At 40.7% G+C, this 115,343-nt stretch carries 103 protein-coding genes, 1 pseudogene and 1 riboswitch; of the genes and pseudogenes, 75 read left to right on the top strand and 29 right to left on the bottom strand.

Features of this window, described 5'->3' with window-relative positions:
- Window positions 1-69 precede the first annotated feature (69 nt).
- Complete coding sequence (locus IGI42_RS06845) at window positions 70-813, top strand: AAA family ATPase (protein WP_438715082.1); 744 nt, start codon at window positions 70-72, stop codon at window positions 811-813.
- 98 nt (window positions 814-911) lie between these two features.
- On the opposite strand, the gene IGI42_RS06840 is transcribed toward IGI42_RS06845, so the two are convergent.
- Entirely contained in the window at window positions 912-1,859 is a 948-nt protein-coding gene (locus tag IGI42_RS06840; RefSeq protein WP_438715081.1) for a DUF975 family protein, read from the bottom strand.
- A 172-nt stretch (window positions 1,860-2,031) separates the two neighbouring features.
- On the opposite strand from IGI42_RS06840, the gene IGI42_RS06835 reads away from it, so the two are divergent.
- The 16 genes from IGI42_RS06835 (at window position 2,032) to IGI42_RS06760 (ending at window position 21,158) form a co-directional block, all read left to right on the top strand.
- Entirely contained in the window at window positions 2,032-3,006 is a 975-nt protein-coding gene (locus IGI42_RS06835) for a serine hydrolase (RefSeq protein WP_438715080.1), read from the top strand.
- A gap of 48 nt (window positions 3,007-3,054) precedes the next feature.
- Window positions 3,055-4,035 (top strand): zinc-ribbon domain-containing protein, encoded by a 981-nt coding sequence (locus IGI42_RS06830; RefSeq protein ID WP_438715079.1) that lies wholly within the window; start codon window positions 3,055-3,057, stop codon window positions 4,033-4,035.
- Window positions 4,036-4,257: 222 nt separating this feature from the next.
- Window positions 4,258-4,662, top strand: coding sequence for a hypothetical protein (locus IGI42_RS06825; protein WP_438715078.1), 405 nt, complete (start codon window positions 4,258-4,260; stop codon window positions 4,660-4,662).
- A 138-nt stretch (window positions 4,663-4,800) separates the two neighbouring features.
- Complete coding sequence (locus IGI42_RS06820; RefSeq protein WP_438717021.1) at window positions 4,801-5,184, top strand: cupin domain-containing protein; 384 nt, start codon at window positions 4,801-4,803, stop codon at window positions 5,182-5,184.
- 279 nt (window positions 5,185-5,463) lie between these two features.
- Window positions 5,464-5,754: a helix-turn-helix domain-containing protein gene (locus IGI42_RS06815; protein WP_438715077.1), complete on the top strand. Its 291-nt coding sequence runs from the start codon at window positions 5,464-5,466 to the stop codon at window positions 5,752-5,754.
- Entirely contained in the window at window positions 5,747-5,953 is a 207-nt protein-coding gene (locus IGI42_RS06810) for a hypothetical protein (protein WP_438715076.1), read from the top strand. The genes IGI42_RS06815 and IGI42_RS06810 overlap by 8 nt, the downstream gene beginning before the upstream one ends.
- A gap of 330 nt (window positions 5,954-6,283) precedes the next feature.
- A complete protein-coding gene (locus IGI42_RS06805; RefSeq protein WP_438715075.1) occupies window positions 6,284-6,787 on the top strand; it encodes a hypothetical protein in 504 nt (167 codons plus the stop codon).
- Window positions 6,788-6,796: 9 nt separating this feature from the next.
- Entirely contained in the window at window positions 6,797-7,690 is an 894-nt protein-coding gene (locus IGI42_RS06800; RefSeq protein WP_438715074.1) for a hypothetical protein, read from the top strand.
- 1 nt (window position 7,691) lies between these two features.
- Complete coding sequence (locus tag IGI42_RS06795) at window positions 7,692-13,118, top strand: hypothetical protein (RefSeq protein ID WP_438715073.1); 5,427 nt, start codon at window positions 7,692-7,694, stop codon at window positions 13,116-13,118.
- A gap of 130 nt (window positions 13,119-13,248) precedes the next feature.
- Entirely contained in the window at window positions 13,249-13,701 is a 453-nt protein-coding gene (locus IGI42_RS06790) for a MarR family winged helix-turn-helix transcriptional regulator (protein WP_438715072.1), read from the top strand.
- An 18-nt stretch (window positions 13,702-13,719) separates the two neighbouring features.
- A complete protein-coding gene (locus IGI42_RS06785; RefSeq protein WP_438715071.1) occupies window positions 13,720-14,430 on the top strand; it encodes a B3/B4 domain-containing protein in 711 nt (236 codons plus the stop codon).
- Window positions 14,431-14,697: 267 nt separating this feature from the next.
- Window positions 14,698-15,345, top strand: coding sequence for a response regulator transcription factor (locus IGI42_RS06780; RefSeq protein ID WP_438715070.1), 648 nt, complete (start codon window positions 14,698-14,700; stop codon window positions 15,343-15,345).
- Window positions 15,326-16,699 carry a sensor histidine kinase gene (locus IGI42_RS06775; protein WP_438715068.1) on the top strand — a complete coding sequence of 458 codons (1,374 nt, stop codon included), beginning with the start codon at window positions 15,326-15,328 and terminating at the stop codon, window positions 16,697-16,699. The genes IGI42_RS06780 and IGI42_RS06775 overlap by 20 nt, the downstream gene beginning before the upstream one ends.
- Before the next feature lie 457 nt (window positions 16,700-17,156).
- Window positions 17,157-19,532, top strand: coding sequence for a glycoside hydrolase (locus tag IGI42_RS06770; RefSeq protein WP_438715067.1), 2,376 nt, complete (start codon window positions 17,157-17,159; stop codon window positions 19,530-19,532).
- Between the two features lie 21 nt (window positions 19,533-19,553).
- A complete protein-coding gene (locus tag IGI42_RS06765) occupies window positions 19,554-20,363 on the top strand; it encodes a metallophosphoesterase (RefSeq protein ID WP_438715066.1) in 810 nt (269 codons plus the stop codon).
- Between the two features lie 231 nt (window positions 20,364-20,594).
- The gene (locus IGI42_RS06760) at window positions 20,595-21,158 is read left to right on the top strand and encodes a sugar O-acetyltransferase (protein ID WP_438717020.1); all 564 of its coding nucleotides are present in this window, start codon (window positions 20,595-20,597) and stop codon (window positions 21,156-21,158) included.
- Window positions 21,159-21,341: 183 nt separating this feature from the next.
- Here IGI42_RS06760 and IGI42_RS06755 read toward each other — a convergent pair whose 3' ends face one another.
- Window positions 21,342-22,526 carry an IS110 family transposase gene (locus IGI42_RS06755; RefSeq protein WP_438714819.1) on the bottom strand — a complete coding sequence of 395 codons (1,185 nt, stop codon included), beginning with the start codon at window positions 22,524-22,526 and terminating at the stop codon, window positions 21,342-21,344.
- A gap of 372 nt (window positions 22,527-22,898) precedes the next feature.
- The gene (locus IGI42_RS06750; protein ID WP_438715065.1) at window positions 22,899-24,419 is read right to left on the bottom strand and encodes a helix-turn-helix domain-containing protein; all 1,521 of its coding nucleotides are present in this window, start codon (window positions 24,417-24,419) and stop codon (window positions 22,899-22,901) included.
- A gap of 147 nt (window positions 24,420-24,566) precedes the next feature.
- Between IGI42_RS06750 and IGI42_RS06745 the strand changes: the two genes are divergently transcribed.
- Window positions 24,567-24,926, top strand: coding sequence for an ArsC/Spx/MgsR family protein (locus IGI42_RS06745; protein WP_438715064.1), 360 nt, complete (start codon window positions 24,567-24,569; stop codon window positions 24,924-24,926).
- A gap of 51 nt (window positions 24,927-24,977) precedes the next feature.
- On the opposite strand, the gene IGI42_RS06740 is transcribed toward IGI42_RS06745, so the two are convergent.
- On the bottom strand, window positions 24,978-25,547 hold the full coding sequence (locus IGI42_RS06740; RefSeq protein ID WP_438715063.1) for a histidine phosphatase family protein: 570 nt from the start codon (window positions 25,545-25,547) through the stop codon (window positions 24,978-24,980).
- 154 nt (window positions 25,548-25,701) lie between these two features.
- On the opposite strand from IGI42_RS06740, the gene IGI42_RS06735 reads away from it, so the two are divergent.
- Window positions 25,702-26,823 (top strand): aminotransferase, encoded by a 1,122-nt coding sequence (locus IGI42_RS06735; RefSeq protein WP_438715062.1) that lies wholly within the window; start codon window positions 25,702-25,704, stop codon window positions 26,821-26,823.
- 38 nt (window positions 26,824-26,861) lie between these two features.
- Here IGI42_RS06735 and IGI42_RS06730 read toward each other — a convergent pair whose 3' ends face one another.
- The 3 genes from IGI42_RS06730 to IGI42_RS06720 all read right to left on the bottom strand — a co-directional run bounded on the left by IGI42_RS06730 (window position 26,862) and on the right by IGI42_RS06720 (window position 29,307).
- On the bottom strand, window positions 26,862-27,884 hold the full coding sequence (locus tag IGI42_RS06730) for a YdcF family protein (protein ID WP_438715061.1): 1,023 nt from the start codon (window positions 27,882-27,884) through the stop codon (window positions 26,862-26,864).
- A 68-nt stretch (window positions 27,885-27,952) separates the two neighbouring features.
- Window positions 27,953-28,696: a TraX family protein gene (locus IGI42_RS06725; protein WP_438715060.1), complete on the bottom strand. Its 744-nt coding sequence runs from the start codon at window positions 28,694-28,696 to the stop codon at window positions 27,953-27,955.
- Between the two features lie 17 nt (window positions 28,697-28,713).
- Entirely contained in the window at window positions 28,714-29,307 is a 594-nt protein-coding gene (locus IGI42_RS06720; RefSeq protein WP_438715059.1) for a lipoprotein BA_5634 family protein, read from the bottom strand.
- Window positions 29,308-29,808: 501 nt separating this feature from the next.
- Here IGI42_RS06720 and IGI42_RS06715 point away from each other — a divergent pair.
- Window positions 29,809-31,008: an MFS transporter gene (locus IGI42_RS06715; protein WP_438715058.1), complete on the top strand. Its 1,200-nt coding sequence runs from the start codon at window positions 29,809-29,811 to the stop codon at window positions 31,006-31,008.
- 36 nt (window positions 31,009-31,044) lie between these two features.
- On the opposite strand, the gene IGI42_RS06710 is transcribed toward IGI42_RS06715, so the two are convergent.
- Entirely contained in the window at window positions 31,045-32,043 is a 999-nt protein-coding gene (locus tag IGI42_RS06710) for a TIGR00341 family protein (RefSeq protein ID WP_438715057.1), read from the bottom strand.
- A 143-nt stretch (window positions 32,044-32,186) separates the two neighbouring features.
- Between IGI42_RS06710 and IGI42_RS06705 the strand changes: the two genes are divergently transcribed.
- The 3 genes from IGI42_RS06705 (at window position 32,187) to IGI42_RS06695 (ending at window position 36,030) form a co-directional block, all read left to right on the top strand.
- On the top strand, window positions 32,187-32,804 hold the full coding sequence (locus IGI42_RS06705; protein WP_438715056.1) for an isochorismatase family protein: 618 nt from the start codon (window positions 32,187-32,189) through the stop codon (window positions 32,802-32,804).
- A 301-nt stretch (window positions 32,805-33,105) separates the two neighbouring features.
- On the top strand, window positions 33,106-34,617 hold the full coding sequence (gadC, locus tag IGI42_RS06700; protein ID WP_438715055.1) for a glutamate:gamma-aminobutyrate antiporter: 1,512 nt from the start codon (window positions 33,106-33,108) through the stop codon (window positions 34,615-34,617).
- Between the two features lie 12 nt (window positions 34,618-34,629).
- Window positions 34,630-36,030, top strand: coding sequence for a glutamate decarboxylase (locus IGI42_RS06695; protein WP_438715054.1), 1,401 nt, complete (start codon window positions 34,630-34,632; stop codon window positions 36,028-36,030).
- A gap of 78 nt (window positions 36,031-36,108) precedes the next feature.
- On the opposite strand, the gene IGI42_RS06690 is transcribed toward IGI42_RS06695, so the two are convergent.
- From IGI42_RS06690 to IGI42_RS06675, 4 genes are all read right to left on the bottom strand, one after another.
- Window positions 36,109-37,026, bottom strand: coding sequence for a hypothetical protein (locus IGI42_RS06690; RefSeq protein WP_438715053.1), 918 nt, complete (start codon window positions 37,024-37,026; stop codon window positions 36,109-36,111).
- A gap of 367 nt (window positions 37,027-37,393) precedes the next feature.
- Complete coding sequence (locus IGI42_RS06685) at window positions 37,394-38,872, bottom strand: helix-turn-helix domain-containing protein (protein WP_438715052.1); 1,479 nt, start codon at window positions 38,870-38,872, stop codon at window positions 37,394-37,396.
- A 487-nt stretch (window positions 38,873-39,359) separates the two neighbouring features.
- The gene (locus IGI42_RS06680; RefSeq protein ID WP_438714819.1) at window positions 39,360-40,544 is read right to left on the bottom strand and encodes an IS110 family transposase; all 1,185 of its coding nucleotides are present in this window, start codon (window positions 40,542-40,544) and stop codon (window positions 39,360-39,362) included.
- A gap of 277 nt (window positions 40,545-40,821) precedes the next feature.
- Window positions 40,822-41,256, bottom strand: a complete 435-nt coding sequence (locus IGI42_RS06675) for a GNAT family N-acetyltransferase (protein ID WP_438715051.1) — start codon at window positions 41,254-41,256, stop codon at window positions 40,822-40,824.
- A 575-nt stretch (window positions 41,257-41,831) separates the two neighbouring features.
- Between IGI42_RS06675 and aroE the strand changes: the two genes are divergently transcribed.
- The 5 genes and pseudogenes from aroE (at window position 41,832) to IGI42_RS06650 (ending at window position 46,234) form a co-directional block, all read left to right on the top strand.
- Window positions 41,832-42,710 carry a shikimate dehydrogenase gene (gene aroE / locus IGI42_RS06670; RefSeq protein WP_438715050.1) on the top strand — a complete coding sequence of 293 codons (879 nt, stop codon included), beginning with the start codon at window positions 41,832-41,834 and terminating at the stop codon, window positions 42,708-42,710.
- A 13-nt stretch (window positions 42,711-42,723) separates the two neighbouring features.
- Window positions 42,724-43,764 carry a 3-deoxy-7-phosphoheptulonate synthase gene (gene aroF, locus IGI42_RS06665; RefSeq protein WP_438715049.1) on the top strand — a complete coding sequence of 347 codons (1,041 nt, stop codon included), beginning with the start codon at window positions 42,724-42,726 and terminating at the stop codon, window positions 43,762-43,764.
- Window positions 43,758-44,818: pseudogene (aroB, locus tag IGI42_RS06660) on the top strand (3-dehydroquinate synthase). Before aroF ends, aroB begins: the two are co-directional and overlap by 7 nt.
- Window positions 44,819-44,849: 31 nt before the next feature.
- Complete coding sequence (locus tag IGI42_RS06655; RefSeq protein ID WP_438715048.1) at window positions 44,850-45,347, top strand: shikimate kinase; 498 nt, start codon at window positions 44,850-44,852, stop codon at window positions 45,345-45,347.
- A 152-nt stretch (window positions 45,348-45,499) separates the two neighbouring features.
- Window positions 45,500-46,234 carry a class I SAM-dependent methyltransferase gene (locus tag IGI42_RS06650; RefSeq protein ID WP_438715047.1) on the top strand — a complete coding sequence of 245 codons (735 nt, stop codon included), beginning with the start codon at window positions 45,500-45,502 and terminating at the stop codon, window positions 46,232-46,234.
- A 104-nt stretch (window positions 46,235-46,338) separates the two neighbouring features.
- On the opposite strand, the gene IGI42_RS06645 is transcribed toward IGI42_RS06650, so the two are convergent.
- Both IGI42_RS06645 and IGI42_RS06640 read right to left on the bottom strand, forming a co-directional pair.
- Window positions 46,339-46,782, bottom strand: a complete 444-nt coding sequence (locus tag IGI42_RS06645) for a GNAT family N-acetyltransferase (RefSeq protein WP_438717019.1) — start codon at window positions 46,780-46,782, stop codon at window positions 46,339-46,341.
- On the bottom strand, window positions 46,779-46,901 hold the full coding sequence (locus tag IGI42_RS06640; protein ID WP_438715046.1) for a hypothetical protein: 123 nt from the start codon (window positions 46,899-46,901) through the stop codon (window positions 46,779-46,781). Before IGI42_RS06640 ends, IGI42_RS06645 begins: the two co-directional genes overlap by 4 nt.
- Before the next feature lie 445 nt (window positions 46,902-47,346).
- Window positions 47,347-47,514: riboswitch (M-box (ykoK) riboswitch) on the top strand.
- Between the two features lie 108 nt (window positions 47,515-47,622).
- Between IGI42_RS06640 and IGI42_RS06635 the strand changes: the two genes are divergently transcribed.
- From IGI42_RS06635 to IGI42_RS06625, 3 genes are all read left to right on the top strand, one after another.
- Complete coding sequence (locus IGI42_RS06635) at window positions 47,623-48,777, top strand: FtsW/RodA/SpoVE family cell cycle protein (protein WP_438715045.1); 1,155 nt, start codon at window positions 47,623-47,625, stop codon at window positions 48,775-48,777.
- A complete protein-coding gene (locus IGI42_RS06630) occupies window positions 48,752-49,933 on the top strand; it encodes an FtsW/RodA/SpoVE family cell cycle protein (RefSeq protein ID WP_438715044.1) in 1,182 nt (393 codons plus the stop codon). Before IGI42_RS06635 ends, IGI42_RS06630 begins: the two co-directional genes overlap by 26 nt.
- A gap of 82 nt (window positions 49,934-50,015) precedes the next feature.
- Complete coding sequence (locus tag IGI42_RS06625; RefSeq protein WP_438715043.1) at window positions 50,016-50,909, top strand: LCP family protein; 894 nt, start codon at window positions 50,016-50,018, stop codon at window positions 50,907-50,909.
- Between the two features lie 69 nt (window positions 50,910-50,978).
- Here the strand turns inward: IGI42_RS06625 and dat are convergent, their stop codons facing one another.
- The 3 genes from dat to IGI42_RS06610 all read right to left on the bottom strand — a co-directional run bounded on the left by dat (window position 50,979) and on the right by IGI42_RS06610 (window position 54,043).
- Window positions 50,979-51,836: a D-amino-acid transaminase gene (gene dat, locus IGI42_RS06620; RefSeq protein ID WP_438715042.1), complete on the bottom strand. Its 858-nt coding sequence runs from the start codon at window positions 51,834-51,836 to the stop codon at window positions 50,979-50,981.
- An 8-nt stretch (window positions 51,837-51,844) separates the two neighbouring features.
- Window positions 51,845-52,951, bottom strand: a complete 1,107-nt coding sequence (locus tag IGI42_RS06615) for a YkvI family membrane protein (RefSeq protein WP_438715041.1) — start codon at window positions 52,949-52,951, stop codon at window positions 51,845-51,847.
- A gap of 207 nt (window positions 52,952-53,158) precedes the next feature.
- Window positions 53,159-54,043: a MurR/RpiR family transcriptional regulator gene (locus IGI42_RS06610; protein ID WP_438715040.1), complete on the bottom strand. Its 885-nt coding sequence runs from the start codon at window positions 54,041-54,043 to the stop codon at window positions 53,159-53,161.
- Window positions 54,044-54,238: 195 nt separating this feature from the next.
- On the opposite strand from IGI42_RS06610, the gene IGI42_RS06605 reads away from it, so the two are divergent.
- From IGI42_RS06605 to IGI42_RS06570, 8 genes are all read left to right on the top strand, one after another.
- Window positions 54,239-56,095, top strand: coding sequence for a beta-glucoside-specific PTS transporter subunit IIABC (locus tag IGI42_RS06605; RefSeq protein WP_438715038.1), 1,857 nt, complete (start codon window positions 54,239-54,241; stop codon window positions 56,093-56,095).
- A gap of 15 nt (window positions 56,096-56,110) precedes the next feature.
- A complete protein-coding gene (locus IGI42_RS06600; protein WP_438715037.1) occupies window positions 56,111-57,577 on the top strand; it encodes a 6-phospho-beta-glucosidase in 1,467 nt (488 codons plus the stop codon).
- 114 nt (window positions 57,578-57,691) lie between these two features.
- On the top strand, window positions 57,692-58,672 hold the full coding sequence (locus IGI42_RS06595; protein ID WP_438715036.1) for an aldo/keto reductase: 981 nt from the start codon (window positions 57,692-57,694) through the stop codon (window positions 58,670-58,672).
- A gap of 78 nt (window positions 58,673-58,750) precedes the next feature.
- Window positions 58,751-59,632: a LysR family transcriptional regulator gene (locus IGI42_RS06590; RefSeq protein WP_438715035.1), complete on the top strand. Its 882-nt coding sequence runs from the start codon at window positions 58,751-58,753 to the stop codon at window positions 59,630-59,632.
- A gap of 99 nt (window positions 59,633-59,731) precedes the next feature.
- A complete protein-coding gene (locus IGI42_RS06585; protein ID WP_438715033.1) occupies window positions 59,732-60,241 on the top strand; it encodes a flavodoxin in 510 nt (169 codons plus the stop codon).
- A gap of 13 nt (window positions 60,242-60,254) precedes the next feature.
- Window positions 60,255-60,674, top strand: a complete 420-nt coding sequence (locus tag IGI42_RS06580) for a cupin domain-containing protein (protein WP_438715032.1) — start codon at window positions 60,255-60,257, stop codon at window positions 60,672-60,674.
- Window positions 60,675-60,676: 2 nt separating this feature from the next.
- Window positions 60,677-60,991 carry a carboxymuconolactone decarboxylase family protein gene (locus tag IGI42_RS06575; RefSeq protein ID WP_438715031.1) on the top strand — a complete coding sequence of 105 codons (315 nt, stop codon included), beginning with the start codon at window positions 60,677-60,679 and terminating at the stop codon, window positions 60,989-60,991.
- Window positions 60,992-61,084: 93 nt separating this feature from the next.
- On the top strand, window positions 61,085-62,242 hold the full coding sequence (locus IGI42_RS06570) for an MFS transporter (protein WP_438715030.1): 1,158 nt from the start codon (window positions 61,085-61,087) through the stop codon (window positions 62,240-62,242).
- Between the two features lie 231 nt (window positions 62,243-62,473).
- Here the strand turns inward: IGI42_RS06570 and IGI42_RS06565 are convergent, their stop codons facing one another.
- Window positions 62,474-63,235, bottom strand: coding sequence for a DeoR/GlpR family DNA-binding transcription regulator (locus IGI42_RS06565; RefSeq protein WP_438715029.1), 762 nt, complete (start codon window positions 63,233-63,235; stop codon window positions 62,474-62,476).
- A 210-nt stretch (window positions 63,236-63,445) separates the two neighbouring features.
- Here IGI42_RS06565 and lacF point away from each other — a divergent pair, with 210 nt between their 5' ends.
- The 8 genes from lacF (at window position 63,446) to glf (ending at window position 72,076) form a co-directional block, all read left to right on the top strand.
- A complete protein-coding gene (gene lacF / locus IGI42_RS06560) occupies window positions 63,446-63,757 on the top strand; it encodes a lactose-specific PTS transporter subunit IIA (RefSeq protein ID WP_438715028.1) in 312 nt (103 codons plus the stop codon).
- 20 nt (window positions 63,758-63,777) lie between these two features.
- Window positions 63,778-65,439 (top strand): lactose-specific PTS transporter subunit EIIC, encoded by a 1,662-nt coding sequence (locus IGI42_RS06555; protein WP_438715027.1) that lies wholly within the window; start codon window positions 63,778-63,780, stop codon window positions 65,437-65,439.
- Window positions 65,440-65,450: 11 nt separating this feature from the next.
- Window positions 65,451-66,854 (top strand): 6-phospho-beta-galactosidase, encoded by a 1,404-nt coding sequence (gene lacG, locus IGI42_RS06550; protein WP_438715026.1) that lies wholly within the window; start codon window positions 65,451-65,453, stop codon window positions 66,852-66,854.
- Between the two features lie 237 nt (window positions 66,855-67,091).
- Complete coding sequence (locus IGI42_RS06545; RefSeq protein ID WP_438715025.1) at window positions 67,092-67,838, top strand: LytR/AlgR family response regulator transcription factor; 747 nt, start codon at window positions 67,092-67,094, stop codon at window positions 67,836-67,838.
- Complete coding sequence (locus IGI42_RS06540) at window positions 67,835-69,163, top strand: sensor histidine kinase (protein ID WP_438715024.1); 1,329 nt, start codon at window positions 67,835-67,837, stop codon at window positions 69,161-69,163. The genes IGI42_RS06545 and IGI42_RS06540 overlap by 4 nt, the downstream gene beginning before the upstream one ends.
- 112 nt (window positions 69,164-69,275) lie before the next feature.
- Window positions 69,276-70,127, top strand: a complete 852-nt coding sequence (locus IGI42_RS06535; protein ID WP_438715023.1) for an ABC transporter ATP-binding protein — start codon at window positions 69,276-69,278, stop codon at window positions 70,125-70,127.
- On the top strand, window positions 70,127-70,873 hold the full coding sequence (locus tag IGI42_RS06530; protein ID WP_438715022.1) for an ABC transporter permease: 747 nt from the start codon (window positions 70,127-70,129) through the stop codon (window positions 70,871-70,873). Before IGI42_RS06535 ends, IGI42_RS06530 begins: the two co-directional genes overlap by 1 nt.
- 102 nt (window positions 70,874-70,975) lie before the next feature.
- Window positions 70,976-72,076: a UDP-galactopyranose mutase gene (gene glf / locus IGI42_RS06525; protein ID WP_438715021.1), complete on the top strand. Its 1,101-nt coding sequence runs from the start codon at window positions 70,976-70,978 to the stop codon at window positions 72,074-72,076.
- Between the two features lie 32 nt (window positions 72,077-72,108).
- Here glf and IGI42_RS06520 read toward each other — a convergent pair whose 3' ends face one another.
- Both IGI42_RS06520 and IGI42_RS06515 read right to left on the bottom strand, forming a co-directional pair.
- On the bottom strand, window positions 72,109-73,413 hold the full coding sequence (locus IGI42_RS06520; protein WP_438715020.1) for a GHKL domain-containing protein: 1,305 nt from the start codon (window positions 73,411-73,413) through the stop codon (window positions 72,109-72,111).
- On the bottom strand, window positions 73,414-74,121 hold the full coding sequence (locus IGI42_RS06515; RefSeq protein WP_438715019.1) for a LytR/AlgR family response regulator transcription factor: 708 nt from the start codon (window positions 74,119-74,121) through the stop codon (window positions 73,414-73,416).
- 203 nt (window positions 74,122-74,324) lie between these two features.
- On the opposite strand from IGI42_RS06515, the gene IGI42_RS06510 reads away from it, so the two are divergent.
- The 6 genes from IGI42_RS06510 (at window position 74,325) to ahpF (ending at window position 83,785) form a co-directional block, all read left to right on the top strand.
- A complete protein-coding gene (locus IGI42_RS06510) occupies window positions 74,325-76,718 on the top strand; it encodes a glycoside hydrolase family 3 C-terminal domain-containing protein (protein ID WP_438715018.1) in 2,394 nt (797 codons plus the stop codon).
- A gap of 15 nt (window positions 76,719-76,733) precedes the next feature.
- Window positions 76,734-77,255 (top strand): hypothetical protein, encoded by a 522-nt coding sequence (locus IGI42_RS06505; protein WP_438715017.1) that lies wholly within the window; start codon window positions 76,734-76,736, stop codon window positions 77,253-77,255.
- Between the two features lie 2 nt (window positions 77,256-77,257).
- A complete protein-coding gene (locus IGI42_RS06500; RefSeq protein ID WP_438715016.1) occupies window positions 77,258-78,271 on the top strand; it encodes a glycosyltransferase family 2 protein in 1,014 nt (337 codons plus the stop codon).
- Window positions 78,272-78,498: 227 nt separating this feature from the next.
- Window positions 78,499-81,408, top strand: coding sequence for a glycoside hydrolase family 3 protein (locus tag IGI42_RS06495; RefSeq protein ID WP_438715015.1), 2,910 nt, complete (start codon window positions 78,499-78,501; stop codon window positions 81,406-81,408).
- A 257-nt stretch (window positions 81,409-81,665) separates the two neighbouring features.
- Window positions 81,666-82,229: an alkyl hydroperoxide reductase subunit C gene (ahpC, locus tag IGI42_RS06490; RefSeq protein WP_438715014.1), complete on the top strand. Its 564-nt coding sequence runs from the start codon at window positions 81,666-81,668 to the stop codon at window positions 82,227-82,229.
- A gap of 11 nt (window positions 82,230-82,240) precedes the next feature.
- Window positions 82,241-83,785: an alkyl hydroperoxide reductase subunit F gene (gene ahpF, locus IGI42_RS06485; protein ID WP_438715013.1), complete on the top strand. Its 1,545-nt coding sequence runs from the start codon at window positions 82,241-82,243 to the stop codon at window positions 83,783-83,785.
- A gap of 61 nt (window positions 83,786-83,846) precedes the next feature.
- Here ahpF and spx read toward each other — a convergent pair whose 3' ends face one another.
- On the bottom strand, window positions 83,847-84,272 hold the full coding sequence (gene spx / locus IGI42_RS06480; RefSeq protein WP_438715012.1) for a transcriptional regulator Spx: 426 nt from the start codon (window positions 84,270-84,272) through the stop codon (window positions 83,847-83,849).
- 565 nt (window positions 84,273-84,837) lie between these two features.
- A complete protein-coding gene (locus IGI42_RS06475; protein ID WP_438715011.1) occupies window positions 84,838-85,746 on the bottom strand; it encodes a magnesium transporter CorA family protein in 909 nt (302 codons plus the stop codon).
- Window positions 85,747-85,917: 171 nt separating this feature from the next.
- Between IGI42_RS06475 and IGI42_RS06470 the strand changes: the two genes are divergently transcribed.
- The 13 genes from IGI42_RS06470 (at window position 85,918) to IGI42_RS06410 (ending at window position 97,462) form a co-directional block, all read left to right on the top strand.
- Window positions 85,918-86,673 carry a DeoR/GlpR family DNA-binding transcription regulator gene (locus IGI42_RS06470; RefSeq protein ID WP_438717018.1) on the top strand — a complete coding sequence of 252 codons (756 nt, stop codon included), beginning with the start codon at window positions 85,918-85,920 and terminating at the stop codon, window positions 86,671-86,673.
- 430 nt (window positions 86,674-87,103) lie between these two features.
- Window positions 87,104-87,532: a galactose-6-phosphate isomerase subunit LacA gene (gene lacA, locus IGI42_RS06465; protein ID WP_438715010.1), complete on the top strand. Its 429-nt coding sequence runs from the start codon at window positions 87,104-87,106 to the stop codon at window positions 87,530-87,532.
- 17 nt (window positions 87,533-87,549) lie between these two features.
- Window positions 87,550-88,065, top strand: a complete 516-nt coding sequence (lacB, locus tag IGI42_RS06460; RefSeq protein WP_438715009.1) for a galactose-6-phosphate isomerase subunit LacB — start codon at window positions 87,550-87,552, stop codon at window positions 88,063-88,065.
- A gap of 12 nt (window positions 88,066-88,077) precedes the next feature.
- Complete coding sequence (gene lacC, locus IGI42_RS06455) at window positions 88,078-89,007, top strand: tagatose-6-phosphate kinase (protein ID WP_438715008.1); 930 nt, start codon at window positions 88,078-88,080, stop codon at window positions 89,005-89,007.
- 14 nt (window positions 89,008-89,021) lie between these two features.
- On the top strand, window positions 89,022-89,993 hold the full coding sequence (gene lacD / locus IGI42_RS06450; protein WP_438715007.1) for a tagatose-bisphosphate aldolase: 972 nt from the start codon (window positions 89,022-89,024) through the stop codon (window positions 89,991-89,993).
- 342 nt (window positions 89,994-90,335) lie between these two features.
- Window positions 90,336-91,328 carry an ABC transporter ATP-binding protein gene (locus tag IGI42_RS06445; RefSeq protein ID WP_438715006.1) on the top strand — a complete coding sequence of 331 codons (993 nt, stop codon included), beginning with the start codon at window positions 90,336-90,338 and terminating at the stop codon, window positions 91,326-91,328.
- Window position 91,329: 1 nt separating this feature from the next.
- The gene (locus IGI42_RS06440; RefSeq protein ID WP_438715005.1) at window positions 91,330-92,334 is read left to right on the top strand and encodes an ABC transporter ATP-binding protein; all 1,005 of its coding nucleotides are present in this window, start codon (window positions 91,330-91,332) and stop codon (window positions 92,332-92,334) included.
- Window positions 92,331-93,941, top strand: a complete 1,611-nt coding sequence (locus tag IGI42_RS06435) for an ABC transporter substrate-binding protein (protein WP_438715004.1) — start codon at window positions 92,331-92,333, stop codon at window positions 93,939-93,941. Before IGI42_RS06440 ends, IGI42_RS06435 begins: the two co-directional genes overlap by 4 nt.
- A gap of 24 nt (window positions 93,942-93,965) precedes the next feature.
- Window positions 93,966-94,988 carry an ABC transporter permease gene (locus IGI42_RS06430; protein ID WP_438715003.1) on the top strand — a complete coding sequence of 341 codons (1,023 nt, stop codon included), beginning with the start codon at window positions 93,966-93,968 and terminating at the stop codon, window positions 94,986-94,988.
- Window positions 94,988-95,812 carry an ABC transporter permease gene (locus IGI42_RS06425; RefSeq protein ID WP_438715002.1) on the top strand — a complete coding sequence of 275 codons (825 nt, stop codon included), beginning with the start codon at window positions 94,988-94,990 and terminating at the stop codon, window positions 95,810-95,812. The genes IGI42_RS06430 and IGI42_RS06425 overlap by 1 nt, the downstream gene beginning before the upstream one ends.
- 108 nt (window positions 95,813-95,920) lie before the next feature.
- The gene (locus IGI42_RS06420; RefSeq protein ID WP_438715001.1) at window positions 95,921-96,823 is read left to right on the top strand and encodes a helix-turn-helix transcriptional regulator; all 903 of its coding nucleotides are present in this window, start codon (window positions 95,921-95,923) and stop codon (window positions 96,821-96,823) included.
- 16 nt (window positions 96,824-96,839) lie between these two features.
- On the top strand, window positions 96,840-97,145 hold the full coding sequence (locus IGI42_RS06415; RefSeq protein ID WP_438715000.1) for a YciI family protein: 306 nt from the start codon (window positions 96,840-96,842) through the stop codon (window positions 97,143-97,145).
- 11 nt (window positions 97,146-97,156) lie between these two features.
- A complete protein-coding gene (locus IGI42_RS06410; RefSeq protein WP_438714999.1) occupies window positions 97,157-97,462 on the top strand; it encodes a YciI family protein in 306 nt (101 codons plus the stop codon).
- Window positions 97,463-97,522: 60 nt separating this feature from the next.
- On the opposite strand, the gene IGI42_RS06405 is transcribed toward IGI42_RS06410, so the two are convergent.
- The 6 genes from IGI42_RS06405 to IGI42_RS06380 all read right to left on the bottom strand — a co-directional run bounded on the left by IGI42_RS06405 (window position 97,523) and on the right by IGI42_RS06380 (window position 103,678).
- Window positions 97,523-97,924 carry an amino acid decarboxylase gene (locus IGI42_RS06405; protein ID WP_438714998.1) on the bottom strand — a complete coding sequence of 134 codons (402 nt, stop codon included), beginning with the start codon at window positions 97,922-97,924 and terminating at the stop codon, window positions 97,523-97,525.
- A 1-nt stretch (window position 97,925) separates the two neighbouring features.
- Entirely contained in the window at window positions 97,926-98,495 is a 570-nt protein-coding gene (locus tag IGI42_RS06400; RefSeq protein ID WP_438714997.1) for a UbiX family flavin prenyltransferase, read from the bottom strand.
- Between the two features lie 16 nt (window positions 98,496-98,511).
- Window positions 98,512-99,990, bottom strand: coding sequence for a UbiD family decarboxylase (locus IGI42_RS06395; protein ID WP_438714996.1), 1,479 nt, complete (start codon window positions 99,988-99,990; stop codon window positions 98,512-98,514).
- Between the two features lie 112 nt (window positions 99,991-100,102).
- Window positions 100,103-100,972, bottom strand: coding sequence for a LysR family transcriptional regulator (locus IGI42_RS06390; protein WP_438714995.1), 870 nt, complete (start codon window positions 100,970-100,972; stop codon window positions 100,103-100,105).
- A 122-nt stretch (window positions 100,973-101,094) separates the two neighbouring features.
- Window positions 101,095-102,426, bottom strand: a complete 1,332-nt coding sequence (locus IGI42_RS06385; RefSeq protein ID WP_438714994.1) for an LPXTG cell wall anchor domain-containing protein — start codon at window positions 102,424-102,426, stop codon at window positions 101,095-101,097.
- Window positions 102,427-102,721: 295 nt separating this feature from the next.
- Window positions 102,722-103,678, bottom strand: a complete 957-nt coding sequence (locus IGI42_RS06380) for a response regulator transcription factor (protein ID WP_438714993.1) — start codon at window positions 103,676-103,678, stop codon at window positions 102,722-102,724.
- A 284-nt stretch (window positions 103,679-103,962) separates the two neighbouring features.
- Between IGI42_RS06380 and ptcA the strand changes: the two genes are divergently transcribed.
- From ptcA to IGI42_RS06335, 9 genes are all read left to right on the top strand, one after another.
- Window positions 103,963-104,982, top strand: coding sequence for a putrescine carbamoyltransferase (gene ptcA / locus IGI42_RS06375; protein ID WP_438714992.1), 1,020 nt, complete (start codon window positions 103,963-103,965; stop codon window positions 104,980-104,982).
- Window positions 104,983-105,097: 115 nt separating this feature from the next.
- Entirely contained in the window at window positions 105,098-106,477 is a 1,380-nt protein-coding gene (locus IGI42_RS06370; protein ID WP_438714991.1) for an APC family permease, read from the top strand.
- Entirely contained in the window at window positions 106,470-107,567 is a 1,098-nt protein-coding gene (gene aguA / locus IGI42_RS06365) for an agmatine deiminase (protein WP_438714990.1), read from the top strand. The genes IGI42_RS06370 and aguA overlap by 8 nt, the downstream gene beginning before the upstream one ends.
- Before the next feature lie 258 nt (window positions 107,568-107,825).
- Window positions 107,826-108,758: a carbamate kinase gene (gene arcC, locus IGI42_RS06360; protein ID WP_438714989.1), complete on the top strand. Its 933-nt coding sequence runs from the start codon at window positions 107,826-107,828 to the stop codon at window positions 108,756-108,758.
- A gap of 663 nt (window positions 108,759-109,421) precedes the next feature.
- The gene (locus tag IGI42_RS06355) at window positions 109,422-110,567 is read left to right on the top strand and encodes an efflux RND transporter periplasmic adaptor subunit (RefSeq protein ID WP_438714988.1); all 1,146 of its coding nucleotides are present in this window, start codon (window positions 109,422-109,424) and stop codon (window positions 110,565-110,567) included.
- Window positions 110,560-111,237, top strand: coding sequence for an ABC transporter ATP-binding protein (locus IGI42_RS06350; protein ID WP_438714987.1), 678 nt, complete (start codon window positions 110,560-110,562; stop codon window positions 111,235-111,237). The genes IGI42_RS06355 and IGI42_RS06350 overlap by 8 nt, the downstream gene beginning before the upstream one ends.
- Window positions 111,234-112,439, top strand: a complete 1,206-nt coding sequence (locus IGI42_RS06345) for an ABC transporter permease (RefSeq protein WP_438714986.1) — start codon at window positions 111,234-111,236, stop codon at window positions 112,437-112,439. Before IGI42_RS06350 ends, IGI42_RS06345 begins: the two co-directional genes overlap by 4 nt.
- Window positions 112,440-112,590: 151 nt before the next feature.
- Window positions 112,591-113,166: a TMEM175 family protein gene (locus IGI42_RS06340; RefSeq protein WP_438714985.1), complete on the top strand. Its 576-nt coding sequence runs from the start codon at window positions 112,591-112,593 to the stop codon at window positions 113,164-113,166.
- Window positions 113,167-113,280: 114 nt separating this feature from the next.
- Window positions 113,281-114,156 carry an Asp23/Gls24 family envelope stress response protein gene (locus IGI42_RS06335; RefSeq protein ID WP_438714984.1) on the top strand — a complete coding sequence of 292 codons (876 nt, stop codon included), beginning with the start codon at window positions 113,281-113,283 and terminating at the stop codon, window positions 114,154-114,156.
- Between the two features lie 90 nt (window positions 114,157-114,246).
- On the opposite strand, the gene IGI42_RS06330 is transcribed toward IGI42_RS06335, so the two are convergent.
- Window positions 114,247-115,137: a MurR/RpiR family transcriptional regulator gene (locus IGI42_RS06330; RefSeq protein WP_438714983.1), complete on the bottom strand. Its 891-nt coding sequence runs from the start codon at window positions 115,135-115,137 to the stop codon at window positions 114,247-114,249.
- Window positions 115,138-115,343 lie beyond the last annotated feature (206 nt).

The following is a 115,343-nucleotide window of genomic DNA, read 5'->3' as shown; positions in this document are numbered from 1 at the left end:
TTGAGATGTTCTTGTCTTAATAGCGGTCAGCTTGTATGATTGAAGCAAACGATTAACAAAGGAGAAGCGATGTTTGTTTTCGAGATGCAATTAGCCAAGACGATGCCTAAAATCGGTTACCCTTATGAAGTGTTGGCGATTCAAGCGATTCTTAAACAAGACGGCCGATTGCCATTCACGGCACCGGTCACTTTTTTGTCCGGCGACAACGGCACTGGTAAGTCGACTATTCTAGAAGCGATTGCGGTAGCTTATGGGATTAACCCAGAAGGCGGTAGTCAGAATTTCAATTTTTCTACCGTGGAGAGTCATTCTGAATTGCACGAGCATGTCCGCTTAATTCGTAAAGGTGATATTCCGCAGACAAAGTTCTTTTTGCGTTCGGAAACCTATTATAATGTGGCTTCTGAATTAGAGGAGTTGGGGCGTGATTTGATTCAGGGATCGCTAGCCCATGCTTCTTATGGACATCAGCCGCTACATACCCGCTCCCACGGAGAAGGTTTATTGGCAATTATTGAAAATCGCTTTGGAGATCAAGGTTTTTATCTATTGGATGAGCCGGAAGCGGGATTGGCTACTAGTCGGCAATTCGCCCTGTTGCAGGAGATGCACCGCTTGGTCAAGGGCGGTGCGCAAATTATTATTGCCACCCATTCACCGATTATTATGTCCTATCCTAATTCGGTGATCTATCAATTTTCTAAAGAGGGAATTGAAGAGCTTCCGCTGGAGGAAACGATGGCTTACAAAGAGACGAAGCTGTTTTATGATGATTATCAGCGGATGTTGCATTATCTGTTGGAGGAGTAACATAAGCAAGATTGTGTAAACGCACTCCGTGTTGTGAAAACTGATACTTTATACAAATGAAAAGAGGCTATGACGGTTTATGTCACAGCCTCTTTCGTCTATTCTGCGATCATATTTGTTTCTACATAATGATCGTAAAGCATTTCCAAGAATTGAATCTCTGTAACATTTTGATAAGGAAGGACATAGAAATTAGTCACTTGGAAGATGCTTATTAAGTTCCAGAAAAAGAAGGAACAGCGTAGAATCAGAAATTCAACTTTGTAGCCGTACATGATTTCACGACTCAAAGTAATGGCTTCTGATGCAGTTAAGTCGGGATTTTTTTCTAATAAAAAGTTCGTCATCGCATAAGCGGCGCTCTTAATAATACCAGGAATAACAAAAAGCAATGACCATAAAAAAGTATAAATAGCAATTAATACATTGGCTTTTAAAATTCTGTTTTTTTGTGCTCTTACAAAGTAAGAAAAAATCTTCACACCATCCGCTCGTTGCCCTCTCAAGGTATGAATCGCACACCACTGTAAAACAGCACTGAATAAAGCGGAAATTAAGAAGATAACAACAATCGCTAAAATCATCAAAAGGAACCATAAAAAGCGTGAAAATCCTGCATAGGGATTCATGTATCCATAGTTTGAATACCCATAGCCATAGTCATACCCATACCCGTAAAGCAAATTAGTCAGCAAGCTATAGAAACCGCCTGCCATGAACCGCAAGGAAGCAAGTCGTAATAGAAAATTGGCTATGAATTGTGCTACAAGGAATAAGATAATTGTTTTACACCATTCACCGTATCTGCCAGATAATTTTTCTTGCGCCCGTAACTTTATTTCAGCGCGCGTGATGTTCATTCCTTCGGCTTTTTCAAGCTGCAATTCAAATTCATCATCGGTTTTCATTTGGTTGATGCGATTGGCTAACCGCACATCCAATGGCTCATCACTCGCTGGTGTTCCGTTTGTTAAGTTAAATCCACATTTAGGACAAAACTTTGCATCTGTGTTTAACTCCGTGCCGCAATTTGGACAATATTTCATTTTCTCCACCCTAACTAGTTTATTTACTCCTGTTTACTCACCTAAGCTCCGTTTCCCTTCCGTTTCTAACAATAACAAAAAAGGTTGGAAAAATAAATAGGTGTTAATTTGTATAAGCTAAGTATTATTGATATAATCACATTAGTCAATAAATTTTAAAAGGAAAAACAAATTGAGAAAATCTAATCGAAAAAAACAGCAGAAAATCAGACAGCGATGGGCACTAATATTTGGTATCTTATTTTTGGTGACTTGCTTTATCACTTTTTCTACCATGAAGCTGATGAAGGGGAGACAGGTACAAAGAGCTGTCACGGCTCAATCAGTCAAAAAAGAAGTAGTTGATGAAACTAGCCAAACGAGTCAAGAGACGAGTGAAACGTCTTCCGTTCAAAGTGAATCAGTCGAGAGTACAGTCGAGAGTACAGTAAGTACGGAATCTTCTAGTGCAACACCAGAACCAAAAGCCGAAATTTTAGATGATTCAGGGTTGCTTGCTAATGCAGCTCAGGTCAGTTATGGGGTTTATTATTTTAGTGATGATGCCTATATTTCTAACCAAAATTCGATTTCGACGCCATCTGCTAGTGTCATAAAGGTTTTCATTATGTCTTATATACTTGAAAACAATCTGGATATGCAAACAATGGTTAATGGTGAGCCGCTAGGTGAATTGACCAGACGGATGATCCAAAATAGTGATAACAGTGCAACCAATGCCATTATCGATCAAGTTGGAATGGACCAGTTGAACAGTTATTTCCAAAGTTCTGGGTATATGGACACGCAACTCCAACGAAAAATGCTGGATGAGCAAGCCATAAGTATGGGAAAAGAAAACTACACATCCTTAAATGATACCATGGCGTTTTTAAAGAAGGTCTATCAGAACAAGGAAACGTATCCGTATGCATCAATGCTTGAATTGATGCAAGGGCAACAAATTAGAACGAAGATTCCAAGTAAATTACCAGCAGATATATCAGTAGCGAATAAAACAGGGGAACTTTCAGGGGTAGAAAATGACATCGGGCTAGTTTTAGCCGGAGATGAACCATTTGCTATTGTCGTTCTTTCCAATGGTGTAATCAGCAGTGAGGGTATGCGTAATGCGATTGGAGATTTTACATTAATTGCTTTGAGATAATCTGATCTGGGTATAAGGATGAACTAGTGAGAAAAGGGAGTGGTATAAATGAAATATTGTCCAAACTGTGGAGCAGAGAATCAAAAAAATGCAGGATTTTGCGAGCAATGTGGATACAAATTTACTTCACTTACAGAAGAAAGCACTGCAACAAATCATAGTCAAACAGATATACCAGAGGTGGCAACACCTGTTAGGCAAGCAACTCGAGCGAAGCAAACCAGCAAAGTTCCTTGGATCATTGGAATCGTGGTGCTCTTGGGAGTCTTAGTTGGCGGCGGAATCTTTTTTGCTTCTTACGGGAATAATAACAGCACGGCGCCTGCATCCTCGCGGTCAACAACGCTATCATCGCGGGACTCTTCTACTGAGGAAACAACAGAGACGTCTGAGGTAGATGAAGAAGAGCTTTCTCAATACGATCAAGTAATAAAAGAGGCCAAAGAACTGACTATTAATGGTGACTACCGTGGTTCTTCATTAAAGCTGGCTTCAATCCCAGTTAGTGATCTTTCTAAAGACGAATTTAGCGTGATTCGAGAAGCCGTACAAGATTTAACTCAAGAAAATAATGTCGGCATCCAAGATGAGAAGAAAAAAGAAATGAATAGTCAAGGGAATGGAAATGTAGCTACGCCAAGTGTTTCAAATGGTGGTTTTGCTGGTGATCTTGCTAAGTGGGCGAACACTTATACCTTCTATTATTCTCAAGGCGGCCAAAAACAAAGCTCATTAACTATTGCTGCCAATGGTGGAGTGACTCAGAATAATTACGATGGCACGCAGTATTTCGGGAAAGCAACGATTGCTGGCGCAAGTGGCAGCATCTTAAGTTATGAAACCAATGCGTTGTATCCAAATACAATGCCTAATACAAAATCTATTCGCCCAGACGTACAAATCAATGTTCAGTGGGATGTTGGCGGAACACAGACGTTCTATGGATACCTTTCCTATTCTTCTCGCTTAGCGTTGACAGATGGAATTGCTAAAGGTTCCGGTGTAAATGAGGTTTGGATTTCTTATTAAGCATAATAGAAATAAGACAAGTCTTTCCAAAAAGATTTGTCTTATTTTTTTGCCATAAACTGCAATAAATGGCTCAGGGAGCTACTATAAGTTGACAGCTAATTAAAATGCACGTATAATTCAATTAATATTTTAATTGTGAATATTTTCACTAATGATTTGTTTGTGCTGAATAAGTGGTTTTTCACTTTTAAAAATAGGGCAAAATTAGGAGTGGTAGTAATGGAGAAACTAGTACTTGCAACAGAAGAAATTTTTTTAGTCCCTACTGATGCGAAACAATGTATGGATACGCAATGCCTAAAGCTGGTGGAATATTTGAGGCGAAGGAATTTTGAAACAGGGTTGGTTTTGTTAAGTGAGGAAACAGTACCTGACGAAACGGTTCAAGAAACCTTGAATTTCTACATACCAGCCCAAGAAGTTTTTCGAAACCGTTCATTTAACCAAAGCACCAAATATTTTATCGATAATTCAGCAGAACGACTAGAAAAAGCAGCAGACCAAGGCTTTATACCGGTTTTAATTACTGAAAGACAAGCAACACCGAGTTTTACCTGCCAGGCTTTTCCTTCGATCTCAGACTTTCATCTGTCATTAATTCGAGCAAATTTTGAAACTGAGTAAACGATCGGCCAAAAAAGTTAGATGAAGCAGAATATCTGCTAAATCTAACTTTTTTTGTTTGACTTAACGTTCAGGTTAACTGCTATAGTGAAAGAACTGAAGCGAAAAAATAGAAAAGAGGAATGCTAAATGAAGGAAATGATGAATAAATCACCTGAACTGTTTATCTCACTGGCTGAAGTGAGTGAGCTGGCTGCTCAGTTTTTCGATGGCAAAAGTTATTTGCATGAGCTAGTGAATGATCCAAGGATTGATATAGGGATCGCAAATGTTGTCCATGATGCCGGGAGTCGAACCCATTGGCATGTACATAAACAGGGGTACCAGGTCTTGTTAGTCAAAAAAGGCAGCGGATTGTATCAAGAAGAAGGCAAAGCCATTCAGACACTCAAAACAGGGGATACCGTCGTGACTCATCAAGGTATTAAACACTGGCATGGAGCTCAAAGAAATAGCTGGTGTGAGTATGTAGCGATCACTAAGGGGACTGTCGAATGGTTAGAATCATCAGCTGAAGCATAAACGGGGTCTTTTTTAGTTTTGGAAAAACGGTTGCTAGATTTGCTAGGTAGAATATTCTAATTTTGGCAAGGATACGCAATTGTCATTGGGTAGTGGAAGGATCATGGAAGATCGGCGGGCTCATGTCTATGCAGATAGATAATAAAGGGAAAAGCCCAGCATATCAAGGTTGCAACGGAGCGTTGAGTAGAAAAAAGTAACTTCAACAGATTTGTGAGCGGGGAAAGCTTTCTTTGTTTTTCTAAGATCGGTTATAATTAAAGCGAAGGAGGGATAGCGATGTTGAGAATTGGTTCACAGCTAAAGTATTTTCGAGAAAAGAATAAATTGACCCAAAAGCAAGTGGCAAACATTCTGCATGTCACGCCTCAAACCATTTCAAAATGGGAATTGGATAAAAGCTATCCTGCCATTGATCAATTAGTCGAGTTGAGCAAACTTTATAAAGCCAGTGTAGATAAATTAATCGGACGAGCAAAACCTAGTATTCTTGATTATTTCGCAGATGCCCAGAACTTCAGAAATTACTATGGTATTCCTAATGTGAAGGAGGATGAACAGAGTGATTGATAAAGTGAATAAAGCTATTTTGATTCTTTACAATGTTTGTGGAGTTTCATTAGTAGTTCTTGCCGCAGCAGGGATGACTCCGCCGGTTGGCTGGCTACCTCGCCCACTAATAATACTCGGAATAATTCCATTTATCCTGCTCCTGATAGCGCATTTAACCCGTTACATGATGAAGCGAAATAGTAAAACAGCAAAATAGAAAAAAAGAAACTTCTGATCAGGTGTTGCAGTGTGATCAAAAGTTTCTTTTTTAGGTTAAACGATTGTTTCTATTATAAAAAAAAATAGGATGTTTTAAAAGGTAATTACTATTATGATAATTCTGAATGAGCCAATATAATTCGTGAAATATGGTAAAATAGAATTAAAGATTACATAAAATAGCAAAGTATTTAGCGAATATCGCTGGATAATTGTTCGATATGCGAAAAAATAATTTTGATTAAAAGAATTTATTAGCAAATAAGGGTAATTATTTTTGCGTAGTGGCCATTTTATTGTTAAGAATTGAAAGAAGGAGTGGTATCACATGATAGATCGATTAAAAGAGCATCGTTACAAAATTGCTGTGGTAGTTAGTTTGTCTATTTTGGCTTTTTCTTTCTTGGTTGTATTAACTTATTCTAAATTCCATGCGACATTTGCGACCGATGATTCAGCTCGGGTGGCCTTTTTTCTGGGCGATCGGTTTAAAACAGTAAATTTATTAGACGAAGAGATTGCACCTGGTGAAACGAAAGAAATACCGATTGAAGTTTCTAATTGGAAGGGGACGCAAAGGATCGAGACTTCGATGCGCTATATTATTAATTTAGAAGAGATGGGTTCTTTGCCGCTAACGTATACATTGACCAAAAGTAACCAATCCATCGACTTCACAAGTAAGCAAGTGGAAGGGACCATGTCAGTTGGTTCTGCTCAAACAGAAAACTATCTATTAAAAATAAGTTGGCCAGAGGATTTCAAGGATGCAAGCCATGCGAATGAATTAAAGGCTGTCCGTTTAAAACTCCAAGCAGAGCAGATAGATTAGGTGAGACCAATGAAAAAAATAGTGAAAAAAAACAATAGAATGATACAGATCCTAGTGGGGGGTGTCTTCCTTGCAAGTCTCTTTTTGTTTGGGACTCATAATTGGGGAAAATATGTATCCAGACAAGTCAAAGACGAACCAGTTAAAGCAGTTGAAATGTTTTTTACTAGTGATTTGTTAAAAGCGGCGAGTAGTTCAACTGACGAATACGATTATATTGTTTCTGAATGGGAACCAGGAGAGACAATTAAGTTTGAACTAAGAAATTATCCCGACAGTCAGCGGTTTACAAATCGACCTATTCACTACACAGTGAGCACCGATTATTCTGGCACGACCTTTCGCAATGAAGAAGGACCCATCAATTCAACAACTGGTAAAACCGATTCGTTGATTCTCCCAGCGTCAGATACCAAAGAAAACCACAGGGAGACGACGATTGAGATTGAATTAGACAGAAATTTCTTAGACGGTGTCGATAGCAGAATTGTTACCGTCACTGCTCAAGCTTCGAAACCTTATGTGCAGGAAATTACCGCTAAATTCCGAGTCGAAAAAGCAGCGACTGGGTTCAAGGTAGCCGTTAAGGATGCGCAAGATAGTCCGTTTGTTAGAGTGTCCGTTACTGCAGAAGAAAGTAGAAATCTTATGCTGATTTGGGACGATGGACAAGTAGTACCAGACCAAACGAATCCGCTTTTTTATGAAAAAGTGATCAATAATTATTCTGGAGCGAACACCGATCCTTATACGAAAGAGATTTCGCTGGGAACGATCAACGATACTGGAGCAATCGACTTTTATTTAATGAAATACAATGAAGACAGCGAATACGGTACTGGTGCTAACCAAATTAATTATGAACAGGCATTTAAGGTAATAGACGTACAAGGGGGTGGCTAAATTGAAACAAATGAAGAAAAGGATGGTTCTTTTTTTGGTGTGCCTTTTAGTCATCTTACCGGTTGTCAGTGGCGCAACATTGCTTATTGAACCCGTAGCAGCTGCTGAAACTGAGACTGTGGATGCTTCAGCACGTTTAGGGGACAAGTCGTCATTGCCAACAGATCAGCAAGTGGGAGCTACGGGAGCATCCACGGCGCAGCCTAACATAGAAGCGGTAGAAGAGCTTGATGAAGTACCGGCAACAAGTGATCCGGTTGAGTCGTCGGAAGAAGTAGTGGATGATGAGAATCAGATGCAAGAGGAGGCACCGGAGGATTCCTCTTTAGTACAGCAACAAACTCAAACATCTGCTGATTCAGTAAGAAATGCCAGCGAAGCGTTTCATTCTTATGTTCAAGGTGTGGGAGCAACAGAAGTTTACCTTCGAGACGAAAGTGCGGCAGAGGCTGCAACGGTTGATTGGAGAGTATTAAGAAATGAAGGCTATCAGTTACTGATACAGTTGAATAATTATCAACCGACAAGCACTATTTCCAATCGACAAATAAAGGTGGAAATTCCTAGAGGTGTGCTAGTTAGAAAGGATCACCTGAATAATCTTGTAAATACTACGAGTAGTATTTACAGCTACACTGTTGATGGAGTGGACGAGACCGCTACCTACCAGCTTGATACAAATTTTAACCGAACACTTTTTGTCGATCCTGTGAATGGGACTGATCCTTATTCACAAGAGTATATTACTGGAGCAACAGTTAGTTTCGAGATTTCGCCTTTAATAGATACGTTGGGAATCATAATAAATCTTCTACCTAACTACGAAGACGGAACGACGAATAGTCCGAATTTTTGGACAGGCGTTTCAGGAGACAGCTTAACTCGAAACCAGCCGCTAAAAGTGCAATTAGTGGAGGACGAACAACCGGTGAAAACGTTACTAATGGATGATTTTATCATCCCTAGTACCGCAGAATTAGTAACGATCACCCGCGGACCGGATGCAAGTACAACGACTCCTGGCCCCCAGACGTTAGATGAAGAGTTACAGTTAATCATGCAGACGCGGGTCCGAAATAATACTGAAAATGCTAGTAACAATGCTTACTACATGAGTAATAGTTCCTATCAGGCATATTTACCTTATAAGGAGATAAGTACCGGACAGTACTTATCAGCAACTTTGATACCCGAAAAGATGGATGCTTGGATTGCGAGGATTACCTCGAGTACGTCGAATGGTGGGGTACCTGTCTTAAAATATTCTGCTGAAACATTGGCAGATGGAAGAGTCGTTGTGACGTACTCTTTTGTGGATGATACGCAAGAGTATTTAGTGAGCGCCTTGAATTTAGAGATGCATTACCGGTTGCCGAGCCAACCGAATGCTGCAGGTCAGGCCTTTGCTGTAGGGGAACAGATTCTGTATACTCGCCCTAATTTAGGTTGGACAATGCGGAACTATACCTATGATGAAGACGGAAATCGTTCGATGGAAGACAATAAAGTTGTACCGCTTTCTGATTCTACTCAGGGTATTACCATCACTTCAGGCGATGCATTTAAATTTGAATTTCACAGCCGAGCCAACCCATATTCCACAATTTCGACTGCTGGAACAGACGTATCTGCTTTATTAGGCTATGCATTGTTGCGAAATGAGACCCCAGCTGAGGGGAAAGCGCAAGTTACTTATCAATTTGATACGACGAATGCATGGGAATATGGTGTTACGACCGTGCAATATTGGACGGTCAATTCAACTTATGGCGGAAGTCTGGCTGCTTCACGCAACTATACGTATGGGTTCAATTTTGTCCTGCAAAAAAAGGGTGATCCTGCCGGCAATGGTTTAGTTCGTGGTACGTATGATTTAACACCGAGTCAAGCCTATCAGGGCATTCAAATTAGTCGAACAGACGGCAGCAAACGGAACCTGCTAGGTTATGGTACGAATGAGCGATACTATTACTATGTGAATCGAGAAATGTTAGCAAATGGGACGTTCACTAGTGAGGTCCCCGCCGATTTTGATATCAAGGATTACTATATCAAAGAACTGTCTTACGAATTGGAGGTTAGTTCGTCTTATATCAGCGGCGATAAAGACCGACCCAGAGAATCGGGTGGACAATTTTATGGGCATACCTTCGTGAATGCTGGAACTTCTGGCAAAGCAAGGTTTGAGATAACACCGGCTGCTGGATATAATGGCAATACTTTAAGCGGTGAAGTTAGGACAACTCTAATTGATCGAACTTCAAACGGTTCAGATGTGGGATTGTTTTTGGATGATTCAACTAAAAAAATGACCATTACTGATGAAAATAATAAGCTGCTTAAAGAATCAACAGACAGTGTAGATGTGGGAAAAGAAGTAACCGTATCTGCTAGTGCACTCTCCTGCTTTTATCCGTATGCGGCAACTAGCTATGCGCCTAACCCGGTTTTCTTAATTCGAACGCCCATTGACTTGGATTTAAATCGGGGGTCTATCCAGTTGGAACAAGAGGGGCAACAGCTTGACTTTACCATTGATGATCCGGTGAGGTTAGCAGATGGGAGTAATCTCTATTATGTAAAACCGACTAATAGTAAAGGGATGGGCTATTTCACTGAAGCGCGTGAATTAGTGGGTGGCCCGATAAATATAAGCTATAAAATGAAAGTGAACATTAGTGCCAGATCAGAAGCGATTGCCTATCGAGAATTGTTATTTGTCGCAGATCAAAAGTACGCTTCCTATTTAGGCGGAAGCTATGGGAATTATTTTGTAGACGACGCGTGGGGGATTGGTTCAAGCTTAAGTGCGGATAAGACTAGATTTTATTCAACAGGTGGTGTTACTAAACTGGCATCAACTAGGCTAGGAAGCGTCTTTAACACCAATCCTCCCAAACTAGATTTTCACTACGATTCACAAGAGGGGACTAGACTCTCAAGCAATGTTCAAGATCCAGAAAACCCAACTTCTGGTGGTATATTGGATAAGGAGTCAACTGTTTTTTCAGCTAGTTTTGATTTTAAAAATATTAGCCAAGCGGGTTACGTTGACAACAGTGGGCGGTTTATCTTTTATCTGCCGATTGCTAAAAAGGGCGTAACCGCAGAATGGGCAGATCCCGACCAGCTCCAAGAGTTTTCATTAACATTAAAAGAAAAATTGACTATTACTTCTTCACAAGAAGTGAATTATCAAGTCGGATATTCAATGGATACCGATAAGAAATTTAATAATAATCAATCAAACTTTGACGGTGATAATACCTACGCTAGTTACGAGGATTACAGAAGCGTCGAAAATAATTTGGATAAAGTCACTATGATTAAAGTTATTGCCCAGCCAAATGAAGCAACAGGTATCAGGATTCCCTTTGGTGAAGAGATGACGGCGACTATGTCTTTAGGGTACAGCCCAAGTAACGAGCAAGCCTTTTATGATCTTACTGGCGAGAAAACATCATGGAAAGCGTATGTCTCACAGACTTATACGATGGGGGGAGCAAGAAATGAGTTTCCTGGCACTTCTGTAGAAAAAACCATGCGTATTCGTTACCGTCCTGAAAGACGGACGATTAATTTGTGGGCGTACAATGAATCGGACTATCCGGATGGGGGAAATAAGACGGATACAGTAACTTTACCCAACTTTGTTAATCGGTTTAATGTGCAGTTGAATGCCTTAACTGATGCGAATTTTACCAATGTGAATTTAGCATCAATTACTGATATTAAGAGTAATGCAGAGAGTTCGACGAGTTACGGAAATACCACGTTTGGCTTTTTGAATGGACTCAATGTAGCAGATATTGAAAATGAAGCTGATCCAGCCTTGAAGGATCTCATTCTCGCTATGAATAGTGGGAATTTGGCACTAGGGGAAACGGCGGCGACAAATAGTTTGAGCTATCGAATTTACAATGCAAATAACATTAATGATACATTAGAGTCAAGGCAAGTCAGACTAGTTTACACCTCCAAAGATAGTGATGATATTGAATTTGAAGTGGTGTTGAACATTAATCGACGCATAACTTTGATTAAAGCTAAGACAGCCTTAATGGCCGGCAAGGTTTATCGGGAATTTACTCATACAGCCGATAATCCGAACACGACGTTGGAAAATGGGGCATTTACTCTTCAATATGCGTTTGATGAGCATGCTTCAGAACGATGGCCTGACAATCCAGCCGAGGATGACATTTATTTAAAATTTACTCCGGTAACTGCTACAGATCAATTAAAAAGTTCACTGCCAGCTGGGGACACTATTTTGATGAAGATTCAGTCCACCGAGACCAACGTACCTCCAGAATACTATTATTATAAAAATGAGTCTGCTAGTGAACAAACGAAGATTCCTTTAACTCAGTTTAAAAAAATGGGAACCAATGCTTCTGACAATGAATTCTTAACACTGGCGATGATTGAAGCGCATAGCAAAAAAGCTGAGTATTTGTCCTATCTATTCATTTTTAATTTTGCCAATAAAGATACGGCGATTGCTGCGACTGACTCAATTGGTTTAGTTTTCGACTTTGGCGAGGATTGGGAAACGAATTATCAACCCTTCAAGATTGAGAACAAACGCAGGATTGAAAATCGTTCACCAGCATTAGATGCGGGTACTTACGAAGAACATGAGCCGATTCAATTAAAGGGAACGCTAGGACTCAGTGATGTTGCAACAGCGGTGGATAGCTACAATGAAAACAAATCGTTAGCATTGAGTCTGGCACTGTATGAAAAAGGAACCGACAATCAAATCGACTGGCCGCAAGGCGTATTGCTGCGAGATATGCGGGATGCTAGTAACCCGCAACGTTTGATTCGACCAAAAAATGTCGAGGGTGAACTGCAATTTGTCTATGAAGTAGGAGCGATCTCAAGTCTCACCGAGATGCCTTACCAGTTGGCCATCTATACTGAGGCTCAGTCGATAGCGGCAACTAAAGAATACGAGGTTCAAGTTACTGCATTAAGAGACCACTCGGGCACACATCCGTTAATGGGGGAAGTGCTGGCACAAGACAAGCTAGCTTTTCAAGTTGTCCCTGCTAAGCAAAATGGTTTGAGAGTACAGTCTCTTGCAAAGGATCGTTTAGTATATAACAGAAGCAGTGATCAACAAGCGGCGATTACTTTCAGTGCAGAAAATATTGAAAAAATTGTTCCGGTTCTTCAGGTAAAAGTAGGGCAAGGATATATCAATATGGCTAACTGGTCGGATGTCGTTGTAAATGATTTAAGCAATTTAACAATTGATCCAGCGATCACTAATCCCTTTAATCTCCAATTCAGAGACCAGCTGGACGAAAGCCTCAACGGCGAATATCGAATCGTTTTTAATGCTTATGAGCAAGACAGTGACGTGGAGCCACTTTATGAACTAGCGTGGACCTTCCTCATTTGGGACCCGCCAAGCTAGAATGGACGCTAGGTGATTTAGAAAAGGAATAATTTATCCTTCACGAAAAGGGTAAATTATTCCTTTTTGTTGCATTTGCAACAAAAATGCGATAAAGTAACTAACAACGACTGATTAAGAGGGTGAAGAAATGGCGGATGTGTTGAGAGAGATTGGCATGATTGCACGAGCTTTAGATTCTATCAGTAATAGTGAGTTTAAAGAGATGGACTTGAATCGGGGGCAGTATTTGTATTTGGTACGAATTTGTGAGAATCCTGGGATTATCCAAGAGCAGCTGGCGGAGCTGATCAAGGTAGATCGTACAACGATTTCTCGAGCGATTAAGCGCTTGGAAGAAAAGGGCTTCATTGATCGCTTGGCAGATGACACAAACAAGAAAATCAAGCACCTTTACGCAACGGAGAAAGGCCAAGAGGTTTATCCTCACATCATTAGGGAAAATGAGTATTCGAATCAGACAGCATTAGCAGGACTAACGGTGGCAGAAATTCAGCAGCTGGAAAATTATTTGAATAAGGTACGAGAAAATGTCAGTGCTGATTGGGAATTTGTAAAAAAAGGCAATAAACGGGTGTACTAGCTAAGGAGGATGAATGGAATGAGTAAAGTAGTCATTGATGCAGCATTTTGGGCGTTGTTTCCCAAAGGACAAATAAATGTGTTAGTTGTTAATGGTGTCGATAATCACTATCAAACGGGACAAGAGGATGCATTGAAGGAGTTGTTAAGCCAAGCAGCAGAAGAGGCGCAACAATTTGTACAAAAGGACCCAATCAGTGAAAATGATGTGGTGGTCCAGTGGCGAAAGGCTTTCAGCCAGTTTAAAACGAAGAAGGGGGCACGTTCTTCAATTGAAGCGCTGTTGAAGCGGGCGAAGCAAGGACACGAATTTCAGCCGATCAATCCTTTAGTTGATGTGTATAACAGCATTTCTTTGAAGTACGGGGTTCCTTGCGGAGGAGAGGATCTGGAAAAAGTGCAAGGAGATTTGCATTTAGGACAAGCCAAGGGTGGCGAGTCATTCTTTCCACTGGGGGCAGAAAAAGATGCACCGGCACTTGAAGGAGAGATTATTTACTACGATGACGAAGGGGCAGTTTGTCGGTGTCTTAACTGGCGGGAAGCCCAGCGAACGATGCTGACAGAAGATACTCAAAATGCGGTCTTTTTCATTGAAGGAATTAATCAGGAGCAGGCTGCTTTCGGGAATGAAGCAGCTGCTGAATTGAAAAAATTACTTGAAAACTATTTTGGCGTGACTGTTGAAATGACGCAACTAACCAAAGAAAATTCGACGTTTCAAATTTAGGCTGTCGTTTGAGGCAGCTTGGTTGTCATCTATGAAAAAAGCGTAAATTTTCCACCATTGGAATGCTTACAATACCAATGTTAACGATGGCTGGCTTTTCAAACTTGCTTAATGCTCTAGAGCTGAGTGAGGGTTGCAAAGCCTTTTTTATTGCGTAAGAAAAAGCCTTAGAAATCGTTAAAAAGTGCTAATTTGATAGAAAAAAGCAATTCGTTGCGTATAATAGGTGGGGATTTACTGCCAAATGGGCGGAAAGGATTTTTAGATATGAAGCTATTATTATGCGAAGATGAAGATAAAATGCGGGAATTGCTGAAACGCTTTTTGGAAAATGAAGGCTATCAGGTGGTGGAGGCCCGTGATGGGGAAGAGGCGCTGGAGAAATTTTATGAAGAGAAGTTTGATTTGGCGATTTTAGACTGGATGATGCCAAAAGTGAACGGACTGGAAGCGGCTCAGGCGATGAAGCGAGAGCGCAACATTAAAATTTTAATGCTGACGGCGAAAAATATGCCAGAAGATGAAGTGGAGGCTTTGGTAGCTGGAGTCGATGATTATCTGGCTAAACCGTTTCATGCAAAGGTATTGCTGGTGCGGGTGGCAAAATTATTAGGTGTGATTAAGCAGGATATCAAGCAACCCCTAGTGTTCGTGCCTAATGAAAAACGGGTGCTATTGCATGACCAAGAATTGGCATTGACCAAACGAGAATATGATATGCTGTACTATCTGTACCAAAATCAAGGGCAGGCGTTGACGCGAGAACAAATTTTACTATCGGTTTGGGGTTTGGATCACGAAAATGATGAAAGGACCGTAGATAGTTTTATCCGCATCTTACGGGATAAGCTGGGAAAAGAATTTATCCAGACGGTTTACGGCACGGGGTATCGTTTTGAATTACCAAAAAAGTAGTTTAACCCGCAGCTTTATTCAACGAGTGGGGATCATTTTTGTTGTGATTGTTGTGTTTTTTACCCTTTTTTATCGCTGGGGCTTTCCTACCTACTACTATTGGAAAATGGAGCAGCCGGTCAAAGAGGCACATCAGTTAATTCAAAAAGGACAAAAAGAGCAGCTGGCTGAAGATATCGTGGTGGTGTCCTTGGATCGCGACGGTTTTAATTCGGAGGATGAATTGAATGCGGACTTGACTTTCCAGTTGAGCCAAGCGGGGGTTTCGTTGAATCGTTTTTGGGTGGATGCTACCACGCTCGACGCGGCGGAGTCGGGTCGCTCGGTGCAACGATTGTACAATCAGTCCAAGCAACGAAATGATTTCTATGCGATTTTCTTTGTGGAAGGTCAGCAGCTTTATTTGATTGGTACCAGTATTCCAGACTTTCAGGCGGCGATTCGGACCTTGATGCCGATTTTAGTGGCGACGACGATTTTATTTTTAATCTTGTTGTTTGGCTTGATTATTTTGCTGGTACGCAACCAGATTATTAAACCGATTGGGCGTTTGGAGCAGGCGACGCGGAATATTTCTAATCTAAACTTTGCTGGTTCGGATATTCAAGAGGATAATGAATTGGGCAGTTTAAGCCAGTCGATTAATTATATGAAACGCTCGCTGCAGCAGCATGAAATCGAGATGCTGGAACGTAACGATCAATTAAAGGCTTTTTCTTCTAATTTGGCCCACGAACTGAAAACGCCACTTTCGGTGATGCAGCTATTAGTGGATGGTGAGCAGATGGGCTTAGAGAATCCGACCTTTTTGCAAGACATTGATCAGCAACTAGCTGATATGAATGAACTGGTCACGCATATTTTGGTCTATAGCCAGCAAATGAAAGAGGATGTTCAGCTGGAGCCAGTGGAAATTCAAGGGTTGGTGGAAAAGGAATTGAAACAGCAGCAGCTGATTGATCCGAGATTTCAAGTCACCCTTGAGATCGAGCCTTGCCAGCTGGAAACGAATCAGCAGCTGATGGGAATGATTTTGCTGAATCTGCTGACTAATGGAATGAAATACAGCTTGGACCAGCAGATGACTGTAACAGGAGAAAAGCATGGCGACTTCTACCAACTAGCCTTCCAAAATAAAGCTACGGAGATGTCTTATCAACAATTCTCTCAATTGACCGAGCCTTTTGTAGTGGGAGAGGCTTCCCGCAACAATCATTTATCTGGGACCGGCTTGGGATTGTCGATTGTGCAGCAGTCCTTAAGAACGTTAGGTGGCGAATTAAGCCTTCGTCAGGAAAATGGCTATTTTATCGCAGGTGTGACCTTGCCTGTTAAGGGGAAAGCAGCTTCTTAATTGAGGCTGCTTTTTTGTCACTCCTACTTTTCGCAGTTTATGAAGATAGAAGACATTCCACCAATTATTCCAACTACAAAATAATACGAAACGTCTAGTAGGATGATATGCGTACGAAAATAAGACTCATTTTTCCTGGTCTTGGAAAAATGAATCCCCTAATGGGAGGTAGCTGCCAGTCTTGCTTTTCGCAGTTTATGAAGATAGAAGACATTCCACCAATTATTCCAACTACAAAATAATACGAAACGTCTAGTAGGATGATATGCGTACGACGATCAGACTGATTTTTCCTGGTCTTGGAAAAATCAATTCCTCAAAAGAGTTCGCTGTGTGCAAATGAAAACTTGATACTTCTTTTGAATTTTGCACAAGTTTTGCATAATTGTTTTGTATTCTTCTGTTTGTAGATGAAATGTGTTGTGAATCAGCAACAACGAAACAGGAGGAATAATACATGAACAATAAAACGAAAAAGAAACTAATCATCGGCAGTTTAGCTGCCGCCTTGCTTTTTTCGGGGGGAACTTTAGCAGCTTTGGCTGCGCATCAAAAAAAGCATGGACAGGCGGATTCGACTCCGGTGGCCTTAAAATTTGACGCAAAAAAAGTAGTAAAAGAAGACGAGAAATACAGTATCAAGGATTTTGATTTTGAGATTGATCCTGAGACCTTCCAAATTACCTTGCGTTCAAAAGGACATGAGTTCACTTTTTCCGGTAATCAAGGCGCCGCTGTAGCAAACGTTAAAAAATCAAAGGATGCCATTTCCTGGGCCTACCCAGATAAAGGCATTCAAGTGAAGGTAGAAAAACAAGACGATCATTTACAAGTTGAAATGACCCCGCAATCAGATGAGGTAGAAGAAATTGATTTTCCGAAGATTCAAGGGGACACCTATTATTTACCGATTGGTGAAGGGAAAAGCATTCCAGCCGATAATGCTAGCTGGCAAAGCTATTTCCAAGAAAATGACGCATTGGATTTAAATGAAAGTTTCTCTATGTCTTTTCTATCAGCGGTGCAGGATAATACTGCGGCAACTGTTGTGATGGAAGACAACTTTAACAAAGAGTTGGAAGAAGATACGACAACACCGACGCTTGATTTTCAATTGAAGACTTCGCTGAATCGCTTCAACCGGAAAGATGCGCAAAAGTACGATATTTACTTGTCCGACAATGATCCAGTGGCAGTAGCGAAGCTTTATCAAAAGAACCGGATTGAGAACAAGCAATTTACTTCATTGGCAGATAAGGCAAAAACCACGCCAGAAGTAAACAAGCTGATCGGCGCACCCCACATCTATTTCTGGCAAAGTCGGATTTTAACGACGGATGATGTGAAGTGGCAAAAGTTGCAAAAAGAGGATCATCAGAAATTATATCAGCATGTGGGTGATTTGCTGGAGCGCTATTCAGAAGATGGTCGTACCGAGTTTGATAATGCGATTGCCGCATTGAACAACGGAGAAGCTTACAAATATGAAAAGAATACCGTCCTAACGGGGCTGAACACCGTTTTGGCTTATCCTGATTTTTACGATACAGAAGTCCTTCCGGCGTTGAATCAAAAGGATCAGGAATACTTGGAAAAAACTAAGGATGACATGCCGACGGAAAAACGCTTTGCCATTAACAAGCAGTTGTTGAAGGGTGAATTGAAAGACAGTACCGTGGCGTTGGATCAGTGGGGACAAAGTACTAGTTCTGAGGTGATGAATGATATGAAAGCTAGCGGGATCAACCATGCGTGGATCGGTCTAGCAAATTGGAATCAAGGCTTAATTAATCCACAATTTGTTCAAACTGCCAAAAAAGATGGCTATTTGATCGGGCCTTATGATTCGTATCAATCGATTCACGAAACGCCATCAATTGATTGGAACACAGCCGGTTTTAAGAACAATGAAGATGTTTATAACAACAAAACCATCATGAAGCCATCTGGAGAGTATGTTTCTGGCTTCTTAGGCAAAGGTCGCAAGGTGAACCAAACCTTGATCGATGATGAATGGCAGTATCGTATGAAATCAACGACTTCTAAGGAAGTTCCTTTTAATACGTGGTTCTTAGATACTGATGCGGCGGGGGAAATTTATAATGACTTCAGTCCCGAGCACCTAACTTCAATGACGGAAGATGTTCAAGCACGCCTGAAACGCGCAGCTGGAATGGCGGAAAAAGGTCTAGTGATCGGGACTGAAACGGGAAATGATTACTTTAATCAAGGGATGGTATTTGCTCATGGCTTGGAAACCCCAGTGATTGCTTGGAGTGATCCCGATATGCGGGAAAACAAAGAAAGTCCGTATTATGTCGGTGGCTATGCAGCATTAGGTGACGACATTCCTGAGCGTTATTCAAAACAGGTACCAATTAAGGACGAATACAAAGCTACTACGATTGATCCAGTTTACAGCCTACCCTTGTACAAATTGGTCTACAACGAATCCGTGATTACTACTCATCACTGGGAATGGGACAGTTACAAAATTCAAGACGAAGTGCAAAATCGCCGCTTGAAGGAATATTTGTACAATGTGCCGCCATTGGTGCATTTGGATGCAGCGACTTGGAACGAGCGTAAACAGGACCTAGTAACCAACGGCAAAAACTGGGAAACTTTCCAAAAAGCAGCGATTAACCAAGAAATGACCGACTTCAATTATTTAACCGAAGATAAATTGGTGCAAGAAACCAATTACGGCAAGGACTTGTCGGTCATAGCCAATTTTTCTGATCAGGCGCAAACTGTAAATGGTGAAACATTGCAACCTCATACCGCTTTAATTACCAATCACGGCAAGCAAACGGTGATTGAAAATCAATAAATCAAAGAAAGCAGGGAAGACATGCTGAAAAAAATTTTATTAGGGATTGTGTTGCTCCTGCTGTTTGTGCCGGTTTATGCCTTTAAGATTGAACCGAATCTGGCGATTGTTCACCGCCTGCATCTAGGGGATCAGTCGAAGCCAGAGGAATTAAAAGTGGTTCAGCTTTCCGATATTCAAGTGTCGGAAAGCTATGCTACTAACCGTTTGGACAAGGTAATTCGTAAGGTCAATAAGGAAAATCCTGACATTATCGTTTTTACTGGCGATTTGTTTGACAACTATTCCCAATACAATCACGAGCAGGAAATTATCAACAAACTAAGTGAGATGAAGGCAACAATCGGCAAGTATGCGGTTTGGGGCAATCACGATTATGGCGGCGGGGCTTCACGAGTGTATGAACAGGTGATGAATGCAGCGAACTTCGAAGTGTTGAAAAATGCCGGAGAGACCATCTCGCTGGCAAATGGCAAGCAGGTCTTTATTGGTGGACTGGATGATTCCTTGTTGGGCAACCCCTCCATCGATGAGGCGCTAGCTTATCGTCAAGGCTATGATTATTCGATTATGCTGACCCACGAACCGGATGTGGCAGATGGCTTTATCGGAACCAATACACAATTGATTCTAGCTGGTCACAGTCATGGCGGACAGGTACGCCTGCCTTTTGTGGAAGTCAAAAATGTCTTGGCAGAAAAGTATGTGCGGGGACTGTATGAGCTAAGCGATCATACCCAACTGTACGTCAATACTGGACTGGGAACGACTAAGATCCATGCCCGCATGGGGGTGCCGCCGGAGATTTCGGTGTTTCAATTACATTTTTAGAAGGAAGATCACTGACTCGCAAGTTGAGTCGGTGATTTTTTGATAAGTCAAAAGGGCACTTTTCCATAATGATAAATTTCGTTACAGCAACACTGCTCGTCCTACGGGAATTTTTGCTTTTGTAAAGCTTACCTTAAAAAAATGCTAGCAAACACAAAAGAAAACTATATAATAGAAGCAATTAAAATGAGGAGGGATTAGTTGTTGGATATTCAGGAGTTAAAACAAAAGATGCATTCAGGGGAAGTCTATTTTGAAACAGAGGAATTAATGGCGGAACAGGCGATCTATCGCGATTTGCTGTTCCAGTTCAATCACACACTGCCAAGTAAACAAGCAGAAAAAGCTGAATTGCTGAAGAAGTTGCTCGGTTCTTTTGGGGAGGCTTCTTATATCGAACAGCCGTTGCATGCTAATTGGGGAAAAAATACTTATTTTGGTGCACGTGTGTATGCGAATTCTAGTCTAACTTTAGTGGATGATACAAGAATCGAGATCCAAGATGATGTAATGATGGGGCCGAATGTTACGCTATGTGCAGGCACTCATCCTTTGGACCCAGAGTTAAGACGCAAAAATGCGCAATATAATTTGCCAGTTGTCATTGAGAAAAATGTCTGGATCGGTGCAGGGACAATCGTTTTACCTGGGGTCACAATTGGTGAAAATTCCGTGATCGGCGCAGGCAGCTTAGTTACTAAGGATATTCCTAAAAATGTATTGGCCTTTGGTTCGCCCTGCAAAGTTATGCGCACAATCGAAAGTGGCTGTGACATAAAACGTCACAGCCACTGAAAACCGCATAACTAGTGTAACTGAAGCAGCTCTTTGAGAAATACGCCGAATAATTGTAAAAAATATGGGCAGCTATTATTCGGCGTATTTCTCGGAGCTGAACACTTCTTATACGAAAATAAAACCTGCAAAAAAGCAAAAAAAGGCTCTTCTCCTCTGTTTGAGGCGAACGCTCACTTTGGTTTAGACCACTTGTAACTCGTACAATGTCTTCTTATTCAAATAGTTTTCTCCAAGTTCACGATAATGACACTTCTCTTTAATGACTTTATAAATCAGCCGAATCATTAGGTGCACCACGGCAATAATGGCTTTCTTCTTTCCGCTATTTTTCTGTATCCTCAGGAAAAAGGATTTCATTCGATTTCGTTTTCCTTTCGATATTCCCAGCGCCCCCTGGGATAGTACTCTTTTCAAATAGCGGTTTCCTTTCGGAACTTTTCCACCCTTATTTTTTCCTGCACTTTCATGATTTCCTGGACAGACACCCGCCCAAGAAGCAAGGTGCTTGGAAGAAGGAAAAGTCTCCATATCGATGCCACATTCTGCAATGATGACTGCAGCCGTTGTCTGATCAATGCCTGGAATCTCATCTAATCGATCTGCGATCTCCTGAAAAGGGATCATATACGTATGAATAGTCTCTTCGACACGAGCAATTTGTGCTTCGATATGCTCAATTTGGGTTAGATGCAGTTCCAGCATAAATCGAGAATGAGGCGACATAAATCCATCCATTGCTTCTTTCAACTCGGGTACTTTTCCACGTAAGGTCGTCTTTACAACAGCTAAAATATTCTCTGTCGTTAAGGCGGTCTGGTTAATCAGTAAGCGGAGTAGCCCTCGTCCAGATTCTCCATAGATATCTTTCATTACACTCGCTAGTTTAATTCCCGATTTTTGTAGAACCATATGGCCTCGATTTTTTTCTCGATTCAAGTCCGAAATCAATCGTTTCCGATAACGGGTGACATCTCGCAGTTCTTGAATCGCATCGGGTGGAACGAAACTATGGGGTACAACCCCTAACCGAGTAAGACGGGCAAGCCATTCGGCATCCTTCATATCCGTCTTTTTACCAGGAATTGTTTTAACACGTTGTGGATTTGCCAATCGCAACTCAAAATTATTTTGGAGAATCCGCCACACACAGTGCCAATAAACGCCAGTACTTTCCATACTGACATGAGTGACACCAAAAGAATCTAACCAGTCGGAAAGGAACAGCAGTTCTTTGGTCGTCGTTCCAAACGCTTTTAGATGTTTTTTTGGGCGTTTTTTTCCATCAACGGTTTGGAGAACACAAGCAACGATTTCTTTTGAATGAATATCTAAACCAGCACAACAATCTAAAACAACATCATTCATTCCAATGAACCTCCTTGAAAATAATCACAAAAGAGGGTACTCTATTCATAGAAACGTTCTATTTTTATACACGGGTTGAATGCCAATGATTTGTGCAAACATGAATAGAATGGGTTCAGTTTGTCACACAAGGTCTTGGAGAAAAACCTCAGAGAAGTGTCGACCTCTTTCCTCTCTTGTCATTTTTATTATGACAGGAAGTAGGAATGAGGTCGACACTTTTTTTCATTCAGTTTTGTGGCGCTTGCGCCATGGAGGTATGTCACAACCGCTTCAGCGAGCAGGAATAAAGGTTTACACGAAACTGCATGCGGCGCAAAAAGATTAGCATAATCCCCGCCCTGAAAATCCTTTAAACTAAGAATGGAAGCACTATTCAAACGCATGAACACGGTGTTCAAAAATATAGTTGCCGACTTTGGTAGAAATTTGCCGCCAATCTCTACGATCAATGGAATCACCTAATAAGTAGATGCGTTTGATATGCGGTGACAGATCAGTGACTGGTGCATCCGTGATAACAATGTCGCAGTCCTCTAGATGATTCTTTTGCAGCTTGACTTGTTGCGGCGAGTAAAATTGCTCGATCTGGGCGATAATATCTTCGCTCACATAGTAATCTTTCGTATAATTTACCCCGATAATTATTGGTTTAACGGGTTTGTACCGAACATAGATATGAAATAACGCTTCTACAATCCATGTAATGTTTTCTTGCCCGTCCAGTTTGGGCAGTAAATGTTGGTGATCGGCTCTAAAGTCTAAATAAAACTGCTGAATCTCTTCGCGAATCTGATAAAAATTTTTTTGATCCTTGTACAAACTGTAAGAAGGCATCGGCGTACTAGGTTGCGTTTCACAAAGGTACTCATTGTAAAGTTTGTTACGCAATAAATTTAAAATGTGCATGTTGCGTCGTTCCTCAGGAAGGAAAATCATAAAGTGTTGACAAAATGCTGTCAGCAAGCGCTCGGAAAATTCAAAGGAAGTGAAATTTCCTTTGCGCAAAATATCATACTGGTGCTGTGATTCTTCCCGACTGGAAACCTTAGTGATAGCTAACCGACTCAATACATTAATGATGATCCGTTGCTCTTGACTGAGATCTGCACAGGGCTTCAAAATATCAATGACTGGATCTTGAAATATTTGGGTAGTCTGGTGTTTCTGAATTTCTTCACGAATGCTCTGAATTGACGTGTAAGGATAATTGTTTGTACAAATAAGCAACAGCTTATATAACTTGCACAATAAACCACCATTTAGACTCTGCAGGACATCTTTTTTAACTAATTTATTCAGCAAAGGTTCTTTTTGCTCTGGGTCTGCCTCGAAGGGAAGACGGGTACTAGAGAAAATCGACCAATGGACATCTAAAATACAATATAATATTTGAAATTCTGTACCAATCATTTGCTTCTCCCCATCACTTGAGAAACGAATGCCAATGCCGTATAGTTGTAAGAAAGCATTGATATCCTTCATCCGAGAATAGATATATGACGGACTGAAGCTCGTTGCTTGACTCAATTTCAACACCGAATTTACTTGACGTGTGAAAAGAGCCACACCAATTCGGTAATTTGTTGCTTGTTCGCAATAGTGACCAAACAGCAGATGGAATTGATAGGTGAAGTCTTCGTCGGAGCAATACAAGCGGATCAATCCTTTTTGATTGACCAATTCAAGGCTGCTGTTCACGGCAAGGATGTCTTCCTTAATTTCTCTCAAGTAGCGCAGAAAATTGGTGGTACTGACATCAAATTTGGTGGCCAAGTAATGGCTATTGTAATATTGCTGATTCTTTAGCAAAAATTGAATGATTTCAATTTTTTTAACCGCTTGCTTTGGCAAAAGAAATTTTTGAACCGCTTCTTGAGTTTGCATGCTCATCTAACCTCACTTTTCAATTAATTGTATGAATATATAGTTTAATATAACATATTATCTTGAAAAATAAGGCTGCGACCCCTTGCATGCGACAGCCTCATTTTTTAATATAAGTTTTTTAACATAAAAAGATCTGAAGGAGTGATCAAAATGATTCAAATATTGTCCGATCCAGGTTGCCCCAACTGCCGAAAAGTCAAAAAACTGTTGCAAATGAATAACGTAAACTTTGAGTCCTACAACTTGCAAACGGAAGCAATTAAGCAAGAAACGCTAATGACCATTTTAAAGCTTGTGGATGACATCGATGAGATTCTTACAGTAGGTTCTCCAATCTATAATGAATTGGAGTTGGATTATTCCAAGCTTACACCGGAGGAATTACTGGGCGTTCTAAGAAGCTTTCCCGACTTGATCAATCGCCCGATCTTATTTGACGGACAGCATTTGTGTGTCGGCTATAATCCTGAAAAGCTGGAGGCTTTAGGGGTGAAGGCGGATGTGTTTTAGGCAGAAAAAAAGAAAGTAACCGCCTTTTTTGTGAGAGCGGTTACTTTTTTGTCAACTCGTCGGATCAATAATCTCCACTAAGCGGAAGGTATTATTCGTAAATTCAAATTTCAATATCCAACAGTTTCCTAAGCGACCTTCATGGGTTAAATCACTGGTATGGGACCAAGCACGCATAAATTGACGACAGGATGCTCCGTGGGAGACCATTAGCACATTCTGATGTGTTTCTTTTTGCATCAGCTCTAAGATGGTGTTAGAGATTCTCTGTCTAAAGTCAGCTTCTGATTCGCCACCAAATCCTGCGAAGTAATCCCCGTAAGGAAGCGGCGGATTCAGGTATTCGTGCTCACCCTCCAGCTTGCCAAAATTCCATTCCTTTAACCCTTTGACTCTTTTATAAGGCAGATCAGTGACCAGCTCCAGGGTATCCGCCGCTCGTTCAGAGGTGGAAGCGTAGGCGCTCTCCAGGGTGATGTGATTGTCTCTGAAATAGCGAGCGGCCATTTTCGCCTGTTCTTTTCCCAGCTCGGTCAGAGGCGAGTCGCACCAGCCTTGGATTTTTTTCTGCTGGTTAAACAAGGTTTGGCCGTGGCGCATTAAATACAGTGTTTTTGTCATGAGATCCCTCCATTGATTATCTTCCCTTTAAGTGTACCCTATGGAGTGGACTTAAGGGCAATAATTTTTGATTTTCTCTGATAAGACCGGGCTGTTTGTGGTATATTCTAAGAAATACCCGCGATGAAGGTCGTTGCTTGAAAGGAAGAAAGAGATGAAAATTGAACCATTTAAAGTCGAGCTGTGGATGAACGAACACGAGGAAAAGGCCGTTTATAATACCGGCGAAACCTGTGTCGATTCCATCAGCATGGAAGAGCTGTTTGAACTGGCGGAGATCAATAAAGAGGAAAAGCTGACGGAATTGATGCAAAAGCGTTTAACCTACGGACACATTTTCGGCAATCCGGTGTTTAAACAAGGGATCGCTTCCTTATATAAAGAAATCGATCCAGAACAAGTGCTAACCACTCATGGGGCAATTGGGGCGAATCACTTAGTTTTGTATTCTATGATCGAGCCAGAGGACGAAGTGGTGGCAGTGTTGCCCACTTATCAGCAGCTGTACTCGATTCCCGAATCCTTTAGAGCAACGGTGAAACGACATACCTTGAGTCCAGAAAACAACTTTTTACCAGATTTGGCGGAGGTTCGCCAGCTGGTTTCCGAGAAAACCAAAATGATCATCATCAACAATCCTAACAATCCGGCTGGTTCATTGATGGATGAAGGGATGCTGAAGGAAATCGTGGCGATCGCTGAATCGGTAGGGGCTTATGTCTTATCCGATGAAACTTATCGCGGCTTGACCCAAGCAGAAGAGGACAGCCCGTCAATCGCCGACTTGTATGATAAAGGGATAAGCGTCAGCAGTATGTCCAAGGTCTTTTCGTTGGCTGGTCTGCGTCTAGGCTGGATCGCGACTAGAAATCCGGAAGTCATCGAGGAATGCAGCTTGCATCGGGACCACAATACTATCAGCTGCGGCATGCTGGATGAAGAATTAGCTGGCATTGCTTTAGCCCATAAAGACAAAATTTTAGACCGCAACAAAAAAATCGTGCGGGACAATCTAAAAATATTAGACGAATGGGTTCAAAAAGAAAAACATATTAGCTATGTGAAGCCGCAAGCCGGCACGGTTACTTTATTGTATTATGATTTTGACCGTTCCAGTCGGGAATTGTGTATCGATTTGATTGATAATCATGGGCTGCTGTTTACCCCTGGTGATTGTTTTGAGTTTGAGCAGTGTATTCGGATTGGCTATGCCTGCAAGACGGAAGAACTGATTGCCGGCTTGAATAAGTTTTCGGAATACTTGGCAACGATATAAGAAAAAGGCGCAATCCTCAAGGTGAGGATTGTGCCTTTTTAGATGGGCAATACACTGTAGATAACAAAACCTAGACAAAGGAGAACGATAAATCCGGTAAACCATTTGAAATGGACCAGCATGGCAATATATTCGCGAATCAACGCCGAGGGCAGGAAGTAAAAGGCGGTGGGTGCACCAACACCATCGGCTTTCAACCCTGCTTTTCTAGCGTAGATCGCTCCCCGCAATACGTGGTAATTATTGGTGGAGAAAAGAACCGATGGTGTACCGGCTTTTTGCCAATGCTGGGCAATGACTTCTTTTGAGAACTTCATGTTTTCCAGCGTGGTGGTGGACCGATCTTCCACTAAGATACGGTCGGCAGGCACACCTTGGGACAGCAAATATTTTCTCATGGCAAAGGCTTCTGACACCGGTTCGTCGGCACCTTGTCCGCCGCTTACGACGATGTAAGCATCTTGATTCTTGTGATAGTATTCCAGTCCTTTATCCAAACGGCTTTTTAATAAGGGAGGCACTTCTTCACTGCGAATGCCGGAGCCTAGGACAATAATATAGTCGACTTGTTTTTTCACCGGCAGCATTTGATACATCCAGGAATAGAACAAGTAACAGGCAAATAAAACCACCAGCAGCAGATCCAGCAATAGCAAAGCCAGCAGTAAATTATGAAACCATAAGGGCAAGGGGCCGTTCCCCATAACAACTAGATATAGGAACAACGGAACAGCAATCAGTACATTCAAGCCTAAAAGAGCGGACAGCTTGGCTGTGAAGCTGCGGCCTTCTTTGGTGTTCATGGTTCGGGTATTGAAAATAAAGCCTAAAACAACCGCTAAGAAAATCAGCGGAACCAAACCATAAACAATACCAAGGGTAGCCATTCCGCCAATTTCTGAGGAATTAGCCAAACGAGTCAGCACCTCTGCTAAACCAAGCAGTACCAGCAGCATCCCACTAAAAGCGAATAGCAGCCCGCCGAACATACTCCGTCTTTCTTTTACCAATACCGCTCCGCCTAAAGCTAAGAGGGCTAAACAAACAAACGTAACAAACATTTTTTCTCCTTTTTCTTTCCGATGAAGCTAAGGATAGCATGAATCGGTAAAATTCTCCCGTATCTTGATTAGTAGGAAGTCCCCAGAATCATTGCTAGTAAAGCAATGGCCCATAAATGCAGGGGATAATAGACGTAAAACAAGTATTTCGCCCAAGGACTGCTGCTGCCTTTTTCGCCATTGTATAAATGAAGGATGGGAATCACGGTGATAAACATCCAGGAAGAATTAAAGCCTAAGTTCAGCCAAAATTCCCGACTAGTTTGTGATTGCAAAATCGGTGACAGGTCAAACAGTACCAATAAAACCAGAGCGAACAGTACATAGAGAAAATCCCGTTTGATCCAATTGTTTTTAGTAAAGTAAGTAATCAGGATAAAGGGCAAGACCACGATGCCGCCTTCAGTCAGCAATGATCCGGCTAACAGCAAGACTAGGAAGACCAAGCCCAGCAGCAGCTTTTTAGGAGTCGTCAATTTTTGCTGAAGCAGTTCAATCAGATAGAGCAGAGTAGCACCCACAGCTAAGGTTAGGAAAATATTGTTGTGAACCTGAACCGGGCCTTGCAGCAGATGATTGATGACAAAGTTTCCTGCCAGCATCACCAATGCCCAGCCATACAAGCGGCCAATGTAGCCTTTTTGATTTCGCGTATAATGGAAGCCTTCTACCAGCATATAGCCGAAGAAGACCGCCACGCAGCGGGTCAATGCATGGAAGAAGGTTGCCCATTCTCCAGAAATAAAGGGGGCGATATGATCGAAGGTCATTAGACCCATCATAGCAATTTTCAGTTGATTTCGGTTAAACATTCTTAGTACCTCATTTTCTATTGGTTGTCAGGATTGTACATCTGTTGGATCTTCAAGTCTTTGTAATCGGTAATCGCTTTTGAGGCATCTTCATCGGATCTGATTGCCGCCACATGAATTGTTGGTGCAGTTTGGAATTTTTGATAATCAGCCGCATCCGTGACTAAAATGTGAGAAACGAACATGGAGGAATCACCCAATACGACATATTCCGTCTGTTTAGGAGTGACAATTGCCCCAGTATCATCGGTGATGGTGATCGCCGAATCCTTGGAAAACAGCAGCGGAAGCTGGTCAGGCAATTGCAGCAGCGGCTCAAACAGGAAGGTATCCTTCTTCGTAGTTACTTTATTCAATGCCTTTAAAGTAGTCAATTTTTCCGCTTCTTCTTTAGATAGAACCAATAGATGATTGTCATCCTGCCATTTTCCTTCCACTTGCACTTTCTTAGCGTCCTTGTCCAGCTTCGCCAGCTTGTTATCTATTTTTTGCTTGTCGTAATCCAATACGATGATTCCGTGAACCGGTTTGTGTCGGAAGGTCTCGTAGGCAAAAAAGCCTCCTCCGATGATTGCTGCTAAAAAACCAATTGTTGCGAGTAACTTCTTCATATATTTTCCTCTTTCTATGGTTGCATTTTTCAATCCTGTTATTAGGCAAAAAAGTTGAGCTGTCGGATTGGCGGCAACTCACAACCCTATTCTAGGGGAGAAGGGATGTGAGCGACATCGAATCAGCTATAAACGAACTTACAATATCGTCATGCTTCAAAATTGTTTGGTTTCTTGAATAATCACCTAACGTTTTTGTTAGATGGATGACTGCTGGAACGATGGTAGCGAAGACTGAGAGGGCGTATTCTTAAGGAACCAGTTAGGGGGGATGAAATGAAAAAAATGAAACCAAAATCAAAACTATATCAAATCGTGACACTTATACTTTCAGAAATTGCTGACCGCTTGATGTTTTAATAGATGCTACATATAAATGAAACAGGACACTTGGCAAAAGCTAAGTGTCTATTTTTACGTCTTTTAACAAAAGGTTCTTGCCACGCTCACGGATGATAGGCATAATAAAGGGATAAAGTGGAAGGATTAGGGATTAGGGGTATGGATAATCAGAAAAACACTAAGTTAAATTTACAATATATTAGTATGCAGATGCCTTATTGGATGGGCTACTCGGTTTTAGGAACATTCACGTCGGTCTTTCTGCTTTCCCGTGATTTCAACAATGGGCAAATTGGCTGGGTGCTGGCGCTGGCAAATCTGGTAGCGTCGTTGCTGCAACCATTCATTGCCTCATTTGCTGATCGGATGAAGAAGCTGACCTTGTCCCATTTGGCGGCGATCATGGCGGCGTGTATTATTGGGTTCTCCTTCATACTAATCGTGCTGCCGCGGCAATTTTTACCAGTAGCACTGATTTATATTTTGCTGTATACTAGTTTGATTTTGCTGCAGCCGATTACGATTGCCATTGGCACGTTTTTTATCAGTCGCGGCTATGCGTTGAACTTCGGGGTGGCACGAGGGTTGGGTTCCTTGGCATTTGCCGGAGCTTCAGCGGTGACCGGTTTTTTGATTGAACGCTTTTCTGCCAATGTGATTTTGTATTTGATGATGGGAATTTTTCTTTTGTTTATCGGAGCGACGGTCTGGATTGATACCCGCAAAAAAGACGGGAAATATTCGGCTTCGATTATCGATACTGGGGAAATGGAGCTGGAATTGCCGGACCCCAGTAGCTTACCGGTTTTTATGAGGAAGTATAAACGCTTCATGGTATTGCTGATAGGAGTGTCGATGTTGTTTGTCTTTCATAATATCGGCAACAGCTATATGTATCAAATCATGGCGCCTTTAGGTGGTAGCGAAGGCAGTGTGGGCTCGTCACTTTCGGTTGCGGCATTAAGCGAACTGCCGACGATGTTTTTGTTTTCCTGGCTACTGACACGCTTTCGCTGCAAATCCTTGATGCGAACCGCCGCTTTCTTTTTCACGGTCAAGGCGGTACTGATTTTATTTGCCAATAACATAGCTATGATAAATGTCGCCCAAAGCCTGCAAATGGTTGGGTTTGCCCTGCACACGACGGCTTCGGTTTATTACACCAATAAAATTATTCCCCAAGAGGATTTGGTCAAAGGCCAGACCTTGATGGCGACAGCTAACACTATCGGTGGGATTGCCGGATCATTTCTAGGCGGACAACTGCTGAACTTCTTTTCAGTACAAGCCATGCTAGTGGTGGGAACATTCATTTCAGCCACGGGAACGCTCATCGTTTTTATGGCTGCGGAAGACTAAAGAGACGCAACGATCTAAAAAATCGTTGCGCCTTTTTTAGTCTAGTCCTAAGAATTGCGAGGTACCTTCATTTTGTTTGTTCATAATCTCAGCTAAGACCGATGCATCAAAGGAACCATCTTCTCGGCTGGAATAGGTGTTAATTCTTAGCGTATAGTCTTCCAGCTGATAGTCAGTCAAACGATCCTGCAAAGTCGCAACCTCCGAGTCAGTCAGCTCCGTCCCCACTAAATCTAAGTGCAGCTCTTTAGGTGCGGTGTTTATCTCCTGTGCCAAAACAAAATGGTCGGCTAACTCGGTTTCGCTAAATTTCTTGGCACGATACTCATTAAAGGTAGTATCCACTGTAGAGTAAACAAAAAAGCCGCCAATCACTAAAAAGGGCAAAACAAATAATGCAAATTTCCCTAAGTTTCGTTTTTCAAACGCACCGTAGTTTAACAGCCAGACGACGATGAACACGGCTAAACAAATCAAGAAAACGTTGATTAAAAACAACTTGACTGAATCCCATGCCATGGAGAAATTCCCATTGGAGAGACTGTACCCTGTAACACATAAGGGAAGGATCAAGGAAGTTCCAATCGATACACCGACAACCACATTATTGTCTTTCGCACGTGTTTTCGACAACGCCAAGGCGGTTCCACCAAGAAGTGCAACTAAAATATCCCAAATGGTTGCGGAAGTTCGTGAAGTGATCTCTGGGGTGGGCTCTTTAATTGGAGTCAGAAAAAAGAACAAAAAGGAAATCCCTAAAATAATGGCAAACTGTAGCAGGAAAATAAGCGTGCCACGTTTTGCCATAGCTAAACGAGAAAAGCCCAGACCAAAGCCGATGCCGCCAATGCCTGACATCAAAGGTGAGATGAGCATTGCCCCGATAATCGTAGTTGTGGAATTATAATTCAAACCGACGGAAGCCATCAAGGTGGCACAGACTAAAATAGCATAAACTAATACAGTTTGATTCATGTCGTTATCAATATTATCGATTAGCTGTTCTTTGGATATGAAATCAGGTTTTAGATTCATGAGAAAAACTCCTTTGCTTCTGATACTTCTATTTTCTAATCAATTCGCTTTTTTGACAAAGAAAAGGCTTTCTTTCTACAGCAGATTATTCGCCTAATTTTACGAATGCGAGTACACTGGATTTATCAGAAAGGGTGGATAACATGACAAGCTATGAAAAACGTACCGAGGACCATCTGCTTTCGCCAGAGAATACTGTGCTGACAGTAATTGACTACCAGCCAACCCAAATTAACTCCATTAATTCGATGAATCGTTCGGAACTGATTCGCAATACCGAAATCGTGATCGAACTAGCCAAGCTATATAATATTCCGATTGTCTTATCAACCGTAAACGTTGAAAAAGGTTGGAACACCGATACGATTCCTGTATTAAAAAAAGCTGCAGGAGAAGGAATAAAATCCTATGATCGCAGCTCGATTAATGCGTGGGAGGACAAAGAATACAACGAAGCGATTAAAGCAACGGGGCGCAAAAAAATCTTGATTGTGGCATTATGGACCGAAGCCTGTTTAACGTTTCCAACACTTGATGCTTTAAAAGAAGGCTATGAAGTTTATCCGATTGTCGATGCCGTAGGAGGTACGTCATTAATTGCCCATGAGACAGCATTGCGCCGGGTAGAGCAAGCAGGTGCGCAATTAACTTCGATTGCTCAATTGGCTTGTGAGCTGCAGCGAGATTGGAATCGGGAAGCAACCGTGGATGGCTTTGATGAGCTGTTAACCAAATTTGGTGCTTTTTCTAATTTAAGATAAGCGGTGGAGCCGTATCCTGACAAAAGGATGCGGCTTTTTTTCGTTCTTTGGGAGATATTGATGGTAATAGTAGTTAAACGACAGTCAAAAGTTGGAGGAAGTTCTCCCGTATTTTTTTGTCTCTTTTTTTATTTTCTCGAAACCGAAAATAAAAAAGTCTGGAAAACAGCGGTTATTTTGCCTGCTATACTTCGTCTTGTAAGATATGAAAAGAGGTGTACAAGCAATGCAGAATGAGTTTACGAATCCTTTCTCGTGACCTAGGAGGTGGTAAGAAAATAAAAGAAAAGGAAGTAGTATGATGGATAAAAAACAGTTATCTTTATTTGGTTTTTTTGCCTTAACAGCTTCAATGGTTTTGACTGTTTATGAGTATCCAACCTTTGCGACTTCACAATTACACTTAGTTTTCTTTCTGTTACTGGGTGGTATCTTGTGGTTTTTGCCAGTGGCTTTATGTGCAGCGGAAATGGCAACGGTAGAAGGTTGGAAGGATGGCGGGATTTTTAGCTGGGTCAGTCAGACCTTAGGTGAGCGTTTTGGCTTTGCGGCCATTTTTTTCCAATGGTTTCAAATCACCGTTGGATTTATTACAATGATTTACTTTATTTTAGGGGCATTGTCGTATGTGCTTAACTTCCCCGCACTAAACACGGACCCCTTTATCAAATATATTGGTGTGCTGGTCATTTTCTGGGGACTGACATTTTCTCAGTTAGGAGGGACCAAGCGTACCGCTAAAATTGCGAAGGCTGGCTTTGTGATTGGGATTGTGATCCCATCGATTGTCTTGTTTGGTTTGGCAGCGGCATACTTTATCGGCGGTAATCCGATTCAAATGGCGATTAATGCGCAGGCCTTTATTCCGGATTTCTCACAATTGTCCACATTGGTTGTCTTTGTTTCCTTTATTTTGGCTTACATGGGGGTTGAAGCATCCGCCTCCCACATCAATGAGCTGGAAAATCCGCAAAAAAATTATCCATTAGCGATGTTTTTGTTGGTTATCTTGGCGATTGCCTTAGATGCAATTGGGGGATTTTCCGTTGCGGCAGTAATTCCACAAAAGGAACTATCGCTAAGTGCGGGTGTGATCCAAACCTTTGAATCCTTGATTTTACACTTTAACAGTCATTTACGTTGGTTAGTCAAAGTCATTGCTTTAATGATAGCCTTTGGTGTGATGGGGGAAGTTAGTTCATGGGTAGTGGGTCCTTCAAGAGGGATGTTTACGGCAGCGCAACGAGGACTGCTTCCAGCCTTCTTCCGCAAGACCAATAAACACGGAGTCCCTGTTCCGCTTATTATGATACAAGGGATCATCGTAACTATTTGGGGAGCTGTATTGACCTTTGGTGGTGGCGGCAACAATTTGTCCTTCTTAGTGGCAATTTCTCTGACGGTGGTCATTTACTTGGTAGGCTATTTATTGTTTTTCATCGGTTACTTTGTGCTAGTTTATAAAAAGAAAGAGCTGAAACGAACCTACAACGTACCGGGAAAAACTATCGGTAAAACAATTATTGGCGGCCTTGGTTTTATCTTATCAGTGTTTGCTCTGCTGATTTCATTTGTTCCACCGGCATCTATTGCGGCCAACGAACATCGTACCTATCAAATTATTTTACTGATCAGCTTTATCGTAACGGTTCTTTTGCCTTTTATCATTTACGAATTGCACGATAAAAAAGCCCACAAAGGCATCGAGGAGCCAACTCATATGAAGGCAATGGATGTGAACCCAGCAGTTTATCCGGCTGCCCGAGGGGAACATCATATTATTCAAAAAGATGAACATACATTGAAACATTAGGAGGAATTTATTATGTTATACGGAAAAGAAGACCAAGAAGAAGCAAGCTATTTAGAACCTATTTTTGGTTCAGCCAGTGAAGATGTTGACTTGCCTAAATATAAGTTAAACAAAGAATCAATTGAACCACGAATTGCCTATCAATTGGTGCAAGACGAAATGTTGGATGAAGGAAATGCCCGACTAAACTTGGCTACTTTCTGTCAAACTTATATGGAACCAGAAGCAGTTAAATTAATGAGTCAAACCTTAGAAAAAAATGCGATTGATAAATCAGAATACCCTCGTACAACTGAAATCGAAAACCGTTGCGTGAATATGATTGCTGATTTGTGGCATGCTTCAAATGAAGAGAAATTCATGGGAACTTCAACCATTGGTTCTTCGGAAGCCTGCATGCTAGGCGGCATGGCGATGAAGTTTGCTTGGCGCAAACGGGCAGAAAAACTAGGTTTAAATGTCCAAGCCAAAAAACCTAATCTAGTGATCTCCTCTGGTTACCAAGTTTGTTGGGAAAAATTCTGTGTATACTGGGATGTTGAAATGCGGGAAGTACCTATGGACAAAGACCACATGTCAATTAACTTGGATACCGTGATGGACTATGTAGATGAATATACCATTGGAATTGTCGGAATTATGGGCATTACTTACACTGGTCGCTACGATGACATCAAAGGATTAAATGATTTAGTGGAAGCCTACAACAAGACAACCGACTACAAAGTCTACATTCATGTCGATGCAGCTTCCGGTGGTTTCTATGCACCCTTTATTGAACCGGATTTAGTCTGGGATTTCCAATTAAAAAATGTTATCTCCATCAATGCTTCTGGACATAAATACGGCCTTGTTTATCCAGGTGTTGGCTGGGTACTATGGCGTGACCAACAATACTTGCCAGAAGAATTAATCTTTAAAGTCAGCTACTTAGGCGGCGAAATGCCCACAATGGCGATTAACTTCTCCCATAGCGCGGCTCAATTAATCGGTCAATACTACAATTTTGTCCGTTACGGTTTTGATGGTTATCGTGATATTCACCAAAGAACCCATGACGTAGCGGTTTTCTTAGCTAAAGAAATCGAAAAGACCGGTTTATTTGAACTTATCAACGATGGCGCTCAATTGCCACTGGTTTGCTACAAGCTAAAAGAAGATCCTAATCGTGAATGGACACTGTACGATTTGTCTGATCGTCTGTTGATGAAAGGCTGGCAAGTTCCAGCTTATCCATTACCAAAAGATTTGGACCAACTGATTATCCAACGCTTGGTGGTTCGGGCTGACTTCGGTATGAATATGGCTTGTGATTATGTTCAAGACATGCATCAAGCAATTGAAGAATTGAATCAAGCACACCTCGTTTATCACAAAAAACAGGAAGTGAAAACGTACGGCTTTACTCATTAATTAGCCTTGGTTGCGTTGACTTTTGGAGTCGATAAACGCTTTGCAGAGTGTTTGTCGACTTTCTTACTTCTAAAAAGTCTATTTTCGCTTGTTCCTTTTCCGATCCTTTTTCTTGCCCGTCATCGGTAGTTGCTGTTTGCCATTGTTTTTCTTAGGTAACCTGCCAGTCAGTCGTTTCTTGACGTCGTCTAAGGTGAGTCCCGGTTTCTTTTTCATCGGTTTTGATCCGGTATCTGGCGGCGAAGACTTAGCGTTAACGGGCGTATTTTCGTTAGCAGCATCGTCAGTGATAGACACGGTTTCAGGCACAAGATTAGTGGTTTCAGTCACGGCTTCCAGCTGAACAGACTCCTGCCAATTAGCGGCTGGATCTTCGTCATCTAGGGTATTGAAGCGAGGGTTAGTTTCCGTGATCTCCGCTTTGATTACTTGGGCAAAACGGCGCACGCCCTCTTTTTTGAATAAGGATAAAGAGGTCAAAATTTTCAACAGGTCATAGCATTGTTGGGAAGTCAGTGCCGGATCGACATTGCTTAAGGTCCAGCCGTGTCTTTTGCCATTTTCGTCAGTAAAGACGGAGACTAAACTTGCTTTGGTTTCCACTGGGCGACTTGTAGAATACAAAAATGGTTTCAATTTTTCGATATGTGCGCGGGTATTTTGGGTTAAACGCAGAAATTCAGCATTGGTTTTAAACAGACGGGTAGTGACGGTTTGCCATTCTTCGGGTGTGAAATAGTCAGCGAAATAGACACACAAATGGCGTACCGAGCGGAGTTCACGCGGATGACTTGTCAAAAACAACGAGCAAATTAGTTCTTTGGCAAAGAAAGAAAAGTCAGCGGTGCATAGCGCATTTCTTACTAATACAGCTACGGCACACTGGATAATGTAGGGACTGTCTTGCGTTTGATCAAAAAAATACTGAAAGCGGGCCGCAAGGGATTCAACACCCATCGTGTAGATTTGGCGCTGCGAAAGTGGTTTTGTGGTCATAGTCAGGACTCCTTATTATTTTATTGGAGAAGGCCTGTTCATGGATCATCCTTGATCGTACGAGACATGTTAAGGCCCAATACTCTATGTAAACGTTTTACAATTAATTGATTAACGTTATTGTAATTGAAAAATAACTATAAATCAAGTGTATGTTTAATTTAATTGTCATCTAAATCTTTAAAAAACACTCGTTGTTTTATTTAAAAGTCGAATAGCGGAGAAATGAAAGATTGCAGTGTTGGGATTTTGTAGAGGTAATAGCTATTAAAAAAATATCACATAAGTTATTTTAATCAGGTGTTTTTAGCCAATTAGACAAAAAAACAAGCATCCATGCAAAGCATAAATGCTTGTCGTCACAAAGTCAGCTGTTTGTCTTAAGTTCTTCAGCGTGAAGCTTTGTAGGATAAATCTCTTGATTCAATTGTGCAATAATCGGTTGAATGGTCTGAAAAGTAATAGGATAAATCAGGGTATTTTCGCTGCCTAGATCTTCCTGATACAACGAGTTGTCACACAAAATGATACGTTTAGCACAAAAGAACGTGTCGTCGACCACTTCAGTCAGTTTGGTACAAATCATGTTGCTGATACTAAAATGCTCACTTAATAATGCTTCCAGTTGTTGATAATAGTACAAAAATCTAAAATCAGAAGGTGCAACAATGAATACCTCAATGGCTTTTTTCGGTAATTTTTCTTCTAGTAAGCTTAAGCTAATTACCAGCCTGCGAATAAGATTATCGTTCCAACGAAGAGTCAGCTGATTTTCACTGATCCAATCATCTAATACCTGACTGACCTGCTGATGCAGCCTTTTTTGCTTGGTAGTTAGTAAATAGATTTTCTCTGGTTGAAAAATTTGTGTATCTGCCCAAGTGGAACGAATAAAGGGAAGGAAGGCCTTCTCGAATAAAAGCTGATCAGTTTCGCTCAAGGACAAAAGTGCCACAAGTTTCTGGCTAAGTTCGGCAACTAAGGGGTTAGCCAGTACGTGATTTTGGTAGACAACATCGTAATCCTTTTGCAAAAGCTCTAAATTACTGCACAAGTAATTGCGGGAATTAAACAATGAGTAAAGATACAAGCGCTCATCTTCTGTATGACATAAGGAAAAAGGGAGCTGTTGGAGTCCTTTTTCAATCAATTGGTACAGTGGTGTACGCTGCGCTTGCTTTTTCTCTTGCTGAGTAAATGAAATCGGATAAGCGTTTCCTCGTTGCAGACCGATGGCAATACCTAGAAGAATCAGCTGTTTTTCTTCCTCTGGATAGTAGCGGGAAAAAAAGTGACTCTCAACGTAATCCATTAACTGCCGACTGGTTTGTCGAATGGGTTGATTTAGTTGTGTCAGTTCAGTCTGGTTAGTGTACTGAACGACTGACAGTAGTAAATAGCGATAATCCTTTTCAGGAATCATAACAGTGCCATCGGTCTTCAAATAACCGAGTTCGGCAAAGAAACTCTTTAATTCCGTGCGTAAATTATATACTTTGCTTAAAGAGATAAAGGTTGTTTCAGCTATCGTTCCCCAATTACGTTCGCCCGCTAAATACTGACCTAGAATGGATAAAAAATAAGAGCGTTGATAAATTGTTTGGGTAAGGGATAGTCTAGAATAGGTAGAATCAAATACCACGGTATAACGATTTCTAGCTTTGCTTGTGGAAACAATTTGAGGTTCTAGTAGATCAATGATTGTTTCTAAATCGTTTGTAACGGTGCTCGGGCAAACCTCTAGTTGTTCTGCTATCTCGTGAAGTTGAATCGTTTTTTTGTCATATAGCTGTTCACAAAGATAAACTTGTCGGAAAAGATTTCGTTCAAGATAGTTTTCCAGCATACAAATCCTCCTAGTTAATATGGTTCACAAGTTAATTATAAACCCGTTGTGAAAATTCCGAGGGTAATGAACCGTTTTCCTTGTTAGGACTAGTCATATTTTTAGAAAAGGATTTAAAATAATTTGTTTTTCTTCTTAATAAAGCACTAAAAATAATTATTGACCTGTCTAATGCTTTTTAAAATTCCCATTTTTCAGGCAACAAGCTTTAAATAGATAACGAATAGTCCCCTTAAAAGAAACGATAAGTATAATGAGAAAAAGTGGCTGTGACATAAAAACGTCACAGCCACTGAAAACCGAATAATCGGTGCGACTGAAGTAGCTCTTTTACAAAATAAGCCGCATAATCGCAAAAATATGAGAAGCTATTTTCGGATTATGCGGCTTATTTCTCGGAGCTGAACACTTCTTATACGAAAATAAAACCTGCAAAAAAGCAAAAAAAGGCTCTTCTCCTCTGTTTGAGGCGAACGCTCACTTTGGTTTAGACCACTTGTAACTCGTACAATGTCTTCTTATTCAAATAGTTTTCTCCAAGTTCACGATAATGACACTTCTCTTTAATGACTTTATAAATCAGCCGAATCATTAGGTGCACCACGGCAATAATGGCTTTCTTCTTTCCGCTATTTTTCTGTATCCTCAGGAAAAAGGATTTCATTCGATTTCGTTTTCCTTTCGATATTCCCAGCGCCCCCTGGGATAGTACTCTTTTCAAATAGCGGTTTCCTTTCGGAACTTTTCCACCCTTATTTTTTCCTGCACTTTCATGATTTCCTGGACAGACACCCGCCCAAGAAGCAAGGTGCTTGGAAGAAGGAAAAGTCTCCATATCGATGCCACATTCTGCAATGATGACTGCAGCCGTTGTCTGATCAATGCCTGGAATCTCATCTAATCGATCTGCGATCTCCTGAAAAGGGATCATATACGTATGAATAGTCTCTTCGACACGAGCAATTTGTGCTTCGATATGCTCAATTTGGGTTAGATGCAGTTCCAGCATAAATCGAGAATGAGGCGACATAAATCCATCCATTGCTTCTTTCAACTCGGGTACTTTTCCACGTAAGGTCGTCTTTACAACAGCTAAAATATTCTCTGTCGTTAAGGCGGTCTGGTTAATCAGTAAGCGGAGTAGCCCTCGTCCAGATTCTCCATAGATATCTTTCATTACACTCGCTAGTTTAATTCCCGATTTTTGTAGAACCATATGGCCTCGATTTTTTTCTCGATTCAAGTCCGAAATCAATCGTTTCCGATAACGGGTGACATCTCGCAGTTCTTGAATCGCATCGGGTGGAACGAAACTATGGGGTACAACCCCTAACCGAGTAAGACGGGCAAGCCATTCGGCATCCTTCATATCCGTCTTTTTACCAGGAATTGTTTTAACACGTTGTGGATTTGCCAATCGCAACTCAAAATTATTTTGGAGAATCCGCCACACACAGTGCCAATAAACGCCAGTACTTTCCATACTGACATGAGTGACACCAAAAGAATCTAACCAGTCGGAAAGGAACAGCAGTTCTTTGGTCGTCGTTCCAAACGCTTTTAGATGTTTTTTTGGGCGTTTTTTTCCATCAACGGTTTGGAGAACACAAGCAACGATTTCTTTTGAATGAATATCTAAACCAGCACAACAATCTAAAACAACATCATTCATTCCAATGAACCTCCTTGAAAATAATCACAAAAGAGGGTACTCTATTCATAGAAACGTTCTATTTTTATACACGGGTTGAATGCCAATGATTTGTGCAAACATGAATAGAATGGGTTCAGTTTGTCACACAAGGTCTTGGAGAAAAACCTCAGAGAAGTGTCGACCTCTTTCCTCTCTTGTCATTTTTATTATGACAGGAAGTAGGAATGAGGTCGACACTTTTTTTCATTCAGTTTTGTGGCGCTTGCGCCATGGAGGTATGTCACAACCTCATTGCTTAAATGGTTAAACTCATGTCAATATGGGGGATGTTGTCCTCTAAATAAATATCAGATACCACTTTGAAACCAAATGACTCATAAAATTTTCGCAAATAAGCTTGTGCTGAAATCGTGATCGGCTTTTCTGGGAATCGTTGCTGTATTTCTTCCAGTACCCGTTGAACCAGTTGCTGCCCCAACTTTTGCTTACGAGCAGACTGGACGACTAAGACCCGACCAAAGGTTACACAATCTCCCCGATTGATGATTCGAGCGTAAGCTTTTAAACCAGTTTCGTCAGACAGACAAACGTGCAAGGCAGTTTTATCCTCTTCGTCAGCTTCTTGGTAAGGACACTCTTGTTCTACGACAAATACTGCTACTCGTTCAATTAATATAGCCAGCAGCTCTTCGGCGGTTAAATCCTTGGTTTCTTTAATTTGAAAAATCATTTTGAGAAAACTCCTTTTACGCTTTTTAAAAAAGGTACGTAACTATTATAGCAATTAACGAACTATTTGCCATTGTTTTTGCTAATTCCTTCGCTAATCCATGTTTTTTTGATATTTTTTTCTGGCTGTTTGACTAGTTTTAAAATACTTTTGTATCAAGGTTTAAACGTGATTTCATTCACATAAATCAGTGCAATTTCTGAGTTGTCTTAAATTTTTTTAATTAAAACGCTTGACAATTAGAATAAACACATCTAGAATTAACCCAATCTTAAAAAACAGTTTGGAGCGATTGATATGATTAAAAATATTAATACACAACTGAATACTTATTACTTTAGCTATTTTAGATAGGTTTGTGTTCATGCACTCATGGATGCAAACGGACAACCAGTTTGTATCTATGATGGCTAAAGAAGTTTGAGATGACTTTCGCCACGTAGATGAATTTATCTATAGTGGCTTTTTCTTTACCCAATTTTCGGGAGCAGAAGACTCATTGTAGATTTTTCATCTACAATGAGTCTTTTTTGTTACTTTGGCGAACAAATTCACGAAAAATCAGGAGGTAAGGTATGGAAAAAGCAATTTCGGGACAAACTAGATTGGCTGGTTTATATGCATTGCCAGCTAGACACAGCTTTTCGCCAACGATGCATACGACATCGTTTCGCGAGTTAGGAATTGATGCCGTCTATCTTAGCTTTGATGTGCAGCCTGAGACGTTGGGCCGTTCGATTCAAGCGATTTGCGATTTAGAAATGCTCGGCGTGAATCTTTCAATGCCTCACAAAATGGCAGCTGTGGAACACATGGATGAATTAAGTCAGGCGGCTCGTCTGATTGGTGCGATTAACACCATTGTTAACCAAGACGGTAAATTAATCGGACATACAACCGATGGGATAGGTTGTTTGGAAAGCTTGAAGGAACATAACTTGACAGTAGTAGACAAGAAAGTAACGATCTTAGGTGCTGGTGGTGCGGCAACTGCGATTATTACCCAGGCTGCTCTAGACGGTGCCAAGGCAATTGATGTCTTTAATATTCAAGATTCCTTCTATCAAACCATCGAACCAAAATTAAAACGAATCGAAGAAGAAACGAATTGCCACTTAACCCTTTATGATCTGCAGGATGAAGAGCAATTGAGTCGTTCGTTAGCTGACAGTGATCTACTAATCAATGGAACAAACGTTGGAATGGACCCCGATCCAGAGCAAATGCCCATTCCAAACGCTGATCTGCTGAGAAGTGATTTACCAGTCTTTGATGTCATTTATCACCCGGCACAAACAGCTCTGCTTAAAGCAGCTGAAGCTAAAGGAGCTATCGCAATTAACGGCTTAGGGATGTTGCTTCATCAAGGAGCGGCTGCCTTTAAACTATGGACAGATCAAGATATGCCAGTAGAAATTATTCGACCGTTGTTAGCAGCGGAAATTCTAAAATAGGAGAGTGGATGAAATGATTTTAATTATGAAGCAAGAGGTAACTGAAAGCGAATTGTTGCCGATTATCAATAAAATAAAAGAAAAAGGGTTAGGCGTACAAGTAAATCATGGAAAAGATCGGATTGTTTTAGGACTATTGGGAGATCCAGAAATTCTTCAGACCGTGTCATTCCAGCGGTACCCATCAGTTGATCGGGTAGTGCCAATCACTAACAGCTACAAGCTGACTTCCCGTGAGTTCCATCCACAAAACACGGTGGTAGATGTAGATGGTGTCAAGATTGGTGATGGCAGCTTCGTAACAATGGCAGGTCCTTGTTCCGTTGAAGGAGAAGAGCAAATCATGGAAGCAGCGAGAATGGCTAAGGCTGGCGGAGCAAAAATTCTTCGTGGGGGTGCCTACAAGCCACGTACTTCACCTTACGCTTTCCAAGGATTAGGGGAAGATGGATTGATCATGATGCGTAAAGCTGCCGATGCTCATGGCTTAAAAGTCATCACTGAGGTCATGGATGAAGCCCACATTGATGTAGTTGCTCAATACGCCGATGTCATTCAAATTGGGGCCCGCAACATGCAAAACTTCCGTTTATTAGAAGCAGTTGGTAAAACCGGCAAACCAATCGGCTTAAAACGTGGCATTTCCGGTACGATTGAAGAATGGTTGAATGCAGCCGAATACATTGCGGTGCAGCAAAATTTCAACATCTTATTCATTGAACGCGGCATTCGCACTTACGAACGAGCGACTCGAAACACGCTGGATCTAAGTGCTGTCCCATTAATTAAAAAGTTGAGCCATTTCCCAGTCATCGTGGACCCGAGCCACGGTACAGGAATCTGGGATTTGGTTTCACCAATGGCTCGAGCGGGTGTTGCCAGCGGAGCTGACGGAATGATCGTCGAAATCCATCCTGATCCAATTAATGCATGGTCAGATGGGGATCAATCCTTGAACGAAAAGAATTACCTGCAAATGATGAAGGAAGTACAAGTATTAACTGAAGCAATGCAACAAATTAATGAATTATCGAAGGAGGAAATCGTATGCTAAATATCAACTTACCTAGCAAAAGCTATGAAATTCTTGTCCAAAAAGATGCCTTAAAAAAAATCGGCAGCTGGACAGGCGAACTTTGGACCCAACGAAAAATTGCCCTAATCAGTGACTCTAACGTGTTTCCTCTTTACGGGGAAACCGTGATGCAATACTTAGGTATTCAAGGCTACGAGGTTCATCCTTACGTAGTTGACGCTGGCGAGAAAAGTAAATCACTGGCAACTGCCAATGAGATTTACGATTTCCTAACAGCTCACGATTTCAGTCGGAGTGATTCATTAATCGGCTTAGGGGGAGGCGTAATCGGTGATTTAACCGGATTTGTCGCTTCAACTTACATGCGTGGGTTGTCCTTCATCCAAGTGCCTACCTCATTGTTGGCACAAGTTGATTCCAGTATCGGAGGAAAAACCGGTGTGAATTGCGAAAAAGCCAAAAACTTAATCGGTACCTTCGCTCAACCAGATGGCGTACTGATTGATCCAAATACGTTAAAAACATTACCGGAAAGAAGACTGTCTGAAGGGATGGCGGAAGTGATCAAATGTGCCCTCATTCAAGATAAAAATTTATGGAAGCAATTACGTCATTTAACTAAGCTAGACGATATCATGGCCCAGAGCGAAAGCATCATCCAAAAAGCCCTAAAGGTCAAAAAGACTTTAGTGGAAAGAGACGAATTCGATCAGGCAGATCGCCTGCTACTGAACTTCGGCCATACAATCGGCCATGGGTTAGAAGCGAGTGAAAATTACGAAATGATCAGCCATGGGGAGGCTGTTTCGCTGGGGATGGTCCAAATGACCCGAGGTGCTGAAAAAAAGGCTTATGCAGAAGTCAGCTAACTGAAGAAATCATACAAATGGTGGAGAAGTTTCAGTTGCCTTCTGCCTATACACCTTGGAATCCGGATAAAATTTACCAAGCAATTTTACATGATAAAAAGGTTCGCGGAGACAAGATTCATATTGTACTTGTAGAGGATATCGGGAAGAGTCAAATCCATACCGTTCCTCTGCCTGAATTAAAAGAATACTTACTAGCATAAAAAATGATCATAAAAAAAGGAGCAAAACACAATGGAATCTATTATTTTAATCGGCTTTATGGGCGCAGGAAAAACAACAATCAGTCATGAGGTAGCGAATTTATTAAATTGTCAACGAGTGGACATGGACGATGTATTAGTTGAACGTATCGGCTCCATCAGTCAATACTTCGAAAAACACGGCGAAGCCTCTTTCCGTGAGCATGAAACAAAATTGTTAAAAGAAGCCATCACTCAAAAGTCGGTCATCGCAACTGGTGGTGGGGTAATCATGCAGGAAGAAAATCAACAAGTATTAGCGGACAAAAAAGTGATTTACTTAAAAGCTGACCCTGAGATCTTAATTGACCGTATTCGCAATGATGAAGAAAATATTCGTCCTAATGCAGCCAATAAAAACGACAGTGAGATCAAGCAATTGTTCCACTCGAGAGAAAGATTCTACGAACAATTAGCAAAAATTACCGTGGACACCTCCAATCGCTGTCCGCAAGAAATCGCACAAGAAATTGTTCAGCACCTTGCTTAGTCTTATCTGGTACAAAATGTGTTAAACTGTGGGTAAGAAAAAAACATGCGCACGGCATGATTGAAAGGAGCGAGGAACGATGATTGCCCACAAAAGAGAGGAACTCCATGTAATAGCCAACCAATAATTTCAATTACATGGAGGAAATGAAAATGACAAACAATATTTATGACAACGAAGAATTTTTTGAAAGCTACAGCCAAATGGAACGTAGTAAAAAAGGCTTGGATGGTGCGGGTGAATGGCAGACGTTAAAAGAGCTGTTACCAGATTTTAAAGACAAGACTGTCCTTGATTTAGGCTGCGGATATGGCTGGCATTGTATCTATGCTGCGGAGCATGGGGCTAAAGCTGTTACAGGAGTGGATATCTCTGAGAAAATGTTGGAAGTAGCCAGACAGCAGACCCCTTATGACAATGTTACCTACTTGCAAGAAGGCATAGAAGAAGCTTCTTTTACAGCTGACCAATTTGACGTAGTGATCAGTTCTTTAGCGTTTCATTACATCCCCTCATTTGAGGTAGTGGCAAAAAATGTTCATGCCTATTTAAAAACAGGTGGACAATTTATTTTTTCAGTGGAACATCCGGTGTTTACCGCTTATGGCACTCAGGATTGGTACTATGATGAAACTGGTGAAATCGCTCATTTTCCGGTGGATAATTACTTTTATGAAGGCAAGCGTTCCGCTCATTTCTTAGGCAGTGAGGTCACGAAATACCATAAAACCTTGACCACCTATTTAGACGGTTTGTTGACGAATGGTTTCACCATTGATCGAATCGTTGAGCCGACACCGCCGGAGAATATGCTGGATATCCCGGGGATGAAAGATGAATTTAGACGACCAATGATGCTGATTGTTTCAGCAACCAATTCAAAATAAGATTCCAGACCCTATCAGAGAAAATGCTGATAGGGTCTCTTTTGTAGTGCTGTTTTCAATTGTAGGAACGAGTGAAAAATCGATACGATAGCAAAAAGATGTGCTTATTGTTCTTCGACAGACTGATTGTTTTGTGTTTTTCCTAGCTGAATCCAGTAAAGGCAAACTGTTTGTCCAGCATCATTCATTTTTTCTTCGATCAACACCCCACTATTTTGCTCAATCGTTCGGATAGAACCAAGATTATCAGCGTGACATCCCAGCATTACCTCAGATAGCCCCAATATTTCAGCATATCCTAACCCCAGATTTAATATCTCTGTCGCATAACCTTTCCGCCGTTCTGTTGGCCGAACCGCATAACCGATGTGTCCAGCGTAGTTGCGTAAAAGTGGATGGTCAATGTGATGACGAATATCAATAATGCCAATAATCTTGTGGTCACTTTTGCGCAGAGCAAAGAAGACCGTAGACGGCACCCAATTTGACTGACGAGTTTCTTCACTACGACTATTTCGAGTGTACACTAACCAGTCTTGATAATTCATCTGATCCAACAAACCACTACCAGGATTACTGGCTCATCCTGATCAAAAAATTCTTGCTTAAAAGTGAGGACTGCTTTTTCTAAACAGGTTTCCGGTAATACCAAAACTAATTCTTCCAATTCAATATCTCCTTAATCTAGTTTTCCTTAGTTTAGCACAATAAGTAGGATAGTAAATAGGTCGCCTTCGTTTTAATTGTTATTTATTTTGAAATTCCGTGGTCTTTTATAATTTGTTATCGAATACCTATTATTGAGTTTTGGGGATTATGAATGAAATGAATAGTTATTGTTATGATTTTTGTGATGAGGGCTTTTATCTCATTTGCCCTGGCATAATAGATTTTTTTCTAATGCTAACTTAGTGCTAATCGAAAGTATCCAATGAGCATCACTCTGGTTTTTCTGATGTGAAAATAGATTTCCTTATTTTATAAAATATATAATCGTTCTTTTATCTTTTCTTCATTGTTATTAAGAAAGAGTAAATTCAAGGGGGAATTTCGGTTTTTGGTTGCAACTTAGTCCTGCCTAAGAGTAAGATGAGGTCGTGAAAATAAAATAGCAACAACCTTGTTAGGTGAGGCTCCTATACAAACACAAGCTATTGCTCAGAAACATCGAAAGATGCCAACGGGTAAAACAGGAATTGTCGGATTAAGGCTTTTCAAAAATAGCTAAGACCCAGGTCTTTACGTTGTATAGTGCTAAAACTCGGACGATGAGATGACGCTTGGTCAGAATTCTTGTTCGAAAAGGTTTCTGACCTTTTTTGTATGGATTCTAAAAAGTATAAATAACCGCTCGTGTTCACCTAATAGTTGTTAAAGGAGGTGAAACGATGCAGCAGATAAAAAAGATCGATTGGTGGATTTTAGGACCGTATGCTGTCCTGAGCACAATCGGTCTTTTAGAGGTTTACAGTGCCAGTTCTTATCGTCTAATGATTGCTGGTGAAAATCCACAGAGCTTGTTCTATCGGCAACTAATTTTTATGGGATTAAGCTGGTTGGTTATTGCTCTAACATTCTCCATCAAGCTGTCGCATTTTTTAACGCTGCGAATGGCTCAGCTATTGTTAGGTTGTTCGGCACTGTTGCTTCTATTGGTAAAAGTTCATTTATTTGGCGTAACTGTTAATGGTGCGCAACGCTGGGTTTCTATTTTTGGCATCCAGTTTCAGCCATCTGAGCTTGCCAATATCGCGTTGATTTTTTATTTAAGCTACTATTTCCGCAATCCGTTGCAGACAAAGCAAGAATTACGGGCACCAATCTTCGTTACGCTGTTTCTGATGCTCTTAATTCTGGTTCAGCCTAAGGTAGCAGGAGCTGTCTTGATTTTGGTTATTGCGGGGGTTTTATTTTGGTCATCAGCGATAGCCGTTGATATTGGTCTGATCTTAGGGGTGGGTGCGGTTATTCTAATGAGTGCTGTTTCTGGAATTGTCCTGCTCTTGGGTAAGTTCCAATTATTGCCTCACCTTTTTCAACATGTGTATGAGCGGATTGCGGTCGCAGGTAACCCGTTTGCAGATATCAATGGTGTGGGTTATCAAATGAGTAATTCTTACTATGCTCTGTATAACGGAGGGTTCTTCGGGCGGGGTATCGGCAACAGTATCACGAAAAATGGCTATTTACCGGAAGCTGAAACGGATTTTATCTTTTCCATCATCGTTGAGGAATTGGGACTCATTGTAGCTATCGGAATTTTGTTTTTGTTATTTCTGATATGCTTACGCTTATTCCAAATAAGTACCCGTTGTGAAAATCATCAAGCGGCGTTGGTTTTATTAGGAATCGGCACATTGCTATTGGCACAAACGAGCATTAATATTGCCAGCATATTGGGGCTTATTCCGATGACTGGGATTCCTTTGCCCTTCATTAGTTATGGTGGAACCAGTTATTTGATTCTTTCTTTCTGTATCGGGATTGCCTTGAATATTTCAGCAAAGGAGGTGCCCTATGCTAAGAAGAAAAGAATGGAATGATGCGTTGCTGCTGCCGATTTTTTTATTCCTGCTGCTGAGCATTTGGGTGCAATATCAGACAGCTGTGCTAGAAGGGAAATTGGTACAACCGATTGTAGTTAAGCAGCTGATCTTTAGTGGGTTAGCATTAGCCACTTTGCTAACAGCTCGTCGCTTACCTTTTTCGTTTCTCGTGAAATATGCACCGCTATGGTATGGACTTTCGCTAGGAGTCATGGTGCTGCTGCAGTGGTATTATGACCCAGCCATGTTTGAATTAACAGGAACCAAACGCTGGCTGAGAATCGGACCGCTAACGCTGCAGCCCTCTGAAATGATGAAAATTACCTTTATCTTAATGCTGGTCCATTGCACCTTACATTATGAGCAGAGAACCCAAAATCGAACGTGGCAGTCTGACTGGCGCTATATGCAAAAAAGCTTGTTGCTTGCTTTACCGACCTTTCTTTTAATGTTTTTGCAGCGGGATTTTGGCACGAGTCTGGTATTCGTCTGCATTTTAGGAGCACTGTTTATTATTGCGGGAGTTAATAAGCGGATTTTATTTTGCTTAGCAGGTTTATTGGCTGTGCTAGGCAGCTGCTTGCTGCTTTTCGTTTTCACTGAATGGGGAAGAGCGATTCTAAAAGTTTTGCATTTCAAGGAATACCAGCTAAATCGGATTGAAGCATGGGTAGACCCTCAAAAATATCAGGACTCTATCTCGTTTCAACAGGTTCGCAGTATGCTGGCGATCGCTACCGGTGGATTTACTGGAAAAGCTGGCGATGCCGCCTGGGTCTATGTCCCAGTCAGAGAGTCTGATATGATTTTTACCGTTATTGGTGAAAAATTTGGCTTTATCGGCAGCAGCGGCGTCCTATTTTTGTACGTGTACCTATTTTATCAACTGTTGGTGGCAGGAATGCAAACCAATAAACGAGCTGCGCTTTATTTTTCGGTAGGGCTGGTTTTTTCGCTGGTGTTTCAAACGGTGGAAAATATCGGGGCAGCTATTGGAATGTTGCCGTTGACAGGGATTCCGTTACCCTTTTTGAGTCAAGGAGGGACATCTTTAATTACCGTATGTTTGGGGCTAGGAATCGTTTTAGGAATGGAAAAAAGCGGGCCGAAGAGTTGCCGCTCATTCGACCCGCAAACAAAAGGGATAGACTGAGAAATTCTCAGCTTGAATTAGCATAAAGGATCGTCTGCGAATTTTCAAGCGAGCGTTTCTCTTCAATAGAAAGGAACAACAAATGAATAAACGACAGACAGCGATCATTATTATACTCACGCTTTTAGTGGCAGTAGTAGGGTTTACTTCCTTTGAGTTTATCCACGGTTTTTCGACTGAAAAGCAGACGAAGCCAACGAAAGACTCTTCAGCTCTGCCGGTACCTGAGGGCATCCCCTCAGTTATTAATGTTGTATTAGTTGGCTCCGATGCACGACCAGATGACAAGAGTGGTCGTTCAGACAGTCTGATGATCGCTCAATACAATCGTGAGACTAAGCAGCCTAAGCTAGTCTCCATCATGCGAGATTCTTACGTGGAAATTCCCGGATATGATAAGGACAAGATTAACGCCGCCTACTTTTATGGCGGAATCCCCTTGCTGGAAGAAACCTTAAAGCAAAATTTTTCGGTGGAACCGCCGTATTATATCAGTATGACTTTTGACAAGTTTGTCGATTGTATCAATGAACTCTTCCCCAAAGGAGTCACTCTAGATGCCCAGGAGTCCTTTGAATTAGACGGAGTGGAAATTAATAAAGGGAAACAGCAGATGGATGGCAATACGTTATTGCAGTACGCTCGCTACCGTGGGGATGGGGAAGGAGACTTCGGTCGGATCAAGCGGCAACAACAAGTAGTGGAAGCCTTGAGCCAACAAGCTAAAGAAGTCACAACTCTCCTAAAATTGCCAAAAACAATTGGTAAACTAATGGGGAGTATTGAAACGAATCTACCAAACAAAGTCCTACTTGCTTGTGGATTAGATTTTATTAAAGGGGAGCAGCAATCGCTTAAAACGCTCTCGATACCGGTAGAAGGTAGCTGGAACTACAATGATGATACGCCTTCTGGTAGTGTGCTAGAGCTAGAATTGGAACAAAATCAGCAAGCTATTTCAGCGTTTTTGCATTAAAAAGAGGTTATGACGTTTTATGTCACAGCCTCTTTCTTTTTGTTAACGAGGACTAATACGAAGCTTGATTTATAAGGTAATCCCGCAATTTTTCTCAATTTCAGCTACAAAATACTCTTCCAACTCGGCGGAAAGAGGGCCACGTTTGCCGTCGCCGATGGTTTCGCCATCAATCGCTGTGACAGGCGTTACTTCTGCCATAATGCTGGAAATAAAGACTTCGTCGGCATTTTTAAGCTCGTCTACTGAAAAAATCCGTTCCTCAATCGCAATATCATTTTCTTTTGCCAGCTTTAAAATAGTCTGACGGGTAATTCCGTTTAAAATTAAATTGTCAGCAGGATGGGTAATCAACGTGCGGTCTTTTATGATAGAGACATTGGAATGAGAGCATTCAGTTACATGATTCTCATCGCGATACAAAATAGCTTCGTCGGCGCCCGCTTTGGCCGCCTGATTTTTTGCCATGATGTTACCTAACAGATTCAAACTCTTAATATCACAATGCAACCAGCGATCATCTACCGCTGTAACAGCAGTAATCCCTTTTTCGAAAGCGGCCGGATCACGAGGAGCAGCCATGGAAGTCGCCATTAAGACGGCTTTTGTTTCTGGCAAATACACATGATTTCGTGGCGCTTGTGTTCCACGAGAGACCTGCAAATAAACAACCCCGCTGTCTAGTTGGTTCGCTTCAAGCATGGCATACAGCTGCTCTTCCAATTCATCCTTTGTATAAGGAATCTCCAAATCAATTAATTTAGCGCTCCGGTACAAACGAGCCATATGTTCATCGAAGGTAAACATTTTTCCATGATATACGCGAATGCCTTCATAAATGCCATCACCAAATTGATAACCGCGGTCTTCAATATCTACCTTGGCTTCCTCACGTTCAACTAATTGACCATTTAATACAACTTTCATCCTTATCCCTACTTCCCTTTTTTGATAATTCGTGCTAATTCTGAACCAAGTACACAAACAATTAAGGCTAAGCCAATAAAGCCGCTAAACGGGTAAATCGTTCCGACTAGCTGACCGAAAGGCAATTGGCCGCCGATTAAACATGCAAAAACTAAGACAAAAATTAAAATCCGATATTTTTTTTGATCGGCCTGTTCGCCCAAAATGGCATTGGCAGTCGTCCAAATCATAGGAGCCGCCGTACTAAAAATTTCTCCTAATAAGATAAAAGAGAAAAACAAAGAAACAGCTGGTGAAATTTGTTCCGCTAAGAACAGTACCGGGACTTCCAAGGTAACAGCCTCATTGTAATAACCTAACAGCGCAATATTTAACACTAAAGCCGCTAGCATCAAAGCCACTCCTCCACAAATGCCGCCCAGAATCGCTTCTTTTTTTGAACTAGCCGTTTTCCCTAAAGCTGCCACAAAGGGGATGCCACAACCGATATTATAGCTGACAAACAAAACACTGGCGCCTAGCCAATAATTTCTAGAGTTACCAAAGCCATAAGCCACATTGGTAGCCTGATCCATCTGCTGACTTAATACTGAAAGATCCAGCGGATGACGAATAATTGTAACGACTCCAATAAAAATCGTGAAGAAAATCGTTAAAGGACCCAAGTAGCCGATGACATCGACTAGACGGCGTAAGCCAAACATCGTAGAAACCAATACTAGTAAAGACATTCCCACGGTTCCAATCAAACTAGGCAGATTAAAATACTGCTCAAAGGTCGCACCAGCTCCAGAAATCATGATCACCGCTACGGCGAAACAAAAAGCTGGAGTAAAAAATTGCATGAATTTTCCGAAAATCCGACCACAAAAATGCCGAAACGGATCAACTTTCTCTTTACGCGTAACAAATCCATACTTCATCACAATCAACCCGACTAAGGAAAAAAGTGCCATGCTGATCAACGTGCCAATAATACTCATTTGACCATAAGCCGTAAAGAATTGGACAATTTCTTGACCACTAGCAAAACCTGAACCAATAAAGAACGCAATAATCGCACCTGACATTTTGAAAATTGATAAAAAACTAACTTTTTGCTGTTTAGAAGTCACCGTTTGTATCCACCCCTTTAATTAAAATTTATTCATATTTATATAATCATAATTTAACCAAAAGGAAAGGTCAATGACAAGTGACAAATAACCCGGTTTAATAGCAATCTACGTGTTTCTTCTATAGAAACGGGCGAGAGTCACACTCACGATCGGCAGTAAAAAACGAAGCGAGCGATCATCGCTGATCCTAACTTCGTTTTTAACTCACTCCTTCAATTCCCGCTGACTGGTTTTCCGCGATTCTTCTAACGTAATCGAATTTCCTACCTTAAAAGTATAATTGCGAATATAATTTTTTGAAAAATAGCCAGCGTACAAAATATTCAATAAAAACAGAATCGATTCTTCAGTGGAGAAGTTGCTGATCTTTTTGAACAGCCGTTCTCTGGAGGAAATGGTTAAAACGGTTGGAATTTCTTTACGAATATAATTATCCCCTTCGCTAGTTAAACCAATCAGCATCACGCCATTTTTCTTCATGACCGAAATAAAGCGCATCGGTTCTCTGCCAGCATCATTTCCCGAATAGGAGACAATAATCGCCGCATCTTTTTTCGTCAAAGAATGGGAGATCATCCCGATTTCACCACTTTGTATCACATCGATACTGCGTCCGAGCGTCGCCATCTTGCGGCGAAAAACCTCCCCCAGCAAATTGTTGGGACTAACGCCTAATAAGACGATGCGTTGGGCTTTCAATAAAATGGCTACCGCATCATCCAACATGTTTTCATCGATGAGATCGGCAGTATCTTGAATACTTTCTATTTGAATCGTCGCAATTTTTTGGATAATTTCCCCATAAGAGTCATCCTGCTCAAAAGGAATATTGGGATCGATATTGGAATAATGTTTTTCTTCATAATGGATTTCTTCGATCAACGCTTGGAAAAAATCTTTCCAGCCGGCAAAGCCCAGCGATTTGCCAAAACGGACTAACGCCGACTTTGATGAGAAGGACTCTTTGGCAATCTTTTCCATCGAATAGCTTTGAATGTCTTTCTTATGCTCCAGCAGCAGCTCGGCAATTTGCTGTTTGGAATCTCTTTGGGTGATCGTATATTCTTCGATCCTTTGAAGCAGCTTCATCGCAACAGGCTCCTTTCATCATCACTTATTAAGGCTAGTATAGCAAAAAAGTTTCAACTAGTTTCACTAATTCTATTAGAAATAAAGGAAAAGGTGAAACTGTGGACCAGGTTCCCTCGAAATCATTGAAAGCGGATACCAGTGACCTTATATTAAGAGTACGAAGCGCGCAGGAAAATATAAGGAGTGAAAGAAATGTCCGGTAAATATGAAAAACTAGCAAAAGAAATTATCCAACTTGTTGGTGGGAAAGAAAATGTGAAAAATCTGATCCATTGTCAAACTCGCTTGCGATTTGACTTAGCTGACACAACGAAAGCTGCCAAAGAGCAATTAGGTCAATTAGACGGTGTCGCAGGTGTGATTGACAGCGGCGGTCAATTCCAAGTTGTCATTGGTACCCATGTCAGCGAAGTCTATGAAGATGTTAAAGCTCAGTTAGGTGAATTAGAAGAAGTCGTTGATACCGGTGACGGCAAAAAGAAAAACTTTTTAACCTTGGGGATCGAATTCATTTCTACCTCATTTAGTCCAATTATTCCCGCCATGAGTGGTGCTGGGATGATCAAAGCACTTTTAGCCTTACTTGTCTTATTCGATCTTGTTTCTAACGAAAGCCAAACTTACTACATTGTTAATTTTATGGCAGACGCAGTGTTTTATTTCTTGCCCTTTTTCCTAGCTAATACCGCTGCCCGAAAATTAAAATGTAACCCTTACTTAGCGATGGCCTTAGCCGGTGTTCTATTGCATCCGAACTTTGCGGCAATGATCGCAGAAGGCAATCCAGTCGAATTATTCGCAATGCCCGTTCGTCTAGTCGGCTACGGCGCAAGTGTTATTCCGATTCTATTGATTGTCATTGTCCAGTCCTTTATTGAAAAATTCTTCAACCGTATCATTCCAAATGCCGTGAAGATTGTTTTTGTTCCAATGTTTACTATCCTGATAACCGGGATCGTCGCTTTGGTTGCGGTTGGACCATTAGGCTCATACGTAGGTGAATTTATCGCAGCCGGCTTTAACGGCATTCGCGCAGTTGCACCATGGGCACCAGCAGTAATCGTCGGTACACTGTTGCCGATTATGGTAATGTTTGGGATTCATACAAGTATTGGACCATTGGACGTTATTCAATTAACTTCCGTTGGTTATGCCAACATTTTTGGACCAGGTGCAATGGTTTCAAATATCGCTACCGGGATTGCTTCCTTGGTTGCCAGCCGCAGAACCAAAGTGCAAAAAGAACAGCAAGTGGCTGTTTCTGCTGGAATTACAGCATTAATGGGAATTACGGAACCAGCCTTGTACGGGGTAGCTTTACCGAAAAAATATCCCTTGATCGGAACTATGATTGGTGGCGGATTAGGCGGACTATACGCCGGTGTTAGTGGAGCCTCTCGTTTTGCGACCGGCTCATCTGGTTTACCAGCGATTCCTTTGTACATTGGGGAAGATATCTCTAACTTAATCAACATTTTGATCGCGATTGTTATTACGATGGTTACGACAGCGATTGCTACCTACCTATTAAGTCTACGTTTTGAAAAAGGCGAAGAAGTTCAAGAAAAAACCACCAATTCAGTGATTGAAGTCGATTCAATTTTAATCAACAGTCCAATTAACGGCGAAATGATGCCCTTGTCTGAAGTGAAAGACGAAGCCTTCTCAACCGGTATGCTGGGACAAGGGGTAGCCTTTGAACCAACCGAAGGAAAAATTGTCGCACCTTTTGATGGGGAAGTAGTTAGCTTATTCCCAACGAAACATGCAATTGGCTTACGTTGTGAAAATGGTGTGGAATTATTGATTCACGTAGGATTGAATACTGTAGAACTAAACGGTAAATACTTTGACGCGTTAGTTGCCCAAGGAGACAAAGTAACGCGCGGACAAACATTGCTAACCTTTGACTTAGACAAGATTCGGGCAGAAGGCTACACTACCCAAACACCGGTAGTAGTGACCAATACCGCCAACTATAAAGAAGTAAAATTAGACAGCTTAGGATTGAAAAATATCGACAACGTCATGTTAACGATTCAAGTATAGAGGAGCGAAAAAACTATGGGATTACCAGATAACTTTTTGTGGGGCGGCGCCACTGCTGCCAATCAAGTAGAAGGCGGCGTATTAGAAGGCGGCCGAGGTTTAGCCAATATTGATGTACTGCCCTGCGGTCCAGATCGTAAAAAAATCGCAGCCGGCACAATGAAAATGTTAGAGTGGCAGGAGAATTATTTCTATCCTGCCAAACGCTCCATTGATATGTGCCACCGTTACATGGAAGACATCAAGCTGTTTGCCGAAATGGGCTTCAAGGTTTATCGGATGTCGTTGTCTTGGTCACGGATTTTTCCAAATGGCGATGATCAAGAGCCAAATGAAGCAGGGTTAGTTTTTTACGAAGAGATTTTCAAAGAACTGCGAAAATACAACATCGAACCATTAGTTACGATTGCCCACTTTGATGTGCCTTTGCATTTAATCAAAGAATACGGCTCTTGGCGCAATCGTAAGATGATTGATTTTTACGCTCGCTATGCCGAAACGGTTTTGAAACGCTACAAAGGTTTGGTTAACTATTGGTTGACCATCAATGAAATCAATATTTTACTGCATCAGCCCTTTGTCGGCGGCGGAATTGTCTTTGAAGAAGGGGAAAATCACGAAGAGGTCAAATACCAAGCGGCCCATCATCAGCTGGTGGCTAGTGCCATTGCTACGAAACTGGCTCATGAGATCGATCCGAAAAATCAAGTAGGCTGTATGCTGGCTGGTGGTAATCACTATCCGTATACCTGTCGCCCAGAAGACTACAAAGAAGCAATTGACCGAGATCGAGAAGGCTATTTCTTCATCGACGTGCAAGCTCGTGGGAAATACCCGAATTATGCCTTGAAGAAATTCGAACGGGAAGGCTTAAACATTGTGATTGAGCCAGAGGATGTAGAAATCTTGGCATCTGCACCAGTGGACTTTGTTTCCTTCTCTTACTATTCTTCACGGACGGTCAGTGCCCATTCCGAAGATTACGAACAAACCACTGGGAACATTTTCGCTACGATTAAAAACCCGAACTTGGCCTCTAGTGAATGGGGTTGGCAAATTGATCCGATGGGGTTAAGAAATGCTTTGAATCAAATGTATGATCGCTACCAAAAACCTTTATTTATCGTAGAAAATGGCTTAGGGGCCATCGATCAACCGGATGAAAATGGCTTTGTGGATGATGAGTACCGCATTAACTACTTGCGTCAGCACATCGAAGCCTTCACTGATGCGGTGGAAATCGATGGGATTGAACTTTTAGGCTATACGACTTGGGGCTGTGTGGACTTAGTTGCAGCTAGTACTGGACAAATGAGTAAACGCTACGGCTTTATCCATGTGGATTGCGACGATGAAGGAAACGGCACTTTGGAACGAACTAAGAAAAAATCCTTCTACTGGTATAAAAAAGTCATTGAAACCAATGGCGAAGATTTAACCAGTGACAATTTAGCAATACCTGAAAAACAAGCAGTTGGTTAAAGGAATCTATACTCGGTGGAAGAATAAACTTTCACCGAGTATAGATTTTTTCTATTGACTTAGAGTTTACTCGAAGGCGTAGACTAGGCTTATCAAAAGAAAAGAGGAATGTACATGGACTACGTAAAATTTGGCAATACCGGTATGGAGGTTTCCCAGCTTTGTTTAGGTGCGATGGGATTCGGTGATCCTGATAGCGGGTTTCACGAGTGGGCGTTACGAGAAGACGAAAGTCGCCCAGTGATCAAAAAAGCGCTGGACTTAGGTATTAACTTTTTCGATACCGCCAATATTTATTCTTATGGTGAGAGCGAACGGATTTTAGGAACGGTGTTGAAGGAATATGCCAACAGTGATGAAATCGTCGTGGCGACGAAACTATTTTCTACCATGAAAAAAGCCCCCAACAGCGGAGGTCTATCCCGTAAAGCTATCTTCCATGAAATCGATCAAAGTCTAGAACGTTTGCAAATGGATTATGTGGATCTATACATCATTCACCGTTGGGATTATAATACCCCGATCGAAGAAACAATGGAAGCTCTTCATGACCTAGTAAAATCAGGCAAAGTTCGGTACATTGGTGCATCAGCGATGTATGCGTGGCAATTTTCCAAAGCTCAAGCAGTCGCTGATAAAAATGGTTGGACCAAATTTGTTTCGATGCAAAATCACTTAAACCTATTGTATCGAGAAGAAGAACGAGAAATGCTGCCGCTATGCGAAGATCAAAAAGTCGCCGTAACCCCTTATAGTCCGTTAGCAGCCGGTCGTTTAACCCGAGATTGGGAAGCCACCACCAAACGTTTCTTAACTGATACGGTCGCAAAATCAAAATACGACAAAACCGCTGATCAGGACAAACAGATCGTTGAGCGGGTGGCAGAAATTGCCGAAAAACGTCAAGTCAAACGGGCACAGGTTGCCTTAGCATGGCTTTTGCAAAAAGAAGCAGTGGTGGCACCAATCATCGGTGCCACCAAAGAGAGCCACTTACTGGATGCTCTACCAGCATTAGAGCTAAAGCTAACCGCTGAGGAAGTACGATACTTAGAAGAACCTTATTTACCTCACCAAGTTGTCGGTGCCATCTAAGCCAAACGATTTTGCGAAGCCTTTTCTAAATAATTCGTGCTACTATTATAATAGTAGAAAAACGAAAAGAGGCAGAGTATGGAGATTCGATTGTTGCGCTACTTTTGGACAGTAGCCGAAGAAAAAAATATATCAAAGGCGGCGAAGCTGTTGAATATCACCCAGCCTACCTTGAGCCGCCAAATTAAAGAACTAGAAGAAACTACCGGCGTTCCCTTATTCCATCGGGAGCGCAATCAGCTGTCTTTGACAGAAGAAGGTCTTTTTTTAAAGGAACGAGCCGAAGAAATATTGATGCTCAATGATAAGCTGGAGCAGACTTTTTTGGATAACCAGAAGAAGCAATTAAGCGGCACCTTTTCCATTGGCTGTGTCGAGGCAGATAATTCCGACACGTTATCCATGATGATCGAAGAATTAATCAGCGATTATCCGCAGGTACGCTTTAATCTAGTAACCGGAACCAGCGACGATATTTTGGATCGGTTGGACAAAGGAATTTTGGACTTGGCTCTTTTGTTGGAGCCGACGGATATGAATAATTTTGAAACTTTAGTGCTTCCTCGTAAGGAAAAATGGGGACTGCTAGTGTCTAATGAAACCTTCTTGGCACAAAAAGCAACCATCACTCCAGCTGACTTGAAGGGTATTCCAGTTTTGAGCTCCAACCGCAAGGAAGTTAAGGAGCTGATTGCCCGCTGGCTGGGAACCCCTTTTGAGGATCTGAATGTGGTAGGTACCTACAATTTGATCTTTAATATTTTTTCTTTAGTGGAAAATCAGGTAGGATCGGCTTTAGCCATCGAAGGTGCCACAGCCTATCGCAACACGCAGCAATTCAAGTTCGTTCCTTTAGAGCCGGAGTTAGCCACCCATTGCCTGCTAGTTTGGAAACGCCGCATCCACACACCCGTAGTAGAAGAACTGATTCAACGCTTCAAACATGCCTTCCAGGCATAGTGCTATGATTTAATAAGCATTAGACGAATACCTCAATCGGCTGTAGGATGAAACTATCATCTTACAGCTTTTTCTTATAAGGGAGGTGCACAGTACACCATGCAAGCAGTCATCTATTTTTCGCGACGGGGTGAAAACTTCGTCAACGGAAAAATTCAAGAATTAACCGTAGGCAACACCGAAGCAGCGGCTAAAAAAATTGCCGCAGAGCTAGGCTGTGATTTATTTGAAATTCAACCTGCCGAACCTTATCCTAAAAACTATCAAGAAGCAACCAAGGTGGCCGAACGTGAACAACAGCAGCAGGCCATCGTTGCCTATTCGATTCTAGACTTAGATTTAAGCCAGTACCAGACCATCCTTTTGGGCTATCCCAACTGGTGGGGCGGTCTCCCGCAAATTGTTCGTTCATTTTTAACGGACAATGACTGGACAGGCAAAACTATTTACCCTTTTTGTACTCACGAAGGTAGTGGTCTTGGCAGCAGTGAACAGGAATTACGTCAGCTTTGCCCGACAGCAGTCGTTGCAGTCGGTTTGCCAATTCGCGGATCTCGCGTTGATCGTGCAGACAAAGCCATCAACAATTGGCTAATCAACGAAAAATAATGGAGGAATTATAATGGCAAAACACGAAGAAGTAAAAAACGGAGTTATCTTTCCAATCGGTGAAAAAAATGATGCTTATGCGCAATATTTTATTGGACAAAGTTATCTAAAATTATTAGTCGCAGATCATGACGTTAGTGTTGGTGTAGGAAACGTTACTTTCGAACCAGGCTGCCGCAATAACTGGCACATTCACCATGATGGCTTCCAATTATTACTAGTAACTGGCGGCGAAGGTTGGTACCAAGAAGATGGCAAGTCCGCACAATTTTTAACTGCCGGCGACGTAATCGTCACCCACGATGGTGTAAAACATTGGCACGGTGCTGCAAAAGACAGTTGGTTTGAACACATCGCTATTACAGCTGGCAGACCAGAATGGTTAGAACCAGTAACTGACGAAATTTACGACCAACTTGAAGGAGGAAAATAATCATGGCAAAACAAACAGCAGGAAGAGACAACTTAGGCGAATTTGCCCCACAATTTGCAGCATTAAACGATGATGTGTTATTTGGAGAAGTCTGGGATCGGGAAGAGCAATTATCTGCCCATGACCGCAGCATGATTACTTGTTCAGCTCTGATGGCAATGGGTGCCCCTCAACTAGAAGCTCACTTAAATATTGCCAAACAAAATGGTGTAACTAAAGACGAAATCGTAGAATTAATTACGCATCTAGCCTTCTACGCTGGGTGGCCTAAAGCTTGGTCTGCTTTCAACATGGCAAAAGAAATCTTCGGTGAATAAATTCAGAAAATGTGGCGCTTCGGTGCCGCATTTTTCTATGCATCATTAGTGTTGTTCGACTTTTCAAACTTGAACAATTTTTTAGGAGGAACTATGCATAAATTAACTAAAACAGCCTTACTATCAGTCTCGCTGCTGGTCGTATCAGGCGGAGCGATTGCTGGTAACATCCCGGCAATTATGGCGAATTATCCCACAGTCAACGGCACCTTAGTTGAACTATTAACGACGATCCCATCGCTTTTTATTATCTTAACCATTCTCGTTAGCCATAAAATCGCTCGCCGAATCGGGTACAAACAAACAGTACAGCTAGGTATTTTTCTAGTCTTTATCGCTGGAATTTTACCGGTATTCACGCAATCATTCCTCCTGCTTTTTCTAAGTCGAATTGTTTTTGGTGTTGGAATTGGTTTGTTTAATCCACTATTGTACTCGTTAGCCGGAAACTTATATAAAGGCAGAGACTTGGCAAATGTGATTGGCTTACAGAGCTCCTTCGAAGGAATCGGCGGAATGCTGATTACATTCTCTGTGGGACAATTACTGATGGTAAATTGGCGGGTATCCTTTTTAGCCTACGGAATTGCTTTACCAGTCCTGTTGTTATTTACATTCTTTGTACCAGCGGTCGAACCAGTAATCCCGCAAAAAAATACAGAAACACCAAAGGCAAAAATTAGTTCAGCGGTTTGGGGCTATGTGGGTCTGTTGATTCTGGTAGTGACCGTCTACATGTCAGTAACGGTAAAAATCACTTCATTGTTATTAGCTAAAGGAATCGGTGGCGCAACAGCCGGTAGCAATTTGATTGCCTTAGTGGGCTTAGGTGCCATGGTAGCTGGAATCATTTTCGGTCATTTAGTAATTGTCACGAAACGATGGACACTATCGCTGGCTTTCGTGGGTTTAGCATTATCCATGTTCTTGACAGCCTTTGCTCCTAACATAATCGTAGCGGCAGTAGCGGCGATCCTTTGCGGTCTATCATTCCGTACCTTCATTCCATATCTATTTAATGAAGTAAATCAACAGTCTGACAATGCGGAAAAAAGTACCTCACTTCTGCTGATGGCCTTCAATTTAGGAGCGGCATTTGCACCAATTACGATTGCTTTATTCCAACAAATGCTACCTGTATTGAATCAAAGCGGCTTGTTTATCGGCGAAGGAATCCTAATGCTGGTCTTAGCTGCAGGGGCATCTCTTGTTAACAGTAAAAAAATGAAAATAGTACAAACTGAAAATTAGTAATCGGCAGCACTGTCTGTTTTATCAAAAATAAAAATCCTTGGTCAGTAGATCGAACAATTGCGTTCATCACTATCTGATCAAGGATTTTTTGAATATAAAGAAAGTACACGTTTTTCAAAAATAGTAATTTTTTTAAACGAATGCTAACGGTGTCTGGCTGCACAAACGAGCTTTGTCGACACTAAGCGAAAATTGAAAAGCAGTTTGTCGCGAGTTTAGTCTTACTGCCTATTGATGCAAAAGAGGGATGCTCTCGCTAAAAAGAGTCTCTTTTTCAGCTGAAATACCTGAATCAGTGATTAACCAATCCGCTTCGCTTAACTTATAGAAACCATAAAAATCTTTTTTTCCTAATTTGTAGTGGTCGGCGATGATGAACTTTTCTTCGGCGATATTAAGTGCGTATTTTTGAGTTAGACCTTCATCTTCATTAGAGGTGAAAATCGTCGTTTGGCTCAAACCATTTACACCGATGAAGCTTTTTTGAACATGGATACTTGAAATGAAGTCATTAGCAATTGTGCCGACAAAAGCACCAGTTTTACTACGGTAAGCACCACCAATAAGAATAAGATCGAAACGAGTGTCATGCTTGAATTTATTGAAAACATGGATAGAGTTTGTGACTATTTTTGCGTAGTCTACGGTTAGGTAATCGTAAACAAGTTCAATGGTTGTTCCAGGACCTAAAAAGACAGTTTCTCCAGTAAGGATATGATCAGCGATAGTTTGGGCAATTTCGGATTTTTCCGTAAGATGAATATTTTTCTTTTCTCGGTGACTCAATTCAATTGAAGTTAGTTCATCCTTATCCAACATTTTGGCGCCGCCATGTATCCGAATGATTAATCCCTTGTCCTCTAATTCTTGAAAGTCTCTTCGAACAGTCATGTCAGCTACTTGAAGCTTTTCAGTAATGTCAGTCACTTTAACTATTTTCTTTTTTGTCAGCAGTTCTAATAGAATTTTTTGACGTTCTTCCTTTAGCATCTGTCTATACTCCCTTTATGTTAAGTGTCGTTTTGTTCATATGTGTTTGTTTTAATCATAAATTGATTGGTGATATTTGTCAAATAGCGTTCTTTTTTACGGAAATTAGTTGACAAGAGCTGGAATGCGGGCTATTATATGTTTGTAAAGAACAAAAACAAACACTATCGAACAAAAAAGACGAGTGGGGAACTAAAAGGAGGAAGAACAATGAACAAAGAAGAAGCAGCAATGGTAGGCTTTGAAGTGGTGGCGTTCGCAGGAGAGGCAAGATCAAAACTAATGGAAGCGCTTGATGAGGCGGAACAAGGGAATTTTGATCGGGCGGATCAGTTGGTTGAAGAAGCTCACGCAAGTTTAATGGAGGCACACAAATCGCAAACGCAGATGTTGGCAGCTGAGGCTAGTGGGGAGAACATTGAAGTTGGCTTTATTATGGTTCATGCCCAGGACCACTTAATGACCACCATGTTACTGAAAGATACAATTAAACACCTGTTCAATATTTACAAAAAATCTTAATTCAAAGGAGTTAATTGAAAATGAAAGCAATTGTTGGTCAAATTGAAAAAATGAAGCCTTTTTTTGAGAAGATTTCGAATAATCCCTATCTAAGAGCGATCCGTGATGGATTCATCAGCTTAATCCCAGTAATTCTTTTTTCTAGCTTTTTTATCTTGGTTGCTTACGTTCCGAATGCTTTTGGCTTCCACTGGGACACGTCAATTGAAACAATATTAATGAAGGCTTATAACGGGTCAATGGGACTTTTAGGCTTATTGATGTCTGCCACAGTAACTAAAAGCTTGACGGAGAACTTTAACAATAAGCTACCAAAAACAAATCAGATCAATAGCACGTCAACTATGATTGCCGCAATTATTGGCTTTGTTATTATCGGTGTTGATCCGATTGAAGGTGGATTTTCTTCAGGATTTATGGGAACGAAGGGGCTCTTAACGGCTTTCGTTGTTGGCTTCATTGTTCCAAATGTTTATCGCTTCTGTGTAAAAAACAATATTACGGTAAAAATGCCGGAAGAAGTCCCTGGAAATATTTCGCAAACGTTTAAAGATCTTATTCCAATTACATTGTCCACGGTCTTCTTTTGGTTGTTTGATTTAGGTTTCCGTAGTTTGGCTGGTGCTGGTTTTTCAGAGAAAGTAATCGAAGTTTTCCAACCAATTTTCAGCGCTGCTGATGGGTACTTTGGTTTAGCACTAATCTTTGGTGCAATGGCATTCTTCTGGTTTGTGGGAATTCACGGACCATCAATTGTCGAACCAGCTGTTTCAGCTATTTATATCACCAACGTAGAAATGAATATGCATATGTATCAAGCAGGAGAACATGCGCCTAAAATCTTATCTCAAGGTATTCAGTATTTCGTAGCAACTTTAGGTGGAACGGGTGCGACACTAGTGATCACGTTGATGTTTGCCTTTTTAGCAAGATCCAAACAATTGAAAACTATCGGTAGAGCGTCTTCCATTCCAGTCCTATTTGGTGTAAATGAACCCATGCTGTTTGGTGCACCAATTGTATTGAACCCAATGTTCTTTATTCCATTCATTTTGGCACCGATTGCCAATGTCTGGTTGTTTAAATTCTTTGTTGATTTCTTAGGAATGAATGGCTTCATTTACAATCTTCCTTGGACAACCCCTGGACCAATTGGCTTAATTATGGGGACCGGTTTTGCCGGGTTATCCATCGTATTAATGGTTGTTTTGCTAGTGGTTGACTTTGTAATCTACTTCCCGTTCTTCAAAGCCTATGATAATGAACTAGTGGCAAAAGAAACTACGGATGCGCAGGTTGCAGTAGCAACAACTGTAGAAGAAAACTTAGTTGCTGAAGAAGTCGCTTCAGTAATGAAGGAAGTCGGAGACAAAAAGAACGTTTTAGTCCTTTGTGCTAATGGGGCAACGAGCTCAATGTTAGCTAATGCAATCAAAAAAGGTGCCAAAGCAAAAGAGGTAGATGTTGACTCCACCGCAATGGCTTATGGCCAGCACAAAGATTTGATTGGTGATTTTGATTTAATCGTATTAGCTCCTCAAATGGCATCAATGTTAAAAGAACTAAAAGAAGATGCCAAAGGAAAAGGTACCAAAGCCGTTTCAACAACTGGTGCTGAATATGTTGCTTTAGCTAAGGCGCCAGAACAAGCCATCAACTTTGTTTTTGAAAGCTTGGCATAGGAGGATATTGTATGAATAAGTTTCCAGAGAATTTCATTTTTGGAGCGGCTACCGCTGCTTACCAGGCAGAAGGAGCAATCAATGAGGGCAATAGAGGAAAAAACTATTGGGATGACTATTTAGCTGAACAAGGCGTTTTCGATCCTAGCAGAGCAAGTGATTTCTATCATAAGTTTCCAGAGGATTTAGCGTTGTGTGAAAAATTCGGTGTTAATGGTATTCGTATTTCAATTGCTTGGACAAGAATTTTTCCTGCGGGTGTAGGGGAGATTGATCCTGTTGGAGTAGATTTTTATCATCGCTTGATAGACGAGTGTTTAGCTAAAGGAGTAGAACCATTTGTCACGTTACATCATTTCGATACGCCACTTCCTTTATTCAAAAAAGGGGATTGGCTTTCAGAAGAAATGATGGCTGCCTATGTTAAATTTGCAGAATTTTGTTTTGCAGAATATGGGGACAAAGTTAAGTACTGGATTACCATCAATGAACCGTGGTCTGTAGTAGCAGGTCAGTACATTATTGGACACTTCCCACCAAACCTGCACTACGATCTGCCAAAGGCTATTCAATCAATGCACAACATGATGGTAGCCCATGCTCGGGTGGTAAAAGCATTCAAGCAAGGGAAGTACGCTGGCGAAATCGGTGTGGTCCACATTCTAGAATCTAAATACCCGATTTCCTCTTCGGTTGAAGATAAACAAGCCGCTTTGAAAGAACACGTCTTAGCCAATCAATTTTTATTGGATGCAACGTTCAAGGGCGCCTATTCAGAGGATACTTGGCAAATTATTTCGGGCATCTTAGCAGAAAATAACGGGCAGCTAAAAACCTCCACCCAAGATTTTGAAGAGTTGGCGTTTGCTGCCAAACAGATCGATTTTATGGGAATTAACTATTATGCCAGCCATTTCTTACAAGCATATATGGGTGAATCACAAATCCATCATAATGGCACTGGCGAAAAAGGCAGTAGTGTATTTGCATTAAAAGGAGTTGGCGAACGAGTAAACAATCCTGACGTGCCAACAACTGATTGGGATTGGCCAATTTTCCCTCAAGGTTTGGAAGACATGTTGGTTTTTGTAAAAGATCGCTACCCTGATTACCATAAACTATATGTAACTGAAAACGGAATGGGAGACAAGGATCTTTTAGTTGAGGGAACAGTCAATGACCAAGCGCGGATCGACTATGTTCGACTCCATCTGCAGGCTATTTTGAATGCAGTTGAAAAAGGCGTAAAGGTGGACGGGTACTTTATTTGGTCCTTGATGGATGTCTTCTCTTGGACAAATGGTTACACTAAACGGTACGGCCTATTCTATGTCGATTTTGAAACCCAAGCACGCTATCCTAAAAAGAGTGCTTATTGGTATCAAGAAATAAGTAAAAACGGGGTTCTTAAGTAAGAAATAGCGTAGAAAATAGATCCAGCATGAAATTCTTAGGGATTTTTTGCTGGGTCTTTTTGTAAATAATAAGTTGATAGCAGGCTGTATTTCGACTGATTACTGAAAAAAGCAAGATTTTGGTCGTTGAAAACTTGATCTTGTTAAATCAGAAAAAACACATTAAAAAATCATGTGGAACATATGAGTTAACAATGCTAAACTAAAGTATATTTATTGAAGGAAAGTGGTTGAAGTATGGTACCAATTTATATTTGTGACGATGTCAAAGAAACCCGAGAGTACTTAGAAAAAATCATTTCCAACTTAATAATGATTCATGCCTATGATATGGAAATTGTTTTAGTGACCGGTGATCCATTGGAAGTGCTTGAGCATCGCCGAAATCACAGCTTACGATCGATTTATTTTTTTGATGTTGATTTGAAGCACGATACATATAATGGCTTTTCGCTAGCCAAGGAAATTCGCGAGACCGATACCCGAGGCTTTTTAATTTTTGTGACGACCCATGAAGAGCTGATTTTTGAAACCTTTAAATACCGCTTGGAAGCCATGAGCTACTTGTATAAGGATGTACCGGAAAAATTAAATGAACAACTGAAGGAATGTTTACAGGAAATTCATCACTTATTGACGAAAGAAGTTGGCGAGGATCAAGCTTATTACACCGTGAAGGTCGCCGATGCAAGCTATCAGTTACCTTTAGATAGTATTCTGTTTTTTGAAACAGTCGGTGCCCATCGTGTGGTTTTACATACCGAAAGCCGACTATTGGAATTTCGCGGCGAATTGAAGAAAATTGAGCAGCAGCTTTCCGAGGATTTTATCAAGATTCACCGCTCCTATCTAGTTCAAAAGAGCAAAATCCACCAGATCAATTATGCCGATAATACCGTCATTATGGAAAACGGGTCTGTTTGTCTAATGTCTAGAGGCGGTCGGAAGCTGTTGAAGGAATTATTTGAGGGGAATGCAGGATGAACGAAGGTTTAACTATAATTGTTTTCAATACTATTACATTTTTAATCACTTTCATCTTAGAGTATGAGTTGGTTTACTTAGTCTTTAAAGAAAAACGAAAAAGGCGTTTTACTTGGTTAATGTATGCAGGATTATCCTTATTTGTCACATTATTAATGTATTTCACAAGTGCCCTGCCACTAGGTATCTATCTTGTCCTCTCTTCTATTATGAACACTGCCTTGTCTCTTTGGTTACATAATTATATCTTCAAGGTAGTCGATTGGCGAGTGATCTTTTTCTTAGGTATATTTAACACAATTCTTCTCTTGCCGATGATGGACATCTGTATAGCCTTACTGAATTTGACTTTTTCAACCCTCTCGCCAATCGCAATGAGTCTATTATGCAATGTGCTGACCTGTCTATTTCTGATGGGGCTGTATTATCTTCTTTCGAAAACGAGAATGTTTTTTGTACTACCACAGATTGCACGTTTTCCTAAGCTAGCCTTAGTTATCGCATTGGTAATCAGCACACTAAATATAATTATCGAACTAGTCAATCATCTTTTCTTTTTAAATAACTCTTCTGCTACTCGGATGATTTTTTATGTATCCAGCTATGTTCTATTAATTGCTGTTTATGGCTTCTTAATCCGGGAATACCTACGAGACAATCGTCTACGGGAATCTGAGGCGTTGGTCTTACAGCAACAAATTTATTTGCAAAAACTAGAAGCAATTCAAATGGATCTTCGGAAAATCCATCACGATTACAAGAATGTAGCCACGGGACTTTACGCCAAAATGGAATCCGGCGATGTCGCCGATGCCCAAGCATATATCAGCACGAAAATGCTGCAAATGGATAAGGAGATCCGCTTAGACCTGCAGCAAATGAACCAGTTAACGAACATTGAAGTCATCGAACTAAAAACCTTAATCATGGCTAAAGTCATGCAGGCCGAAAAAGCCAACGTTCAACTGATCATTGAAGTTATGGAACCGGTCAAGGAGATTCCAATGGAAATATCTGATTTACTCCGATGCGGGGGAATCTTGCTTGATAATGCGATTGAAGCTGCCGCTGCGGAACATCAAAAACAAGTCACGGTTGTCCTCTTAAAAGAAAACGGAAAATTAACCTTCATGGTGAAAAATCCGGTGAGCCAGCCAGTTGATTTGCAGCGAATATGGACCAATGATTATTCCACTAAAGGCAAAAACCGAGGACTAGGCTTAGCCAATTTAAAAGAAATAACTCATCGCTACCCTGAAGTTTGGTTAGAAACCCGCGTAGAAAAACAAGAGTTCATTCAACTGATGACCTTTAAGCTAAGCTGAAGACAGAAACCTGCCAAAAAAGACAGGTTTCTGTCTTTTTTGGACGCAGTGAACTATTTCAGGCCAAAGCTATTTATAGTTAGTCTAATAACTAAATGGAGGGGAGCGCCCTATGACAGAAGAACTATTAAAACTCAGGCACATCTCAAAAGTCTTTGTTAATAATCATGCCTTGAAGGATATCAATATGATCCTTTCTGCCGGCGAAATTTTAGGTTTCTTAGGACCATCAGGTGCCGGCAAGACCACTACCATCAAAATTGTTACTGGGCAAATGGTTCAAAGTACTGGCGAAGCCTTTATTTTAGGCAGTGATACCCGCAAAATCACCGAGAAAATTTACGAAAAAATCGGGATTGTCACCGATACCAGCGGGATTTATGAAGAATTTACCGTCTATGAGAACCTATTACTATTTGCGCAATTATTGAATGTCCCAAAAGAGCGGGTGGACGTTTTACTAAATCGGGTTGGTTTGGCGGAGCAGAAAAAGCAACTAGCCGGCAAACTATCCAAGGGGCAAACCCAGCGTTTGGTTTTGGCTCGGGCGGTCTTGCATCAGCCTAAGGTATTGTTTTTAGATGAGCCGACTTCGGGACTTGATCCAACCACTGCTTGCGATATTCATCGTCTACTTTTAGAACTGAAGGAAGCAGGCATGGGGATCTTCTTAACGACCCACAACATGGAGGAAGCCACTCGATTGTGTGATCATGTGGCCTTGTTAAACGATGGTCGAATTGTCGAGTTTGGCACCCCGCAGGAAATTTGCTTGCGCTACAATTCCGAGAAGAAATACCGGGTTTTACTAAGCTCAAAAGAAGAAGTCACATTGACCCATACGAAAGAAAACACCAAGAAACTTACCGAGTGGCTGACTGGTGATTTGGTGGAATCGATTCATACCTGTGAACCAACCTTAGAAAATGTCTTTTTAACTGTGACCGGAAGGGGATTGAACTAATGAGCTTATCTCTTAACAAAGTTACCGTCTTGACACGATTTAAGTGCAAAGAATTGTTTCGCAATAAAACCTTTCTGATTACTGGCAGTATGGTACCGCTCTTGACGTTATTGATGCGCTTTGTTTATCAAAATATCTTAGATGGCGAAGCGATGCCGCCGATGATGCTGGCGTTGGTATTAAATTTAGGATTATTGATGAATCTGACCAGCGTTTCCATGATGATGCCAGCGACAATGCTAGCAAAGGAAAAAGAGAAGAACACGTTGCGAACCTTAATGACTTCTTCGGTCAATGGTGGGGAATATTTTGTCAGCGCGGTGATCCCATCGTTTGCGGTGTCCATCGTGATTAATTTACTGGTATTAGTTTTAAGTGGACTTGATCGCAGCCATCTTTCCTTAGGTTTGTATATAGTAGTGACTTCGCTGGCTAGTTTGACTAGCTGTGTATTAGGAATGTTGATTGGATTATTCGCTAAAAATCAAATGGCCTCAAGTAATTTATGTGCGGTGTTCATTTTAGTCTTGATGCTGGTTCCAATGTTTGGTAATCTTGTCGGCAGTTTCCAAAAAGTCAGTGAATTTTTGTATACCGGCATTGTTGGCAATATGGTGACCGCTTTTGCTGAAGGTAGTAATCAGGGCTTAACGCTGCAAAGCTGGTTGGTACTGATTATTGAACTACTGATTATCACAGGACTATTTATTGTCAATTACCGCAAAAATGGCTTTGAACGAAACTGAGTAGCTATCTGATAGTTAATTATTTTTACTAAAAAGACTTTTCAAGCTGCCCTAAACTATGATAGGTTGTGTAATGAAACATGGTCTAGGGGAGGACAAGTGATGACAAATTATTTAGTCGTCGGTAGTGGGTTGTTCGGTGCTGTTTTTGCCAGTCAAATGGCAGAAAGAGGCCATCAAGTAACAGTGCTGGAGAAACGGGCCCATCTTGCCGGCAATATCTATACCAAAGAAATCGAAGGCATTCAGGTTCATCAATATGGTGCCCATATTTTTCATACATCGAATAAGAAAATTTGGGATTTTGTGAATCAATATGCCCAATTCAACCGTTTTACCAATGCGCCAGTGGCGTTAAGTAAAGGCAAGCTGTACAATTTGCCTTTTAATATGAACACCTTTTATGCACTATGGGGCTTGCGGACACCGGCTGAGGTAAAAGAAAAAATTGCTCAGCAAAGCCAACTGCCCCACAACAAAGAACCACAAAATCTAGAAGAACAAGCGATTTCGCTAGTGGGCACCGACATTTACGAAACCTTAATCAAAGAATACACCGAGAAACAATGGGGACAGCCCTGTTCAGAACTGCCGGCGTTTATTATTCGCCGATTACCTGTACGCTTGACTTTTGATAACAATTATTTCAACGACTTATATCAAGGGATTCCGGTGGGAGGCTATACTCAGATTGTTGAGAAAATGCTGGATCATCCCAACATTCAAGTTCAGTTGAACACTGACTTTATGCAAAACAAAGAACAATGGCTGAAAAACTATGAGAAGATTATTTATACCGGTATGATTGATGAATATTATGACTACCAGTATGGAGAATTGGATTACCGTTCGTTGTCTTTTGAACACGAGACATTAGACACGGATAACTTCCAGGGAAATGCGGTCATTAATTATATTGATAAAACCGTACCCTACACACGAATCATTGAACACAAGCATTTCGAATATGGAACACAGGGAAAAACGATTATTACTAAAGAATATCCAAGAACTTGGCAAAAAGGTGAGGAACCTTATTATCCAGTGAACAACGAAAAAAATCTGCAAACCTATCAGCAATACAAAGCATTAGCTGACCAGGACCAGCAAGTAATTTTTGGTGGACGTTTAGGCATGTACCGTTACTTCGACATGCACCAGGTGATTGAAGAGGCGTTAAATTTAGTCTCAAAAGAAGGATAAAAAAATCCAGCGAATTTTTTTCGCTGGATTTTTTAAGTAATAGGCAATAAGACTTTCAAAGAGAACCAATTATTTTCGTGACTGATGGTCATCGTCCCATTATATTTATTGGCAACATAATAAATACTCTTCAAGCCATACCCGTGATATTCTTTGTCATCCTTAGTTGTTTGAGGCAAACCATTTTCAAAGGAAAGGTCATCATCACTATAATTATTCAGTAAAAACAATACAAAACCGGCTTTTTGTTCCACACGTAATTTGATTAGACGTTTGTCTCTATTGGCATTTTTTAGTGTAGATTCAATCGCATTATCCAACGCATTTCCCAACAAACTGCAAAGATCCATCGTTTCAATAAAATCCAATAACTTTCCATCCACAATACAAGTAAAGGTAATCTTGTTTTGAATACAAAAGCTGTTTTTTCTTGTTAAGATAACGTCCATGATCGCATTGCCAGTTTTGACTGAGGCCTGATACTGGGTGAGGTCTTTTTTTAATTGATGGACATATTCCTTTCGCTTATCCGGTTCAGGTTCCATTTCAATGATGTCTAATTGGTGCTTTAAGTCATGGAACTTTTGACTGACCAGGGCATTGCTTTCACGAAAGGCTTCGTATTGCTCATATTGCGACTGCAAAACATTGTTGATCGATGAAAGCTCATTTCTCAGATAAATATCGTAGCGCATACTTTCTTGAATATACAAAATCAATAACCCGCATAGATTAATAAACGTGCGGAAAATGAAAATCGACTGGACATCCCCCGCAACCAAAAACGTTTGGTAAAACATAAATCCCATATTGCTCACGGTGAAAATGATAACGGCAGAAAGTGCCGCAATAACAACTTCCCGCTTCTTTATGTTCTTTAAGACCGCCTGATGAGGACTTCTTTTTTCAAAAACGTAATACAATAACGACAAAAATATGTACATTGTAAGCATAAATAGTACCGTAACCGCCATATTCTCAGTTGATCTTAAGAAAAGCAGGCAGTATAACTGCCAAGAAACTGAGGCGATAAATTCAGCAAAAATAAAGGCCTTACACAAGTTATAAAAATAACTGAAATTAGAGGCATCTACAGCAATAAATAAAGTCAGCAGCATCCACAACACATTTAAAAACATCCCCGGGATCCAAAAAAGCAAAGGCCAAGTACCTACAAATAATTGTAAGACAATTTGACCAAGTCCCATGAAAGGTAAAAGCAACAGTGCCTCTTTTTTCCAAGTCGATTTATCAAATTGAGCAATCACAAAAAGGCAGGCAATCCACTCAGCAAGTGCCGTATAAAAACGCGGAATATTTGGTAACACTTCGTTCATTTAGAGTCCTCCACTTCCTAAATAGTTGGTCAAAGCTGTTAAAAAATCTTTTTTCCGTGGACGGCTGATTCGCAAATCGAATCTGCCGACATGTGCGGTATTCCCGTCGATTGCGCGAACATGCTTCAAATTGACTAAATAACAATTATTGCACCGAAAGAAGTGTTTGTCTTTTAGTTCAGTTTCAGTATTTTTCATCGAACCTAAAAGGGAATACACTTGGTCATTGGTATAAAAATATAGATAGTGTCCTTCACATTCAACATAAATTAAATCCTCCAGAAGGATCTTACGGATTCCCGAATTTGTTTTAATAGTAATAGTTTCATGTTTTTTATTCGATAATTTTTCAATAATCTTTTTAAAATGTTCACTAAAGTTGAAATAAGTTAAAGGTTTTAATAAAAAGTCCTCAGCATTAACGGCATAACCATCAATCGCAAACTGAACGTAATTTGTGAGAAAAATAATCACTACGTTCGGATCGATCGCTCGAATTTTTTTTGCAGTGGTCATCCCATCCATTATCGGCATTTCTACATCAAAATAAATAACATCAAATTCCCCGTGATACCTCTCGATTATTTCAATCCCATCGTTAAAAGGGGTGATAGTAACAGGTATACCATTTTCAACTGTATAGCGATTAACAAGTGAAATAAAGCAATTCTGTTGCTGAATATCATCTTCCACAATAGCGATTTTCATGTAATAAACCTCCTCTAACATCAATCTACACCAATTTATTATAACTGTTGCTATTGCTAAAGCAAGCTTCTTTTTGCAAAATAATGACTAGCCGCCTACCAAAAAAGCAGGTTATGAATAAAAAGCAGCAAAGTATGAACAGACTGTTTGATACCGCTTCCTTAAATGATAAAGTGACCTCATAAATCGAAAAGGTGAAGAGTATGCTAAAGAATAAAACAATAATCGACAAGCTAACTGTAGAACAAAAAGCTTCTCTAATGTCAGGAAAGAGCACGTGGGAATCGCAAGATATTCCAGAAGTAGTACCAGCGATTTTTATGTCGGATGGTCCTCACGGATTAAGAAAGCAAATGGGAGAAGCAGACCACTTAGGCTTAAATGAAAGCCTGCCAGCAACCTGTTTTCCGACAGCTGCGACCTTAGCCAACAGCTGGGATGAGGGATTGGTTTATCAAGTAGGTAAATGTATTGGTGAAGAAGCGAAAGCTTTAGGAGTACATGTCGTATTAGGACCAGGTTTAAACATTAAGCGCAATCCTAAATGCGGTAGAAATTTTGAATATTATAGTGAAGATCCTTATTTAGCCGGTAAGCTAGCGGCTTCCAGCATCCGCGGAATCCAGGCCAACGGGACAATCGCAAGTCCGAAACACTTTGCTGCTAACAGTCAGGAATATCGCCGGATGGCTTCGGATTCTATTGTTGACGAGCGAACGTTACGGGAAATTTATACCACTAACTTTGAGATTGCTGTCAAAGAAGGGCAGCCTAAATCAATCATGTCCTCCTACAATTTAGTAAACGGAGCTTATGCCAATGAAGATTCCTATTTACTGCGGGACATCTTGAAGGATGAATGGGGCTTTAAAGGCTTTGTAGTATCCGACTGGGGCGGGGACAATGATCATACGGCTGGTGTGAAAAACGGCAGTCACTTAGCAATGCCAACTTTAGGCAAAAATGGCACGTTGGAGTTGATTGAATCAGTCAAAAACGGCAAGCTGGATGAAGCGGTTTTAGATCAACGGGTGGATGAATTTTTAACAGTAGTTAACTCAGTGGATGTGTCACCAGCTGACGGAACGATTGATTGGACCCAGCACCACGAAGTAGCCAAAAAAGCCGCAATGGAAAGCGTCGTCTTGTTGAAAAATGAGGACAATGTATTGCCGTTGGATAAAACGAAGAAAGTCGCAGTTATTGGGGATTTTGCCCAAACGCCTCGTTACCAAGGAGCAGGATCTTCTGTTGTAAATGCTAAGAATTTAGAAACAACCTTAGATGTCATTGGAAACTATCCGTTGACAGTTTCTGGTTTTGCTAAAGGCTATGAACGTGGCGGCAGAAGTAACGATCAATTAGTGAACGAAGCCTTAGCTTTAGCCAAAAAGAGCGACGTAATTTTACTTTATGCAGGATTGGATGAAATTCTGGAAAGTGAAGGAATGGACCGTACAACGATTGATATGCCGAAAAATCAACTTGCCTTAATCCAAGAGTTGGCTGAAACAGGAAAGCCAATCATCGTTGCTTTATCAGCTGGTTCAGTCGTGGAATGCTCTTGGGAAAATAAAGTTCAAGGGATTTTACATGGCTATCTTGGTGGAGAAGCCGGAGCCAGCGCCATGCTAGAAGTCATTTGTGGGCAGCATAATCCAAGTGGGAAATTAAACGAAACCTATCCGCTTACTTATCAAGATGTTCCTTTTGGCAAAGAGTTCCCAGCTAAAGGCCGCTATGCTTACTACAAAGAAGGAATTTATGTCGGGTATCGCTACTATGATACCGCGAAAAAAGCGGTTCGCTATCCCTTTGGTTATGGCTTAAGCTACTCCAGCTTCCAGTATAGTGACTTACAGATAACAAAAACAGGTATAAAAGCGGTGATTACCAATACCAGTGAAACGGCTGGTGCGGAGATCGTTCAGCTATATGTAAGTAATCCATCTTCTACATTGCTACGACCAGAAAAAGAGCTGAAGGGTTTTACTAAAGTCTTTCTACAACCCAAAGAAAGTCAAACCATCGAGATCGCTTTCGACGACAAGACTTTCCGCTACTATGATGTGAAAAGCAGATCATGGAAGACAGAAGCCGGCGAATACAAAATCATGCTAGCTAGTTCTGTACAAGACATTCGGTTGGAAGGTCAATTGCAAGTAGAGGGAACCAAACCAGAAAGCACACTTCTACAGCCAAAATATCAACGTGTTGCACTTGAAGAGGTCACATTAGAAGATTTCGCAGAACTATATGGAAAGCAGCTTCCTCATGAAGAAGCTACCGGTCAGCGACTGCTGGACCGAACAAGTATTATAGCTGAAATGAGTCAGGCGAAAAATCCTTTGGCCCGCCTCGTTCATCGGATTATTCGCAGCTTGCTGAAAAGAAGTGAGAAAAAAGGCAAACCAGATCTGAACCTATTGTTTATATCTAACATGCCGTTTAGAGCGATTGCTAAAATGACCAACGGTATGGTCAGCCTTGCAATGGTTGATGAAATGCTTGTAATGGTTAATGGGCACTTTTTCAAAGGCTTTGCTGGATTAATCAAACAATTCTTCCAAAATCGGAAGCTTCAGAAATCAAATTAGGATAGGAGGTCTACCATGAAACAAAGTGAGTCAAGCAATAAACTGGTGCAGACAGTTAAAGGGTTTAAAAATGATCACCCAGATCTGTACGAATTCATTTTATTTAATATTATGAGCAATGTTGCCACAATTACGAATTTCGTTGTGCTGTGGGTAAGTACCGGAGTTCTCTTTTCGAGCTTAAGTGATATTCCGTTTAACTGGTTTATCTTTAACTACGGAACTGAGCAAGGTGGTTTAGGTGGTTTCTTAAGTTTCTTAACGGCATATATCTGTGCTCAAATCGTCAACTTCATTGTTCAACGAAAAGTAGTCTTTTCTGCGACAGTGGATGTGAAAAAAGTGTTACCTTGGTACATTGCTACGGTAACTGTTGCTGGGCTAATCTCAGTTTGGCTACCGCCTTACGTGATCGCACAGTTATCTCCATATATTGGTAAATTTGCCCCAACTGTCGCAAATATTGTCAACATTGTGATTCAAGTTCTGATAAACTATCCAATGATGAAATTCAAAATAATGAAGAAAGAAAATTGATCATGAAAATACTTAGTTTAATTGTTCCTTGCTATAACTCAGCAGATTATATGGAACGTTGCATTAACTCCTTATTGTTGGGTAGAGAAGAAGTAGAAATCATTATCGTTAATGATGGGTCCACTGACCGAACGGCCGAAATTGCTGAACACTATGCCGATCAATTTCCCAAGGTTGTGAAAGCTGTTCATCAAGAAAATGGTGGACATGGTCAAGCAATTAATACGGGAATCGAGCATGCAACAGGCCAATACGTAAAGGTAGTTGATAGTGATGACTGGTTAGATGCGAATGCCTATCATCAGGTGTTGGAAATGCTCAATGAAGCAATCCAAAAAAATCACTCAATTGATATGCTGATCAGTAACTACGTTTACGAAAAACAGGGTGTGAAGAATAAAAAAGTTATCTCTTATGAATCCTTTTTACCAGTAAATGAGAAGTTCTCTTGGGAGGACGTCCGGTTTCCGTTAGGGAAATATTTACTCATGCATTCGGTCATTTATCGTTTAGACATTCTAAAGGAGCTTTCTCTAAAATTACCACAACATACGTTTTATGTGGATAACTTGTATATTTTTCAGCCGCTCCCATTAGTAAAAAATATGTACTACTTAGATGTGGACTTATATCGTTATTTTATTGGCAGAGATGACCAATCGGTGAATGAACAAGTAATGATTCAGCGGATCGATCAGCAATTAGCTGTTAACAAGCGAATGGTCAGCTTTTATTCGGATACAAAGGTAGAAAATGAAAGCTTGTTAAAATACATGCAACGCTATGTAGAAATTATTACGACGGTTTCTTCGATCTTTCTAATCAAAGAGGGTTCACCTGACAGCATGTTGAAAAAGCAGGAATTATGGCAGTTCATCCGTGAGAGTGATCCTGTCTTATACAAGAGATTACGTAGAGGACTGTTTGGGCTCGGTGTGAATCTTCCAGGGAAGCTAGGGCGAAAAACAGCTATTGGCGCTTATCGAATTGCCAAAAGATTTTATGGGTTTAATTAGGGTTCAACGCTTGTTTTCAACTGGTTTTAATCAGTTGGAAACAAGTTATGAATAAATAGCAACAAGATATGAAATAGTTATTTCATTGTCTATTTAGGTTGCTATACTATGCCTTGTAAAGGGTTACATATCGTTTTCAACTTGAGATAAACCGGTGTATCTCAAGTGGGGGAAATAGGGGTATCAGCTTTGCAAGCTAATTTTTCATAATATGGAAGGGGATACAAATGAAAAAGTATCGTAAGCTATTAATACCGCTTGTAATTGTGTTAGCAATTGCAGGTTTTGCAGCATTTTATCTAAACAAATTAAGTCAAGACGGCGTTTTGAACATGGCAGATGTCTATGCAACGATTCAAAAAGTATCGGTTTACTTAATTCCAGCAGCCGTTTTACTCGTACTTATCATTATTGCTCTTATCGTCTTTAGAAATAAAGATTGGAAATTCAAATTCTGGCTAAAAGGCGAGTCTTTAGTAATCATGCTGATTGCTATCATGCTGACTGTAAATACCATTATCTTTGGTCCAATGTCTAATTTATTCAACTTGAATTATGCTAGCTTAAATGATGTTAGTGCAGCAACCTTAGAAAAAAATGGTGAGCTAACGAAAGAAATTGCCAATGAAGGAACGGTTCTATTAAAAAACACCGATAACTATCTGCCACTTGAAGATACAGAGAACTTAAACGTATTTGGTTGGGCTTCAACCAATCCGGTTTATGGTGGTACTGGATCAGGAAATGTGGATACAAGTAATGCCACAACTATTTTAAGTGGATTAGAAGAAGCCGGTTTTAGTCTAAATGATCAATTATCTGATTTTTACTCAGACTATCGCACCGATCGTCCAGAAGTTGGCATGTGGGCGCAAGATTGGACGTTAGTTGAGCCTAAAAGCAGCGATTATTCAGATAAACTGATTGACGATGCAAAAGAATTCTCCAATACTGCCTTAATTGTTATCTCTCGTGTAGGTGGCGAAGGTGCTGACCTGCCAACTAACATGAAGGGTGAAGGCATCACATATGAAGGAAATGACGGCGATTTTGAAGACGGCGACCATTATCTTCAGTTATCAAAAACTGAACGAGACATGGTGGACCTAGTTACGGATAATTTTGAAGATGTTATTGTTTTAGTTAACTCCTCCAATGCGATGGAGCTTGGCTGGTTAAACGACTATGACAATATCAAAGGTGCTTTATGGATGGCTGGTCCTGGTGCGACTGGATTTTCTGCTTTAGGTGATATCTTAAAAGGGGAAGTAAACCCATCAGGTAAAACAGTGGATACCTTTGTTTATGACCTGCAACAAACACCAACTTGGAACAACTTTGGTGATTTCTCTTATGATGACAGCAAATATAAATTCATTGATTACGTTGAAAATATCTATGTAGGCTACAAGTTCTATGAAACATACTATCAAGACAACGAAGAAGGCTACTCACAAGCCGTTCAATACCCATTAGGTTATGGACTAAGCTACACGACCTTTGAACAAACAATGGGTGACTTGAGAACGGAAAGTGACGGCACGATCACCTTTGACGTAACTGTTCGAAACACTGGTGATGTTGCTGGTAAAGATGTCGTGCAAGTTTACTTCACTCCGCCATATCAAGATGGGGGCATTGAAAAAGCAGCTACGAACGTCTTAACCTTTGAAAAGACTGACGAAATCGCACCAGGTGAAAGTCAAACGTTGACTGTCTCTTTCAATCAAGAAGACATGGCATCATTTGATAACCAAGATGCACAAGCGTACGTTTTAGAAGAAGGCGAATATACGATTGCGCTGAAAGAAAATGCTCATGAGTCATTGGATAGTAAAGTCTTTACTTTAGGCCAAACAATTACTTATGACGCAGATAACAAACGTAGTACAGATGAGGTAGTAGCAACAAACCAATTTACTGACTTTGCCACTGGTGAAGTGGACTACTTAAGCCGTGCGGACAACTTTGCAAACTACGAAGAAACAACTGCAAGACCTGAAAGTCGTCAACTAACTGACTTAGAAAAAGACGGTCTAACCAACGCTGACGATTATGAAATTGTCAACGATGATGAAGACGAAATGCCTAAAACAGGTGAAAAGAATGGGATGGAATTAAATGATTTAGTGGGTCTAGACTTCGATGATGCGCAATGGGAAACCTTGCTAGATCAAATGACAGTCAAAGACATGAGCAACCTGATCACTTATGGTGGGTACCAAACAGTGGCTGCTAAATCAGTCGGCAAACTGCAAACCTATGATTTCGATGGTCCCGCAGGTATCAGCAGTTTCTTTGTTCAAGCCAAAGGCACAGCCTTCCCAACAGCAACAATGATTGCTGCAACTTGGAACAAAGAACTAGCGAAGGATCGTGGCGAAGCAGTCGGTGAAGAAGCTGCCGAAATCGGTATTTCTGGCTGGTATGGTCCAGCAATGAACATTCATAGAAGTGCTTTTTCTGGCCGTAACTTTGAGTATTACTCTGAGGATGGCGTGATTTCAGGTGTTATGGCAGCAAACGAAATTGCTGGTGCGAAATCTAAAGGCGTTTACTCTTACATGAAACATTTTGCTTTAAACGATCAAGAGACTAACCGTACGGATCTATTGTTAACTTGGTCTACTGAGCAAGCAATTCGTGAAGTATACTTGAAACCATTTGAAATGGCAGTTAAAGACGGCGGTGCTAATGCAGCAATGTCAGCCTTCAACTACATTGGCAATCAATGGGCTGGTGGAAGCTCAACCTTACTTAATACTGTATTACGTGATGAGTGGGGCTTTGACGGATTTGTCTTAACAGATTACTTTGGCGGATATGGTTACATGGATGCAGACAAAGCGATCCGTAACGGAAATGACATGATGCTTTCAACTACAGGTGAAACCGGCGCTGGACTTGATGATACAGAAAGTGCTACTGCTGTTCAGGCGATGAGAACAGCGGCTCACAATATTCTGTACACAGTGGTTAACAGCCGCGAGTACGAGAATTATGAATCAGCTTCACAATGGATGCCTTGGCAGCAAACAGCGATTAAAGTCAACATTGCTGTTGGTGTAGGAATCGTTGCGATCCAAGCGCTAATCATCTACTTATACAGAAGAAAAGCTCGTAACACGGTAAAATAGTAAAAACTGAGACTACTATATCAAAGCTTAAGAATAGTTAATCGGATGATCCGCTTACCAGTAAGGTGACAGCGGATCATCCGATTTTTTTGTACTAAAATGCAAATTTCGTAAAAAAAGTGTTTACAATAGAACAAGTTTCTGATTATAATGATTATAAAGTAACGAGAACAGCAAACTTAGTATTTACCGTTTTATCATTCGGTTTTTTCAATTAAGGAGCGCTATTCTCAATATAAAACAGGAGGAATTTACTAATGTCATTAATCGGAAAGCAAGTAGAAGAGTTTCAAGCAAATGCGTATCATCAAGGAGAATTTATCGAGGTTTCTCAAGAAAATTTAATGGGTAAATGGAGTATTGTTTGTTTTTATCCAGCTGATTTTACGTTTGTTTGTCCAACTGAATTGGAAGATTTACAAGAACAATATGGAAAATTAAAAGAGTTAGGCGTAGAAGTTTACTCTTGTTCAACAGATACCCACTTTACACATAAAGCTTGGCACGATACTTCAGATGCGATTGGCAAAATTGAGTACACAATGATCGGTGATCCTTCTCATCATATTTCACGTATTTTCGACGTATTAGATGAAGAATCTGGTTTAGCACAACGGGGCACCTTCATTATCGATCCAGACGGAATCGTGCAAGCGATGGAAATCAATGCAGACGGTATCGGCCGCGATGCAAGTACCTTAGTAGACAAAATCCGTGCGGCGCAATACGTTCGCACTCATCCAGGTGAAGTTTGTCCTGCTAAATGGAAAGAAGACGGCGAAACATTGAAACCAAGCTTCGACCTAGTTGGCAAAATTTAAGGAGCGACTTTATGTTAGATAATGAAACGAAAGCACAATTAAAGCAATATTTAGAACTATTAGAGTCAGATGTCATTTTCACAGCCAGCCTGTCAGATGACGAAAACTCAACCAAAGTTGCTGAATTTCTAAACGAGGTAGCAGAAATGACTCCTCGTATCACAGTGGAAAAAGCGGACTTGTCTCGTACACCCAGCTTTGAAATTAATCCTTCAGGCTCAGAAAAAAGCGGCATCGCATTTGCTGGACTACCAATGGGGCATGAGTTCACTTCATTTATCTTAGCTTTGCTGCAGGTTAGCGGACGGGCACCAAAAGTAGATGAAAAGATTATTAAACAAATTCAAACAATCAGCAAAACCCTACATTTTGAGACGTATGTCAGCTTAACTTGTCACAATTGTCCGGATGTGGTTCAAGCCTTAAATATCATGTCTGTGGTGAATCCAAACATTTCTCATACCATGATTGAAGGCGGTATGTTCCAAAAAGAAATCGACGAAAAAGAAGTAATGGCTGTTCCAACAGTCTTTCTAGACGGTGAAGAGTTTAGCAGCGGGCGTACGACGATTGAACAATTGATCGAAAAAGTAGCTGGACCAATGGATGCCGAAGAATTTGCGGAAAAAGAACCTTTTGATGTCTTAGTCGTTGGCGGTGGACCTGCTGGTGCTAGTGCAGCGATCTATGCCGCACGTAAGGGAATTAAAACCGGCATGGTTGTTGAGACCTTTGGTGGTCAAGTACTTGAGACACTAGGGATTGAAAACGTTATTGGTACACCTTATGTTGAAGGCCCACAATTAATGCGTCAAGTGGAAGAACATGTGAATCAATACGGCGTTGATATAATGAAAGGTCAACGGGCAAAAGCCATCCGTAAAGGGGAATGGATTGAAGTTGAGCTGGAAAACGGCGCGCAATTAAAATCAAAAACGGCAATTCTTTCTACCGGTGCTCGCTGGCGTGCGATTAATGTGCCTGGAGAAAAAGAATTCAAAAACAAAGGAATCGCGTATTGCCCACATTGTGACGGCCCCTTATTTAAAGGCAAAGATGTTGCAGTAGTCGGCGGCGGAAACTCCGGGATTGAAGCAGCGATTGACTTAGCAGGACTGTCTAAACATGTTTATGTAGTAGAATTTTTACCTGAGTTAAAAGCAGATAAAGTCTTGCAGGATAAATTGTATCAATTGGATAACGTAACTGTGATTACTAATGCTGCGACAAAGGAAATTACCGGTTCTAGTCATGTTGAAGCAATTACTTACACTGATCGGGGAACGAATCAAGAGCATACCTTAGACGTTGAAGGTGTCTTCATTTTGATCGGCTTAATGCCTAATACCGAATGGTTGAAGGATTCTGTTGCTTTGACTGATCGTGGTGAAATCTTAGTTGATAAGCACGGTGCTACTAACGTAGAGGGAATCTTTGCGGCAGGAGACTGCACAGACAGTGCCTACAAGCAGATCATCATCTCGATGGGATCTGGCGCTACGGCTGCATTAGGTGCCTTTGATTACACCATTCGGAATGAATTTCCAGCAAAATAAAAATGACAAAAAAGCTGCGAATTTCGCAGCTTTTTTGCGTTGAGGGATATATCGTTAGAGATTAGGCTAAGCTTTGTTTTTCTAATTCCATGAACACTAACATTTTTGCCATTTCCTTAGCAGCCGTACGACGGATTTTACGTGGGACGAATTGATGAATCTCATCTTCATTGTAACCTACTTGTAGGCGCAACGAGTCTAAAATAATTGGACGACGTAACAAACCAGGATACTTTTCAATCAACGCAATTAATTCATTGGTTGATAGACTATCAAAATCAATATTAAGCTTCTCATAGATTTTCGAGCGGGTTGAAATAATTTCTTCGGTACCAGCCTCAGTTAATGAAAGGATTTCTCTAATTTCATTAGCGTCTAATGGGTTTGAAAAAATATTGCGTTCTTCAAATGGAAGACCTTTCGCTTGTAACCAGGCTCTCGCTTTTCTACATGACGTACAACTCGGGGAAATATACAATTTAATCATTTAATGTCCTGCCTTTCTGAAGTTGGGAAATTTATTATATAAATAACTAGAATTATCTTACACACACTACGTTACAGTAAATTTTATCATTTGTGAAATTTTTGAATTAAATAAGTGGCTAAAATATACTTATTCTAATTTGTAATCTAGATTAAAAAAACATGAAAGGAATGTAATTTTATATTGTAATTCGAGTTAAAAAGGCTATTTGTGGGGATTTTTCTAATCTTTTCACTTAAAGTGTATAACTAGCGGGGGGAGTAGCAGCGGTTTCAATCAAAAAATTCTTAAGAATCGAAAAAACTGATTTAATTGATTTTTTCACTTTTCTTCATAAAAAAAGTTGAATTAGAAAATTGTCCTAAAGTAAAATTGAAGCAGTTTCTTCCTATATATATACAGCTATTTCATAAAATTACAGAAAATGATTAGACTGATATAATTTTTTGCGACAGTAATCCTAAGCAACAACCCTTATTTATTCATTTTAGAAAAATTTATTCATCTCGGAATATAGAAAAAGATCGGATCGCTACCAACTATCTGGCAACAACTCAATCAAAAATCAACGTTTTATGAGTCTACGAAAAATTAACGACAGCCCAAACCACAGAACAAGACTAATCACAATTGTAATTAGCCAACCCGAAGCATTGTTTTCTAGTGGCAAGGGCATATTCATACCAAAAAATCCAGTTATAATAGTAGGAATGGTCAGTAATACAGACAAAACAGTTAAGATCCGCATGGTATCATTCAGATTATTATTTAAGATATTGTTGTAGGTTCTGGAAAGCTGATGCAAAATTTCCGAAGACAAATTTGTCATTTCGACTAGCTGTTTGGCTTCAATTAACGCATCATCTAGCTGCTCTTTTTCTGAATCGGATAGTTGTTTATAAATTGCATGTGCTTTTATTTGCTCCAGTAATACGACATTTTGTTTTGATGCCGAAATGAAAAAGACAATCCCGGTTTCTAAATCAGATAAAGCCAGTAGATTTTGTTTCGTTGCTTTCTCTTTTAACTTGCTGCTTACTTTGGTGCGGTCACGATTCATTTCCTCAACGAAAGGAAAGAAGGCATCAGTGATAATAAAAAGACTTGTAAACAAAAATTCGAAAATGGTCATTGAGGGGAATTTTTCGAGATAATTTTGCATTTCAAAAAAAAGGTATTGATTCCTTTTATTAGTCACCGTGATAAGTATCTGATCTTTAATAATAAAGGTCATGGGTATGGTTTCATAATGATTATCAATTTTCAACCGATTAGGGACATTGTAAATCAAAACGAACGTTCCAGCAGCTTTATCATAATCCAGATGGGCACGTTCATTTTGGTCTAATGAATATTCTACAGCTTCTTTGTCTATTTGATATTCAGTATATAGCTGAGCAACTTCAGCCTTATCTTCAGTAGTAAGATTGATCCATGTATTTTGATTATGGTTAAACGTTATTTTGGTTTGCATCAGTATCCTCATTTCTATCTCAGCAAGTTCGCTTCATTTTATCTTTTATTTGGTAAAATAGAAAGTACCCGCTGTTTTCACTTCCGATTGAAAAAAGATGAATGTGTAATTAGCAAATTCCTGTTATTATAGAAGCAAATGAAATTGATGATAAAAATAGGGGTGAACCCATTGTTAAAAGACGAACGACAAAAGGCGATTATGGATTTATTAGAAGCCACAGGTACAGTGAAAGTGAGTGATATCATTAAACAATTGTCTATATCTGATATGACTGCTCGCCGCGACTTAGGTGAATTAGAAAATCAAGGGTTGTTAGAACGAGTCCATGGTGGTGCCCGACTAAAGAATTACATCCGTAGCCATGAGCTTACTCATCGTGAGAAGCAGATTATGCACATCGAAGAAAAACAGGCAATTGCCCGCAAAGCGGTGGAGATGATTCAAGAAGACGAAACGATTTTTTTAGGTCCGGGAACAACAATAGAGCTGTTAGCTGAGCTGATTACTATCCAATCTGTGCGGATTGTTACTAATTGTTGGCCTGTTTTCCAACAATTAAGTAAAGAAAATAGTTTACGAAAAGTCTATTTGTTAGGTGGAGAAATGCGTAGCACCACTCAGGCCTTTTTTGGTGAAATCACTAACAAGAATTTGATGGATATGCATTTTCACAAAGCCTTTTTCAGCTGTAATGCACTTTATGAGCAAGATATTATGACTTCCACCTTTGAAGAAGGACAAACCCAAGCGATTGCCTTGGATAACTCCGTTGAAAAATATCTACTTGCCGACCATTCGAAAGTTGGTCAAAAGGATTTTTATTCCTATTATCACTTAAAAGATGTAACAGCTGTTATTACGAATCAAGAGGCCAGTGAAGCCTATACCCGAATCGAAAAGGAAGAAATCCTTTTAGCTCAATAGTGTACCTGATCAAAGAAGTGGTTGTGACGTTTTATGTCACAACTACTTCTTTTTTTTATGTGGAAAGAAAAGAATTTTTTACAATTGAAAAAGTTATAACGACAATGTTTCTGATGTCTGGCTTCACAAACTAGTTTTGTCAACACTAAGCGAGTTTGCGAAGCCTTTCTTATAGTAATCTCTGTTTGTTTTTGGTTGCTATATCCGGTTAAAAAACCTTTTTTAGTCAGCATGCAAACACTAACAAACTTATTTAAACAAAAAACAGTTGAAAAATGTTTGTTTTTGTTCTATTATGGTTGTATAGATCAGGACATACAGCTGGGAACAAACATTATCGATCAATCAAAATAATAAGCACTAGTGAGATGTGACGGCTACCAACAATATATGACCGTCATCAACTAAATTCCATAAAGGAGGAAGCAACATGCGTGTAGTAATTGGATCGGATCAAGAGGGAATGGTATTAAAAGAGTTCATTAAAGAAAATTTGAGTAAAGAAGGTCACGAGGTCGTCGACAAAAGTGAAAAAGCTTCTAAAGATTTTGTGGAATCTACTTTATCAATTGCCCAAGACCTGTTAGAAAACGAAGACAGCTTAGGGATTGCAATTGACGGCTATGGTGCCGGCAGCTTTATGGCGGCAGTCAAGGTCAAGGGAATGGTGGCAGCAGAGGTTTCTGACGAGCGTACTGCTTATATGACAAGAGAGCACAACAATTCACGGATGATTACACTAGGATCAAAAATCGTTGGTTGTGAGCTAGCTTTAAACATCGCTAAAGAATTTCTAGCAGCAAATTACGATGGCGGGCGTCATCAGGTTCGCGTAGATATGCTAAATAAAATGGCTTAAGAGAGGACGGAAAAAGAATGAAAATTGCACTAGGATGCGACCACATTGTAACAGACACAAAAATTGCCGTATCAGATTTTTTGAAATCAAAAGGACACGAAGTATTGGATGTTGGAACCTATGACTTTACGCGAACTCATTACCCGATTTTTGGTAAAAAAGTTGGAGAAGCAGTAGTAAGTGGTAACGCAGATTTAGGCGTATGTCTGTGTGGAACGGGTGTTGGAATCAATAATGCGGTAAACAAGGTTCCTGGCGTGCGTGGGGCATTAGTTCGTGACATGACAACGGCGATTTATTCCAAAGAACAATTAAATGCCAACGTGATTGGCTTTGGTGCTCGGATTACTGGCGAGTTTTTAATTTGCGACATTATCGAAGCTTTTATTAACGCAGAGTACAAAGAAGATGAAACCAATAAAGAATGGATTGCCAAAATTGATCATATTGCACAGGCAGCTGAGGAACAGTTCTCTGAAAACTTTTTCGATGAGTTTATTGAAAAATGGGATAGAGGAGAATACCACGACTAAGGAGACAAAAAAATGATAGTGACCATTACCATGAATCCTTCGATTGATATCTCCTATCCGTTAGCAATCCTTCAGCTAGATACTGTGAATCGTCTAAGCACTGTTAGCAAAACAGCAGGTGGCAAGGGGTTGAATGTTACTCGCGTCTTGAAGCAATTAGGGCACGAGGTCATTGCTAGCGGACTATTGGGCGGCTACATTGGTGAGGGAATCAAAACTGAATTAGAGACAGCTGGGATTGCGCAACAATTTTCGCCAATCGCTGGAAACACGAGGAATTGTATCGCCATCTTACACGAGGGCCATCAAACGGAAATTCTCGAAAGCGGACCGGTCATTTCAGCAGATGAAGCCGAGCAATTTTTAGAGTTATTAGACAGCTTGATCGAAAAAGCCGATGTATTGACTATTTCCGGTAGTTTGCCGCAGGGGCTGCCAGCCGATTTCTATGTTGAAATTATCAAACGCTCGAATCTGGCAAACAAGCCTGTGGTACTAGATTGTTCTGGGGAAGCGTTGCAACAAGTATTGGAGAGTTCGCACAAACCTTACTTGATCAAACCCAATCGTGAAGAGTTGTCTGACTTAATAGGACAACCTATGGAAAATAAAGCAAGTATTAAAGCAGCCTTACAAACTAACTTATTTGCTGGTATCGAATGGGTAATCGTTTCGCTAGGTGCTCATGGAGCAATCGCTAAACATCATAATACTTTTTATCAAGTAACAATTCCTAAAATAGACGTAGTCAATCCAGTAGGATCGGGTGATTCGACGATTGCCGGATTTGCTGCTGCGATTGCAGAACAGGCAACGGCGGAGGAATTACTGAAAATGGGAAATACGTTAGGCATGTTAAATGCGCAGGAACAAACAACTGGAGCTGTTAATTTAGCCAACTATCAATCACTTTTTCAACAAATACAACTAACTAAATTCTAGAAAGCAGGTAAATCATGAACGAAACAAAAAGAAATTATCTGAAGCAGTTAAGCAATGACCAAGGAATCATCGGCGCTTTAGCTATCGACCAGCGGGGTGCACTGAAAAAGATGATCACAAAATCCAAGGGTTCTGATGCAACAGACGAAGAAATTATCGAGTTTAAGCAGCTCGTTTCCGAAGAATTAACACCTTATGCGTCAGCTATTTTGTTAGATCCAGAATATGGCTTGCCTGCTGCTGAAAGTCGCGATGAGAATGCCGGCTTATTGCTAGCTTATGAAAAGACAGGCTATGATGCTTCAACACCGGGACGTTTACCAGATATCTTATCGGTTTGGTCGGTGAAACGCTTAAAAGAAGCGGGGGCAGATGCGTGTAAATTCTTACTTTATTACGATGTGGATGAAGCGCAAGAGATTAATGAACAGAAAAAAGTCTTTATGGAGCGAATTGGTTTGGAATGCGCAGCTGAAGAATTGCCTTTCTTTTTAGAACTCGTTTCCTACGATGCCAAAAATGCTGACAGCAATTCTCGGGATTATGCCCAGGTAAAACCTCATAAAGTCATCGACATGATGAAAGAATTCTCTGATGCTCGTTACGGAGTGGATGTGTTGAAAGTCGAAGTACCTGTTAATATGAACTATGTAGAAGGGTACACGGATGAAGAACCTGTTTATACAAAAGAGCAGGCAGCGGCTTACTTCAAAGAGCAATCAGAAGCAACGGAGTTACCATTTATCTTTCTAAGTGCCGGAGTGAGTGCTGACTTGTTCCAAGAAACCCTGCGCTTTGCTAAGAGTAGCGGTTCTACATTCAACGGTGTTCTATGTGGAAGAGCCACTTGGGCTAATGGTGTCGAACCTTACATCCTTCAAGGGAAAGATGCTGCTCGTGAATGGTTGCGGACACAAGGACGCCAAAATATCGAAGGATTAAATGCAATCCTTAGTGAAACGGCTACACCCGTTGATCTCAAATAACAAAAAAACACCTTTCAAAGGTGTTTTTTTTGTTATTTAAATACTATTATTTTAGACATGGCAATTTTTAATGGAATAATATAGTAGCTTGTAGAGTAGATTTTAAATAAATAGCTAATCATATTTTAATCAGCTTGTTAGCTTTCGGTATATGTTATTGATAATGAACTGACTTGTTCACCCAAACACAATGTTGTCTTGACAAGGTTTTGGGGACTGTTATAATTATTACACAAAGTAGCCGGTGAAAATTCTGAATTAAATTTTTTTAGAAAGATTAGAAAGCGCATACACATCTAATGTTAAATTAAAGAATGACGAGTGTGGGGAGACAATTATTTTATGGAAGAAGAATTGTTACGTGTAGATCAGCTGACTGTTCAGTTCAAAACCTATAACGGCACAGTGACAGCTATCGATAACTTAGATCTTCAATTAAATACAAATGAAACATTAGGAATCGTTGGTGAAAGTGGGAGTGGGAAAAGTGTGACCTCCCTTAGTATTATGGGCTTGTTAGATGAAGATACCTCTTCAGTAACTGGTCATGCTTTTTTTAAAGGAAAAGATCTGATTAATATGCCGGAAAAAGAGAAGCAGCATTATCGGGGAAACCAATTGGCCATGATCTTTCAAGAGCCGATGACCTCTTTAAACCCGCTACATAAATGCGGCAAGCAAATTATGGAGTCCGTGCTGATTCATGAAAAGATCAGCAAAGAAGAAGCCAAAGCTAAGGCGATTGATTTGCTGCAACTAGTGGGAATTCCAGCACCTGAGCAGCGTTTTAACGAATATCCTCACCAAATGTCCGGAGGGATGCGTCAGCGGATTATGATTGCAATGGCTTTAGCCTGTGATCCTCAGTTATTGATAGCTGATGAACCGACGACAGCCTTGGACGTGACGATTCAAGCACAAATTCTAGAGTTATTAAAAGACTTGAAGGAAAAATTGAAAATGGGCATTATCATGATTACCCATGACCTGGGGGTAGTTTCCGAGGTCTGTGATCGGGTAGTGGTAATGTATACTGGTAAAATTGTTGAACAAGGCAGCATTCGAGATATTTTAGATGAGCCGATGCACCCGTATACCGAAGGCTTGATTGCAGCTATTCCGAAGATGCAGGAACAAAAGGAACCGCTAAATAGTATTGATGGCGTAGTTCCACGGTTAGATGATATGCCGAAAGGCTGCAGTTTTCATCCGAGGTGTCCGTATGCAATGGACATTTGTAAAGAAAAACGTCCAGCATTATCTGAAGCTGCAGAAGGTCGCAAAGTTCGTTGCTTTAAATATTCTTCTGCTGTGGAAGCTGAGGTGAGCCGATAAGATGGAAGTAAAAGAACCGATAGTCGTGTTAAAAAATGTAAAAAAATATTTTGATATTCGTGACAGCAAAGGACAAAAAGGCACCTTAAAGGCAGTCGATGATGTCTCTTTTGCGATCAAAAAAGGGGAAACGTTTGGACTAGTTGGTGAAAGTGGTTGCGGAAAAAGTACGTTAGGGAAAACCCTGCTCAATTTATTTCCGATCACTGACGGTACGATCTACATTGAAGGACTGGATGTCACCAAGCTGAAAAGTCGTAAAGAAAAGGTTGAATTCGGTTCTAGGGTTCAACTGGTGTTTCAAGATCCATCGGCTTGCTTGAATCCAAGAAATCGGATCGGAGCAATCTTAGCTGAACCGTTCAAAATTCACCATAAAAAAGACATGTCCAAACAAGAAATCGATCGAAAAATTGATGAGCTATTAACAATGGTTGGCTTAGCACCTGAGTATAAGCATCGATATCCCCACGAAATGTCGGGAGGACAAAAGCAGCGGATTGGAATTGCTCGCGCATTAGCATTAAATCCTGAAGTCATTATTTGTGATGAACCAGTCTCTGCCTTGGATGTATCGATTCAGGCACAAGTCATTAATTTACTAGAAGAGCTGCAGGAAAAAATGAATCTAACTTATTTGTTTATTTCTCATGATTTAGGGGTTGTGTATCACATGTGTGATCGGATTGCCGTGATGTACTTGGGAAATATTGTTGAATTGGCAGATAAGAAGGCGCTATATGAGGACACCTTGCATCCATATACGCAAGCCTTGATTTCGGCGGCACCGACGATTGATCTGGAGAAAAAAGATCGAATCGTGCTGAAAGGTGATGTACCTAGCCCGTCTAATCCGCCTAAAGGCTGCAAGTTCCATACGCGGTGTCCTTATGCGATGCCAGTTTGTGAAGCAGAGAATCCACCATTAACTGAAGTAAAAGACAATCACTTTGTGGCTTGTCATTTATGTAAACAACCAAACACTGAGGGAGGAAATGGGATATGAAAAAGCATCGAAAGGTCGTACTGGGGTTACTAAGCGCATTAGTATTGTTGTTGACGGCTTGCGGCGGAGGCGGAGAGACAGATGATTCAGGGGGAGGTTCTAGTAGTGGCAGTGGAAATGGCGACAATACGCTAATTGTTGGAATGGACTCAGACTTGAAAACCTTGGACCCGGCACACGGTTACGAAGTGTACGGCAACATGATTTATTATGCTCTTTATGACAATTTATATCGCACCTATGACACATCTACTCCCGAGCCTTCACTAGCTGTAGAGCATGAATTGGATGATACTCAAACTGTTTACACCTTTAAGTTGAAAGAAGGCGTAAAATTCTCCAGCGGGAATGATTTAACCTCTAAAGACGTGGCTTTTAGTATTAATCGGACAAAGAACTTGAAGAGTAATACTAGTCCTATAACTGAAAATGTGAAAAGCGTCGAAGCACCAGAGGATCATACAGTAGTGATCACCCTGAATGAACCCGATGCAGCCTTCTTAGTAAAGCTTGCCAACAACGCATTTGCGGTTCTTGATTCCGAGGTGGTCAAAGAGCATGGCGGAACCGATGCGGAAGATGCAGCCACTGCTGATACAGCCGAAGAATGGTTAAACCAAAATTCAGCAGGTTCTGGTGCGTATGTCTTAAGCGAATGGAAACAAAATGTCGAAGTTGTTTTAGACCGCAATGAAGAATATTGGGGCGAAGTGAAGAACGACAAAGTTATCTGTAAAGAAATTCCTGATGTAAATACGCAAATCCAAAACTTGAAGCAAGGAGACATTGATATTGCTTTAGGTATTGGGGTGGATAATGCTTCACAACTGGAAGGTCAAGACGGGGTTGAATTAAGTAACTATACTGGAACATCCACGACTTTCTTATTAATGAATGATGATCCGGAAGTCGGCGGACCGATGGCTGATCCAAAAGTTCAAGAGGCTGTTCGTTTGGCGATCAACTACAAGGAATTGTTGGAAATTTGTGGTGACAAAGCAGTCTTGCCATTAAATATTGTACCGCAGGGCTTTACTGGAGCATTGGAAAAAGAAACTGACTTTATGGATTTAGATGAAGCCAAGAAATTGATGGAAGAAGCTGGCTTTGCAGACGGTTTTGACGTGAAATTCACCGTAGCTAACTTTGATACAGAAGGTATGTCTTGGACAACCATCGGTCAAAAAATCAAAGATGACCTAAGCAAAATCGGCATCAATGCGGAGATCGAAACTTCGGAAATCGGGGTAGTCATTGATTCTTACCGTGAAGGAAAAGAAGCCTTCCTATTAATGCATTGGCACCCTGATTACATGGATATTAACAACCAGTTAGCCTTCTTACCAGGTGAAACCATTGGGGAACGTGCAAACTGGGAAGATCCATCTGACGGCAAGATTGGCGAGCTGCAAAAAACGATTGAAACAGAATCTGATGAAGACAAACGGGCAGCAGCTTCTGAGGAATTACAAGAATTGATTGCTCACGATATGCCGTATGCTCTTTTGGTTCAACATCCGAAGGTATTAGCATATCGCAGTAATTTAGATGGCGTAAACTACTACGAAGTTCAAAAAATCAACTTCCAGGATGTCGCTATCAACTAATTTAGACGCAAGGAGCAAAATCACATGAGGAATATGGCAAGGTTTTTATTGCGGCGCTTAGTGTTTGTCTGCTTTCTGATCGTTGGGATTTCCTTCTTGGTATTTATGATCTCCCATTTGGTTCCCAGTGATCCAATCGCATCAAACATGAGTACCCACGCAATGAGTGATCCTGAAGCCGTGGCTGCCTACCGGGCGAGATGGGGACTGGATAAGCCGCTGATGCAGCAGTACTTTATCTATCTGGGTAATCTGCTCAGAGGTGATTTGGGTACATCAATCCGTACCGGAAATCCGGTACTAAGTGACTTGAAGCAGTTCTTCCCGGCTACTTTGGAGCTGTCGATTATGGCGATGCTGATTGCGGTCCTGTTTGGGATTACTTTTGGGGTATTATCAGCGGTTTATCGGAATAAACCATTGGATTATGCCGTTCGAACGATCTCCATTAGCGGGGTATCTATTCCGAATTTCTGGTTCGCTCTGGTGATGCTTTTGCTCTTTTATTCGAAATGGCACTTGTTCCCAGGCGGCGGACGGATTAACTCGCGGATGTCTGCGCCAAGTGGTGGGACGGGATTGTATGTATTAGATGGAATTGTCAGTGGGGATTGGGCATTAGTAAGTGATGCCCTCTCCCATCTAATTTTACCGGCGATCGTTTTAGGTTTCTTTACGATGGGTCTGATTTCACGCCAGACACGTTCTAATTTGCTGGAAGTAACTTCCATGGATTATATTCGAACAGCGAAAGCAAAAGGCTTATCTCAAGGACGGATTATCATGCGTCATGCGTTAGGAAATGCCTTGATTCCCGTGATTACAGTTATGGGGATGGGCTTTAGTAATCTGTTAGGCGGAATGGTGTTTGTTGAGAAAATTTTCTCTTGGCCGGGGATTGGTCAATATGCTTATCTATCAGCAACTACTTTGGATTTCCCGGCAATTTGTGGCGTTTCTTTGTTAATTGCCATGATTAATGTCATCCTCAATCTTTTGATCGATATCCTTTATGGTGTGATCGATCCGAGAGTGAGGTATAGCTGATGAAACGATTTTTAAAGCAAAAAAACTTTCTATTTAAACTAGGAATTGTCATTTGTGTTGGCTGGATGTTGGCAGCCTTGCTGTCACCTTATCTAGTCCCGCAAGATCCAATCGCTCAAGATATGACCGCCCGTTTCCAAGCGCCTGGTTCCGGTCATTTTCTAGGAACTGATGAGTTGGGACGAGATGTGTTTTCACGGGTTTTGGTAGGTAGTCGTGTATCGATTGCAGCTGGACTGGTGACCGTCTGTATCACGATTGTTGTGGGAACAATTTACGGCGGAATCGCCGGTTACGTTGGTGGCATAGTGGATGATATCATGATGCGGGTAGCTGAATTGATCAATGCCTTCCCGCCGCTGATTTTGGCGATGGTGATTGCTTCGGCTTTAGGGCCAAGTATTTCCAACTCGGTATTTGCCATGACCATTATTTGGTGGCCCAACTACGCCCGACTGATGCGTAGTTTGGTGATTACCTTGAAGGAGAATGAGTATATCGTAGCTTCACGGGTCTTAGGTGCCAGTCATTTGCGGATTTTAGTCAAAGAAATTGTGCCTAATGCACTAGGCTCTTTGCTGGTAATGGCTACGCTGGATATCGGAAATGCGATTGTGACCTTCTCTGGTTTGAGTTTCTTAGGATTAGGGACCCAACCGCCAACGCCGGAATGGGGATCGATGGTTTCAGATGGGGTGAACAACATGAACTACTGGTGGATGTCCACCTTCCCAGGACTAGCGATCTTCTCCATGTCCATCGGAGCGAACTTTGTCGGTGACGGCTTGCGGGATTACCTAGATCCAAAACTGAAAAACAAATAAACGAAGAAGAAATAGGGGCAGCTCTATTTCTTTTTCTATGCCAAAAAACAAATGAGACAGCTAGTTGTCCTATTAGGTGTGCTAAGATTTTTATAAGGAGTAAAGGTCATGCAAATTGAACGTTTGATCCAACTAATTTTTTACTTAATTGATCATAAGCAAGTGACTGCCAAAGAACTAGCTGCATTTTTCGGCGTGTCGACGCGAACGATTTATCGGGATATCAATACTTTAACCCTTGCAGGTATTCCTGTTGTGACGACCAAAGGTACCTGTGGAGGCATCTCTTTATTAGATGGGTACACGCTGGATCGTTCGTTGTTGACCAAAGAGGAGCAGCAAAATATTTACCAAGGGCTGCAAATCTTGCAAGCGACTAAGTTTCCTACTAGCGAGTTGGCTTTAAGTAAAATTGGTACAGTATTTAGAGAGGCGTTACAGCCGAAATGGTTGGAAGTGGATTTCTCTTTTTGGGGGAGTGACGCGAGTGAAAAAATTAAAATTTCAGATTTGCAAATAGCGATTTTAAGCAAACGGGTCATCGCATTTGACTATTTCAATTCTGAAATGGAAACATCCCGACGAGCCATTGAACCGTTGCGCTTAGTGTTCAAATCCCATGCTTGGTATATTATCGGTTACTGTCAAGTAAAGCAGGAAATAAGAACATTTCGCCTTTCAAGAATTAAAAAGTTGCAGGTAAGGCTCGAAACCTTTCAACGTGATCTGCCAAAAGACTATTCTTTAAGCGCACAAAAATCGGAAGAACAGTTGCCGGCTCTAAAGCTGCGGTTTTCTTCCAAAGCTGTTCATCGACTATACGATGAATTTTCTGAAGAGCAATTGATTATCGAAGAAGATGGCAGTTATGTGGTTTCGTTTCAAGCCGAATTAAATAATTGGCTGGTTAATTACTTGCTGTCTTTTGGGCCGCAGGTAGAGGTACTTGAACCCGAACTACTTCGAGCCAAGTTAAAGGAACAAGCTTTGAAAATTTCTGAACTATATTAATAAGGAGTTGAACGTTGTGAGTAAATGGGTGTATGCCATGTTTATCGAAAAAACGAAAATGTATAATCGCTTAACAAAGGCGGAGGTTGAAAAGCATGTTGAAAATTTAAAGCGACTGGATGAGGCAGGAAAACTGGAATTCTGTGGCGTCTTCAAAGGATATCCAGGTGTAGCTGGTATGCTGCTGCTTAAAACGGAAAGCTACGAAGAAGCCGAAGAACTTTGTAAACAAGAGCCGCTAGTAGTTGGCGGTTATGCCAAATATAAGCTAAAAGCCTTGCAGGTGGCAGATAAAGAAAATAATTATTTGTTAGGAAATTAGGAGGGGAAGAGATGTTAAATGAAGAAAGCACTTTGTATGTCCGAACGGATTACAAACTTGATGACCGAGAAGTCAGCGAAGAAGTAGCGATGGCTTCGATGGCGTATCTCCAGCAAATGGCAAAAGAACGGTATCTCTTAGCCGGAGTGTTTGGCAATCTGGAAGCCGAAGAAGTGGATGGAGCCATGCTTCTTTTTGCAGCAAACGATCTTGAAGAAGCCGAACGGATTTCTGATGAGGACCCGATTATTAAAGACGGATACTATCGCTATGAACTTCAGCGTTGGAACTTGGTGGTGTACCCCTCAAATAGCTAAAAAAGAAGGAATAAGGAATCCTGCTTCCCAAAGTTAGAACAATGGAGAGCAGGATACAACTTATCCCTTCTTTTTGTATACAGGTGCTTCAAAAGTAAAAGGTGTTTCCTTCAGCCATTCAGCTAACTGTTGGCCCAGATCCGCAGCCATTTCAAACGAAGCATCGATTTGTTCTTTGTTGATGCCATTCACGTGAACGCCAGAAGTGATGACGCAATTACCAGAAAGACAAGGTGAAATGATGTCCAGTATCTTTTCGGCTAATACATCATCTTTGTGGAAACGACCGCTGTGACTTTCAAAGCGAATCGTCTCAATTTGCTTATTGGACCAGGTAGTAACCGTACCAATATGATGAGTATCGCCACCGACTAAGGTAATTAAAAGGTCTGCGCCAATTAGCTTTGCTTCGGCGGACATGGTAAAGTCGGCTGCTTGCGCATATACTTGTTGTTGATGCATGTTATTCGTCCTTCCAGCGTCCCGACAAATGATTTTCAATCTTCAAGGCATCCAGCAGCTTCATGGTCTGATGGTGAACCAAATCTTGAATCGTCTGGGGTTGATTATAAAAAGCTGGAATTGGCGGGATGATTTGGACCCCCATTTTAGCCAGCTTGGTCAGATTTTCCAAGTGAATGGCGTGAAGCGGGGTTTCCCGTGGAACTAGAATCAGCTTTCTTTGTTCTTTCAGCGTAACGTCGGCAGCACGAGTAATCAAATTATCTGCTAGCCCCATAGCAATCGCTCCCACGGTCCGCATGCTGGTTGGGACAATCACCATCGCATCAACTAAAAATGAACCACTGGCAATCGATGCCCCCAGATCTTTCACCGAATAATGGTAGTCCAGCAGGTCGTACACTTCTGCTAAGGTCATGTCGGTTTCAATTTTTAGATTTTCTTTCGCCCAATCGCTGATTACCCCGTGGGTTTCGATTTCTGGATAGTTCTTCAATTCCTTTAATAAATCCAGCGCATAAATTGTTCCTGAAGCTCCGGTGATGCCAATAACGATCCGTCTTTTTTTCATTTTAGCCACTACTTTCTTACTTCAGATATTTTTCCCAATCGCTGACTTCTTTAAATTGAGCCCGTACAAATTTATCCTTTAGATCGAAAGGAACCGTACCATCTAAAATTGTTTTGGCACTCATCCCACGAAAACGAATCACTCCTGGGTTGTATTCGGGAATTTCAGAGGGGTCTAATGGGTGATTCCGCATTCCTGGTAAAACAATGATGTCTTTGTCACCTTGGAAACGGGTGTTCAGCGTCCACATTACATCGTTCATATCAAAAATATCGACATCGTCATCGACTAAAATCACCGTTTTTAATTCTTTAAAGGCTGACAGGGCTAAAATGGCTGCTTGCCGTTGAATCCCTTCGTCGGCTTCTCGTTCTTTGCGAATTTGCAGAATGCTCATCAACTTACCACCACCTGCTGGAGGATTATAAACATTGACGACTTTTCCTGGAATGGCTTTTTCTACCAAATCTAAAATGCTCGCTTCGGTTGGAATCCCGGCCATTGAGACATGTTCTTCACTAGGTCCAATCGTTGTTTGCATAATTGGATTATCTTTGCGATGGGTAATCGCTTTGACTTTTACCACATTCACTGCGGGATTGGCATCTCCATTATAGCCAGGAAATTCAGGCATTGCATGGCCAGTATTCGTATGCAAATCTTCTTGCATCCGTTCGTTAGGCAAGATTTCGGCTTCAATAATAAATTCCGAACGAGCAATTCCAACTTCATCAACGGTTAAACTATCTACTAACTGAACGGGTTGATTCCTTAAAGCACCGGCAATCCACAACTCGTTATAGCCAAGTGGAGTAGTCGGTGGTTCAAAGGTTGTTCCAATAGAGATTGCCGGATCAAGTCCAATATTGATGGTAATAGGCATTGGTTTGTTCAATTTTTCGTATTGTTCTTGGAAATGTCCGATGTGACGACCACCAGGCATTACGTACATGCCAATCGTATCTTCATCTTCTAAAACCATTCGGTGAATCGTTACATCGCTCATCGTTTTATCGGGATCTGAACCTAAAACAACCCCCATCGTAATATACGGACCGGCATCCATTGGTGTATTAGTAGGGGCGGGCAAAATTTTGCGAATATCAAAGCCTTCATCTGTAGCTAAATGAACCACTTCCTGAGCTGGCGCTTCGGCTTTAGATACTTTCACTGGTTTGATGGGATTGGCGACAGATTCTTTTAATAATCTACCTAAATGACGGTAATCGTAATTTAAAATTTTCCCAACTCGTTTGCGGCTAGCCATGATACCAATTGTTACCCGCATGTCTGGAAAGCCCTTAACATTGTTAAACATCATCGTTGGTCCTTCTTGGGTAGGGCGCATAACGGTACCGCCTGATCCGATGTAACGATAGACGCCAGCTAATTCTGAATCTGGGTCAACTTCCACATCCGTTTCGTGGTAGGCACCCGGTTCATTTTTCAATTCTTCCAGCACTTTTCTTAAATCGTACAACTCTTCTTGGCTCATGAAAGTTCCTCCTTTAAATAAAACGCTTCTATCCCATTGTATTCGCCTGTGTGAGCGAAATACAAATCGTATTTCAAAAAGAAGCATTCCGATTTGGAATACTTCTTGATGATTAGTTAGTTACTGATCGCCAGAAGTCATCGTTGATAGTACTATGAGCACCTTTTGTACGAACGAAACAAAGCTGGCTAGTTTTATTTGGGGTAACGGGCGTATAAGTGACATTTTCTGGTAATTTGTCTTTAATCGTTTTTTCCATTAATAAAGAAATGCCTAAGTCGCTAGCTACCATATTTAAGATCAAATCAATCCGTGAGCCGCCATAATTATTCTCTGGTACAAAGCCAGCTTGCTGACAAAGCTGATGAAGGGGTGTTAAAAGTCCGGTTTCTTGTCCTAATAACAAAAATGCTTCCTTTTGTAACATCTCCAAAGCTAGCTGCTTTTCATCTGCCAAGGGGTGTGTTTTAGGCAATACAGCAACGAAACGATCTTCATCAACAACTTTGTATTCAAACGAATGCTCTGGTAGTTGAAATAAACGAGTGAAAAACAGGCTATTCTCGTCCAAAAAGTCAACTGAAGACAGGGACTGGTTTTCGGTTTCCTTCAATTGAAGCAACACAGCTGGATTTTCTCTACGAAAGTCAGCAATTTTTTCTAAAGCGGGATAATTGATTAGCGTAGGAATCGTATAAATTGTTAGAAACTGCTGATTTTTATGACTAATTTCCGTCGCTTTTTCCCGCATGATAGCCACTTGTTGAACAATGGTCTGAGCATGTGGCAGTAACTCATGTCCCGCTTCCGTTAAGATAATTTGCCGCTTTGAGCGATTGAACAACTGGACGCCCAATTCTTTTTCAAGCGCCAAAATGTGTTTGGAAATATTTCCTTGGGTCGTATAGGTTTCTTCAGCAACCTTGGAATAATTTAAGTGATGTGCTAGCTGAGTAAAGGTTTCAAGTTTTTGAATGTCCATAAGCAGAACCTCTTTTTATCGTTAGGTCTATTATAAAGGATGTTGCCCATTTTAGCAGAAAAACTTTGACTGTATAACATAAAAAACTGCTTCGGAAGAATCATCCGAAACAGTTTAATCACTTAGTCCTTTTTCACTTTTCTGTTTGACAAAATAGAAAGGAATAGGAAGATACAGGCTGCACCAATTGTGGTAAAGAGACTTGAAACTTTTTCATTTGTTTGTGGTAGGGAAGCCTTTTTCACTTCCACTGGCTCAATTTTGACGATTTCTGCCCCTTTTGCCGGCGCAGGCGTACTGGTTAAAGCTGTGACTTTAGCTTCTTCTTTAGCTGGAACAGTAGTAGGTACTTCCTGCTCGACAGGCGTTGATGGTTCCGGCGTAACGCCTTCAATCACGACTGGTGCTTGGTATGAGTAATCAAAAACAGCGCCGGTTTCTCGGTATTGATTGAAGCGAATGTCAAAATTAGAAATGTCTTTGTAAGTATAAGTGATCCAGTGATTGACGTTGTTGTTAGTGGAGCTGTCATTATTTATTTCACCAATTTTGATATAACCATTATGTGACTTGTAGTAAAGGTTATTACCTTTAGTTACATAAAAATTTTGCAGGTTGTTGTTGTCGAAAATATCAATGCTTTGGTTTAGATCAATATCGGTAAAATTGAAAAAGCCCGAAACATTCACAGCGTTGGCTGTTAAGTTGTCTAAGAAAGAATAGCCCATTAACACATCACTGATTCCCCGCATCGTGATGCCGTTGGTTTTGCGAATTGAAATGGTTGGCTGATAACGGCTACCGGTAAATACTGTCCAATCTTTTACTGTAACCTTCATGTCTATTACTTTTCCATTATAGGTACCGACATTTTTGTAAGTAACCGTGATTGTACCCGGCGCAGCAGTGTCCAATTGGAAGACAAATTGGTAACTGTTTTCTGAATAGGTTGCACCACCAGCATCTACCAGAATATCGTCAAGGTTGTCAAAATTAGGCATAAAGTTGTATTCAGCAGAAATTTTGGCATTTTCATCAGTAATCGCTTTTTCGTGATCTGTAATTTTTCCATCATTGTCGTTTGCCAAGGGGAAAGTAGCTGCTCGAGTTTGTGGTTCTTCTACAGTCGGAGCTGAAGCGACTGAACCTGCGGCAGCAGGCACTTCTGGTGTAGCAACTGTTTCTGCTGCTACTGGTTCGGTCACTGAATCTGTCGCTGTCGGCTGTTCCACCGGAGTTACTTGGGCAGGAACAACTGCTGCTTCTGGAGCGACAGGTTGCTCTACATCAGTCACGGGGAACTCACTAACAACGGCTGGGCTTTCAACAAATTCAGTTGTTACTACGCTGGGAGCAGGCATTTCTGGCGTTGCTTCGCTAGCGAAGGCTGAAGTCGGAAAGATAGCCACACCTAACATGGCTACCGAAAATAAGTACACGCTTTTTTTGATCATAATATCCTCCTTTATAAACATAATTTTTCATGTATGATTATAACATATTTGGAGTATGTTTTGAGCGTTTGATTAATTTTATCTTCGGAAATTCTAGGTTAATTCATTTATATTTAACGATTTTGCAAAAGGAAAATTATTAAATGTACGTGCGAGATAATTAAATAAATAGATTTGAAGAATATTGATATGTAGTAAGGGCTAGAGGTATTTTGTTGGATGAAATCAAACTCAATAGATAAAAAAACGCATTCTATTTCGAAGAATATAAAAAAAGCTAGAAAACTGTGGCTTATCAGCTTTCTAGCAAATTGGTTTCTAGGTCTGTTTTATATTTTTCGTATAACCCTTGAATTTGGGTCCGCTTCTTAATATCTAATTTGATAAAGATATTGTGAACATGCGTTTTGACTGTTCCGACTGAAAGAAACAGTTCATCGGCAATTTCTTGATTTTGTTTATGGTCAAGTAGTAGTCGGAAAATTTCCGTTTCTCGTTGGGTGAACTGATAGGTTTCACAGAATTGCTCAAAGCAGCGCTCCTGATGCTCCTCTTCGGATACTTCTTCAGTAGTTAGCTGCGAATGAAGTCGTAAGAAAAAGTCTATTCCCATGCCACAAACAAGAATCGAAAAAATATCTTCACAGAGGTTTCGGTTATTAATTTTGATATTTAACGAACTGTACTGATCAATGTTAAAAATGACGAACGTATCCTCAATCAAAATGGCAATACTAGCAATAATCGCTAAAAGAGCAATTCGTTTCAAATACTTCACAGCCAGCGGCGAAAGATCAATTGCTTTTCGGTATTTATGCCAAGCGTAGCAACCTACGTAAAATAAAAAGAGCTGATTTGGCAAATAATACAGCCAAACTTTAAAGGCAGAATTTGCTAATAAGGGGGTTGAGAGCATCCAAACAGCCAACAGAATCAATAAACCTTTCTGGTAAGGCCTAATCTTATCCTTAGCCAGCAACGAAACAATCCATAGAGAACAAAAGGCGTTCACCACAAAGATGACCGTCTTAATAGCGGGAACACTCATGAATGTCTGGTTATATTGATGGGCAAAGGTATTAAAAAATTCAGTCATGTAAATGATGATGTTGTCAAAGATAAAAAAAGACAAGTAGACAGAAAAAGCAAGATAGATCTTACGTTTTTCTCTTAGATAAAATATCAACGACCCCGACATGGTAATCGTGTACAGAACAATCAAAATGATATTATATATAAAAATTGCAATCATTAATGAAACCCCTTCCGAAAAATATTGCTCTTTGAATGGCTCATTCGTTTTCTTTTAATGATTATATCACTTTTTCCTGAAGATTATGAAGATATTCAAGTAAACTATCTTCTAAACTTTTCTAAACTTTTGAATGTAATCGGTTTATATTGCTAATAAACCCTTGTTATATCAAGGGTTTTGATAATGATAGCGTTTACATCTATAAGATTATCGTAAACCCTTACATTAATTGGTACATTATGGATGCAAAGCAAACGAAAAACAAATTAGGAGGAATCATCATGGCAAAACGCGACTTTATTACAACTGAAAATTATACGAAGGAGGAAATCTTATACATCGTAGATTTATCATTGAAAATCAAGAAGGCAATCAAAAACGGATTCTATCCACCTCTATTAAAAGACAAAACATTAGGAATGATCTTCCAGCAATCATCTACTCGTACTCGAGTTTCATTTGAAACAGCAATGACGCAATTAGGCGGACATGCCCAATATTTAGCACCAGGACAAATCCAATTAGGTGGACACGAAACAATTGAAGATACTAGCCGTGTACTTTCTCGTTTAGTAGATATCTTAATGGCTCGGGTAGAACGTCACCATAATGTAGACGACTTGGCAACAAACGCTACTATCCCTGTTATCAACGGAATGTCAGATTACAATCACCCAACTCAAGAAGTCGGCGATTTAACTACTATGGTAGAACATTTACCAGAAGGCAAGAAAATTGAAGATTGTAAAGTAGCCTTCATTGGTGATGCAACTCAAGTATGTTTCTCACTAGGTTTAGTTACAACTAAAATTGGTATGGATTTTGTTCAATTCGGACCAGAAGGTTTCCAATTAAACGATGACCACAAAGCGAAATTAGAAGCAAACTGCAAAGTATCTGGCGGAACTTATACTGTGACAGACGATATCGAAGCAATCGTTGGCGCAGACTTCGTTTACACAGATGTATGGTACGGTTTGTATGAAGCAGAATTATCAGAAGAAGAACGGATGAATGTCTTCTATCCTAAATACCAAGTAAATCAAGAATTAATGGATAAAGCTGGCAAAAATGCAAAATTCATGCATTGCCTACCTGCAACTCGTGGGGAAGAAGTAACAGACGAAGTAATGGATGGACCTAACTCAATCTGTTTCGATGAAGCGGAAAACCGTTTGACTTCAATCCGCGGCTTGTTAGTTTACTTGATGAACGATTACGCAGAAAAGAACCCAATCGATGTAGCTGACACAGCTAAAGCAAAAGCAGAATTAGAATTATTCTTAAACAAACCACTGTAAATCAGCGTAGGAATGGAAATAACTCTGCTAATTTAATCAGCTAAGGCTTATTTCCATCAGATGGTTGAGGCATTTGCCTCAACCATTCCTTCCATTATAGAAAGGAAGAGAAAAAATGGAACAAAAGAAAAAATTTAGCTTGATGAGTGCCATTCTTTCCGTTATCTGTGTGGTATTCGTAGCGGAAGCCGCTGCACCCGTTGCGGCAATTGGGAACTCCCAGTTCTTCTGGTGGATATTCCTGCTAATTGCCTTCTTATTACCTTATGGACTAATTTCATCTGAACTAGGAACAACTTATATTGGTGATGGCGGTATTTATGACTGGGTTACCAAAGCTTATGGTCACCGTTGGGGAGCACGTGTTTCTTGGTATTATTGGATTAACTTCCCATTATGGTTAGCCTCATTAGCCGTTATGTGTCCAGAACTCTTAACAACAATCACGGGGATCGATTTTCCAACGATTCCAGCGATATTAATTCAACTAGCCTTTATTTGGATCGTTGTGTGGATTAGTTTTTATCCAGTTGCCGACAGTGTTTGGATTTTGAATGGCGCAGCCGTTATCAAAATGGTTTTAGCAGTATTGATTGGTGGTTTAGGTCTGTATGTTGCCTTTACACGAGGAATGGCCAACGAATTTACCGTTCAATCGATGTTACCATCATTTGACTTACACAGCTTATCTTTTATCTCTGTAATTATTTTCAACTTACTTGGCTTTGAAGTTATCTGTACCTTTGCAGATGACATGGAAAACCCTAAGAAACAAATTCCACAATCGATTGTGGCTGCCGGTATCGTAATTGCGGCTATTTACATCTTCTCAGCCTTTGGTATTGGGGTAGCTATCCCAACTGACCAAATCAGTACTGGTAGTGGGATGATGGACAGCTTCAAACTATTGACAGGCTCGACTGACGGGTGGTTTATTATCTTAATGGCCTTCTTCTTCCTATTAACATTATTCGGGAATATGATCTCATGGTCTCTAGGAGTAAACAACACCGCTTGTTACGCAGCCGAAAATGGCGACATGCCAAAATTCTTTGGCAAACGTAGTCAGAAAAATGAAATGCCAATTGGTACTGCTTTGATGAATGGTATCGTCGCATCAGTAGTGGTTGTCATTGCACCAATTTTACCAAACCAAGATTTATTCTGGGCGTTCTTCTCATTGAACTTGGTAATGTTCCTATTATCTTATGTACCAGTATTTCCAGCTTTTTACAAATTACGTCAAATTGATCCTGATACCCCACGACCATTTAAAGTGGGCGGCGGCAACGGATTTTTGAAATTGTTAGTGATTGCCCCTATGCTGATGATTCTTATTTCATTGGTCTTCACAGCGATCCCGTTGCAGTTTGATGCTGCATCATTAACGGAGCAGTTGCCGATTACCATCGGAGCAATCGTGTTTATTCTATTTGGTGAAGGAATCATTATTTTCAAAAAAATAACTAAAGAAGGAGCCGATAATAATGGCTAAAAGAATCGAGAAGACAACACCAAAACAAGACGGGTTTAGAATGCCTGCAGAGTACGAACCACAAGAAAAAGTATGGATGATTTGGCCTGAGCGTCCAGATAATTGGCGCGATGGAGGCAAACCAGTACAAGAAGCATTTACAGAGGTTGCTAAAGCAATCAGTCGCTTCACTCCAATGAACGTGGTAGTATCTCAGCAACAATTCCAAAACTGTCGTCGTCAATTACCACCAGAAATTACGGTTTATGAAATGTCTAATAACGATGCGTGGATCCGCGACTGTGGACCAACCTTCTTAATCAATGATAAAGGTGAATTACGTGCCGCTGACTGGGAATTCAATGCTTGGGGCGGACTAGTTGATGGCCTGTACTTCCCATGGGATCAAGATGACTTAGTTGCTCAAAAGGTATGTGAAATCGAACATGTCGATTCTTATCGTACGACTGGCTTCGTATTAGAAGGTGGATCATTCCACGTGGATGGCGAAGGAACTGTAATGACAACTGAAATGTGTCTATTAAGTGAAGGGCGCAATCCTCATATGTCTCGTGAAGAAATCGAAAAAATGTTGTGTGACTACTTGAACTGTGAAAAAGTTCTTTGGGTGAAAGATGGTATTGACCCTGAAGAAACTAATGGACATATTGATGACGTAGCTTGCTTCGTTCGTCCTGGCGAAGTGGCATGTATCTATACAGAAGATGAAAACAGCCCATTCTACGAAGCAGCACAAGATGCTTACAAACGCTTATCAGAAATGACTGATGCGAAAGGTCGCGAATTAAAAGTACACAAACTATGCTGCCCAATCGAAACAGTAACAATCGATGGCAACTTCAAGATTGACTATGTAGAAGGAACTATGCCTCGTGAAGATGGCGACATCTGTATCGCTTCTTACATGAACTTCTTGATTACTAACGATGGTGTTATCGTTCCACAATACGGCGATGAAAATGATGCGTTGGCTCTTGAACAAGTGAAAGAAATGTTCCCAGACAAAGAAATCGTTGGCGTTAACACTGTTGAAGTTGTATACGGTGGCGGAAATATTCACTGTATCACTCAACAACAACCAAAACGATAATAACTAATGAGGTTGTGACAGAAGTGTTCAGCTCTGAGAAACAAGCCGGATAATCCGAAAATAGCTGCTCATATTTTTGTGATTATTCGGCTTGTTTCCGAAAGAGTTACTTCAGTTACACCGATTATGCGGTTCTCAGTGGCTGTGACGTTTTATGTAACAGCTACACAATCTCCAGTTAAAGTTGTCCGGCTTCACAAACCTTAACGAGTTTGAGAAGTCTTTCTTGAAAGAAATCTAATAGAAATGAGGGTTCACATGTCGAAAATTGTTATCGCTTTAGGCGGAAATGCTCTAGGTAACTCCGCAAATGAACAATTAACCAAAGCTGAGCTTGCAGCACAGTCAATTGCTGATTTAATTATTGCCGGTCACCATGTAGTAATTGCTCACGGAAACGGTCCACAGGTTGGCCAAATCCGTTTAGCTTTTGAAAATATTGGTGGCGACGATCCGGAAAAAGTTATGCCATTCCCAGAATGTACGGCGATGAGTCAAGGCTACATAGGCTATCATTTACAACAAGCTATTGACGAAGAATTAGTGGCTCGCGGATTAAATGATGTACCAGTAGTCTCTATGCTTACTCAAGTAGTAGTTGATCCAGAAGATCCTGCGTTTGAAAATCCTACTAAACCAATCGGCGGTTATTACGATGAAGAAACTGCTAAAAAAATCATGGATGAAACTGGCGACGTGTACAAGGAAGATGCTGGACGTGGGTGGCGTCGAGTGGTTCCTTCACCAAAACCAATGGACATTTACGAAAAAGTTAGCTTGCAAACCTTAGTTGACGCTGGTCAAGTCGTTATTGCCTGTGGCGGTGGCGGTATCCCGGTTGTTTATCGTGGCAAACGCTACGAAGGAGTAGACGCCGTAATTGATAAGGACTTTGCAGCTTCTAAAATGGCAGCGTTGATCGATGCTGATATCTTCATTATCTTAACAGCAGTTGATCATGTCTTTGTTAACTTTGGTAAAGAAAACCAAGAAGCTTTGGTAGATACAACAGTTGAAAAAATGAAAGAGTATATTAAAGAAGATCAGTTTGCTCCAGGGAGTATGTTGCCAAAAGTTGAGGCAGCGATTGACTTTGCTGAATCAAAAGCCGGCCGCAAATCAATTATCGCTTCATTGGAACAAGCATCTGAAGCTGTTGTAGGAAAAAGTGGTACTATCGTACAACAGTAATAAATTATTGCCTATTGACCAAAAGCCCGTTCAATGAAAACCGTTGAGCGGGCTTTTTTTGCCAGTTCCACTTTTCACAGTTTATTTGAGTTGTTCATCAAATAGGCAATTTTAAACTAGTCTCAGACAGAACTGTTTAGTGGAATGGTACGCGTACGAAAATAAGACTGATTTTTCACGTTTTTGGAAAAATCAATCCCATTAAAAAGAGGTAGCTGCGAGTCCAACTTTTCGCAGTTTGTAAAGGTAGAAGGAGACATGACAGTAAAAAATCTATAAATAGACTCGAGCAGTGTAGTTGGATCGTATGCGTACGAAGATAGAACTCATTTTTCTGGGTTTTAGAAAAATGAATACCTCAAAAAAGAGGTAGCTGCGAGTCCAACTTTTCGCAGTTTGTAAAGGTAGAAGGAGACATGATAGTAAAAAATCTATAAATAGACTCGAGCAGTGTAGTTGGATCGTATGCGTACGAAAAATCAATTCCGATACAGCATTGTCAACGAGATCTAACTTCACAAACTGACTCTATCGGTATTGAGTGAGTTTGTGCAGCTTTTCGTGTGACCTTACTATTTTGTTAGTTTGTTTACAGTTGATTCGATGTCGAAAAAACTGATCCTGCTATAGACTAAGCCCAGAAAGTTATTTTGGAGGAAGAAAATGAAGAAAAAGAAAAAGATTATCATTGCTAGTATAGCGGGTTTAGTCATTGCTGGAGTCGGGATTTTTGCACTACGATCAGGCAATCAAGAGCCACAATACAGTGCCTATACAGTAAAAACAGCAGATCCTTTGCAGCTTAAAGGAAAAGTCGAACCAATTCAAAAGCAATTGTATTTTTTAGATAGTACGAAAGGCGTCATTCAAAATATTCCAGTAACTAATGGACAAGAGGTTACTGCAGGAACACCTTTAATCGAATATCAAAATGACACTGCCCAAAACGAATTAGTTACCCAGCAGCATGCCATTAATAAAAGCACACTCGATGCTTCGCAGGCAGAACAAACCGTGGCTTCTGGTGAACGTCAAGTCCAAACGATTACCAATCAAATAACTGATACGCAAAATAAGATTGCTGCTGCTCAAGTTCCCGAAGAAAAAGCAGCGTTAAACGAACAATTGAGACAGCAACAAGCTGACCTGCAATCGGCGAATGATCAGCTGAGCCAGGCTCGATTCGCTGTTCAAGGTGCTTACGAAGATGTGCAAGCAGCGAAAGATGTATTGACAAATCAACAACAACAAGCGTCAACTTCTGTCGTTGCTGAAAGCGATGGGATCGTTTCTGTCGATGAAAAGGGCAAAGCTTCCCCAGAGGTTCCAGTAGTAACAGTTTCTAGTAAGGGGAAACAAATTAAAGGAACCGTCACAGAATACGATCTAGATAAACTAGTGCCTGGGCAAACGGTTGAAGTGTCAACGATTGGTGACAATAAACAAGCGGAAGGCAAAATAAAAAGTATTTCTTCTAGCGCCATCCCTGCCAGCAATGACAATAACAACGTTGCTTCTTACGAATTTATTGTCGAAGGAGAGTTCCCTTGGGCAGATGACTTATCCACGGTCATTACTTTGAAACAAGATCAATTGCTTTTACCTGATGCAGCAGTTATGAAGAAGGGTGATAAGCAATATGTCTACAAGTACATCAGTGGCAAAGTGAAACAAACGGAAATCCAAACGCAAGATATTGGCGGGCGTAAGGTGGTAACAGCCGGGCTAAAAGCCAAAGATAAAATTATTGAAAATCCCGACAGTGCCTTAAAAGATGGGGAAACAATTCAGGTGAGTGCAAATGATTAAATTGGAACATATCTATAAATTTTATGAAACGGGTGGAACTAAGTTAAATGTCTTAGATGATATCAATTTTTCCATCGATGCCGGTGAATTCGTGGCTATTATGGGACCTTCCGGCTCAGGGAAATCAACACTGATTAACTTGCTAGGGTTTATCGACCGCAGTTTTGACGGTCACTACTATTTTAAAGGCCGTGAGATTGCTGAGTTCAAAGACGAAGAATTATCAGAAATTCGCAATCAGTCGGTCGGATTTGTTTTCCAAAACTTCAGTTTAATTGAAAATTTGACCGTTGCTGAAAATGTTGAATTGCCTCTTTTATACAATGGTGCCAAGCACAATGAAACACAAAAAAAGGTAAAAGCTGCCTTAGCAAGAGTGGGTTTAGCGGATAAGTTGAATCAGCTGCCTAAACAATTATCTGGTGGACAACAACAGCGGGTGGCAATTGCTCGTGCACTGATTAATCAGCCTAGTTTTATCATTGCTGATGAACCAACCGGAGCTTTAGATACCCAAACAACCGATGAAATCATGCAATTGTTCAAACAGCTAAATGAAGAAGGCGTGACCATTATTTTAGTCACCCATGATCCAGAAACTGTCATTTATTGTGATCGACTATTAAAAATCAGAGATGGCAAAATGCTGGAAGAGGTGTTACAGGCATGAGAAAATATATTCTTTGGCGAACCGCCTTTCGTTCGATATTTAAGAATAAACGTCGCAGCTTACTAACGATGTTCGGGATTATTATCGGGATCGCCGCGGTTATCACAATTGTTGCTCTAGGTAATGGCTTCAAACGCAATATTCTCTCAACGACAGCAGGAGTGGACGAAAGCGGTCAAACACAATATATCAACATTAAGTACAACGATTTTGAAAATTTGGTCAATAATGATACGGGTATCTCACAAACCGACAAAAGCATGGTAGAGAATCTACCAGAAGTGAAAGAAGTAGTTTATTATAAAGCAATGAAAACGGAAAGTAATCCTTCGGTTGATTTTTATGATAAAAATACTAAGTTCAATATGACAGTCAAAGCAACAAAACAAACAGATCTACCGCTTCTAGCGGGTCGTCAATTAAATTTAGCCGATAATGATGGTTTAAATAAGGTAGTTGTTTTGGACGAAGTAGTCGCTAAGCAGGTCTATGGTTCAGTAGAAAATGCGTTGCAAAAAGGCTTTGAACTAAAAGGTCAAGTATTCACGGTTGTTGGTGTCTCTGCTAATACTTCAGGAGAAATTGGTCCGCAAAATTATGAACCATTGGCCTTTTTTCCTAAAAAAACGTATACCCATTATCTAGGAAAAGAAGAAGACCATTCTACATTAGCAATTAAATTTACACCTAAAACCGATCAAACAACTGCGATGAGTAAAATTCTTAAACAGTTGAATGTTAACGGTGAAAGCCGTCAATTGGGGGAATATCAAAGCTATGATCCAGCTTCTGAAATCAAACAGTTAGGTTCTATGTTGGATCAAATGACGATGTTCATTAGTGCTGTCGCTGCTATTTCGCTGTTTATTGCGGGTGTCGGTGTCATGAATATGATGTATATTTCAGTCTCTGAACGGACCAAAGAAATCGGTATCCGCCGAGCATTAGGTGCAAATGCCAAATCAATTAAGCAACAATTTCTTTTCGAAGGGATCGTTTTAACCTTAACAGGTGGTGTAATTGGCTATGTGGTAGGCATTCTGATTGCCTATGGTGCTTCCTTCGCTTTGCCTTTTTCAGTTCGACCTGATCTGACAACTGTGTTGATTTCAGTCGGAACTTCGGTTTTGATTGGGGTATGCTTCAGTTATTTACCTGCTTCAGCAGCGGCAAAAAAGGAACTAATCGATATTTTGAAGTAGACTTCTGTTTCCAGCAGAGGTCTTTTTTAATGGAATTCTCCGGGTTCTCCCAAGCTAAAAGAAGGTCACATCCTTGCCATAAAAGGCTTCAAACCAGACTTTTAAGCAGACATGTAGTAGACTCAAGATGAAATATAAGGAGGGGCTGCTTATGCCGAAAAATCGAATCGAAGCTTTTACCGATGCAGTCATTGCAATCGTTATGACGTTATTAGTATTGGAATTGCATGAACCAAACGGGGATACCTTCTTGGCTTTTGAAGGCAATGCCCACCAATTTGTCATCTATTTAGTCAGCTTTATCTCGCTGGCAATTTATTGGAACAATCATCATCACCTGTTTCATATGGTAAAAAAAGTAGATGGTTTGGTTTTGTGGATGAACAATTTATTAATCTTAATGATGACCTTGTTTCCTTATGTGACAGTTTGGGTGACCGACTATCCTACTTCACTGGTACCACAACTTTTTTATGGATTAGTTATTTTAGGTGCCGATGTCGCTTATTATCTTTTGGGGTTGGCTTTAGTCCGCTGCAATGGTAAGGATTCAGCTATTGGTAGACTATTCAGCCATTATACAAAAATGTGGATTACTATCGGATTGAATATAGTAGCCTTACTGGCTGGTTGGTTGATTCATCCATTGCTAGTCATTGGTATCAATGGTGTGATGTTGCTTTTATGGTTCATTCCTGAAAAACAGTTAGAGAAATACGCAAACTGAAATAGTCATAAATTCACAAATAAAAACGCTTGGTTGATGCAAACCAAGCGTTTTATTTTGAAAATTTCACTTTATCCTCTATGCTTAATATATAAGAACGAAGGAGGAAGAAGAATGGAAATTCAAAATCTAGTAGATAAAGACATGAAAAAAGAAGTAACTGAAAGTGTTAAAGAAGCACATGAGGCTGCCGGTGGTAAATCAGAAGACATCAAAAAAGACGAGAACAAAGTAGAAGATCAACAAACAAAAGCACCTGATGTGAAAAATGATCAAGACGGTAAAAAAGATTCAGATGGTAAAACAGCCCAAAAAGAAAAAGCTATTGAAGCTAAAAAAGATAATCAAAATAACAAAGAAGAAAAATCAGACAACAAGAAAGAAGAGAAAGATATGAGTAAAGAAGATATGAACAAAGAAAACAAAGACATGAAGAAAGACGCTGACAAAAAAGAAACTAAATCAGCTGACAACCAAGATATTGAAAACATCCGTGGTGAAGTAGAATATGATGATTCAGTCATCAAAAAGATTATTGCTGTTGCCCTAGATAGCGTAGACGGTCTGTTAAATGTTGATGGTGGCTTCTTCTCAAACACTGCTAAGAAAATCAGTAACAATGCAGATGATACAGCCGGTATCGAAACAGAAGTTGGCAAAAAACAAGTGGCGATCGATATGGATGTTGTCGTAGAATTCGGCAAAGATATCCAAGAAATCTTCGAAAACTTGAAACAGGTCGTTGCTAAAGAAGTTAAACAAATGACAGGTCTTGATGTGATCGAAGTGAACTTAAAAGTTGTCGATATTAAGACAAAAGAAGAACATGAAAAAGATAAAGAAACGTTACAAGACAAAGCTTCTGAACAAGCAGACGATGCCAAAAAATATGTAGATGAAAAACGCGAAGAAAACGCTGAAGATAAAGATGAAAAAGACAAAGAAAAAGACGAAAAAGAAAAAGATGAAGAAAAACCACGTGTCGAATAATTAAATGTTACTAAAGCCGGATCAGTTGTGATCCGGCTTTTTTTGATAGTTCCAACAAAGCTGAGTGGATTTATAGATAGTCTCACTGCGTTAAAGCATAAAATTTTGAGGATCGACTTTTGTCGTACCAATATTGTCTCGGATGCGTTTTAAGGAATCTGTATTTTGATCATAGTTATGGTGCATGACATTTGTATAGATTGCATCCATGACATTCAAATAGCCAATCCGGGAAGAAAGAGCTTCAGTTCGAAACCGGCTTTCTTCAGTGACTACAATAATCGCCTCATCGGATAAGGTAGTTAATTCAGAACCGCCATTACCAGTAAGTGTGATCATTTTAGCATCAGTTTTCTTCACTTGTCGTGCTAAATTAATCGATTCTTTTGTTTGCCCAGAGTGGGAAAAGATAAAGACGCAATCTTCATTTGTCAATTTAGTCACAAAACTAAGCTGCATATGGTAATCGAATATGTAGTTGCAGCGATATTTTGTTCGTATAAATTTATGAAAGCTATCAAAGGCAACAATTGTAGATCCCCCTTGCCCAAAAAAGTGCAAGGTCTTGGCAGAATAAATCAAGGCTAAAACACTATCAAGCAGCTCTTCTGTAATGAAATGAGTCGAATTGCTTAAGGAATGCAGATTGGACTGCAAAACTTTTTTGGCAATATCAAAGCTGGAGTCCTCTGAGGTAATATTATCGTCACCAGTGGACGGGTTAATCGGTTGAAAGTTAGGTTGATAATTGGAATTACGAGCAACATCAATTTTAAATTCTTGAAAGCCATTGTAGCCGATCCGTTTAACAAATTGGTAGACGGATGATTGGGAGACACCAATTTCACTCGCTAGTTCATCTAGTGTTTTATTAGCGAGTGTTTCTTCAGCATGGACTAAATAGTTTGCAATTTTTTGCTCCGTATCACTAAGTTTAGGCTTTTTTACTCGGATACGTTGGTCTAAATAATGATTTTTCATACGTGTTCCCTCCATTCAAAACTGCTTACGAGTTAGATAAGCGGTTACATAATAAACAATCCCCAAAGATCTTATGATTATTATAGTAAAGTGGTCTCTAAAAAACAATTCAACAAAAAAGAGATAGAAGTCTATACATCTTTTAGTAAAAGGACTCTCAATTGGAGATAGCTAGGTTAAACTAAAATAAATAATCTTTATTCAAA

This window comes from Enterococcus sp. AZ109 (assembly GCF_051714625.1).
Taxonomy (GTDB): Bacteria; Bacillota; Bacilli; order Lactobacillales; family Enterococcaceae; genus Enterococcus_A.
Note: the sequence above shows the minus strand (reverse complement) of the source record. Positions and strands in the feature narration are given on the sequence as shown.

Excerpts from the sequence above, each read along its gene's own strand:
- lacB (WP_438715009.1), top strand. The coding sequence starts at position 87,550 with ATGAAAATTGCACTAGGATGCGACCACATTGTAACAGACACAAAAATT.
- IGI42_RS06735 (WP_438715062.1), top strand. The coding sequence starts at position 25,702 with ATGAAAATTGAACCATTTAAAGTCGAGCTGTGGATGAACGAACACGAG.
- IGI42_RS06690 (WP_438715053.1), bottom strand. The coding sequence starts at position 37,026 with ATGACCACAAAACCACTTTCGCAGCGCCAAATCTACACGATGGGTGTT.
- ptcA (WP_438714992.1), top strand. The coding sequence starts at position 103,963 with ATGGCAAAACGCGACTTTATTACAACTGAAAATTATACGAAGGAGGAA.
- IGI42_RS06500 (WP_438715016.1), top strand. The coding sequence starts at position 77,258 with ATGAAAATACTTAGTTTAATTGTTCCTTGCTATAACTCAGCAGATTAT.
- IGI42_RS06570 (WP_438715030.1), top strand. The coding sequence starts at position 61,085 with ATGCATAAATTAACTAAAACAGCCTTACTATCAGTCTCGCTGCTGGTC.
- IGI42_RS06730 (WP_438715061.1), bottom strand. The coding sequence starts at position 27,884 with ATGTTTGTTACGTTTGTTTGTTTAGCCCTCTTAGCTTTAGGCGGAGCG.
- IGI42_RS06745 (WP_438715064.1), top strand. The coding sequence starts at position 24,567 with ATGATTCAAATATTGTCCGATCCAGGTTGCCCCAACTGCCGAAAAGTC.
- IGI42_RS06565 (WP_438715029.1), bottom strand. The coding sequence starts at position 63,235 with ATGCTAAAGGAAGAACGTCAAAAAATTCTATTAGAACTGCTGACAAAA.
- IGI42_RS06495 (WP_438715015.1), top strand. The coding sequence starts at position 78,499 with ATGAAAAAGTATCGTAAGCTATTAATACCGCTTGTAATTGTGTTAGCA.
- IGI42_RS06530 (WP_438715022.1), top strand. The coding sequence starts at position 70,127 with ATGAGCTTATCTCTTAACAAAGTTACCGTCTTGACACGATTTAAGTGC.
- ahpF (WP_438715013.1), top strand. The coding sequence starts at position 82,241 with ATGTTAGATAATGAAACGAAAGCACAATTAAAGCAATATTTAGAACTA.
- lacD (WP_438715007.1), top strand. The coding sequence starts at position 89,022 with ATGAACGAAACAAAAAGAAATTATCTGAAGCAGTTAAGCAATGACCAA.
- lacG (WP_438715026.1), top strand. The coding sequence starts at position 65,451 with ATGAATAAGTTTCCAGAGAATTTCATTTTTGGAGCGGCTACCGCTGCT.
- dat (WP_438715042.1), bottom strand. The coding sequence starts at position 51,836 with ATGAAAGTTGTATTAAATGGTCAATTAGTTGAACGTGAGGAAGCCAAG.
- IGI42_RS06475 (WP_438715011.1), bottom strand. The coding sequence starts at position 85,746 with ATGCAAACCAAAATAACGTTTAACCATAATCAAAATACATGGATCAAT.
- IGI42_RS06430 (WP_438715003.1), top strand. The coding sequence starts at position 93,966 with ATGAGGAATATGGCAAGGTTTTTATTGCGGCGCTTAGTGTTTGTCTGC.
- IGI42_RS06330 (WP_438714983.1), bottom strand. The coding sequence starts at position 115,137 with ATGAAAAATCATTATTTAGACCAACGTATCCGAGTAAAAAAGCCTAAA.
- IGI42_RS06845 (WP_438715082.1), top strand. The coding sequence starts at position 70 with ATGTTTGTTTTCGAGATGCAATTAGCCAAGACGATGCCTAAAATCGGT.
- IGI42_RS06820 (WP_438717021.1), top strand. The coding sequence starts at position 4,801 with ATGATGAATAAATCACCTGAACTGTTTATCTCACTGGCTGAAGTGAGT.
- IGI42_RS06725 (WP_438715060.1), bottom strand. The coding sequence starts at position 28,696 with ATGTTTAACCGAAATCAACTGAAAATTGCTATGATGGGTCTAATGACC.
- IGI42_RS06755 (WP_438714819.1), bottom strand. The coding sequence starts at position 22,526 with ATGAATGATGTTGTTTTAGATTGTTGTGCTGGTTTAGATATTCATTCA.
- IGI42_RS06680 (WP_438714819.1), bottom strand. The coding sequence starts at position 40,544 with ATGAATGATGTTGTTTTAGATTGTTGTGCTGGTTTAGATATTCATTCA.
- IGI42_RS06825 (WP_438715078.1), top strand. The coding sequence starts at position 4,258 with ATGGAGAAACTAGTACTTGCAACAGAAGAAATTTTTTTAGTCCCTACT.
- spx (WP_438715012.1), bottom strand. The coding sequence starts at position 84,272 with ATGATTAAATTGTATATTTCCCCGAGTTGTACGTCATGTAGAAAAGCG.
- IGI42_RS06710 (WP_438715057.1), bottom strand. The coding sequence starts at position 32,043 with ATGAATCTAAAACCTGATTTCATATCCAAAGAACAGCTAATCGATAAT.
- IGI42_RS06585 (WP_438715033.1), top strand. The coding sequence starts at position 59,732 with ATGCAAGCAGTCATCTATTTTTCGCGACGGGGTGAAAACTTCGTCAAC.
- aguA (WP_438714990.1), top strand. The coding sequence starts at position 106,470 with ATGGCTAAAAGAATCGAGAAGACAACACCAAAACAAGACGGGTTTAGA.
- IGI42_RS06800 (WP_438715074.1), top strand. The coding sequence starts at position 6,797 with ATGAAAAAAATAGTGAAAAAAAACAATAGAATGATACAGATCCTAGTG.
- IGI42_RS06535 (WP_438715023.1), top strand. The coding sequence starts at position 69,276 with ATGACAGAAGAACTATTAAAACTCAGGCACATCTCAAAAGTCTTTGTT.
- IGI42_RS06740 (WP_438715063.1), bottom strand. The coding sequence starts at position 25,547 with ATGACAAAAACACTGTATTTAATGCGCCACGGCCAAACCTTGTTTAAC.
- IGI42_RS06445 (WP_438715006.1), top strand. The coding sequence starts at position 90,336 with ATGGAAGAAGAATTGTTACGTGTAGATCAGCTGACTGTTCAGTTCAAA.
- IGI42_RS06425 (WP_438715002.1), top strand. The coding sequence starts at position 94,988 with ATGAAACGATTTTTAAAGCAAAAAAACTTTCTATTTAAACTAGGAATT.
- IGI42_RS06780 (WP_438715070.1), top strand. The coding sequence starts at position 14,698 with ATGAAGCTATTATTATGCGAAGATGAAGATAAAATGCGGGAATTGCTG.
- aroF (WP_438715049.1), top strand. The coding sequence starts at position 42,724 with ATGATTTTAATTATGAAGCAAGAGGTAACTGAAAGCGAATTGTTGCCG.
- IGI42_RS06605 (WP_438715038.1), top strand. The coding sequence starts at position 54,239 with ATGTCCGGTAAATATGAAAAACTAGCAAAAGAAATTATCCAACTTGTT.
- IGI42_RS06630 (WP_438715044.1), top strand. The coding sequence starts at position 48,752 with ATGCTAAGAAGAAAAGAATGGAATGATGCGTTGCTGCTGCCGATTTTT.
- IGI42_RS06705 (WP_438715056.1), top strand. The coding sequence starts at position 32,187 with ATGACAAGCTATGAAAAACGTACCGAGGACCATCTGCTTTCGCCAGAG.
- glf (WP_438715021.1), top strand. The coding sequence starts at position 70,976 with ATGACAAATTATTTAGTCGTCGGTAGTGGGTTGTTCGGTGCTGTTTTT.
- IGI42_RS06645 (WP_438717019.1), bottom strand. The coding sequence starts at position 46,782 with ATGAATTATCAAGACTGGTTAGTGTACACTCGAAATAGTCGTAGTGAA.
- IGI42_RS06350 (WP_438714987.1), top strand. The coding sequence starts at position 110,560 with ATGATTAAATTGGAACATATCTATAAATTTTATGAAACGGGTGGAACT.
- IGI42_RS06675 (WP_438715051.1), bottom strand. The coding sequence starts at position 41,256 with ATGATTTTTCAAATTAAAGAAACCAAGGATTTAACCGCCGAAGAGCTG.
- IGI42_RS06720 (WP_438715059.1), bottom strand. The coding sequence starts at position 29,307 with ATGAAGAAGTTACTCGCAACAATTGGTTTTTTAGCAGCAATCATCGGA.
- IGI42_RS06750 (WP_438715065.1), bottom strand. The coding sequence starts at position 24,419 with ATGAGCATGCAAACTCAAGAAGCGGTTCAAAAATTTCTTTTGCCAAAG.
- IGI42_RS06695 (WP_438715054.1), top strand. The coding sequence starts at position 34,630 with ATGTTATACGGAAAAGAAGACCAAGAAGAAGCAAGCTATTTAGAACCT.
- IGI42_RS06595 (WP_438715036.1), top strand. The coding sequence starts at position 57,692 with ATGGACTACGTAAAATTTGGCAATACCGGTATGGAGGTTTCCCAGCTT.
- IGI42_RS06380 (WP_438714993.1), bottom strand. The coding sequence starts at position 103,678 with ATGATTGCAATTTTTATATATAATATCATTTTGATTGTTCTGTACACG.
- IGI42_RS06555 (WP_438715027.1), top strand. The coding sequence starts at position 63,778 with ATGAAAGCAATTGTTGGTCAAATTGAAAAAATGAAGCCTTTTTTTGAG.
- IGI42_RS06410 (WP_438714999.1), top strand. The coding sequence starts at position 97,157 with ATGTTAAATGAAGAAAGCACTTTGTATGTCCGAACGGATTACAAACTT.
- IGI42_RS06420 (WP_438715001.1), top strand. The coding sequence starts at position 95,921 with ATGCAAATTGAACGTTTGATCCAACTAATTTTTTACTTAATTGATCAT.
- IGI42_RS06600 (WP_438715037.1), top strand. The coding sequence starts at position 56,111 with ATGGGATTACCAGATAACTTTTTGTGGGGCGGCGCCACTGCTGCCAAT.
- IGI42_RS06840 (WP_438715081.1), bottom strand. The coding sequence starts at position 1,859 with ATGAAATATTGTCCAAATTGCGGCACGGAGTTAAACACAGATGCAAAG.
- IGI42_RS06655 (WP_438715048.1), top strand. The coding sequence starts at position 44,850 with ATGGAATCTATTATTTTAATCGGCTTTATGGGCGCAGGAAAAACAACA.
- IGI42_RS06345 (WP_438714986.1), top strand. The coding sequence starts at position 111,234 with ATGAGAAAATATATTCTTTGGCGAACCGCCTTTCGTTCGATATTTAAG.
- IGI42_RS06510 (WP_438715018.1), top strand. The coding sequence starts at position 74,325 with ATGCTAAAGAATAAAACAATAATCGACAAGCTAACTGTAGAACAAAAA.
- IGI42_RS06370 (WP_438714991.1), top strand. The coding sequence starts at position 105,098 with ATGGAACAAAAGAAAAAATTTAGCTTGATGAGTGCCATTCTTTCCGTT.
- IGI42_RS06715 (WP_438715058.1), top strand. The coding sequence starts at position 29,809 with ATGGATAATCAGAAAAACACTAAGTTAAATTTACAATATATTAGTATG.
- IGI42_RS06590 (WP_438715035.1), top strand. The coding sequence starts at position 58,751 with ATGGAGATTCGATTGTTGCGCTACTTTTGGACAGTAGCCGAAGAAAAA.
- IGI42_RS06335 (WP_438714984.1), top strand. The coding sequence starts at position 113,281 with ATGGAAATTCAAAATCTAGTAGATAAAGACATGAAAAAAGAAGTAACT.
- IGI42_RS06520 (WP_438715020.1), bottom strand. The coding sequence starts at position 73,413 with ATGAACGAAGTGTTACCAAATATTCCGCGTTTTTATACGGCACTTGCT.
- IGI42_RS06685 (WP_438715052.1), bottom strand. The coding sequence starts at position 38,872 with ATGCTGGAAAACTATCTTGAACGAAATCTTTTCCGACAAGTTTATCTT.
- lacA (WP_438715010.1), top strand. The coding sequence starts at position 87,104 with ATGCGTGTAGTAATTGGATCGGATCAAGAGGGAATGGTATTAAAAGAG.
- IGI42_RS06650 (WP_438715047.1), top strand. The coding sequence starts at position 45,500 with ATGACAAACAATATTTATGACAACGAAGAATTTTTTGAAAGCTACAGC.
- IGI42_RS06340 (WP_438714985.1), top strand. The coding sequence starts at position 112,591 with ATGCCGAAAAATCGAATCGAAGCTTTTACCGATGCAGTCATTGCAATC.
- IGI42_RS06505 (WP_438715017.1), top strand. The coding sequence starts at position 76,734 with ATGAAACAAAGTGAGTCAAGCAATAAACTGGTGCAGACAGTTAAAGGG.
- IGI42_RS06395 (WP_438714996.1), bottom strand. The coding sequence starts at position 99,990 with ATGAGCCAAGAAGAGTTGTACGATTTAAGAAAAGTGCTGGAAGAATTG.
- IGI42_RS06515 (WP_438715019.1), bottom strand. The coding sequence starts at position 74,121 with ATGAAAATCGCTATTGTGGAAGATGATATTCAGCAACAGAATTGCTTT.
- IGI42_RS06545 (WP_438715025.1), top strand. The coding sequence starts at position 67,092 with ATGGTACCAATTTATATTTGTGACGATGTCAAAGAAACCCGAGAGTAC.
- IGI42_RS06815 (WP_438715077.1), top strand. The coding sequence starts at position 5,464 with ATGTTGAGAATTGGTTCACAGCTAAAGTATTTTCGAGAAAAGAATAAA.
- IGI42_RS06390 (WP_438714995.1), bottom strand. The coding sequence starts at position 100,972 with ATGGACATTCAAAAACTTGAAACCTTTACTCAGCTAGCACATCACTTA.
- IGI42_RS06760 (WP_438717020.1), top strand. The coding sequence starts at position 20,595 with ATGCATTCAGGGGAAGTCTATTTTGAAACAGAGGAATTAATGGCGGAA.
- lacC (WP_438715008.1), top strand. The coding sequence starts at position 88,078 with ATGATAGTGACCATTACCATGAATCCTTCGATTGATATCTCCTATCCG.
- gadC (WP_438715055.1), top strand. The coding sequence starts at position 33,106 with ATGGATAAAAAACAGTTATCTTTATTTGGTTTTTTTGCCTTAACAGCT.
- IGI42_RS06435 (WP_438715004.1), top strand. The coding sequence starts at position 92,331 with ATGAAAAAGCATCGAAAGGTCGTACTGGGGTTACTAAGCGCATTAGTA.
- IGI42_RS06625 (WP_438715043.1), top strand. The coding sequence starts at position 50,016 with ATGAATAAACGACAGACAGCGATCATTATTATACTCACGCTTTTAGTG.
- IGI42_RS06440 (WP_438715005.1), top strand. The coding sequence starts at position 91,330 with ATGGAAGTAAAAGAACCGATAGTCGTGTTAAAAAATGTAAAAAAATAT.
- IGI42_RS06355 (WP_438714988.1), top strand. The coding sequence starts at position 109,422 with ATGAAGAAAAAGAAAAAGATTATCATTGCTAGTATAGCGGGTTTAGTC.
- IGI42_RS06405 (WP_438714998.1), bottom strand. The coding sequence starts at position 97,924 with ATGCATCAACAACAAGTATATGCGCAAGCAGCCGACTTTACCATGTCC.
- IGI42_RS06540 (WP_438715024.1), top strand. The coding sequence starts at position 67,835 with ATGAACGAAGGTTTAACTATAATTGTTTTCAATACTATTACATTTTTA.
- IGI42_RS06385 (WP_438714994.1), bottom strand. The coding sequence starts at position 102,426 with ATGATCAAAAAAAGCGTGTACTTATTTTCGGTAGCCATGTTAGGTGTG.
- IGI42_RS06400 (WP_438714997.1), bottom strand. The coding sequence starts at position 98,495 with ATGAAAAAAAGACGGATCGTTATTGGCATCACCGGAGCTTCAGGAACA.
- aroE (WP_438715050.1), top strand. The coding sequence starts at position 41,832 with ATGGAAAAAGCAATTTCGGGACAAACTAGATTGGCTGGTTTATATGCA.
- IGI42_RS06805 (WP_438715075.1), top strand. The coding sequence starts at position 6,284 with ATGATAGATCGATTAAAAGAGCATCGTTACAAAATTGCTGTGGTAGTT.
- IGI42_RS06635 (WP_438715045.1), top strand. The coding sequence starts at position 47,623 with ATGCAGCAGATAAAAAAGATCGATTGGTGGATTTTAGGACCGTATGCT.
- IGI42_RS06785 (WP_438715071.1), top strand. The coding sequence starts at position 13,720 with ATGAGTAAAGTAGTCATTGATGCAGCATTTTGGGCGTTGTTTCCCAAA.
- IGI42_RS06575 (WP_438715031.1), top strand. The coding sequence starts at position 60,677 with ATGGCAAAACAAACAGCAGGAAGAGACAACTTAGGCGAATTTGCCCCA.
- IGI42_RS06610 (WP_438715040.1), bottom strand. The coding sequence starts at position 54,043 with ATGAAGCTGCTTCAAAGGATCGAAGAATATACGATCACCCAAAGAGAT.
- ahpC (WP_438715014.1), top strand. The coding sequence starts at position 81,666 with ATGTCATTAATCGGAAAGCAAGTAGAAGAGTTTCAAGCAAATGCGTAT.
- IGI42_RS06770 (WP_438715067.1), top strand. The coding sequence starts at position 17,157 with ATGAACAATAAAACGAAAAAGAAACTAATCATCGGCAGTTTAGCTGCC.
- IGI42_RS06765 (WP_438715066.1), top strand. The coding sequence starts at position 19,554 with ATGCTGAAAAAAATTTTATTAGGGATTGTGTTGCTCCTGCTGTTTGTG.
- lacF (WP_438715028.1), top strand. The coding sequence starts at position 63,446 with ATGAACAAAGAAGAAGCAGCAATGGTAGGCTTTGAAGTGGTGGCGTTC.
- IGI42_RS06790 (WP_438715072.1), top strand. The coding sequence starts at position 13,249 with ATGGCGGATGTGTTGAGAGAGATTGGCATGATTGCACGAGCTTTAGAT.
- IGI42_RS06830 (WP_438715079.1), top strand. The coding sequence starts at position 3,055 with ATGAAATATTGTCCAAACTGTGGAGCAGAGAATCAAAAAAATGCAGGA.
- IGI42_RS06580 (WP_438715032.1), top strand. The coding sequence starts at position 60,255 with ATGGCAAAACACGAAGAAGTAAAAAACGGAGTTATCTTTCCAATCGGT.
- arcC (WP_438714989.1), top strand. The coding sequence starts at position 107,826 with ATGTCGAAAATTGTTATCGCTTTAGGCGGAAATGCTCTAGGTAACTCC.